The organism is Actinomycetota bacterium, assembly GCA_013152275.1.
GTDB lineage: Bacteria > Actinomycetota > Acidimicrobiia > Spongiisociales > UBA4744 > BMS3Bbin01.
In genome coordinates this window covers 1-82,308 of the sequence record JAADGS010000031.1, presented here as the reverse complement: position 1 = coordinate 82,308, position 82,308 = coordinate 1, and the positions used below count along the sequence as shown (strand labels likewise).

Annotated in this window: 76 protein-coding genes and 4 tRNA genes; 37 read left to right on the top strand and 43 right to left on the bottom strand. The window is 63.8% G+C overall.

Translation table 11 applies throughout. From position 1 onward, the window contains the following. Nucleotides 1–176 precede the first annotated feature (176 nt). Entirely contained in the window at nt 177–1,322 is a 1,146-nt protein-coding gene (locus tag GXP34_06120) for a tyrosine-type recombinase/integrase (GenBank protein NOY55546.1), read from the top strand. Between the two features lie 32 nt (nt 1,323–1,354). On the opposite strand, the gene GXP34_06115 is transcribed toward GXP34_06120, so the two are convergent. Then, nucleotides 1,355–1,426, bottom strand: a tRNA-Val gene (locus tag GXP34_06115). A 22-nt stretch (nt 1,427–1,448) separates the two neighbouring features. Here GXP34_06115 and GXP34_06110 point away from each other — a divergent pair. Then, complete coding sequence (locus GXP34_06110; GenBank protein ID NOY55545.1) at nt 1,449–1,811, top strand: metallopeptidase family protein; 363 nt, start codon at nt 1,449–1,451, stop codon at nt 1,809–1,811. On the opposite strand, the gene GXP34_06105 is transcribed toward GXP34_06110, so the two are convergent. Beyond that, on the bottom strand, nt 1,808–2,059 hold the full coding sequence (locus GXP34_06105) for a hypothetical protein (GenBank protein NOY55544.1): 252 nt from the start codon (nt 2,057–2,059) through the stop codon (nt 1,808–1,810). The two genes, GXP34_06110 and GXP34_06105, sit on opposite strands and share 4 nt — an antisense overlap. A 307-nt stretch (nt 2,060–2,366) precedes the next feature. Here GXP34_06105 and GXP34_06100 point away from each other — a divergent pair, with 307 nt between their 5' ends. The 4 genes from GXP34_06100 (at nt 2,367) to GXP34_06085 (ending at nt 7,080) form a co-directional block, all read left to right on the top strand. Continuing rightward, nucleotides 2,367–2,579 carry a hypothetical protein gene (locus tag GXP34_06100; GenBank protein NOY55543.1) on the top strand — a complete coding sequence of 71 codons (213 nt, stop codon included), beginning with the start codon at nt 2,367–2,369 and terminating at the stop codon, nt 2,577–2,579. 45 nt (nt 2,580–2,624) lie between these two features. Continuing rightward, complete coding sequence (locus tag GXP34_06095; GenBank protein ID NOY55542.1) at nt 2,625–2,906, top strand: hypothetical protein; 282 nt, start codon at nt 2,625–2,627, stop codon at nt 2,904–2,906. Between the two features lie 305 nt (nt 2,907–3,211). After that, nucleotides 3,212–5,542 (top strand): glycosyltransferase, encoded by a 2,331-nt coding sequence (locus tag GXP34_06090; protein ID NOY55541.1) that lies wholly within the window; start codon nt 3,212–3,214, stop codon nt 5,540–5,542. Nucleotides 5,543–5,616: 74 nt separating this feature from the next. Beyond that, nucleotides 5,617–7,080, top strand: coding sequence for a glycosidase (locus GXP34_06085; protein NOY55540.1), 1,464 nt, complete (start codon nt 5,617–5,619; stop codon nt 7,078–7,080). Nucleotides 7,081–7,084: 4 nt separating this feature from the next. Here the strand turns inward: GXP34_06085 and GXP34_06080 are convergent, their stop codons facing one another. The 4 genes from GXP34_06080 to GXP34_06065 all read right to left on the bottom strand — a co-directional run bounded on the left by GXP34_06080 (nt 7,085) and on the right by GXP34_06065 (nt 11,242). Beyond that, on the bottom strand, nt 7,085–8,308 hold the full coding sequence (locus tag GXP34_06080) for a cellulase family glycosylhydrolase (protein ID NOY55539.1): 1,224 nt from the start codon (nt 8,306–8,308) through the stop codon (nt 7,085–7,087). Next, nucleotides 8,298–9,374: a glycosyltransferase family 4 protein gene (locus tag GXP34_06075; protein ID NOY55538.1), complete on the bottom strand. Its 1,077-nt coding sequence runs from the start codon at nt 9,372–9,374 to the stop codon at nt 8,298–8,300. The genes GXP34_06080 and GXP34_06075 overlap by 11 nt, the downstream gene beginning before the upstream one ends. A 255-nt stretch (nt 9,375–9,629) precedes the next feature. Beyond that, nucleotides 9,630–10,682 carry an HAD family phosphatase gene (locus GXP34_06070; protein ID NOY55537.1) on the bottom strand — a complete coding sequence of 351 codons (1,053 nt, stop codon included), beginning with the start codon at nt 10,680–10,682 and terminating at the stop codon, nt 9,630–9,632. Between the two features lie 182 nt (nt 10,683–10,864). Continuing rightward, nucleotides 10,865–11,242 carry a hypothetical protein gene (locus tag GXP34_06065; protein NOY55536.1) on the bottom strand — a complete coding sequence of 126 codons (378 nt, stop codon included), beginning with the start codon at nt 11,240–11,242 and terminating at the stop codon, nt 10,865–10,867. A 577-nt stretch (nt 11,243–11,819) separates the two neighbouring features. On the opposite strand from GXP34_06065, the gene GXP34_06060 reads away from it, so the two are divergent. Continuing rightward, complete coding sequence (locus tag GXP34_06060; protein NOY55535.1) at nt 11,820–11,996, top strand: hypothetical protein; 177 nt, start codon at nt 11,820–11,822, stop codon at nt 11,994–11,996. Nucleotides 11,997–12,030: 34 nt separating this feature from the next. Here GXP34_06060 and GXP34_06055 read toward each other — a convergent pair. The 4 genes from GXP34_06055 to dut form a co-directional block, all read right to left on the bottom strand. Then, nucleotides 12,031–12,102: transfer RNA gene (locus GXP34_06055), tRNA-Val, on the bottom strand. Between the two features lie 39 nt (nt 12,103–12,141). After that, nucleotides 12,142–12,213: transfer RNA gene (locus GXP34_06050), tRNA-Cys, on the bottom strand. A gap of 39 nt (nt 12,214–12,252) precedes the next feature. Further along, nucleotides 12,253–12,325 (bottom strand) — tRNA-Gly (locus GXP34_06045). Nucleotides 12,326–12,357: 32 nt separating this feature from the next. Next, a complete protein-coding gene (gene dut, locus GXP34_06040; protein ID NOY55534.1) occupies nt 12,358–12,786 on the bottom strand; it encodes a dUTP diphosphatase in 429 nt (142 codons plus the stop codon). 278 nt (nt 12,787–13,064) lie between these two features. On the opposite strand from dut, the gene GXP34_06035 reads away from it, so the two are divergent. Then, complete coding sequence (locus GXP34_06035) at nt 13,065–14,102, top strand: hypothetical protein (GenBank protein NOY55533.1); 1,038 nt, start codon at nt 13,065–13,067, stop codon at nt 14,100–14,102. A 6-nt stretch (nt 14,103–14,108) separates the two neighbouring features. On the opposite strand, the gene nrdR is transcribed toward GXP34_06035, so the two are convergent. Both nrdR and GXP34_06025 read right to left on the bottom strand, forming a co-directional pair. Continuing rightward, nucleotides 14,109–14,561: a transcriptional repressor NrdR gene (gene nrdR / locus GXP34_06030; protein NOY55532.1), complete on the bottom strand. Its 453-nt coding sequence runs from the start codon at nt 14,559–14,561 to the stop codon at nt 14,109–14,111. A gap of 63 nt (nt 14,562–14,624) precedes the next feature. Beyond that, on the bottom strand, nt 14,625–14,909 hold the full coding sequence (locus GXP34_06025) for a LysM peptidoglycan-binding domain-containing protein (protein NOY55531.1): 285 nt from the start codon (nt 14,907–14,909) through the stop codon (nt 14,625–14,627). A 198-nt stretch (nt 14,910–15,107) separates the two neighbouring features. Between GXP34_06025 and lexA the strand changes: the two genes are divergently transcribed. After that, on the top strand, nt 15,108–15,728 hold the full coding sequence (gene lexA, locus GXP34_06020; GenBank protein ID NOY55530.1) for a transcriptional repressor LexA: 621 nt from the start codon (nt 15,108–15,110) through the stop codon (nt 15,726–15,728). Nucleotides 15,729–15,743: 15 nt separating this feature from the next. Here the strand turns inward: lexA and hflX are convergent, their stop codons facing one another. From hflX to rimO, 9 genes are all read right to left on the bottom strand, one after another. Beyond that, nucleotides 15,744–16,967, bottom strand: a complete 1,224-nt coding sequence (gene hflX, locus GXP34_06015; GenBank protein NOY55529.1) for a GTPase HflX — start codon at nt 16,965–16,967, stop codon at nt 15,744–15,746. Next, nucleotides 16,960–17,709, bottom strand: a complete 750-nt coding sequence (dapF, locus tag GXP34_06010) for a diaminopimelate epimerase (GenBank protein NOY55528.1) — start codon at nt 17,707–17,709, stop codon at nt 16,960–16,962. Before dapF ends, hflX begins: the two co-directional genes overlap by 8 nt. Next, entirely contained in the window at nt 17,706–18,602 is an 897-nt protein-coding gene (gene miaA / locus GXP34_06005) for a tRNA (adenosine(37)-N6)-dimethylallyltransferase MiaA (GenBank protein ID NOY55527.1), read from the bottom strand. Before miaA ends, dapF begins: the two co-directional genes overlap by 4 nt. Next, nucleotides 18,599–19,978, bottom strand: a complete 1,380-nt coding sequence (gene miaB, locus GXP34_06000) for a tRNA (N6-isopentenyl adenosine(37)-C2)-methylthiotransferase MiaB (protein ID NOY55526.1) — start codon at nt 19,976–19,978, stop codon at nt 18,599–18,601. The genes miaA and miaB overlap by 4 nt, the downstream gene beginning before the upstream one ends. Continuing rightward, nucleotides 19,975–21,504: a ribonuclease Y gene (gene rny, locus GXP34_05995; protein ID NOY55525.1), complete on the bottom strand. Its 1,530-nt coding sequence runs from the start codon at nt 21,502–21,504 to the stop codon at nt 19,975–19,977. The genes miaB and rny overlap by 4 nt, the downstream gene beginning before the upstream one ends. A 259-nt stretch (nt 21,505–21,763) precedes the next feature. Beyond that, nucleotides 21,764–22,762 (bottom strand): recombinase RecA, encoded by a 999-nt coding sequence (gene recA / locus GXP34_05990; protein ID NOY55524.1) that lies wholly within the window; start codon nt 22,760–22,762, stop codon nt 21,764–21,766. 189 nt (nt 22,763–22,951) lie between these two features. Further along, a complete protein-coding gene (gene thpR / locus GXP34_05985; protein ID NOY55523.1) occupies nt 22,952–23,497 on the bottom strand; it encodes an RNA 2',3'-cyclic phosphodiesterase in 546 nt (181 codons plus the stop codon). After that, the gene (locus tag GXP34_05980) at nt 23,488–24,726 is read right to left on the bottom strand and encodes a competence/damage-inducible protein A (GenBank protein ID NOY55522.1); all 1,239 of its coding nucleotides are present in this window, start codon (nt 24,724–24,726) and stop codon (nt 23,488–23,490) included. Before GXP34_05980 ends, thpR begins: the two co-directional genes overlap by 10 nt. Continuing rightward, nucleotides 24,723–26,030 carry a 30S ribosomal protein S12 methylthiotransferase RimO gene (rimO, locus tag GXP34_05975; GenBank protein NOY55521.1) on the bottom strand — a complete coding sequence of 436 codons (1,308 nt, stop codon included), beginning with the start codon at nt 26,028–26,030 and terminating at the stop codon, nt 24,723–24,725. The genes GXP34_05980 and rimO overlap by 4 nt, the downstream gene beginning before the upstream one ends. Before the next feature lie 66 nt (nt 26,031–26,096). On the opposite strand from rimO, the gene GXP34_05970 reads away from it, so the two are divergent. Then, nucleotides 26,097–26,873 carry an SDR family oxidoreductase gene (locus GXP34_05970; GenBank protein ID NOY55520.1) on the top strand — a complete coding sequence of 259 codons (777 nt, stop codon included), beginning with the start codon at nt 26,097–26,099 and terminating at the stop codon, nt 26,871–26,873. Nucleotides 26,874–27,229: 356 nt separating this feature from the next. On the opposite strand, the gene GXP34_05965 is transcribed toward GXP34_05970, so the two are convergent. The 4 genes from GXP34_05965 to dapA form a co-directional block, all read right to left on the bottom strand. Further along, entirely contained in the window at nt 27,230–29,023 is a 1,794-nt protein-coding gene (locus GXP34_05965; GenBank protein NOY55519.1) for a long-chain fatty acid--CoA ligase, read from the bottom strand. Nucleotides 29,024–29,159: 136 nt separating this feature from the next. Then, nucleotides 29,160–31,268, bottom strand: coding sequence for a DNA translocase FtsK (locus tag GXP34_05960; protein ID NOY55518.1), 2,109 nt, complete (start codon nt 31,266–31,268; stop codon nt 29,160–29,162). Nucleotides 31,269–31,552: 284 nt separating this feature from the next. Then, on the bottom strand, nt 31,553–33,184 hold the full coding sequence (locus GXP34_05955; GenBank protein ID NOY55517.1) for a ribonuclease J: 1,632 nt from the start codon (nt 33,182–33,184) through the stop codon (nt 31,553–31,555). Then, entirely contained in the window at nt 33,181–34,065 is an 885-nt protein-coding gene (gene dapA, locus GXP34_05950) for a 4-hydroxy-tetrahydrodipicolinate synthase (GenBank protein NOY55516.1), read from the bottom strand. Before dapA ends, GXP34_05955 begins: the two co-directional genes overlap by 4 nt. Before the next feature lie 319 nt (nt 34,066–34,384). Between dapA and trxA the strand changes: the two genes are divergently transcribed. Then, on the top strand, nt 34,385–35,224 hold the full coding sequence (gene trxA, locus GXP34_05945; protein ID NOY55515.1) for a thioredoxin: 840 nt from the start codon (nt 34,385–34,387) through the stop codon (nt 35,222–35,224). Between the two features lie 12 nt (nt 35,225–35,236). On the opposite strand, the gene GXP34_05940 is transcribed toward trxA, so the two are convergent. Further along, nucleotides 35,237–36,352, bottom strand: coding sequence for a hypothetical protein (locus GXP34_05940; protein NOY55514.1), 1,116 nt, complete (start codon nt 36,350–36,352; stop codon nt 35,237–35,239). Between the two features lie 376 nt (nt 36,353–36,728). On the opposite strand from GXP34_05940, the gene GXP34_05935 reads away from it, so the two are divergent. After that, on the top strand, nt 36,729–37,205 hold the full coding sequence (locus tag GXP34_05935) for a peptidylprolyl isomerase (protein NOY55513.1): 477 nt from the start codon (nt 36,729–36,731) through the stop codon (nt 37,203–37,205). A gap of 36 nt (nt 37,206–37,241) precedes the next feature. Here GXP34_05935 and GXP34_05930 read toward each other — a convergent pair whose 3' ends face one another. Further along, nucleotides 37,242–37,991 (bottom strand): 4-hydroxy-tetrahydrodipicolinate reductase, encoded by a 750-nt coding sequence (locus tag GXP34_05930; GenBank protein ID NOY55512.1) that lies wholly within the window; start codon nt 37,989–37,991, stop codon nt 37,242–37,244. Next, entirely contained in the window at nt 37,991–39,238 is a 1,248-nt protein-coding gene (locus tag GXP34_05925) for an insulinase family protein (protein NOY55511.1), read from the bottom strand. The genes GXP34_05930 and GXP34_05925 overlap by 1 nt, the downstream gene beginning before the upstream one ends. Before the next feature lie 77 nt (nt 39,239–39,315). On the opposite strand from GXP34_05925, the gene GXP34_05920 reads away from it, so the two are divergent. The 7 genes from GXP34_05920 (at nt 39,316) to GXP34_05890 (ending at nt 46,837) form a co-directional block, all read left to right on the top strand. After that, nucleotides 39,316–40,134, top strand: coding sequence for a rhomboid family intramembrane serine protease (locus GXP34_05920; protein ID NOY55510.1), 819 nt, complete (start codon nt 39,316–39,318; stop codon nt 40,132–40,134). A gap of 17 nt (nt 40,135–40,151) precedes the next feature. Further along, nucleotides 40,152–42,170, top strand: a complete 2,019-nt coding sequence (locus GXP34_05915) for a VWA domain-containing protein (GenBank protein NOY55509.1) — start codon at nt 40,152–40,154, stop codon at nt 42,168–42,170. Continuing rightward, on the top strand, nt 42,163–43,170 hold the full coding sequence (locus GXP34_05910) for an AAA domain-containing protein (protein ID NOY55508.1): 1,008 nt from the start codon (nt 42,163–42,165) through the stop codon (nt 43,168–43,170). The genes GXP34_05915 and GXP34_05910 overlap by 8 nt, the downstream gene beginning before the upstream one ends. A gap of 159 nt (nt 43,171–43,329) precedes the next feature. Next, nucleotides 43,330–44,400, top strand: a complete 1,071-nt coding sequence (locus tag GXP34_05905; GenBank protein NOY55507.1) for a TIGR00730 family Rossman fold protein — start codon at nt 43,330–43,332, stop codon at nt 44,398–44,400. A gap of 138 nt (nt 44,401–44,538) precedes the next feature. Next, nucleotides 44,539–45,273 (top strand): maleylpyruvate isomerase family mycothiol-dependent enzyme, encoded by a 735-nt coding sequence (locus tag GXP34_05900; GenBank protein NOY55506.1) that lies wholly within the window; start codon nt 44,539–44,541, stop codon nt 45,271–45,273. Further along, on the top strand, nt 45,273–46,052 hold the full coding sequence (locus GXP34_05895) for a BtpA/SgcQ family protein (protein NOY55505.1): 780 nt from the start codon (nt 45,273–45,275) through the stop codon (nt 46,050–46,052). The genes GXP34_05900 and GXP34_05895 overlap by 1 nt, the downstream gene beginning before the upstream one ends. After that, nucleotides 46,049–46,837 carry an enoyl-CoA hydratase gene (locus GXP34_05890; GenBank protein NOY55504.1) on the top strand — a complete coding sequence of 263 codons (789 nt, stop codon included), beginning with the start codon at nt 46,049–46,051 and terminating at the stop codon, nt 46,835–46,837. Before GXP34_05895 ends, GXP34_05890 begins: the two co-directional genes overlap by 4 nt. 5 nt (nt 46,838–46,842) lie before the next feature. Here GXP34_05890 and GXP34_05885 read toward each other — a convergent pair whose 3' ends face one another. Further along, nucleotides 46,843–47,463: a hypothetical protein gene (locus GXP34_05885; protein NOY55503.1), complete on the bottom strand. Its 621-nt coding sequence runs from the start codon at nt 47,461–47,463 to the stop codon at nt 46,843–46,845. 97 nt (nt 47,464–47,560) lie between these two features. Between GXP34_05885 and GXP34_05880 the strand changes: the two genes are divergently transcribed. Continuing rightward, the gene (locus GXP34_05880) at nt 47,561–48,151 is read left to right on the top strand and encodes an HD domain-containing protein (GenBank protein NOY55502.1); all 591 of its coding nucleotides are present in this window, start codon (nt 47,561–47,563) and stop codon (nt 48,149–48,151) included. A gap of 156 nt (nt 48,152–48,307) precedes the next feature. Here GXP34_05880 and GXP34_05875 read toward each other — a convergent pair whose 3' ends face one another. Beyond that, nucleotides 48,308–48,514: a DUF971 domain-containing protein gene (locus GXP34_05875; GenBank protein NOY55501.1), complete on the bottom strand. Its 207-nt coding sequence runs from the start codon at nt 48,512–48,514 to the stop codon at nt 48,308–48,310. A 96-nt stretch (nt 48,515–48,610) separates the two neighbouring features. Here GXP34_05875 and GXP34_05870 point away from each other — a divergent pair, with 96 nt between their 5' ends. Next, nucleotides 48,611–49,780, top strand: a complete 1,170-nt coding sequence (locus GXP34_05870) for a DUF4032 domain-containing protein (protein ID NOY55500.1) — start codon at nt 48,611–48,613, stop codon at nt 49,778–49,780. A gap of 26 nt (nt 49,781–49,806) precedes the next feature. Here GXP34_05870 and GXP34_05865 read toward each other — a convergent pair whose 3' ends face one another. Continuing rightward, nucleotides 49,807–50,571: an SDR family oxidoreductase gene (locus GXP34_05865; protein NOY55499.1), complete on the bottom strand. Its 765-nt coding sequence runs from the start codon at nt 50,569–50,571 to the stop codon at nt 49,807–49,809. A 78-nt stretch (nt 50,572–50,649) separates the two neighbouring features. Further along, nucleotides 50,650–51,159, bottom strand: a complete 510-nt coding sequence (locus tag GXP34_05860; GenBank protein NOY55498.1) for a flavin reductase — start codon at nt 51,157–51,159, stop codon at nt 50,650–50,652. Nucleotides 51,160–51,412: 253 nt separating this feature from the next. On the opposite strand from GXP34_05860, the gene GXP34_05855 reads away from it, so the two are divergent. After that, nucleotides 51,413–51,904, top strand: coding sequence for a universal stress protein (locus tag GXP34_05855; GenBank protein ID NOY55497.1), 492 nt, complete (start codon nt 51,413–51,415; stop codon nt 51,902–51,904). A gap of 279 nt (nt 51,905–52,183) precedes the next feature. On the opposite strand, the gene GXP34_05850 is transcribed toward GXP34_05855, so the two are convergent. The 8 genes from GXP34_05850 to GXP34_05815 all read right to left on the bottom strand — a co-directional run bounded on the left by GXP34_05850 (nt 52,184) and on the right by GXP34_05815 (nt 60,161). After that, entirely contained in the window at nt 52,184–52,663 is a 480-nt protein-coding gene (locus GXP34_05850) for a hypothetical protein (GenBank protein NOY55496.1), read from the bottom strand. Between the two features lie 13 nt (nt 52,664–52,676). Continuing rightward, nucleotides 52,677–52,994, bottom strand: coding sequence for a TusE/DsrC/DsvC family sulfur relay protein (locus GXP34_05845; GenBank protein NOY55495.1), 318 nt, complete (start codon nt 52,992–52,994; stop codon nt 52,677–52,679). Between the two features lie 13 nt (nt 52,995–53,007). Then, nucleotides 53,008–53,694, bottom strand: coding sequence for a DUF1641 domain-containing protein (locus tag GXP34_05840; protein ID NOY55494.1), 687 nt, complete (start codon nt 53,692–53,694; stop codon nt 53,008–53,010). A 1-nt stretch (nt 53,695) separates the two neighbouring features. Continuing rightward, on the bottom strand, nt 53,696–54,931 hold the full coding sequence (locus GXP34_05835; protein ID NOY55493.1) for an NAD(P)/FAD-dependent oxidoreductase: 1,236 nt from the start codon (nt 54,929–54,931) through the stop codon (nt 53,696–53,698). Nucleotides 54,932–54,947: 16 nt separating this feature from the next. Continuing rightward, a complete protein-coding gene (locus tag GXP34_05830; GenBank protein ID NOY55492.1) occupies nt 54,948–55,697 on the bottom strand; it encodes a helix-turn-helix domain-containing protein in 750 nt (249 codons plus the stop codon). A gap of 413 nt (nt 55,698–56,110) precedes the next feature. Continuing rightward, complete coding sequence (locus GXP34_05825) at nt 56,111–57,847, bottom strand: hypothetical protein (GenBank protein NOY55491.1); 1,737 nt, start codon at nt 57,845–57,847, stop codon at nt 56,111–56,113. Between the two features lie 2 nt (nt 57,848–57,849). Continuing rightward, the gene (locus GXP34_05820) at nt 57,850–59,040 is read right to left on the bottom strand and encodes an aminotransferase class I/II-fold pyridoxal phosphate-dependent enzyme (protein ID NOY55490.1); all 1,191 of its coding nucleotides are present in this window, start codon (nt 59,038–59,040) and stop codon (nt 57,850–57,852) included. Between the two features lie 293 nt (nt 59,041–59,333). Continuing rightward, a complete protein-coding gene (locus GXP34_05815) occupies nt 59,334–60,161 on the bottom strand; it encodes a hypothetical protein (GenBank protein NOY55489.1) in 828 nt (275 codons plus the stop codon). An 80-nt stretch (nt 60,162–60,241) separates the two neighbouring features. Here GXP34_05815 and GXP34_05810 point away from each other — a divergent pair, with 80 nt between their 5' ends. The 5 genes from GXP34_05810 to GXP34_05790 all read left to right on the top strand — a co-directional run bounded on the left by GXP34_05810 (nt 60,242) and on the right by GXP34_05790 (nt 64,373). Further along, entirely contained in the window at nt 60,242–60,994 is a 753-nt protein-coding gene (locus tag GXP34_05810; GenBank protein ID NOY55488.1) for a lipoate--protein ligase family protein, read from the top strand. Between the two features lie 61 nt (nt 60,995–61,055). Continuing rightward, nucleotides 61,056–61,361, top strand: a complete 306-nt coding sequence (locus tag GXP34_05805; protein ID NOY55487.1) for a hypothetical protein — start codon at nt 61,056–61,058, stop codon at nt 61,359–61,361. Between the two features lie 552 nt (nt 61,362–61,913). Further along, entirely contained in the window at nt 61,914–62,666 is a 753-nt protein-coding gene (locus GXP34_05800; GenBank protein NOY55486.1) for an alpha/beta hydrolase, read from the top strand. Beyond that, complete coding sequence (locus tag GXP34_05795; GenBank protein ID NOY55485.1) at nt 62,663–63,301, top strand: lysoplasmalogenase; 639 nt, start codon at nt 62,663–62,665, stop codon at nt 63,299–63,301. Before GXP34_05800 ends, GXP34_05795 begins: the two co-directional genes overlap by 4 nt. A gap of 130 nt (nt 63,302–63,431) precedes the next feature. After that, nucleotides 63,432–64,373, top strand: coding sequence for a sugar kinase (locus GXP34_05790; GenBank protein ID NOY55484.1), 942 nt, complete (start codon nt 63,432–63,434; stop codon nt 64,371–64,373). Between the two features lie 53 nt (nt 64,374–64,426). Here GXP34_05790 and dnaE read toward each other — a convergent pair whose 3' ends face one another. Then, nucleotides 64,427–67,771 carry a DNA polymerase III subunit alpha gene (gene dnaE / locus GXP34_05785; protein NOY55483.1) on the bottom strand — a complete coding sequence of 1,115 codons (3,345 nt, stop codon included), beginning with the start codon at nt 67,769–67,771 and terminating at the stop codon, nt 64,427–64,429. Between the two features lie 209 nt (nt 67,772–67,980). Between dnaE and GXP34_05780 the strand changes: the two genes are divergently transcribed. The 4 genes from GXP34_05780 (at nt 67,981) to GXP34_05765 (ending at nt 70,953) form a co-directional block, all read left to right on the top strand. Then, entirely contained in the window at nt 67,981–68,544 is a 564-nt protein-coding gene (locus GXP34_05780) for a YbhB/YbcL family Raf kinase inhibitor-like protein (GenBank protein ID NOY55482.1), read from the top strand. A gap of 32 nt (nt 68,545–68,576) precedes the next feature. After that, complete coding sequence (locus GXP34_05775) at nt 68,577–69,311, top strand: SGNH/GDSL hydrolase family protein (GenBank protein ID NOY55481.1); 735 nt, start codon at nt 68,577–68,579, stop codon at nt 69,309–69,311. 191 nt (nt 69,312–69,502) lie between these two features. Beyond that, on the top strand, nt 69,503–70,237 hold the full coding sequence (locus GXP34_05770) for a 1-acyl-sn-glycerol-3-phosphate acyltransferase (protein NOY55480.1): 735 nt from the start codon (nt 69,503–69,505) through the stop codon (nt 70,235–70,237). Then, nucleotides 70,234–70,953, top strand: a complete 720-nt coding sequence (locus GXP34_05765) for a 1-acyl-sn-glycerol-3-phosphate acyltransferase (GenBank protein ID NOY55479.1) — start codon at nt 70,234–70,236, stop codon at nt 70,951–70,953. Before GXP34_05770 ends, GXP34_05765 begins: the two co-directional genes overlap by 4 nt. 57 nt (nt 70,954–71,010) lie before the next feature. Here the strand turns inward: GXP34_05765 and GXP34_05760 are convergent, their stop codons facing one another. After that, nucleotides 71,011–72,567: a DNA polymerase Y family protein gene (locus GXP34_05760; protein ID NOY55478.1), complete on the bottom strand. Its 1,557-nt coding sequence runs from the start codon at nt 72,565–72,567 to the stop codon at nt 71,011–71,013. A 21-nt stretch (nt 72,568–72,588) separates the two neighbouring features. Here GXP34_05760 and GXP34_05755 point away from each other — a divergent pair, with 21 nt between their 5' ends. From GXP34_05755 to zwf, 4 genes are read left to right on the top strand one after another with little or no spacing between them, the layout of a single operon-like run. Beyond that, nucleotides 72,589–74,964, top strand: coding sequence for a glucan 1,4-alpha-glucosidase (locus GXP34_05755; protein ID NOY55477.1), 2,376 nt, complete (start codon nt 72,589–72,591; stop codon nt 74,962–74,964). A 37-nt stretch (nt 74,965–75,001) separates the two neighbouring features. After that, a complete protein-coding gene (locus GXP34_05750; GenBank protein NOY55476.1) occupies nt 75,002–75,754 on the top strand; it encodes a zinc-dependent peptidase in 753 nt (250 codons plus the stop codon). A 28-nt stretch (nt 75,755–75,782) separates the two neighbouring features. After that, the gene (locus GXP34_05745) at nt 75,783–76,265 is read left to right on the top strand and encodes a DUF1003 domain-containing protein (GenBank protein NOY55475.1); all 483 of its coding nucleotides are present in this window, start codon (nt 75,783–75,785) and stop codon (nt 76,263–76,265) included. Then, nucleotides 76,262–77,659, top strand: coding sequence for a glucose-6-phosphate dehydrogenase (gene zwf, locus GXP34_05740; GenBank protein NOY55474.1), 1,398 nt, complete (start codon nt 76,262–76,264; stop codon nt 77,657–77,659). The genes GXP34_05745 and zwf overlap by 4 nt, the downstream gene beginning before the upstream one ends. Before the next feature lie 3 nt (nt 77,660–77,662). On the opposite strand, the gene GXP34_05735 is transcribed toward zwf, so the two are convergent. Continuing rightward, nucleotides 77,663–78,265, bottom strand: a complete 603-nt coding sequence (locus GXP34_05735; protein ID NOY55473.1) for a hypothetical protein — start codon at nt 78,263–78,265, stop codon at nt 77,663–77,665. 61 nt (nt 78,266–78,326) lie between these two features. Between GXP34_05735 and GXP34_05730 the strand changes: the two genes are divergently transcribed. Together GXP34_05730 and GXP34_05725 are read left to right on the top strand one after the other, a co-directional pair. Beyond that, nucleotides 78,327–81,275 carry an adenylate/guanylate cyclase domain-containing protein gene (locus GXP34_05730; GenBank protein ID NOY55472.1) on the top strand — a complete coding sequence of 983 codons (2,949 nt, stop codon included), beginning with the start codon at nt 78,327–78,329 and terminating at the stop codon, nt 81,273–81,275. A gap of 457 nt (nt 81,276–81,732) precedes the next feature. Beyond that, the coding region (locus GXP34_05725; protein NOY55471.1) for a hypothetical protein at nt 81,733–82,308 on the top strand (576 nt) is incomplete at its 3' end.

Here is an 82,308-nt window from a genome sequence, read left to right as displayed (position 1 = left end):
GCAATCAACTCGGTGGTGTCACACATCTGTCCGGAACACTGTCACACATGTGTCCGGAACGATCTGTCACCGATCTCCCCGGAATGAACAGCGTCGAGTTGGAGGGTTTCTGACACTCTGGTGACAGGGTCGTGCGGCATCGTCGCCACAGAAGAACCTAACGAAGCGAGGTGCAGGTGGCGTCGATCCGCAAGGTCACACATCGTTCGGGTCGGATCTCATGGCAGGCCCGCTGGCGAGATCCGAGAGGCACCCAGCGGTCGAAGAACTTTGGTCGTCGCATCGACGCCGAACGGTTCCTCATCACCGTCGAGGCCCGCAAACTCGCCGGCACCTACATCGACCCTCGAGCCGGAAGGATCCGACTCGGAGATTTCGCCGAGCAGGCGACTGCCGGGTGGGTGAACCGCCGAGACTCGACCAAAGCCCGCGACGAGTCGTACCTACGCAGCCTCGTTCTTCCCACCTTCGCTGAGATGCCGATAGGGGCGATCGGCCTGTTCGACGTCCAAGAGTGGGTCAACGACCTCGACGCCGACGGCTACGCGCCGGCCACCATCCGCAAGGCCTACCAACTGCTCGGTCGGATCCTCAACGACGCCGTCAACGGCGGCCTCATCGCCGCCAGCCCGTGTCGGGACGTCGACCTGCCCAAGATCGAACAGACCGAGAAACGGTTCCTCTCCCCCGACGAGATCACCCACCTTGCCGACACCATCGACCCGCGATATCGGGCCCTTGTCATCGCCGGGGCGTACACGGGCTGCCGGATCGGGGAACTCCTCGCCCTCGACACCGACCGCTACCAGCCCGACAAGCGCATCTTCCGCATCGACCGGTCCCTCGCCGAAGTCCGCGGCCACCTCCGGTTCGGCCAGCCCAAGACCGCCGCCGCCCGCCGAGCCGTCACCCTCCCCACCTGGTTACCGGAAGTCATCGACCAACACCTCACCGACTACCCGCCCGGACCCGACGGGCTGCTCTTCACCGCCCCCCAAGGCGGACCGATTCGCCGCAACGCCTTCCGCTCCCGAGTGTGGCTCCCCGCCGTCGCGGCATCGGTCGGCCAACCCATGCGGTTCCACGACCTGAGACACAGCCACGTCGCCCTCCTCATCGCCGAAGGCGCCCACCCCGCCATCATCGCATCGAGACTCGGCCACACCAGCGTCAAGACCGTCCTCGACGTCTACGGCCACCTCTACGAAGGCCTCGACCGAGGCGCCGCCGACACGTTGAACCCGCCATGGGACCCTTCTGATGTGGACGCATTGTGGACGCGACGCAACCGACACCGCGACCAAGGGAGGGGACTGACCTAGAGAAACCCAACAACCACAAGGGAAACCAGGAGTGGGCGATACTGGGATCGAACCAGTGACCTCTGCCGTGTGAAGGCAGCGCTCTCCCGCTGAGCTAATCGCCCGTGCCGAGGCATACTACCTACCATGCACGAAGCCCCGATACCGATGTCACGAGCAGAGTTCGAGTCCGTCGTCGACGCTGCCCTCGACGAGATCCCCAAGGACATACTCGACCAGATCGAGAATCTGGCCATCGTCGTGGAAGAACGGCCCCCGGAGAATGAACCGGGACTTCTCGGACTCTACGAAGGTGTCTCCCTCACCGAACGCGGCATCGACTACACGGGCTATCTCCCGGACAGGATCACGATCTTCCGTCTCTCCCATCTCGAACTGGGACTCTCTGGTTCGGACCTGCGAGCCGAGATCAGAGCAACGGTTCTCCACGAGATCGCACACCATCTCGGCTTCGACGACCGCCGACTCCACGAACTCGGGTGGGACTAGGTTCTGCGAGTCCGGGGGACTCCCGCCTTTCGGAGCACATCGGCAGGAACGCCAATCTGCCGCCAGGCCGAATAGCTGATCCCTTTTCTCTCCGAGTAACTCTTCGCCACCTCGATGAACCCGGCCTCAAAGGCGGCCATATCGGCCGACTCGGAAACAGCACTGAGCGCTTGCTCGGCCTCGATGCGCTGCTGGATGAGTTCGACCTTCCTCAAAGGGTCCTCTTCGACTGCAATCTTGCTGTCCAAATTGTCGAGCTTACGCTGCAACGATTCACGAGTAATGGGCCGGCCGGGACGGCGACTCCCGAGGGCCTCGAGATACCCTTTGACCATCCGGCTTTCTCTCCGACCTTGAGCTAGCGCCGCTTTGTGCTCATCCGACATCGCCATAGCCATTCCTCCTCGACTTGTCTGACTGCATCCTGGCACATCGCGAAGGTGTTGGCGAGGCCACCGATGCACAATGATGACGACAATACGTCACAGTCGGCAGTGGTTGCAGGGCTCCAATCATCCGCACGTTAGGAGCCTTCCTATTTCGATATGAGGCCGTATGGACGAAATCGTCAAGCTCGCAGCCAAGAAGACAGGTATTTCAACAGACAAGGCATCGCGGGCAGTCGAGACGGTCCTCGGTTTTCTCAAAGGTGGGCTTCCCAAGCCCCTCTCCGAAGAACTCGAAGGTTTCTTCGACATACGGCAAGACAACACCGCCGAAGTTCTCCGCCGATGCACCAAGAGTCGTGAGGACCTGGTCGCCGATTAGCTCGGTTCAGATCCACTGCAAGCCGGAATCGATCATACTGTCTCCATGGGATGGATCTACGCCGGCATCGTCCTGGTGGCCATGACACTCCTCGCAGGGGCACTCTGCGGCCTGCACCTCCTCGCCGTGTGGGCGGATCGAAACGGGTGGATCACCTACCGAGGCAAGCGAGGACCTGAGGGAATCACCAAGATCTACGATCCGAGGATCGACTATGCGATCCAAGAGACCCGTACCGGTGAGTTCCGCTCGGTCGACAACGAGTCGAGCCGTCTCGACAACCCGGAGAAGCCCGCCTCCCAGGATCGGGACACATCCGGGACCTGACCCACGCCGGTGAACACCTCCGCAGACGGTTTCCGGTAGGCATGCCACCGACACTCGAGTTCCCCGATAGCCGTACACCCCCAATGAACTGGGACTTTTCGCTCGTACATACCGGCCTGCAACGGCGACCTTGATTATCGATAGTCCGGAGCATTGCTGTAAACTTCATCTTGAAAACGGACCCAGCCTCAGCTCCTCATTGTTCGCGCGGACTTCCCCAGAGTTCATTCTCTCCGCCCGCATGAGCGACTGCTGTGACATCAGACACCGGCCCTATCGACAAACCTTTCAGAAGGTGGGATTTCATGAGGCGCGACAGAGAACTCCCCTCAATCGGATTCTTGAGTACCTATCCACCCACACAGTGCGGGTTGGCAACATTCACGGCCGCCTTGCGCGGCGCCATTGCGGACACACGCGGCTCAGACGAAGGGCTCGGCGTCGTGAGCTTGGTGGACGAGCGGCTCGACAAGGCCCGACCAGAAGTCGTGTACGAACATCTCAACGGCGACCATACGTCCTTGCGGAGTGCGATCGAAGCACTGAACTCCTTCGACGTGGCGTTTGTCCAACACGAGTATGGGATCTACGCCGGACCTGATGGCAGCGAGGTTCTCGATCTGCTCTCAGGCCTCGAAATCCCGGCAATCGTCACGCTCCATACCGTGCTCGGCCAACCCAGCCCAAGCCAACGGTCGATCCTGGAGAACGTGATTGCCCTGACGGAACGGACGATCGTGATGAGCCATACGGCCGGCCGGCGGCTCGTCAACGGCTACCAGGTCGACCCGGCGAAGGTGCGAATGATCCCGCACGGAGCGGCAGTCAACCTGAGTGGCCCGTCATTGGCGAACGGAACCCGACCTGTCGTGCTTACGTGGGGCCTCATCGGGCCAGGCAAGGGTTTGGAGACCGCGATCGACGCCTTCGCGAGCCTTCAGGACCTTCGTCCCCTTCCCCGCTACGTCATTCTCGGCGAGATGCACCCGAAAATCCGCGCTTCCCAAGGCGATGCGTACTTGAAAGGCCTCGCCGCCCGGGTCCATGATCTCGGACTGGATGATGTCGTCGAGTTCGATACCCGGTATCCCGATACCGACACACTCGCTCTTGCAGTCCGCCAAGCCGATCTGGTCGTGCTTCCCTACGAGTCCACCCAGCAAGTCACCTCGGGTGTGCTGGTGGAGGCCATCGCGGCAGGCAAGCCGGTTGTCGCCACGGCCTTCCCCCACGCCGTCGAACTCCTGGCGGACGGTGCCGGGATCGTCGTTCCACACCGCGATCCGATCGCGTTGACGGCTGCCCTCCGAAAGGTGTTGACCCACCCCTCCTTGGCCGCCCGGATGGCCCGGAAGGCACGCCTCATAGGTTCGACTCTCTTCTGGCCCACGATCGCCCACCAATACGATCGCCTGGCGACCAAGCTGGCGGCCCGGCAGCGGGCGACCCGAACTCTCACCACTGCCGAGCGTCCGCGGGAAACCCTGAATGCCCCGCCACGCATGGTTGCAGCTTCGCTCGGTCGCCTCACATCGAGAGAGCACTCTCTCCGACCGGACCCCGTGCCCGGCCGGAGCCTCGCCGGTCCCCTACCGGCTCCTCGCTTCGAACATCTGCGACGGATGACCGATCGACGAGGTCTCTGGGAACACGCCCGCTACACGGTTCCGCGCACCGAGCACGGCTACTGCACCGACGACAACGCTCGGGCGCTGATCGTCATCAGTCGCCGGCCGAATCCGTCTCGCGATCTCGTCGAGCTGGCCAAGATCTATCTTGCATTCCTCCAGCACGCTCAACTGCCCGGTGGCGGCTTCCACAACCGTCGCAGATCAAACGGGTCCTGGGCGGACGAAGTGGGTTCGGACGACTCCCAGGGACGGGCGCTGTGGGCGCTGGGGTCGGTCGCCCGCAGCGGTCCGGCAACCTGGATGCGCGAAGTCGGACTGGCCATGTTCGACAGGCAACGGGATTTCCACTCGCCCTTTCCACGCTCGAACTCGTTTGCGATACTGGGGGCAGCCGAGGTCTTGCTCTCATCACCCGACCACCGTCATGCTCGGCATATTCTGGAGCAGTGCGTCGACCGCCTCGCCGTGCCGGATGATGCTCGCTGGCCATGGCCGGAAGAACGGCTCACCTACGACAACGCTCGCATCCCCGAGGCTCTTCTGGCCGCCGGGTCGCTGCTTCCCGACGAAGGGCTCGTCGATGCCGGCCTCCACCTCCTCGAATGGTTGGTGTCCACGGAAACACTCGACGGCCACTTCAGTTTCACGCCCGTAGGTGGGTGGGCACCGGATGAACCTCGGCCGGGCTTCGACCAGCAGCCCTTGGAAGCAGCTGCCATGGCCGATGCGTGCAGCCGGGCATGGTCCCTCACCGGCGACAGCCGGTGGAAGGAACGCGTCGAACGAGCGGCTCGCTGGTTTGTGGGTGCCAACGACACCGGGGCGGTTCTCTACGACCCGCAAACCGGGGGATGCGGCGATGGCCTGGGTCCCGATCACATCAATCTGAACCAGGGAGCCGAGTCGACGCTGGCCGCCCTGGCCGCGCTCCAACAAGCAGAGATGCTCGGTGGGCTGAAGTGCGCCGGGTGTACGATGCGTGACTTGATCGCCCCGGTCGCCTAGGCTCTGGTTTCGCGTTCCAAGGCTCAACATATGACGCGGACCGTCAGAAGCATGCAATCCACTACATGAACCCAATCCCCGTCACGCGAACCGCGGTGCGCTTCACGCCCGATCCGAGTCGTGTGATCAGCAAGCCATTCATACCGGGCGAGCGCATCTTTCCGGACGGGCAATCACGGGCCGCGCTCGTCATCGAGCGGATCCTGGCCATGCCGGAAGCCGAGGTTGTGTCGACTCTCAGGGTCACACGAGACCAGTTCGAGCACCGGCACAGGGACCTGACCGCCACCCTCGAACAGAACTTCGAGATCGTCGCCCACCACATCGACGACCCGGACCAACTCTCCCAGGACCGCCGGCACCTCATCGGCGCCTATTTCACTCACGAGTACTCGATCGAAGCGGCAGGCCTCGACAACCCATCACTCGTCTCGGCACCCGACCAATCCGGCCTCGAGCCCGGAGAACAGCGTTTCGTGATGAGTTTGCGGGCGGTCGGAGAGGGTCATATCTCTTCCATCGAGTTCCGCTCGGGCGTGATCGACTCGCAGGCAAACATCACCGTCGATGAGCCCACCCGCTATACGGCCACCGGACACCGCAGCGCCCCGATCTACGACAGCCAGATCTTCCGCACAAAGCTCGAGGAGATGGGCACTTTCAACGAGATCGCAAGCCGCGTCCTCGACCCACTCCCCCCACAGTTCACGCTCGAAGAGCTCGAGGCCTCCATTCGGAATCTCAGCCGGCAGGGAATCCGCCAGTCGATCTCGGCACTGACGACACAGACGATCCATTGGCTGGCCGCTTCGAACTACGAGACCACCTTCCCGAAAGAGTCGCAGATCTCGGAACGAGTGCTCTTTCCCACCGGACCGACCGAGAGCCACGGCATGGAAGACGCCCGTTTCGTGCGGTTCACGAACGTCGACGGCTCGGTGCTCTACTACGGAACCTACACGGCGTTCAACGGCTTCCAGATCCTGCCACAGCTCATCGAGACAACGGATTTTGTCACGTTTCGGATCGCCACCCTCAACGGACCCTGCGCCCAGAACAAGGGCATTGCGCTCTTCCCCCGGATGATCGACGGCCGCTACGCGGCTCTCGCCCGGCACGACAACGAGAACAACTATCTCATGATGTCGGACAGTGTGCGGTTCTGGTTCGAGACCGAGAAGATCCAGGAACCCGAGCGACCGTGGGAACTCATGCAACTCGGCAACTGCGGTTCGCCGCTGGAGACCGAGGCCGGATGGTTGGTACTCACCCATGGTGTGGGGCCACTCCGCCGGTACACCATGGGAGCCATCCTGCTCGATGCCCTCGATCCCTACCGGGTCATCGGTCACCTGGACGAGCCGCTGTTGGAACCAAACGAGAATGAACGCGACGGGTACGTTCCCAACGTCGTGTACTCGTGTGGAGGCATAATCCACGGCAACGACCTCGTGCTTCCCTACGGTTTCTCGGACGTCGGAGCCGGCATTATCACGGTGTCGCTCGACGATCTCCTCACACGGCTCACGGAGAAGTAGTCGCTCAAGTCCTTCGATAGCGACGGTACAGACGCGGAAGGTGCATACGAGGGAGAGCGAGGAACTCCTTCGGTTCGATATCGATCCACTCGTAGTCGTCAGGAGCGGCAACGGTGTCGACGCCGGCGAACGCCTTCACCACCTCCACGGCCGGCTTGGGTGACCCGTCGGCGCGCCACAGTCCGAACCAACGCTCGTGCACCGCAACGTCGAGAGGTGGATTGGCCCAAGTGTCCGGGGCGTAGTCCGTGTAGCACCACAACATGGCACCGGTGCAGCCGGCTTCGCGAAGAGCGGACAGGGCCCGCTCCGTGAAAGCGGCCGCGGCCTGCTCCTCGACGAGCGCACAGGGGCTGTCACGTCGGGCTCGCTCCCCATCCGGATCGCCCCGACGGTAGGTTGGCAGACCAAACTCCGAGAAGAGCACGTCATTGCCTCTTCCCAGCCAGCGGGTCAGATGGGCCAGGAAGGACAACACGTGCTCATCCGTAGGACCCTCCGCCCAGCGAGCGTAGATGGGATAGCCGTGCATGGTCAGGAAATCGCACACGTCAGCGGCTTCCTCCGGACCGAGCATACGATCCTCTTCCAGGTCCTCCATGTGCAGCCCGATGGTGACAAGAGCCGCCGGGTCGGCCGCGCGGATCGCCGCGATCATTCGCCGCAGCCAGTTCCGGGCAGACGACCGGCTCGGTGGCAGCACACAGTTCGAGTTCTCGTTACCAAGGTCCCACGCGCACACGGCATCGTGGCCGGCCAGTGCAGCCGCCGCCTCTCCCGCCAACAGCGCCTGTGCCTCACCGATCTCTGGATCCGTGTACCAGTTGCGCAAGCCGGCTCCGGTGAGCCCTCCCCCGGACACCACCCGAAAACGGCCGCTCCCGGTAGACCCCGCAAGCGCCCACGCCGGGATCCAGTTCACTCCACTCATGTGACCGGTGAAGAGCGTCGGCATGATGGCCAGGCCTTCCCGCCCGGCCAGGTCTGCCACCAAGACCAGCCGATCGAGCATGCCGATGTCCACCCTCATCGGGGTCGGCTGGAAATCCTCCCAGGTCAGGAACACCCGTACCGAGTCGAAGCCGGCATCGGCGATCCGTGTGAAGTCGGTGCCGACTTCCGCGGCGTCGAAGTCTGTCCACCAGCCCATCGCGGTGCGAGCCGGCCAGTAGTTGATGCCCAGCCGAAAACGTTCCCTACGATCCGACGGTTCTGGGTCAGTGGACATCGTTTCCTTTGGTCCCTCCCGCCCGGTGACGTTCCACGACGAGCCGATAGACGGCCAGGTACTCGTCGATCATCCGGTTCACGTCGAATCGATGTTCCACCGACGAACGCACCGCCATCCGGTCCATGCCGCCCGAGGCATCCACGGCTGCAACGGCCTTGTCGACGGAACCCACCAGGAAGCCGTTTTCGCCCTCGCGGATGAGTTCGGGCATCGACCCTCGAGGGTGGGCGATCACCGGCGTCCCGCAGGCCATCGCCTCGACGACACTGAACCCGAACGGCTCGTCGAAGTCGATGAGGTGCAGAAGCGCCCGGGCACCGCCCAGCAGTTTCCCGCGCGTTTCGGGACCCACAGGGCCGACATAGGTGACTCGAACTCCATCCACATGTGGTTTCACGAACCGATCGAAGTAATCCTGATCCTGGATGATCCCGGCAATAACCAGAGGCAACCCGGCCCGTTCGGCCACCTCGATGGCCTCGGCGGTCCCCTTGTCGGGATGAATTCTCCCGAAGAACAACAGGTAGTCCCCCGGCCCCGAACCCACTGGAAACGCACTCATGTCGATGCCGTGGTAGATCGTGGCTACGTAGTCCAGTTTCTCATGCCGGTCGGCGTCGCTGATCGCCACGTAGTAGTCGCGATCGTTGTACTTCTCGTAGACAGGCACGATCCGCTCTGACGAAAACCCATGAATGGTGGTGACGACCGGGGTGTCGACCAGACCGCTGTAGGTGAGCGGCAAGAAATCGAAACTGTTGTGGATCACATCGAACTCTTCGGCCCGCTCGAACACCGCCGAGATGTGCAGCCCCTCCCAGACCTTCGGGTCCAGCCCTGTATCCTCGGAGTATCCGGTCGGAGCGGTCCCCACCAGGCGCGCCCCGGTCACCGAATCGGCCGTGGCAAACAGGGTAACGTCGACTCCCCGGCCGACGAGCCCCTCGGTGAGCAGGGAGGCGAACTGCTCCCATGGCCCATAGTGGCGCGGAGGCACCCGCCACGAAATCGGGGCAAGTACCGCCACGCGAAGCCGCTTGGACGCGAGGACCGGAGACGACATCACACGGCGAGAGTAGCCCCGGCGCTCCACCGTTCGCCACAGTCCGGCCAAAGGCCAGGGTGCTTTCCCCGCGAAGTCTTCGCGGTGGGAGGCAGGAACCCGTACAGAAGGTTTCTCGGCCGGCGATCACCGAGCTTCGTCCCAGAGAAGCGATGTCCCTTTGCTCGACAAGGAGACTTCCCCGGTGGGCGTCGGATGATGTGGATCTCAGACCTCTTTTGCGTCGGGGAAGACCAGGCCCTCATTGTGTTTCCGTCATGAGCGGTCGAGGTGTCCGTGTTCGTGCAGCCAGGTCTCGAGACGGCTGACGGTGGTAAAGGTGTGGGTGACGTATCCGCTGTTCGCGGCTGTCTGGATGTTGGCCGGAGAGTCGTCGATGAACAGGGTTCTGGTCGGCTCGAGGTCGTAGCGCCGGTGGAGGATCTCGAAGATCCGCGGGTCTGGTTTTGCAACGTGTTCTCGGCCGGAGACGACAACGCCGTCGAAGAGCCCTTCGATCCAGGGGAATCGTTGGATTGCGAACGGCCAGGTCTGGGCCGACCAGTTGGTGAGTGCGTAGAGGGGCATTCCGGCTCTCATGAGCGCTTCGGCGACCGTTCGGGTGCCAGGGATCTCGCCGCCGAGCATCTCGGGCCACCGTGACCACCATGCCTTGATGAGTTCGCCATGTTCCGGGTGGTGATCGGCGAGTGTCGCGACCGCGTTGGGGACCGATCTACCTGCGTCCATCTGGTGGTTCCACTCCGGCGTGCAGATCTTTGTGAGGAAGTGGCACCGCTCATCGGCGTCGGGGATGAGCTCTCGGTAGAGGTATTCAGGACTCCAGTCGATCAGCACTCCACCGAGGTCGAAGATGATTGCGGTGACGTGGGAGGCCGTCACGGGGCGGCTGCGCTCTCTGGTGTGTTCCCAGGTGCGGCAACCCGGGCTTTGACCGCAAGGAACGCGATGAGCGCAACCGCCAAGATCAGGTCGCCGGTAGGGCCGATGAACTTCGCCGACTCTTCGATCATCGGAGGACCCACGAGGAGACCCAGGTAACCGACGGTCGCTGCGGTGCCGATCCCCTCGGTTGGTGTCGGTCCGGCGGAGGCTGCGGCAGTGAGCAAGACACGGACGGCACCGGCGAGCCCGAAGCCCGCGAGGACGAAACCGACGATGGCCGAGCCTGTCCGGTCGATGATCCGCCCGGCTCCGAAGCCGAAAACGACGGCCCTGGCACCGGTCCGGCGTCGGTTGATGAGATAGGTACGTGCTTTCCGGGGTCGTTTCCTCACGATGCTTCCCTGGCCCAGGTCGATCCTGCATGGATCGAGAAAGTGATTCCCCGTTGAACTGTAGCGGTGAAGGCGCACCGCATGCGGGAAGCCACACAGTCGGGTCTACCTCGGTCGACTCGCCGAACTGCGTCATCGGAGCCAACCTGTCGCCTCGATCAGGGGCGGTATCTGCCCTTGCCATCTGAGACGGCGGCTGCGACGAGGTGGATATCATGATGGGCGGCGGTGTCCGGAACGAGGGAATTGGGCGAGGCCGATCGCGAGCTTGTCGAATTCGCTCACAACGTCGTTGGTGCGCACTCGGACGGACTCATTCACACCGTGGGATCCGCCGCGCGGGATCGGGAGGGACGGATGTGTGGGAGCATCGATCTCTTCCACTTCACGGGCGGCCCGTGCGCCGAGCTTCCCGCGTTGGCGACGGCACGAGCCGAGGGTGCTCGTGATCGCGAAACGATCCTGACTGTCGGGGATCAAGGCCCAGGTGTGATCGCTCCGTGTGGAAGAGACCGTCGAGTTCTCCCCGACCATCACCCCCGAGATCCGAGCCGTGTTGCCGATGCCCGATGGTCCGTGAAGCGATCCCATCGCCTCGCTACTCCCGCAGACATCACTCTGGACCCCGGATGATGCAACTCGGTTGCCGCCCGAGGACGACCGGTAGCACGAGTCGGCAGATCACCCGGATCGCCCCGCTCCAGATCGATAAGGCGTATCAGATCCAACCACACCGAACAGCACTTCGAGGAACGGCATTGGTCGATCCGGCTGCCACGGATCGTGACATCGACTCCTGCGGGAGCATTCGGATCCGGTCGAGGCGCTCCCGGAGGCCCTCCAGCCTGCCCGAGAGATCCCCGTAATCCAGGTCGTGACGAGGTCGCCTCATGGCGGTCTCCGGGTCCGACCGATCAGATTGGATTGGATTGAATTGGCACCACCGAGAGGAAGTCCTACCAGGCCGTCTACAGGTCGTCGGCCATCCGGCCAACTTCCCGGTTGATGTCCCTCGTCTGGCGATTGCCGTCTTTCTTGTCAAAGACGTCCGTGCGTGACTCGCGAACGTGCAAGACACGCACGTTGAGGGCGTGTCTCCATGTCTCGGGCCGGCAGCGCATGAACGATGGACTCCCCGCCCTCAGCCGGAACCACACCGATCCCGAGCATGCAACTGCCTGGTCAGACACGCCTCGGACCCGCATCGATTCGCACAACGTTGGATATCTACGGATATCTCTTCGAAGGCCTCGACCGGGACGTCGCCGACCGACTCGACGAAGCTGCCGCGCCCTCTCCGCTCCCTGGCCGCGCCTCGGAGCTCTTCCACTTCGATTCTCCATAGCGGAAAACCCCTGTTTACCAGGGGTTTTCCGTTGTGGGCGCTAGAGGATTTGAACCTCTGACCTCTTCCGCGTCAGGGAAGCGCTCTCCCCCTGAGCTAAGCGCCCGTACCGGCGAGTATACCCCCACATCCAGGGGGCTCCTCGAGGCGACGACCGGAATCGAACCGGTGTACCGGGTTTTGCAGACCCGTGCCTAAACCACTCGGCCACGTCGCCGTACCTTACAGCCGGAAGCGACTTTCGCCGCCCCAGGAGAGCGGAAGACGGGGCTCGAACCCGCGACCTCAACCTTGGCAAGGTTGCGCTCTACCAACTGAGCTACTTCCGCGTGGGCCGGTAGTGTAGCGGTTCCCTGGACCCTCACCGACCCGTCGAACCGAAGCCTCCATCGCCTCGTTTCGTGCCTGGCAGCTCATCGACCTCGGCCAATTCTCCGACAAAGACCGGCACGACGACGAGCTGTGCGATCCTCTCTCCCCGTTTGATCTCGAGCGATTCCGAGCCGTGATTGATCAGAATGACCTTCACCTCACCCCGGTAACCGGCATCGATCAGACCGGGCCCGTTCACGACCCCGATCCCGTGGCGCGCCGCCAATCCGCTTCGCGGTACGACCAGGCCGGCGAAGCCATCCGGCACGGCGATGGCGATTCCGGTCGGGACAAGCGCCCGCTCCCCCGATGCCAGCACCAGACTCTCGCGTGCATACAGATCGGCCCCGGCATCTCCCGGATGAACACGGCGCGGTGGGGGTAGTTCCCTATCCAGTCTCGTGAAGCTAACCTGCATGGCGAGTAAGGGCTTTCAGCGGGCGGAGGCACACAACGGAGTGTCGCGTGCCATATGCCTATTGTACAACGTGTAAACGCCAGGTCCCCATCCACCCCCGTGGACTGTGCCCCGAAGGTCACTCCGTGGAACGTCGTCGCGGTGGCAAGCACAGGGCCCCTCCCAGTCGCAGCACCCCCCGTCCACGACGTCGTGTCACCGCTCCGCCGGTCAAGCGCCCTCGTCCCCTGCCGGTGTCTGTCAACCCCCCCATCGCATATGACTCAACACTCATCGAGATGTTCGGCTTCTCCGAGTCACCGCCCTTGCGGCCTGCCATCACTGCCGTCCTCCCAGAACCCGAACCCGAACCCCTGCCAGGACTTCCCGCGCTGAACGATATGCGGCGTCCGACCGACACCGCCGGGGACACCGGAGCACTGGTCACCCGACTCTGGGCCGCAACGGAGACCATCACTCCTCCCACGGACTGGAAGCCGGAATCATTCGACTCTCTGGCAGCGTCGAGCCGAACCTTTCGATGGCCGATCGTCATCGCTTCGGTCGTTGTGCTGTTCGCGGGCTTGTCGATCATTCGCTGGGCGAGCGCCATGCCCGAGCGTGCCGTAGCTACTGCAACAGCCTCCTACTCGAGTGCCACCGCCGCGTTTGAGAACCAGTTGCCCGAGACACGACAGACCATCGGCATCATCACAGACACCAATGCCGACACCGCACAGCTCGCCGATGCCGCGGTCTCTCTTTCAAAGCTCGACGAGACCGCCCGCCGGCTCTTCGAGGTGGCAGCCGATCCTCTCCCCTCGATGCTGCCGCTCGTTTCGCGCTCCTCACTCGAAGCACTCACTCCTACACGTCGCGCCATGGCGACCACGTCCGAGATCGGCCTCACACTGGAGCGACGACTTGGTGACGCCTTGAGCTACCGGCTTGTTTTCGGGAAAGCGTTCCAACTTCCTCCACTCGTCACCACCGCATCACAACAAGAGATCGCGACGCTTGGAGTCGCTTTGGGTCTCGCCGTCACCGACACCCAGGAGGCCATTCGGGAGCTTCCCGAGGAACCCTTTTTCACCAACCACCTCGTGGCATCTCAACAGCTCGCACTCCGCCTCGACGACTGGCAGGTCGAGTACCTCGACGCCCTGAGAACCGGTGACGAGACGACCGCCGGCCGCCTCATCCAGGAGATCCAGCAAAGGATCGCGGCGGTCGATGCAGGGATCGAGGCACCCCTCTCAACCCTCAACGACTGGGCCGAGACCCAACTCGCCACGTTGCAGATCCAGCTGGACAAGATCTCCGGACGGCTCCCCTGATCTTGCTCAGCCTTCGCGACGTTCCAGCTCCGCCATTTCCCGCTCGAAGTCGCCGGTCCCCTCGAACTCCTTGTAGACGCTCGCGAACCGCAGATATGCCACGTGGTCGATCCTTGCGAGATGCTCCAGGACCGCTCGTCCGATGTCGTCGGACGAGACAATGCGGCCTTCCGCTTTCGCATCGTCTCGAATCTGGATGAGCATACGCTCGAGGCGCTTCGTCTCGACCGGCCGATCGGCAAGCGCACTGTTCAGACCGGCACGCACCTTGTCGATCTCAAACGGCTCGAACCTGCCGTCGCGCTTTCGAACGATCAGGGGGATATCGGCACGCTCGTAGGTCGTAAAACGATTGCCACACGACACGCACTCCCTGCGCCGCCGAATGGCGGAGCCTTCGTCCACAGGTCGACTGTCGATCACCCGTGTGTCTTCGGAGGCACAGAACGGACACTGCATGTCTCTGCCAGCGTACCCGAGTCGCCGGCCTGCGCCACAACGAGGCCCCACGGGCACCGCGGTTCAGCCGGCCACAGGAACGATCAGCACATCACCCGGATAGATCGCGGTTCCCCCAAGCTGGTTCAACCGGCGGATCTGGGAGACCGTCACACGAACGTCGGCACCCTCGGGCGTCACCTCGTCGGCAATGCTCCAGAGTGTCTCCCCGGCCACGATCCGATGCTGCGCCGTCGGGATCACCTCGTTCTGAGCACCAACGGCAGAAGCGAGGATGAGGAGGAAGAAGACGACGACCGCTATGAGGAGAACCGCAGCCCTCGAAAGGGTGTTGGTGCGTATCGCCATGTCCACTTCCTCCTCTGTCTCGCTCTGGTGGTTCGACCACCGTTCTGACACGCTACGGGTCGGCAGTGACAGAAACGCAATCGAACGGCTGTTCGATGCCAAGTATATCGAACATACGTTCGCCGTCAAGGGCGAACATATGTTTGGATCCCCTGGACGCGCAAGCTAGGGTGAGAACGTACGTTCGAGGAGGAGCACATGGAGGACCTGACCGGCAGACAAAGGGAGATTCTCGACCTCATCCGCAGCACCGTCACAGATCGTGGCTACCCACCGTCGGTGCGCGAGATCGGCCAGGCTCTCGGTCTGCGCTCCCCTTCGACCGTGCACAGCCATCTCTCATCGCTGGTGCGGGCCGGTTACCTGCGCCGTGACCCTACGAAGCCGCGCGCCATAGAAGTCATCGATCCGACCGGTTCGTCTCTGCACCGATCGACCACGCGTGACGTTCCGCTTGTCGGCAGAATCGCGGCAGGGGCACCAATCTTGGCAGAGGAGCAGATCGAGGAGGTCCTGACGCTCCCCACCGAGTTCACCGGCCAAGGTCCCGTCTTCCTGCTCACGGTTCGTGGCGATTCGATGGTCGACGCCGGCATTCTCGATGGCGACTACGTCGTTGTCCGGAGCCAGAACGTGGCGAACAACGGAGAGATCGTCGCCGCACTCGTCGATGGAGAAGAAGCCACAGTCAAGCGCTTTTCCCGCCGTGACGGGAAAGTCGTGCTCAGCCCCGAGAACGCCGCCTACGAAGAGATGGTGTTCACCGAAGGAGTCCACATCCTCGGCAAGGTCGTCGCCGTCCTGCGCACCGTCGACTGAGCCCGACGTGACTGCTCACACTGCATAGCGGCGCACCCTGTCGGCTTCACCGCGAGAAAGCCTCACCCTGAGACGAACACCGTCGAACCGGTACTCCTCTTCCAGGACATCTGCCACACGATGCAGACGATCGACCTCTGCTCCGAATGGCACGATCACCTCGAGTTCCGAGAACTGCCGGGACACCAGATCCCAGACGCGATCGCCGAGATCATCGATGCCCTCTCCGCTGACGGAAGAGACGACCAGAGCACCGTCATGACCCGAGAGGAACCGCTTGCGGTCTTCGAGGGTCGAGATATCCGCTTTCGTTCCGACGAGCATCTCGGGTATCCGTTCCGCCCCGATCTCTTCCAACACCGCTCGGACCGCGTCGATCTGGGCGTCCACATCCCCGGCGGTCACATCGACCAGATGGAGGAGCAGATCGGACTCCGCGACCAGTTCCAGTGTCGATCTGAACGCCTCAACGAGCTGGTGGGGCAGCCGTCGGACGAATCCCACCGTGTCGGTGATCAACAGCTCCCTTCCCCCGGAGAGGACACACTTTCGGGTCGCCGGATCGAGGGTCGCGAAGAGCTGATCCTCCACCGTTACCGAAGATCCGGTCAGCGCATTCAAGAGGCTCGACTTGCCCGCGTTCGTGTAACCGACCAGTGAAACGATGGGGATTCCCTGCCGTCTGCGCTGGTCCCGCTTGACCTGTCTCGTACGTTCGATGCTCTCCAGATCTCTTCGAAGTTTCGACACTCTCCTCGCGATTCGCCGCCGGTCGGTCTCGAGCTGCGTCTCGCCGGGACCGCGCGTTCCGATGCCTCCACCGAGCCGGGAAAGTTCGATGCCCCGCCCCCGCAGCCGGGGCAGCAGGTACTGGAGTTGTGCCAGCTCCACCTGAAGCCGTCCCTCGCTGCTGTTGGCGTGCAAGGCGAATATGTCGAGAATCAGTGCAGTTCGATCCAGCACCCGTGCGTCGAGTGCGGCGCTCAGGTTCCGCTCCTGCGCCGGGGTGATCTCTTCGTCGAAGATCACGACGTCGATATCTTCGGTATCGACGACCTCACGTAGCTCTACGAGGCGTCCCGAGCCGATGAGCGTCGCCGGATCCAGGCGCTCTCTGCGTTGCATCACCCTGTCGACGACCGTCGCCCCCGCCGTATTCGCGAGACGTGCGAGCTCATCCAGGGATGTGCCGGTCGAGGCGCTCGTCCTGATCGAGACGAGCAGTGCCCGCTCAGCCACGCCATTCCCCCTCGTATACGAATACCGCCGGACCGCTGATCCACGCCACATCGCCGTCCAGGACCACCTTCAGGTCACCGCCGGGGAGGCGCACCGTGGTCTCGGAATCGGCGAGCCCTTCCGCTCTCGCCGCAGCGGCGGCGGCAGCGGCCCCGGTTCCACACGCAAGGGTCTCTCCCACTCCCCGCTCCCATACGCGCAGTTCCAGCAATCCACGCGAGCGCACGGTGAGAAACTCGATGTTCGCACCGTCGTCGAAGGCTGCCGCGATGCTCGGCCCGAGTGTGGCGACCGCCGCCTCGGAGGTATCCGGCACCTGTAGGACCGCGTGAGGGTTCCCTACCGTGACTTCGCGCACCATCTCGCCCGAAACCTGCCGTTTCGCGGCGGCCGTTCGGACCGTCCCGAGTTCCACGGTGATCGCATCGTCACCAACCCTTGCCGCTCGAGGGCCGACGGCCGTCTCGATCGTGAACTCGGAGCTTTCGACGAGATCGCGCTGCAACGCAAATGCCGCCGAGCACCGCAACCCGTTGCCGCAGAGCTCGGCCGGTGATCCATCTGCGTTCCAGTACTGCATTCGGACCCGCTTCGCATCGATCGGTGAGACAACCAGCACGCCGTCCGCTCCCACTCCCCTGCGGCGGTCACACAATCTCTTGACGTCCCCGGCGGTGATCGAGCACGGCCCCCGGAGAACGACGAAGTCGTTGCCGAGACCCTCCATCTTCGTGAACCTCATGCGAGCATCTCCTCCAACGCCGAACGAACACGCTCGTACCGAACGTCCCGATCTTGGTCCCACGGTACCCAGGCGATCCTCGGATCGCGCCGGAAATACGTCCGCTGGTGCTTCGCAAGTCGTAGCGTCGCCTTCGTTGCCGCGGCCATCCCCTCCTCGAGTGTCGCCTCTCCGCGAAGGACGGGCAGCAGTTCCTTGTAGCCGACGGCCTGTCTGGCCGTTCTTCCGAGCCGTGGCTCGAGACTCTCGACCTCATCGAGCAGACCGGAGTCCACCATGCCGGCTAGCCGGCGTGTCACGCGACCTGCCAGCGATCGGCCGGGGTCGAGGCCGACTGCGACGAACTCGAAGGCCGCCTGGTAGGAACGCACCGCCTCGGCCTCTTGCGTCCGGGCTCGTTCACTTGGCGTCTCGCCGGTCAGCCGGTGGATCTCCAGGGCCCTGACCACCCTGCGAGGGTTCCTCAAATCGACCTGGGTCCCCGCCGCAGGGTCGGCTTGGAGCAGCGCGGCGGTGACCGCACTCTCGTCGAGTGCCTCTAACTCCGCACGAAGCGCCGCATCGGACGGTGGAAACGTCATCGGATCCACCACTGCCCGAAAGTGCAGGCCGGATCCACCTACCAGCACGATGCGTTCGGTTTGGTCGAGGATTTCCCTGGCCGTCTTCTGAAACTCGGCCACACTGAATTCCACGTCCGGGTCGACGAGATCCACCATGTGGTGTTGGACGCGAGTCTGCTGGACGGCAGTGGCTTTTGCGGTGCCGATATCCATGCCGCGATACACCTGCATCGAGTCGACCGAGAGGATCTGAGCACCGAGCTCTTCTGCAAGGCGCAACGCCACATCGCTCTTGCCCGAAGCGGTCGGTCCGAGAATGGCGAGAATCAGCGTACGACCCCCACGAGGTGATGCTGGGCCGCCCCGGTGATCTCAACGTTGAGGAACTCCCCCACCGGATACTCTCCGGGGATGTGGACCACCCTGTTCCCGGTAGTCCGGGTCGTTGCCATCGCCGGATCCTTCTTCGACGGACCTTCGGTGAGGACTTCGACGACACGTCCCACCTGCTCACGGTTTTTCTCGAGGCCGATCCGATTCTGAAGCCCGATCAGACGCTGGTAACGGTCGTGCACCACCTCCTCGTCCACAAACCGGTCCTTCATCTCTGCCGCGAGAGTTCCCGGACGGGGTGAGAAGATGAACGTGAAAGCCTGATCGAACCGAGCCGTCTCCATCACGCTCATCGTGCCATCGAAATCCTGTTCCGTCTCGCCGGGAAAGCCGACGATCACGTCGGTCGACACCGCAAGCGTCGGCATGTACGAGCGAGCGAGCACAAGGCGCTCGAAGAACCGCTCCACGTTGTAGCCGCGATGCATCATGGCCAGGATGCGATCGCTGCCACTCTGCAAGGGAAGATGGAGCTGGTCGCACACCGCGTCGGTCTGCGCCATCGCGGCCGCAACATCTTCCCGAAAATCGGCAGGGTGTGGACTCGTGAACCGAATGCGCCGAATCCCTTCGATGTCGCCGACCCGCCGAAGCAACTCGGCGAAAATCGGCCTGCGCTTTCCGTCGAGTGCAAGATCACGGCCGTACGTGTTGACGTTCTGACCCAGGAGCGTCACCTCTACGACCCCTCCTGCCGCCAGCTCTTCGATCTCCGCCACGATATCTCCCGGACGCCGGCTGATCTCGTGACCACGCACCGAGGGAACGATGCAAAACGTACAGGTGTTGTTACATCCGATCTGAATCGTCACCCACGCGGAGTACGCGTGCCGCCGCCGGACGGGCAGCAATGAAGGCATGGTCTCCAGCTCATCGACGACCTCCGTCACTCCGCCACTCGCGGCGGCGACATCCATCAGATCCAGGACACGATCGAGGTTGTGGGTTCCGAGAACGACATCGACCCACGGTGCGCGCTCACGAACGAGGTCGCGGTCTTTCTGTGCGGCACATCCCCCGACGATGAGCGTCGCCTCAGGGTGCTCGTCTTTGAACTGTTTCAGATGACCGAGGTTTCCATAGAGCCGGTTGTCCGCGTTCTCACGAATCGTGCAGGTGTTCACGAAGATCACGTCGGCACCATCGATGTCGGAGGCCCGTTCCATGCCGTCGATCTCGAAGAGGCCCGCCACACGCTCACTGTCGTGCTCATTCATCTGGCAACCGAACGTCTTGATCACGTAGCGCTTTCCGGTGCGCTTTGGCACGCGATCGACGACGACATCCATCCTCCCGAGAAGCGTCTCACTCATCGCGCGTAGTCACTCACACGCAGCTCCCGAATCACCGTGACCTGAATCTGACCGGGATACTGCAGATCCTCTTCGAGCCGTTTGGCGATGCGGCGGGCAAGATCGGATGCACCGAGGTCATCGACCTTGCCAGGGTCGACAACGACCCTCACCTCTCGTCCCGCCTGCATCGCAAAGACTTTCTCGACGCCGCTGAAGTCGTAGGCGAGCTCCTCGAGTTTCTCGAGACGCCGCACATAGGATTCCAACGCTTCGCGCCGCGCTCCTGGACGGGCGGCGGACACGGCGTCTGCGGCCTGCACGACGACCGCAAGGACGGTTCTCGGTTCCACCTCGTTGTGATGGGCCTCGATGCCATGGACGACCGCAGCGTCCTCGCCGAACCTGCGAGCGATCTCGGCTCCGATCAGCGCATGAGAGCCGTCCACCTCATGCGTAACGGCCTTGCCGAGATCATGTAGCAGCGCCGCTCGCTTCACCGGCGCAGGGTCGATGCCGAGTTCGGAAGCGAGCATCCCCGCCACGTGTGCACATTCGACCAGGTGCTTGAGCACGTTCTGGCCATACGATGTCCGGTACTTCAACCTGCCCAGCAACGTGACGAGCTCCTGGTGAACGCGCGATACACCAACCTCCACGAGTGCCCATTCGCCGGCATCACGCACCGACTCTTCCACTTCCGCTCTCGCCTTTTCGAACATCTCTTCGATCGAAGCCGGATGAATCCGCCCGTCCTGCACGAGACGCTCCAACGCCAGACGTGCCACCTCCCGACGAACCGGGTCGAACGAAGAGACGGAGACGGCTTCCGGGGTGTCGTCGACGATCAAGTTCACGCCGGTGATCGCCTCGAATGCGCGAATGTTGCGTCCCTCGCGACCGATGATGCGACCTTTCATCTCGTCGCTCGGAAGCTCGACCACCGAGACCGTCGATTCGGTGACCACCTCCGAGGACAGACGCTGGATCGCGGTCGCCAAGATTCGCCGAGCGCGCCGGTCGGCCTCTTCCCGGGCGCGAATCTCCATGTCGCGCACCAGCACCATCGCCTCCCTTCTGGCTTCATCCTCAACCTGATGGAGAAGGTCGGCCTTCGCTGCGTTCGCATCGAATCCGGCGAGCCTCTCGAGTTCGCTCCTCGCCTGCTCACGGAGCTTTCCGGTTTCGGCTTGGAGGACCGTCGTCTCGTGCTCGCGACGGATCAGGATCTGCTCGCGCTGGGCGAGATTGGCCGCACGTTGCTCGAGCGTCTGCTCTCGCTGCGACAGGCGCTCTTCAGACGACTTGAGCTCGATACGACGATGTTCGAGCGCAGCATCCTCACGCTCGCGATAGGCATCTGCCTTTGCGCGCGCCTCGTCCTCGCCTCGTGACAGCAACTCCTGGGCTTCGACACGGGCTTTGGCCAACAAGCCCTCGGCGGTCGATTCGGCGTTCGTGCGGGCCATCCGCGCGCGGTACTTCGCCCAGAGGAAACCGAAGATACCGCCGAGCGCTGCACCGACGGCCCCAACGATGACATCCATTGTTTCTTCGCTTTCTCGGAACCTTCACAACACAGATGCCGAGCCCACACGGGCCCGGCACACACACAACCGGTCACTCGACACGTCGGCTTCTTACCGTCGTCTCGCCCGGTATCCCCCCCTCGTTGCAGGTTCTCTGGTGTTTTTCGTGCGTTTCAATTGGTGTTCTTCATGTGTGTGCGTTATCTGCATCGTACCGCATCCAACCCGCTGCGCACAGGGGAAGATTGCGATCCGACAGGGAGATGGCACGAGGTTCCTACTCGTGCACTTCTTCCACTTCGTCGGCTTCCTCGCTTTCGAGAAGCCCGACCGCTTCGAGCACCTTCGCCTGCAGTTGGACCGCCACTTCCGGGTTCTCCTGGAGAAATCGCTTGGAATTCTCTCGTCCCTGCCCGAGCTGATCGTTGTCGTAGCTATACCAGGCACCGCTCTTGCGAACGATGCCCTCGGTCACCGCGACATCCAGGAGACTCCCAACCCGAGAGATGCCCTCTCCAAACATGATGTCGAACTCCGCAAGGCGGAACGGCGGGGCAACCTTGTTCTTGACGATCTTGGCCCGCACCCGGTTTCCGATCGATGTCTGACCGTCCTTGATCGTTTCGATCCTGCGAATATCGATACGAACCGACGAATAGAATTTCAACGCCCTCCCCCCGGGGGTGATCTCCGGCGAGCCGTACATCACTCCGATCTTCTCGCGAAGCTGGTTGATGAAGATGGCGGTCGTCTGGGATCGGTGAATGTTGCCGGTGAGCTTGCGCAGTGCCTGCGACATGAGGCGAGCCTGGAGGCCGACATGGGAATCGCCCATCTCGCCTTCGATCTCGGCTCTGGGAACGAGAGCTGCCACGGAGTCGATCACGACGACGTCCAGGGCGCCGGATCTGATGAGCATGTCCATGATCTCCAGGGCCTGCTCACCGGTGTCGGGCTGCGAGATCAGCAACTCGTCGATGTCCACACCGAGGGCCTTCGCGTAGAACGCATCCAGGGCATGCTCCGCGTCGACGAACGCCGCGATCCCCCCGTTACGTTGCGCCTCGGCGATGATGTGCAGCGCCAGGGTCGTCTTCCCACTGCTCTCGGGTCCGAAGATCTCGACGACCCGTCCTCTGGGGACGCCTCCGATACCCAACGCCAAGTCGAGAGAGAGGGCACCGGTCGAGATCGAGGCCATCTTCTCGTGAGCACCGTCACTCATTTTCATGATGGCGCCTTTGCCGAACTGCCGCTCGATCTGCGACATCGCCATCTCGAGGGCCTTGTCACGTTCCACTTGCCTGCTCCCTTCTGGGTGTGATGTCACCGTACGGGGTCGGTGTGACAAATCACATACATGTCATCTTATTGCAGATCCGGCGCAGAGCCTAGTCGAACGTGTGTTCGCCTCCAAGCATGTCGGCACAAGTGGCCGGCCGGCAACGTTCGCGGCGTCGAGGCGCTAGAGAGCGAACACCGCCATCTCCTCGTACCGAGGTCCACCCGGGCCGAGATGGCTTCGATACAGGACGACACGATCGACGCCCCACCCGATCCCGAGAGGACCGACTTCCTCCAGGAATCGGCGCACGTCCTGGGGCGGACGGATCCGCGACAAGGTCAGATGCGCCCGGAACGGCCGATCCTCCCCCGGCAGCCCGGCGATCTCCACGGCCTGCTCCACCCGTGCGGCAAGGTCCGCCAACCGATCCTTTCCTTGCGCAAAGTCGACCCACAGGACGGTCGCTCGCGAAGGCTTCGGGAACGCTCCGAGGCCGCCGAGGCGGACACGGAAGTGCTCACCCAGATCTGCTTCGTCGAGTGCAGCGAGCAGCCGGTCGTACCCTGGACCGTCCACATCTCCGAGGAATCGCAGCGTCAGATGCCAGTTTTGGGGGCGGACCGGTCGTCCGGGCAGCACCCGCGTGCCGTCGCGAATACGCGCAGCGAGAGCGTGCCGAGCATCCTCGGTGAGTACGACGGCAAGAAAGAGTCTCTCTACCACCACGATCCCGTGACCCCGAGACGGGCCAAGTGCAGCGCCGCCGTCGTCGCGTACGTGCGAATGCGTTCTCGATCCCCGGGAAGGTGCAGGGTCCGGGCCCTCGCCCCTTCCGGAGTCATCACCCCGACCACCATGGTTCCCACCGGCTTCTCTTGTGGCTCCGGTCCCGCGGAACCCGTGATCGAGATGACGACCTCGGCGCCCAGACGCAGCGACGCACCCTCGGCCATCGCCAGCGCCGTGCTCTCGCTCACGACACCACTGTGCTCGATCGCCTGCACCGGCACGCCGAGCAGCGCCGTCTTGAGATCCGTCGCATAGGGGACGACCGCGCCACGAAACACACTCGAAGCTCCCGGAACCGAGGTCACCCGAGCGGCAATCATTCCGCCCGTCGCCGACTCGGCAACTGCGAGGCTCCATCCCCGATCGGCCAGGAGACGCAGCAGAACGGTTTCGATGGTGTCCTGGTCGGTAGCGAAGACCCGCGTCCCGAGCCTCGAGCGGACCTCAGCCTCGAGCGGGGCGATCATTGCTTCGGCCTCCGCATCGGTCGCTGCCTTCGCAGTGATCCGGATCTTGATCTCGCCGGCGGACGCCAGGAACGCCAGAGACGGGTTGGCCGGCCCGTAGAGATCGTCGAGGATCTCTGCGACCGTCGACTCACTCGAGCCCCAGGTCCGAAGAAGCCGACTCTTCAACACCGACACACCTTCCGAATCACGCCGCAAGCGGGGCAGGACCTCGTCCTCCAACAGGGTCTCCATCTCCTCCGGCACTCCGGGGAGCGCGAAGATCCACGTGCCTTCATGATCGAGCGCGATACCCGGGGCGGTCCCCTTGGTGTTCTCGAGTTGCACGGACCCGTCGGGCCGTTCCGCCTGACGCAGGTTGGCCACCGGCATCGACCGTCCGAACGCCGCGAACCGTTCACGAAGACGATCGGCGACCTCTTGCTCGAACACCATCGGCCTGCCGGTCGCCTCACAGATCGCTTCCCTCGTCAGGTCATCCTGCGTCGGACCGAGACCACCGGTGAGGATCACCGCGTCCGCACGCGACATCGCTTCCCTGATCGTCGAGGCGATCCGCGTAATGTTGTCGCCCACGACCACCTGGTAGTGGGCGTCGTGTCCCTCTTCGGCGATACGCCGGCCGATCGACGCCGCATTCCCGTTGACGATCTGACCGAGAAGCAGCTCCGTGCCGACGGCGACGACTTCGACGATCACTCCTGCACCTCCCCTTCGAGGTCGGGTCCGTATGCGCCGGTGATCTTGGCACGCACCCATGCTCCCTGCACCCCGCGATCGAGGGTGATCATCCCGTCGATCTCGGGAGCCTCTTTGAAGGACCGCCCCACCGAGACGCCTTCCTCCACCTGGTCGATGAGTACGTCGACGACCCCGCCGACCCGATCGGCCTGGCGCCGAGCCGTGATTCGTTCCTGGATCTGCTGCAAATACCGGGTCCGCTCCGCGCTTTCGATCGGATCGACCCGGTCGGGCAGGAACGCCGCCGGTGTGCCTTCTTCCGCCGAGTAGGGGAAGAACCCGGCCCAGTCGAGACCCGCCGCCTCCAGAAAGTCGGTCATCGTCTGCACGTCGGTCTCCGTCTCACCGGGAAAACCCACGATGAAGCTCGAACGCAGCGCCGCGTGCGGGGCAGCGGCCCGGATACGCTCGATCAACGAGAGATGACGCTCCCCTCCCCCGGGCCGGGCCATCGCACGCAGGAGTCTCGGCTCGGCGTGCTGCAGGCTCAGATCGAAGTAGGTGGCCACCACCGGGTTGGACGCGATCTCGTCGATGAGAGATGTTCGTATCTCCGAGGGATACAGGTAGAGAAGCCGGAGCCGGTGCAGGTCCGCCGTTTCTGCGATGCGGTGGACCAGGCCTGCAATTCCCTCCGGGTCGCGCGTATCTCGCCCGTAGGCGGCGAGGTCCTGGGCGACCAGCACGAGTTCACTCACTCCCTCCTCCACCAGCCGGGCTGCCTCGGCGGCGATCTCGGCCGCCGGTCGAGACCGTTGTGTTCCCCGGAACGATGGAATCGCACAGAACGTGCAGACCTTGTCGCATCCCTCGGCAACCTTGAGATAGGCATACGGCATCGCCGGTGATGTCCTTCGCACTTCGTGCAGAATCGCCATCGGTGATCTCTGGAGCGCGACCGGCTGCCAGTCCGTCATCTTGGCCAGTGTCTCCACGAGTTCGGGGTATCGGTCGATCCCGACGACGGCGTCGACCTCGGGAATGGCATCACCGATCTCGCTCCCGTAGCGCTGGGCCATGCACCCCAACACCACCAGTTTCGCGTCCGGCCGCATGGACCGTTCCACATCGAGGATCGCGTCGACGGATTCCCGACGTGCCTCGTCGATGAACGCGCAGGTGTTGACCATGACGATATCGGCATCTTCCGGTGAGGACGACGCCCGAAAACCGGCAGCCTCGAGCAGCCCGGAGACCTTGTCGGAATCGACCTGGTTCTTGGCGCATCCGAGCGTCGTCAGCCAAACGGTGGGAGAGGACATGGCCACAGGGTACTCCCGGCACGGGATCGGACCGGATCCCTAGACTCGGTTGCGAAGGAGCCTGCCATGCCCAAGATCGCGCTCGTCACCGGAGCATCACAAGGGATCGGACTCGAGCTTGCGGAGCGGCTGGCGGCCGACGGATACAGCCTCGTGCTCGTCGGGCGCGATCCGCACACCCTCGAACTGGCCGCTGCCCAGCTCGAACTCGATCAGCCGGGCCGAGCCATCGTCTTCTCGGCAGATCTCTCACTGCCGGGGGCGACCGAACGGCTCGTCGAACAGCTCGGCGAGCGGGACCTCGACATCGAGGTGCTCGTCAACAACGCCGCCTACGGCGCGAGCGGTTCCTTTACGGAACTCGATCTGGATACCCAACTGGGGATGATCCGACTCAACATCGCGTCCCTGACGGAGCTGACCTATCGGCTTGCCCGCCCGATGCTCCAACGCGGCCACGGCAAGATCCTCAACGTCGCGTCCACGGCGGCGTTCGAACCGGGACCTGGAATGGCGGTCTACTACGCCACGAAGGCCTACGTGCTGTCTTTCTCCGAGGCGATCGCGGAGGAACTCCATGGTTCGGGCGTAACCGTCACGACCCTCTGCCCGGGCCCCACGGAGACCGGCTTTCAGCGACGCGCCGGGGTCGAGGCATCCCGCCTCATCCAGATCGGCATGATGAGCGCCCACGATGTCGCCACCGCTGGGTACGAAGGGATGCTGGCCGGCAAGAGGATCGTCATCCCGGGACCGTTGAACAAGGCGACCGTCCAGGCGAATCGCCTCCTTCCGAGGCGCCTGATGACGCGTATCGTGGGCAGAGTGCTCAGAAACCGCTGATCCGGGTTCACGGTCGCCGGCCGGCTTCCCGTCTCCGGTACTCGACTTCGGGCAGGAGCCGTCAGTTGCGAGCCTCCGGTGACCGGCTTGTCGCCTGCTCCGCCGACGGAGAGGAGCCCGGTCGCAATGCACGGCACGATGAGCGTTCCGATTCCTGCCCCATGGCACCGATGTTCGAGATCGTGCCTATCGCCCCGCCACTTCGTCGGGACCGATCCGCCGGCCCCCCAGGAGTCCTACCGACCCAGAGCGTCGGCCGTCTCGAGAAAAGGGCCCTTCGCTCGAACCGATGGGGGCCTCGTCGACGAGGCCCCCATCGCAACGGGGTATCGAAACGGACGGCAAACGCCCTGCGCCTATTTGTAGAGGGCCTCCAGGTCGCCTCCGTACCGCTTCATGACCTCACGGCGCTTCACCTTCAGCGTCTGAGAGAGAATGCCGTTCTCCTGGGTGAAATCCTCCTCGATGAGGAAGAAGTCCCGGACCCGCTCGTAGGACTTGATGCCTTCGGAATGTGCTTCGATCTCGAGGCCGAAGAGGTCCCGGACCCGCTCGTCGCCGAGGAGTCGCTTCCGGTCGGACGTATCGATGCCTTCTCCTTGTGCCCATTTCTCCAACACGTCGAAATCGGGGACGATCAATGCGACATTGTGCGGACGGTTCACCCCGTAGATCATGATGTTTGCGATGAACGGCGAGAGGCGCACGTGCTCTTCGATGGGTGCCGGCACGACGTACTTGCCGTTCTCGAGTTTGTACTGCTCTTTCACCCTGCCCGTGATGTACAGGTAGCCGTCCTCGTCGAGATGGCCGATGTCTCCGGTACGCAGCCCGCCGTCTTCGGTGAAGACCGCCTCGTTCTCCTCCGGCAGATTGTGGTATCCCTTCATGACGCAGTGCCCGTAGATGATGATCTCTCCGTCGTCCGGATCCGCCGTCGCCACATGATCGAGCGCTATTCGCACCCCCGGCACTGCAGGTCCCACCGACCCGATCTTACGTTTCTCGGGTGGGTTCACCGTCGCCAGTGGCGATGTCTCGCTGAGGCCGTAGCCCTGCAACACCACGATGCCGAGCGCGTCGACGAACCTGTTCACCTCCGGCGACAGCGCCGCGGATCCACTTGCCGCATAGGCCAGCCTGCCTCCGAACCGTTCACGAATCTTCGAGAAGACGAGCCGATCGAACAGCGCATGCTTCGCCTCGACCCAAGGGCTGGTTCGCCCGGCCTCGGCCATCTCCATTCTCCGATACTCGTTGGCCAGTGCAGCATCGAACAGTTTCTTCTTGAGCCCTCCTTCTTCTGCCATGAGTGCATTCACACCGTCATAGACACGGTTGAAGATGCGCGGAACGGCGATCAAGAGCGTGGGCTTCACCTCCATCAGGTTCTCGGCGATCTTCGCCGCCGACTCGGCAATCCCGATCGACCCGCCCACGGCCAAGATTCCATGCAGCTCGAGGGTCTGACCGAAGCTGTGCGCCCAGGGGAGGAACGAGAGGGTTCGATCATCTCCGGTCACAGGCACGACGGCAAGTTCGGCGCTCACATTGTCCGCCAGGTTGGCGTGTGTGAGCAGCACCCCTTTCGGGTTTCCCGTCGTACCGGACGTGTAGATGATGTCCGCGAGATCGTCTCTGTCGACCTGTGCGACAGGTGCAGGCCGGGCGGATCCACGTTCGAGGAGCTCCGCGTAGGTGAGACCTTCATGGCCGGGGCCGGCATCGATGACAACGATGTGTTCCAGTGTCGGGAACTCGTCCCCAAACGCTTCGACCCGGTCGGCGATCTCTTCGTTCGCCACGAACAACACCTTCGCCGAACAGTCACCGATGATGTACTTCCAGTCCTTGTCGAGCTGGGTTTCGTACATGGGCACGACGGTGGCGCCGAGCATGTACGTCGCCCCGGCGATCACCGCCCACTCGACACGATTGTTGCTGATGATGGCGACGCGATCCCCACGACCGACACCGAGGCTCGCCATCCCGCCTCGCATCTGATCGATCAACTCACCGAACTCGTGATAGGTGATCCAGTGCCAGTCGTCGCCGATCTTGGTTCCGAACACCGGACGATCGCCGAAGTTTCGAACAGCTTGCGAATAGATGTCGACCAGCGTCCCAAATCGCTGCGTTAGCTCGGGCATGACTCCTCCTGGATCGGCTCTCGTGCCCTCAGCTTACGGCGATGCAACCGACCGTGCCGACGTGGCAACCAGACCCTGGCCTCAGGGTTTGAGACGATCGCGGTGGTAGATCCGGCACTGCCCGGGGAAGGCGATGTCAGCCTTGCTTGCCCGCACCGGCCAGGAGTTCCTCGAGCTCTTCGACCGTCATCAGGACCGCTCTGGCCTTCGAGCCCTCGGAAGGACCGACGACGCCCTTGCGTTCGAGAATGTCCATGAGTCTGCCCGCCCTCGCAAACCCGACGCGCAGTTTCCGCTGCAACATCGAGGTGGACCCAAGTTGGGAGCGCACGACCAGATCCATCGCCTGGCGAAGCAGCGCCGCGTCCTCCCCTTCGTCCGCCTCGGCCTCCTCCTGCCGTTGCCTCGCGACCGCTTCGATCACCTGGTCCTGGTACCGCGCCTTCTGCTGCTGTTTGACCCAACTGACCACGGCATGGATCTCGTCTTCGCTCACCCAGGCGCCCTGGATTCGCTCGGGCCGTGGTTGGGTCGCCGTTGCCACCAGCATGTCGCCCATGCCAACCAGTTTCTCTGCGCCACCCGTATCGAGAATCACCCTGCTGTCGGCCATCGACGCAACCGAAAAGGCGAGGCGACTCGGGATGTTCGCCTTGATCACGCCGGTGATCACGTCGACGGATGGACGCTGCGTGGCAATCACCAGGTGGATGCCGACAGCCCGCGCCATCTGAGCGATTCTCACGATTGCCGCCTCCACCTGACGGCCGGCCACCATCATGAGATCGTTCAACTCGTCCACGATCACGACGATGTAGGGGAACCGGTCGAATGCATCCCTGTCCAAGGCATCCGCATCCCACTTCTCCCGATAACCGACGATGTCGCGGACCTGCGCGTCCGCGACGAGATCGTACCGACGGTCCATCTCCGCGACGACCCACTGGAGCGCATCCGCGGCCTTTTTCGGGTTCGTGATCACCTTCGTCAGCAGATGCGGTACACCGTTGTACTGGCTCAGCTCGACCCGCTTCGGGTCGACCATGATGAGCCGTACATCTTCGGGGTTCGTGCGCATCAGCAGTGACGTCACCATCGAGTTGATACAGGACGACTTGCCTGCTCCCGTGGCGCCGGCGATGAGCACATGCGGCAGCTCCTCGAGATGAAGCAGCGTGGGATTGCCGGAGATGTCGAGCCCGAGGCCGACGGTGAGCGGATCGGCGTCCTCTTCGGCTTCTCTGCTCCGCAGGACGTCACCAAGGGTGATGAGGCGGCGCCGGCGGTTCGGTACCTCGACGCCGATCGCGCTCTTGCCGGGGATCGGCGCAAGGAGCCGCACGTCGGGTGTCGCCAACGCGTATGCGATGTCGTGCGCCAGGCTCGTCACCTTCGCCACCTTGACGCCAGGAGCCAGCTCGATCTCGTAGCGAGTCACGGTCGGCCCGGGAACGATCTTGGTCAGATGAGCGTCGACCCCGTGCTGGATGAGGGCGTTTTCGAGCTCGCGGGCCGTCTCCTCCAACGCGCGCCGGCTGTGGGCTTCCCCGGCCCCGACGTTCAGCAGTTCCAACGGAGGCTTGCGATAGCCCTCCCCGGGAGTCGGTGGAGGCAACGGGATGGAAGTCTGGCCCGGGCCCGGCTTTGGCTTCGCCCGCAACGCTTTCGGGGGACGAGACGCCTTCTTGGGAGGCTGCTGTGTAACGGCCCGATGCTTGGGCTGGGGCTTCACCTGCCGAACGACCGCGACACGTTTCGGTTTGGCACCGACCTGTCGGGACCAGGCGCGCAGCGCGCCGAACATCTCCGCGGCGGCAAGCCACATCTGACGAACGCTGCTGCGGGTGAGAATCAGCAGGCCCGCTCCCGTGACCGCGACCAGCACGACGAACGCGCCCCAGAAACCGATCAACCTGCGCAGCGGAAAGGCCACGAGTGATCCGACGGCGCCGCCGCGTTCCTTCACGAGATCGATCGACGCGGACAGCGAGACCGTACCGGTCATGAGGTGAAACAAAGCAAGCGTCCCGACGAAGGCGAGAGTGACCCCTGTGGCGATGCGCCCCGAAGGCGACTTGCGACCGTCCGCAATCAAGAGGAATCCGAGGCCGGCGAGAGCGACCGGCACGGCGTATGACCAGAGGCCGAACAGCAGCTCGAGCGCTGCAACCGTCCATCTCCCCGCAGGACCGGCCTGTCCGAAGAACGCGAGTGTGAGCAGGATGGCCAGTACGGTCAGCACCATCCCCCAGACGTCGTCGGTCTGGCGTCCGAGGTGGTGACGAACACGACCACGAAGAGCTGCGAAACGCTTCGCTACCGAGATTCGTTTCGGCGCCTTCGAGCGGCCGCGCGTCGCGCGAGGTGCCGGCTTCTTTTTCCGAGACACCCGCTTCCGCCCGTTCGCTCCCCGGCGGGTGGGTGTCCGGGTTGCCATATTGCCGCAGACTCTACACCGGGCACGGGACAGGGCCAATCATTTGCGCGCGCAAGCCCGCGCGTACCGCGCGATGAGGCCCGGTGATCGAATCAGGTTTCGAGGACGACCGACACCACCACGGGCTTGCGCGCGGTCTTTTCACGGACGATCCGACGAACGATGCTTCGTATGGCCTTCTTGACGACCGCCGCCTCACAGGAGCCGTTTCGGGAAGCGAGTTCGGCCATGATGGCATCCCTGACCTCGGCGAGTAACGCTGCCGGGGCGTCCATCAGACCATGACTGTGCAACTCGGGCCCATAGGTGACTTCCGCGGTTCCGTGCCGCACTCCCACGATCGCGATCACGACTCCGTCGTCGCCGAGATGCCGGCGGTCCCGGATGACGGACGCTCCCACATCGCCAAGCTCCGAACCGTCGAAGTAGACGAAGTCCCCGGAGACCGCCCCCCACTCGACTCGCGTCTCGTCACCGTCGAGAACGATCGCGTCTCCGTCTTCGAGGGTGAACACCTCGGGCACGCGCATCTGCCTCGCGAGGTCCGAGTGCGCACGAAGATGCCGGTATTCGCCATGGACGGGAACGAACGACCTTGGCCGAACGACGTTGAGGAAGGTCTTCAGCTCATCTTGTGCACCGTGCCCCGAGACGTGGACCTGCGAGTTTCGACCGTGGTATACGGTTGCGCCGGAGCGCCAGAGCCTGCTGATGACCCGTGACACGGCCGCCTCGTTGCCGGGGATCGGTGTTGCACTCACCAGCACCGTGTCGGTCGGGTCCAGTTCGATGAACTTGTGCCGGCCCGACGCTATGAGTGAGAGGGCTGCAAACGGCTCACCCTGGCTGCCGGTCGAGATCACCATCTGCTTGTGAGGAGGCAGGTCGATCAGATCGACGATGTCCATGATTCGGTCCTCGGGAATCTGCAGGATCCCGAGATCTCTCGCGACGCCGCTCACTCGTTGCATCGAACGTCCGAGGAATGCGACGTTGCGTCCGCTCGCCAGTGCGGCGTCCGCGATCTGCTGAACTCGATGGACATGGGAGGCAAAGCAGGCGGAGATCACCCGCCCGGGAGCATGCTGGACGATCTCGCGAATCGGTGTCGCCAATGACGTCTCCGAGGGGACAAATCCCGGCTCCTCCGCGTTGGTGCTGTCTGCCAGCAACAGCCGCACACCGTCATTCCCCAGCGCGGCAAAGCCCGGCAGGTCGGTCGGCCGCCCATCGATGGGCGTCGGGTCGAGCTTGAAGTCTCCCGAGTGCACGACGAGGCCCTCCGGGGTGTCGAAGGCGATTCCCGCTCCCTGCGGCACGCTGTGCGAGACCGGAATGAGCATGAATCGGAACGGACCTTCTTCGACCCATTCGTTGTCGACGACGGGCCGCAGGTCGGCGTCGACGAAGGACTCTTCGACCCGCTTGGATGCGAGGGCCATTGAGAACTCGGTCCCATATACCGGCACGTTTACCTCGCCGAGAAACTGTCCGAGGGCCCCGATGTGATCTTCATGACCGTGTGTGACCACGACACAGACGACATCTCTCTTGCGTTCGACGAGCCAACCCCAATCGGGGAATACGAGATCGACACCGAGCATATGCTCTTCGGGGAACATGAGCCCGCAATCGATGAGGGCGATCTTTCCATCGTGCTCGATCGCCGCACAGTTGCGACCGATCTCGCCCAGACCACCGAGGAAGGTAACTCGAACACTCACAACTGCTGCACCACCCCGAGCGCTCCTTCGATGGCGGCGACCGTCTCGGCGGAGGCCGCGTGGAGTGGCAGTCTCGGTGCTCCCACCGTTCCCCACAGTTTGTCCATCGCCGTCTTCACCGGAGCAGGGTTCGGTTCGAGGAAGCACGCATAGAACAGCGGAAGCATTCCGTAGTTCAGCCGCATCGCCTCGTCGATATCGCCACTCGTGAATGCCGACACCATCCGCCGGATCTGCTTGCCGGCGAGATGCGAAGCGACGGAGACCACTCCGATCGCCCCGACCGTCATCATGGCCAGCGTGTAGCTGTCCTGGCCGGAGTAGATGGAGAAGTCCTTGGGTAGGGCGGCCCTGGCCTGCGCCGTATGGTCGATGTCCATGACGGCGTCCTTCACCGCGACGATCCGAGGGTGCGCCGCTGCCTCCACCAGGGTCGGGACTTCGATCAGCCGACCTGTCCTCGACGGAACGTTGTACAGCAATACGGGTAGTTGCGATGCGTCGGCGATCGCCGTGAAGTGCGAGACGAGCCCCGCCTGGGAAGGTTTCGAGTAATACGGTGTCACCGCCATCACGCCGTCACAGCCGACATCGGCGGCGCGCATCGTGAGATCCACGGACGCAGCGGTGTTGTTCGTGCCGGCTCCCGCCACGACGACGGCCTTGCCGCCGACGGCATCGACCACCGTACGGTACAAGGCAACCTTCTCGTCCGTCGTCAAGGTCGGTGATTCGCCGGTCGTTCCCGTGACGACGAGCCCGTCCGAGCCGTTCTCGACCAGGTGTGTCGCCAGGTTCCACGCCTGCTGATAATCCACATTTCCGTCGGCGTCGAATGGAGTGATCATGGCGGTGAGTACCTCACCGAATGGCGCTGTCAATGTGCCTCCTCCGGTCACTGTCTGCAGACTAGTGCCTCGGCCGGTAACGTTCGGGGTGTCGATGCCGAGGCAGGGGCGTCGCCCGCAAGGCCGCACAACGAAGGCGCACCGGCAGGTGCGTCGAGGCGGAGAACGCAGCGAGCGGCGTTCCTGGCCGGCAGAACACCGCAAAGGTTGCCGGTCGAGGCACTAGTGCCTTGGCCGGCGTCGCTCTGGCGTCGAGGCACCAGGTCGGAAGCGGCCGCCACCTGAACCTTGCACGATCGAACGGTCCGGCATCGAGATCGTTCGTACGACACGCCACTACGCTTCTCGGGTCATGGAAACAGCATTTGTCAAGAACGTCGATACTGCAGACTTTTCGAGCGAAGTCCTCGAGCGAAGCCGAGAGGTCCCCGTGGTCGTGGATTTTTGGGCTCCATGGTGTGGCCCATGCCGCGTACTCGGACCCACGCTCGAGCGCCTCGCCGACGAATACCAGGGCGGGTTCGAGCTGGCGAAACTGGACGTGGACACCAACCAGAGCCTGGCCGGCCGGTTTCAGGTGCAGGGGATCCCGACCGTCATCGCCTTCCGGGATGGCGAGGCGGTCGACCGTTTCACAGGCGCGCTCCCCGAGTCACAGATTCGCGCGTGGCTTCGCAACATCATTCCTTCCGAGACCGACAAGACATGTGCCACCGCTCTGTCGGCCGCCTCGTCCGGCGACATCGCCACCGCCGAACGTCTCTTTCGTCAAGTCCTGGCCGTCGAACCGACACATGAGGAGGCGGCGGTCGGACTGGCCGATCTGCTGGTGACCCAGGGCCACGCACAAGAAGCACTCGCGCTCCTGGACCCCCTGCCTCCGACATCGAAGGTCCAGCGTCTGCAAGCCATGGCTCGGATCGAAAGCGTGGATACGTCCTCGATCGACGATCTCGAGGCGAAACTCGCCGACGACCCGGACAACGGCGTCCTCCTCGTGCACCTTGGCCGCGCGCTGAGCGCAGCAGGACGCACGCAAGAGGCGCTGGATGCTCTCCTGCGCGCCGTCGTCCTCGGAGGGGAACCTCGCGAGGATGGGCGCAGGGCCATGCTGGATATCTTCGAGGTCCTCGGACCGGATGATCCGCTGACAGGCGAGTACCGCCGGAAGTTGGCCAGCGCGCTGTTCTGAGGCTGCACCGGCTCAGGGGTACACGGTCGCCGGCCCTGCGGAATCGATGACGCCGCGAGCGTCACCGACGATGGGTACGAGGTGACGTATGAGCGCACCGTCGAGTCCGATCGCGTCGAGCGACCCCTCCCACGCGTCACATCCGCGCCACGTCTGGATGGTCGCGATGCCGCCGACGACGTCCACCAATCGATACCCGTCGATACCTTCCATCCAGGGTGTTTCCAGTCCGATTCCCGTCCCGTCCGGCTGCAGGATCTGGACGTTGGAGGCTCCGCAGTCGCCAGTCCATTGGAGCAGGGTCTGCCCGCCGGCGGGCCACGCATCCACATAGCCGAAGTCCACGACCTCGGGGCTCGGTGGCAGTGACGTCAGCGCCACCCCGGGAGTGCCGTCGCTCGGAATCAGCCAAAGCTGAAAGTAATACCCGTAGGTACCCTCGGCGCTGCTACACCGCGCGAGCACCGTGTCGGCGTCCCACCACCGTACCGGCTCACATATCCGGTCGTCCGGCACCATCAGTGTGCGGAGCGGCTCCCCGTTCGTTCTCACAGAGGCGAGCTCGCCCCCGTGGCCGATGACAACCTTCAGACCGGCGTATCCATACAGCCAACTGAACGTGCCGGCCCATCCCGTGTACGGACGTTCGGAGACACGGGCGAGCACGGTGCCGTCGAGAGCTCGACGTTCAAGCCACTCGGTCGTTCCGTCACTCCCCCACACGATCATGTTCTTGCCGGTGGGCCTCGTGAGCCCGACCGGCGGCCACGGCCCGTCCAGAAGTCCGGTCCCCGGAACACGGATCGTCGTCTTTGACCCGTCACGAAGGTCGGCGACCTGGTAGAGCGGACCGTCACCCGTGCTTCCGATCACCAGCAGATGCGTTCCCGCCAGGTCCGCGATCGTATCGGGACCTGTGCCCGGCGCCCACACGACAGCCTGGTACAGCGTCGCGTCGGGGGACACCATGTAGGCAAGGACAGAGCGTTCCTCGACATCCTCGGGGCCGATCGGGTTTGCCCGCGATGCGTTGTAGAGAACGACGTGCCAGCCGTCTCCGACCTCGTCCCAAGGGATCTCGGTGCCGGCACGGGCCTGAGGAACGTTCGGGCCGGTCACGAGGGGCATCGTCGGGACGGTCGAAGTGGTCGTGACGACGGTCGAAGTGGTCGTGACAACGGTCGAAGTGGTCGTGACGACGGTCGAAGTGGTCGCAGCGGTAGTCGGAGCCTCCGTCGAAGTCGTGACGGTCGCGTTCGTCGTGCTGCTCATCGGCGCCGCAACGGCCGTCGACGCGACCGGGGTCGATGAGGTCGTGGATGCCCCCGGCATCCCGGCGCAGGCGGCCGAAAGGAACAAGAGGGCTATCAACGGCCTTCGTAACACCACCACCTCCAGTCGATCTGAGGTTACTCCCGGGAACGCCGATTGTGCCGTCCGCACGGTACCCTGGCGCCTTCCCAACGAGGTGCCTATGTCCAAGCAATACTCCAGCCCGCCGGAGATCACGATCGACCTGTCGAAGACGCACACGGCGACGGTGCACACGAACCATGGCGATATCGAGATCGAGCTCTTCGCCGAGGAAGCCCCACAAGCCGTCAACAACTTCATGTTCCTCGCAGAGGAATGCTTCTTCGACAGCACGATCTTCCACCGTGTCGTGCCCGGCTTCGTCATCCAGGGAGGCGACCCGACCGGCACCGGCCGCGGAGGTCCCGGCTATCGCTTCCGGGACGAACTCGATCACCCGAGAAGCTACACACGGGGCACCGTGGCGATGGCAAACTCCGGCCCCAACACGAACGGATCCCAGTTCTTCGTCTGCCTCAAAGACGTGGGGCTCCCCCACGCCTACACGATCTTTGGCAAGGTGACCGGAGGCATGGACGTCGTCGACGCCATCGCGGCCACACCGCTGCGCGGCGAACGACCCCTCGAGGACGCCATCATCCATTCTTGTGACGTCTCGTCCGGTTAATTGCCGTCAAACGTCACGAGAACGGTTCAGGATGGTTCAGAGGAGTGCGTCGAGGCCAACCGTGACCCCTGGCAACTCACCGATCCTGCGGATCGCGAGCAGCACGCCCGGCAGGAACGAAGACCTGTCGGTCGTGTCGTGACGGATTCGCAACACCTCGCCCGCGGTGCCGAACAGCACCTCTTGGTGGGCGAGCAGCCCAGGGAGCCGAACCGCATGCACGCGGACACCCGCGATCGAGGCGCCTCTGGCACCGGGTACGAGTTCACTCGACTCTACGGCGCGTCGCTGCTCGGGGTTCGCTCCGGCAATTCGTGACGCCGTGGCGACAGCAGTCCCCGATGGGGCATCTGCCTTGTGATCATGGTGCAGCTCGACGATCTCGGCCGCGTCGAAGTGCGGCGCAGCCATCTCCGCGAATCGCATCATCAGCACGGCCCCGATCGAGAAGTTGGGCACGATCAGACAGTTGGGAGGACCGCCGCCCCAGGACGTTCTCACCACTTCGATCCGATCCTCGGTCAAGCCTGACGTACCGACGACCGCGTGGACACCCATCCGCCGCCAGGTTGCCAGATTGTCCATCACCACGGCAGGATTCGTGAACTCGACGACGACGTCGCACCCGTCGATCGCGTCCGAATCGGTCGAGATCGCCATCCCCCCGACCTCCCCGCCCGCCGGATCGAACAGGCCACCAACGACCAATTCCGGATCCGCATCGATCGCAGCGGCGACCGCGCGACCCATCCGACCTGCCGCACCAGAAACACCAACCTTCAGCATCACAGAAACCTCTCCACATCTGCCGCATCCAACGGTCCGACGACTCCCAGGGCCCGCGGCCCCGTCAACACCGTTTCGGCCACCTCGTGCACATCATCGGCCGTGATCGCGTTCAGCCGGCCAATCCGCTGATCCACCGAGAGATGCTCCATCCCGCCGATCTCCTCCTGACCGAGACGTACCATACGGCTGTTCGGGTCTTCGAGGGCGAGCGCCATGGAGCCGCGCATCCCGCCCTTCGCTCGCGCCAGCTCCTCGTCGGTGACACCGTCGCGTGCGACGCTCGCGAGTTCCCTGTTGAGCAGGTCGAGCACCGTGCCGACATTGCGCGGCGTGGTTCCCGCGTACACGCCGTAGGCCCCGGCATCTGCGTACGCCGCGCGGAAGCTGTACACCGAGTAGGCCAGTCCACGGTCCTCACGAATCGTGTGGAAGAGCCGCGACGATGCCGTGCCACCCAGCACCGAGTCCAACACCCCGAACGCGTACCTGCGCTCGTCACCTCTGACGAGCCCCCGGCCTCCCAGCACGACGTGTACCTGTTCCGTCTCGCGTCGGACCACCCGAACCCCCGGGTCGGTAGGCGCTTCTTCCAACGAATGCGCGACGGAACCGCCGTCCCACGTTCCGAAGAACCTCCCTGCGAGATCGACGACATGCCGGTGATCGACGTTTCCGGCGACCGCCAGCACGGTGGATCCCGCCCGGTATCGACGGCGCCAGTATCGTTCGAGCAGCTCGGGGGTGAGCGCCCTGACAGAGTCTTTCGACCCCAGCACAGGGTGTTCCAGGGGATGCCCGGAGAACACGGCGCGGAAGAACTGCTCGTGGACGAGGTCTCCCGGATCGTCGTCGCTCATGCTGATCTCCTCGATCACGACGTCCCGCTCCGAATCCACGTCGCCGGGACGGAACGCGGGCCGCTGCAACATCTGTGCCAAGAGCCCGAGGCCCTCGGCGAGGTCCTCGTCGAGGAGTCGGACCCAGAAACAGGTCGAGTCTTTGGAGGTGAACGCGTTCGCTTCGGCTCCTATCGCGTCGAACCGTCGCGAGATCTCCAGCGAGCCGAGTTCATCGGTTCCTTTGAAGAGCAGGTGTTCGAGGAAATGCGAAGCTCCCCGCTCTCCCGCAAGCTCGTCCCTGGCCCCCGTATCGACCCAGATTCCCACTGCGACAGACCGAATCTCCGTCATCGCCTCCGTGATGACCGTCAGCCCGTTGGGCAGCACCGTGCGATCGAAAGACATGGCGCGATGATAGGAGACTCGCAGATCACCCGGACCTTGGGTGGAGAAGACCTTGAAAGCCTCTACAGTGACCCCTTGTGACAGACGAAGCCACGATCCCGGTCTGCTATCGCCATCCGAACCGACGCACACGCCTTCGGTGCGCCTCTTGCGGCAGACCCATCTGTCCCGAGTGCTCCGTGGACACCCCGGGAGGACAAAAGTGCCCCGAATGCGCACGGTCCACCACGAAAGTGATCCACGGGCGCGCCGCGGTGACGACGCTGCCACCGGTCACCGCAGCACTCCTCGCGATCAACATCGGCATGTTCGTCCTGAGCTACTACCTCATACCCTCTCTGTTCGTCCTGCTCGAACAGAGCAACCGGTTGATCCATGCCGGCGAATGGTGGCGCCTCGTCACCGGTGCGTTCCTGCACGGTGGAATCATGCACATCTTCTTCAACATGTACGCACTCTGGCTCTTCGGTCCGCAGATCGAGCGACGGGTCGGTTCGGTTTCGTTCGCCGCCCTCTACGGCGCCTCACTGCTCTGGGGGTCGGCGTTCTTCCTGATCATGGTCCCCGCAGGAGTCGCGATCGGTGCGTCCGGCGCAATCTTCGGACTGTTCGGTGCATGGATCGCCGCTTCATACCGTGTGCGACACACGCCCGCGGGCAAGCGACTCTTCCGGCAGCTCATCGTGCTGCTTGGCATCAACATGCTCCTCCCATTCATCCTCCCCGGTGTGGCATGGCAGGCGCACGTGGGAGGGCTCATCGCCGGTCTGGTCATCGTGTGGGGCTGGCAGAAGATTGGAATGCGACGTGAAACGGCCAGTACACGGTCTGCGGTGGCGATTGCGGCTGCAGCCGTGGCCGTCTTGCTCTCCGTAGTGGCGATTCTGCTCGGCTGATGAGACAATGATCGGCTGTGGCACAGCGCCGAACCACCCTCAACACCATCCTTCCGGCGGACGAGTACGCCATCGAGTCCGTCGTTGCACGCTATCAGTCGGTCGCGCCCGCCGTCACTCGACTCGCCCGATCGCTGACCGGAAACGACGAGTTGCATGTACTGCTCGGCCCTAACCCATCCGCGAGCGCCGACGAGATCGTCCTCAACCCGGCCACCTTCCAGGCCGCGTACGCGCGCAACGCTCCGGTGACCGCTCGGGAGGTGGCGCTCGCCTCGGCGCTCCACGAGGTCGTACACCTCATCGCAACGGACCTGACCGAGCAACGCCGAGTCCCCGACTCGTGGGGTCTCGACTATGGAGACGAGCCGGTCGACCTCCTCACGGTGCTCGCCGGGCGTCCCGAGACGGAGGCACTGTTCTTCGTTCTCGAGGATGCCCGACAGGAGAAGACGAACCTCGGCCGGTATCCGGGTGCCCTGTCGGTGCTGGCGGACCTGTATCACGCCGCACACCGACCTGCGCTCGAAACGTCCGGGCCCCTCGCGCAGTTCGCCCTCTTGTGCTTTCTCAAAGCCGGCGGATACGTCGTGAACGCGCGCGGCCTGCATCCGAACGCAACCGCCGCCGTCGCCGAGGCGGAACATCTCCTCGACGAGGTCGGCGATGCTCGGGACCCCTGGGAAGTCGCCGATCTCACCACCAAACTCGTGGAGATCGCCCGGCGGCATCGGCTGCTGTCGACCGCGGGAGCAAACCACACCAGGTCGGACGCGGACACCATCCGCGAAGGGGTCGACGAAGTCCGGCTCCACTCCCCCGTCGTCCAGGACGCGGACGGCTATCAAAGCACAAGGGACGCCGCCGAGGCACGGTCGGGAGCCTCCGGCCGCAAGGCTCCCTCCCAGCTGGCCGGCGAGGCATCGACCGACCAGTTGTTGCGCGTCAGCCAGGCCCCGACGATCTATCTGCCCACCGGCCAGAAGGGCAAGCTGGTCGTGTCCTCATTCCCCGCCCGCTTTCGCTCGTTCGCAACGCAAGGGCGTGCCGCCATGGCGGATGCCGCTCGCCGCTGGTCGGTGGCACAACACCACGTTTCCGGAGAGTTGCACCCCCTCTTCGTCGCCAATCAGCGGCGCGGCCTCAGAGCCGGGTACGACGCCGGCGACCTTTCACCGTATGCCGCTCTGTTCCTCGGCGCCGGCTTGTATCGGCGCATGTACGAGCGACGGGACCTGCCGACCCGCAGGGCGTATTCGGTGAGTCTGCTCATCGACGGATCGGCATCGATGCTGCAGCGGTCCGGACACTGGCCGATGGCCGCAGCCACCCTCGGCGCGTGGACCCTCGCGCACCTCGCAGACGAGCTACAGGTCGAGTTCGAAGTCGCTCTCTTCAACCGTTCCTTCGCGGCCAGGGCGGACGATACCGAGCGATCGTTCACACAGCGTCGCCGCCGAACGATGGGAGGGCTGCGACAGTCCAGAGGCACCGACGCCCAGCGGCTCACGAACACGATCAACCACTATCTGATCAAGACCTTCGACGACTCATGGCGCGGCGCAGAGGACCTTCTTGCAGGGTTGTTCTGGGCGGCCATGGAACCGGCGAAGGCGGCGGCGTCCGCCCGACGCGACGAGGCCGGGGCCCCGCCCGTCTCCCTGTTCGACAAGGCGGCGAACGTCGACGAATACAACCTCGTGCACGCCGCCGAGCGGATGGCTCGACGGCGCAGCAACGTCCGAGTGCTCGTCGTGCTGTCCGATGGATTGACACGGGGTTCCGCCTCCGCCCTCGCCGCGACTGCTCGAGACATCGAGCGGACCGGCACGACCGTTCTCGGCATCGGAATCGGTGACGCTACGGTGCAAGACACCTACGGCCGTTTCGAGATAGCGGAACAACCCGAAGAACTGACCCGCGCCATGGTCGACGGCGTACGCGGAGCGTTGCGCCGGAGCCTCGCCCTCTGGGGTGTCGACACCTGGTGGGGTCGAGCAGCAAGAGCAGAACCCAAGGAGCCGACTCGTGGCTGACACCGTTACGTTCACCGACCCGACAGGAGAGGGCAGACCGATTCGTCTCGAAGTCTTCGAAGTTCCTGAAGGCTTCTTCGACCGTGCCCAACGCGTCGGAAAGATTCCGGAACCCGACCCGTACTACGTGGATCTGGGCATGTTGTACCGTTTTGCCGCCATCGAACGGGTGCGTCGCTCCACAGGGCCCGCATTCGTCCCCCTCCACGTTGCCGTCCGCGGCCACATGGGCACCGGCAAGGATCACGACATCGAACAGTTCGCAGCGCTGCTTCGCCTCCCCTACTACCGGATTCCCCTCACCGGCGAAGTGAGAGACGTCACGCTGATCGGATCGACCCAGTTGCACGGTGACGGCAAGGGTGGCACGGAGAGTCGCTGGGAGGATGGGGACATCACCAGGGCGCTGCGGGGACCTGCACTCGTCAACCTGTCGGAACTCAACGCGGCCGGTGCGGAGACGCTCTTCGCCCTCCATGGTCTGCTCGACCGCTACCAGAGTCTCGACCTGCCGAACGGAGACACCGTGCGCCTCCGCGACGATGTCCGCCTGTTTGGGACGATGAACCCGACCGACCTGAGGGACTACGCAGGAACCCAGACCCTCAACAAGGCTTTTGCAGACCGATGGGTCATCTGGGAGAAGGAATTTCCCAGCGGGGAACAGCTCCAAGAGATGCTGCGGAGGCGATACCCGACGTTGAAGACGGTGTTCGTCGATGCAATCGCCCGGCTGGCCGTGGAGGTCAACGAGTCCTTTCAGGCAAGGGATGCCGGCACCAGGGTCGAGACACCGATGAGCCTACGGACCGTCCTCGACCGGGTGCCGACCGGATTGGCCGTGTTCGCGGAGGCCGACGATCCCTTGCGCCGGGCATGGCAGGACTTCGTGCTTCCCCATGTCGATCCGTACGACCGGGATCATTATGAGACCGTCTGGAGTGCCGTTGTGCGCAAGGGACCGCCCGAACCACCATTCGAGAACGACCGACCCGGTTGACGGCCCGTCAGGAGAAGGCTGAACTGGGTATCGCCCGCAACGCGAGGGCGGCACCTTGCCGTGCTCCCTCGATGCAGCACACGGCCGCGCCTCGCCGCACTCGGCCCGTCGCGCTCCCCCATGAAAGCCCTACACGGCTTCCTGCGGTACCCTCTGCCGATGCGGCCCTACTCCACCGGACAGGACAAGCTTGCCAGGATGATCGATGAGCTTCTCGAAGCTGCCGGCGACGGTGCACACGAGGACCTGGTGAGGGAACTGATCGTGTCGGCGATCAAGCTGTATCACGACCGTGCAGACCGGGGCGATGTCAAGCTCATCAACGCGGCCGTCAAGGAGATGCGGTACTCGACACTCGTGTTCTCCCGATATCGCGACATCCCGAAGGTGACCGTCTTCGGATCGGCAAGGACCGGTAAGGGCGAACCGAACTATCAGCTCGCCTACGACTTCGCCCGCACGATGGTGCATGAACGTGGCTGGATGGTCGTGACCGGTGCCGGACCGGGGATCATGCAGGCGGGCAACGAGGGTGCGGGGGCGGATCACTCGTTCGGTGTCAACATCCGGCTCCCGTTCGAAGACTCCGCGAATCCTTATCTGGACACGGAACGCATCATCAACTTCAAGTACTTCTTTACCCGCAAGGTCGGATTCATCAAGGAGTCACACGCCTTCGCCCTGTTCCCCGGAGGATTCGGAACCATGGACGAGACGTTCGAACTGCTGACGCTGGTCCAGACCGGCAAGAGCGACCTGCACCCGATCGTGCTCCTCGAAGCCGAGGGAACCGGCTACTGGGAGACGTTCAACCAGTTCGTTCGAGAGGATCTCCTGGGCAAGGGTCTGATCTCACCCGACGACCTCAGCATCTACAAGACGACGAGCAGCGTGGAGAACGCGGTTGACGAGATCTGCCATTTCTACGCCAACTACCAGTCGCAGCGTTACGTCGACGGCCTGCTCATCATCCGCCTCCACCAGGCACCGAGCGCCGAGGACCTCGCGCGGCTCAACGAGGAATTCTCCGACATCGTCGCCAAAGGCGCCATCGAAGTCATCGAAGCCACACCGGCAGAGGTCAAGGACGGCGATTCCATCGATGCGAGCCGCGTGGCCCTGCATTTCACCAGACGCTCCTACGGGCGCCTCCGCCAGTTTGTCGACGCCTTGAACGAACTCGTCGAACCGCGCCCGGTCGTGCATCCGCCACCGACCTTCAACATCTGATCACGGAACTGCCGGATCGATCGTCCCTCGAGCGGGTTCTTCCCACGTGTCCGCGCGGGATTCCGGAGACGGGACACGAACAAACGATGTGAGGCCAGGGCGTCTCGGGCCCCTCTGATTGCACTATCCTGTGGGATTGTGCGTGAGATCCTTTCAGACTTGGTTGCCGAAGAACAGGCACTCGATCAGTTGTTGCAGAAGATCGCTATACGCGATTGGAAACGGAAGACCCCGACCAACAACTGGTCCATCCAGGATATCGTCGCGTTTCTCGCGTCCTCGGAGGAGTTCGCACTCCGAGTGCTTCAGGAGGGTCGTGCCCCGTTGGCCGAGGCCGAGACCTACGCTTCACTCGACGAGATCGCCACTTCCGGGATCGATCGCGGGCGTTCGATGCGCCCTCAGGATGTCATCGAATGGTGGCGTGGGGCGCGCGCCGGCGTCGTCGACGCTCTCTCGCGCATGACTCGATCCCAGCGAATCCCCTGGTTCGTCGACGATGTCTCCGCCCAGACGTTCGCGACGGCGCGTCTCGCCGAGGCATGGGCATTCGGACTCGACGTTCAGACCGTTGCCGACGTTCCGATGGAGGACACACCGAGGCTCCGCCACATCGCGTGGCTCGCCTGGCGAACCCTCCCGCATGCATTCAAGAGAGCCGGCCATGCCTACGCACCGGTTCGCGTGGAGGTGATCGGCCCCGGCTACGCCAAATGGGTCTACGGCCCCGAGGACTCCGGCCAGCGCATCAAAGGCTCCGCAGGTGAATGGTGCCGCGTCGCGGTGCGGCGCATCCCTGCCTCGGAGACGTCGCTCTCCGCGGAGGGCGAGACAGCCGAGCTTGCCCTCCTGATTGCCAGCACCGCCGTTTGATGCCGGGTCCGCTCATCGGCATGGTGCATCTCGGCGCCCTGGTGGGAGCCCCCCGTTTCGCCGACAACATGCGCTCGGTCGTCCAGCGCGCCATCGACGACGCCGTCGCACTCGAACGAGCCGGATTCGACGCCGTCCTCGTCGAGAACTTCGGTGACGCTCCTTTCTTTGCCGATGCCGTTCCCCCGGCAACCGTCGCGGCCATGGCCCGGACGATCAGCGCCGTCATCGCCGCGACGTCCATCCCCGTCGGGGTCAACGTACTCCGGAACGACGCGCTGAGCGCACTCTCGATTGCCGCGGCATGCGACGCATCGTTCATTCGTGTCAACGTCCTGACCGGCACGATGTTCACCGATCAGGGTGTGCTCGGGGGCCGGGCTGCGGAGCTCTCGCGCCTGCGATCGTCGCTTGGCCCGGATATCGAGATTCTCGCCGACGTGTTCGTCAAACATGCCGTTCCGCCCGCCGGTCTCACGCTCGCTCAGGCGACGGAGGACCTCTGTGAGCGCGGTGGCGCCGACGCGATCGTCGTCTCCGGCACCGGAACGGGAAAGCCGACCGAGATCGCCATCATCGACGAGGTGAGGACAGCCTGCCCGAGGCTTCCCGTCTTCGTCGGGTCCGGAGCGAGCATCGACACGATCGAGCGGATCCTGCAGCACGCCGACGGGGTGATCGTCGGGACGGCAATCGAGGTCGATGGCCGTACGACGAATCCCGTCGATCCCGACCGCGCAGCCGCATTCGTCGCCGCCGCAGGCAAGGCTTCCGGATGAGCGGCGCAACGCTGCTCTCGGTCGAAGGCCGCATCGCCACGCTTACGATGAACCGCCCCTCCGTGCGCAACGCCTTGACCGGAACGGGCGTCCTGGAAGGTCTCCTCACGTCCCTCGACACGATCAAGGACGATTCCGGTCTGTCGGTGCTCATCCTCACCGGTGCAGGCAGCGCCTTCAGCGCCGGTGGCAATCTGAAGGACATGCAGGCCGGTGAGGGGATCTTCGAGGGATCTGCACGACGCATCGCGGAGTCCTACAGGACGAGCGTCCTCCGGCTCATGCGCACGGTCGCATCTCTCGATCTGGTGACCATCGCTGCAATCAACGGCCCCGCCGTCGGAGGAGGCTGTGATCTCGCCCTCATCTGCGACCTGAGAATCGCCTCCCGTGCCGCACGCCTGGGACAACCTGCCGTCAACCTTGGCCTCGTGCCGGGTGACGGCGGTGCCTGGATCCTCCCCCGTATCGTCGGATGGCAACGCGCCACCGAGCTCATCTTCACCGGCAGACTCGTCGAGGCCGACGAGGCACTCGCTCTCGGCCTCGTGCTCGAGCTGACGGAGACGGATCACCTCATGGAACGGGTCGACGACCTCGCCCACACCATCACGGCCAAGCCTCCCCATGCCGTTCGGCTCACCAAACGTCTCTTGCGACATGCCAGGAACACCGACTTCGATGCATTCCTCGATATGACGGCCGCCTTCCAGGCGATCGCCCACCACACGCAAGAGCATCGCGAGGCCGTCGAAGCGATCATGGACGATCGACAGGGCTCCTGAGCCTGTCAGTCCTTCTTGCCGATCACGAAGCCCGTCTTCACGAGCAGATTGAGCAGTGCCGGCGCGGGGTTCTTGTAGGTCGCCGGCCGCAGAACGTCTTCGAACTGATGCAGGTAGTCGAGCATCGTCTCGACGACATGAGTCAACGAGATGGTGTGCAGATCGGTCTTCTGACTGCGTCCGAACGCGACGAGTCGCGTTCGGACGGTACCGCCGCCCCTTGCCGGAGTCTCCGACAGGCCATGGCGGTGCACGGCATCGACGACCTCGTCGAGTGGTGACGTGTAGAGCCAGTCGAGGCGCCGGAGTACGGAGTGCAACACCTCGTGTCGCTTCAGTCCGGGGTTGAACTCGGCCTGCCCCTCCTTCACCTCACCGAGAATCACATCGATGACCTCCGGTCCCAGGCGCAGCTCCTCGTCGCGAATGAGCAGCATCTGGCAATCGGTGTCTTCGTGGGGATCACCCTGATACACCTGCCCCGGAAGGCGAAGCGCGATGATATCGACGTCCGTCGCGGTCTCATACGTGCCATCGCTGCGCCTGCGCTGCACTTCGAACTCGGTGATCGTCAGATAGCCGTTGACGCGAAGGTATGCCTGCACGAGATTCACCGCAATGTCCATGCCCACATTCTTGCTCACTCCGGGCCCTGTACCCCCGTGGGACCAGAGGATGCCTGTAGGCCCTTCGGCCTATTTCGCGTGACATCACCCTCCGCGCGTGGCAAACTACGCACCGTGGTGGGAGTTGGAAGGCGTTATGAACACCATCGAGACGTTCACGGACCTCATCTCGCAGCAGGAAACGTGGCTGGCGGACCATGGGACGCGGGTTGCCCGTATCGCGACGACACTCGGGACCCGACTCGGCCTCGACGCCGAACAACTGCGACGGCTGCACATGACGGCCCATCTACACGATATCGGCAAGATCCGCATCGACAGCAAGCTCGTCAACAAGCCCGGCCCGCTCGCCGACCGAGAGTGGGACGAGATGCGCCGCCACCCGGCAGAAGGATTCTCCCTCCTCGACGGACTCGTCCACCCCGACATCGCCACGGCGGTCCTGTTCCACCATGAACGCTTCGATGGTGGCGGCTACCCATACGGCCTCTCGGGAACCGCCATTCCCCATCTCTCCCGCATCCTCTTCGTCGCCGACGCCTTCGACGCCATCACCAGTGAGCGGCCCTACCAGCCGGCACTCTCCGCAGAGATCGCGTTGGGCGAACTCAAGCTTCACGCAGGCGCCCAGTTCGATCCGGCCGTCGTCGCGGCAATGCTGAAAGATCAACTCGTCTTCGCCGCCTGAGCGCCCCTCGGTTCGCCGTACTCCCCCTTTCGGACTTCGCTCTTCTCCCCCAATCGGTCGCTTCGCTCGCCGGGGGACCGAGAGCCCCCGCACCCGCCCCGCGGTCTCGCATCGACCCGAGGCCGCATACGGAATACGAAGCGCCTCGTACCGGCATCACTCGACAGACGCCTGATGACCGTCGGGTGCGAGCACCAGACGCAGTCCGTGCGCCCCGGATTCCTCGATGTTCGCGATCGTGACCGAACGATTCTGCCAACCGCCGGCCGCTCCCTCGCATACGGCACACGGGCACGCCTCGCGCAGCAGAGTGACGGCCAACTCGGTGGGTTCCCCATCCCCGGATCGGCCCCGGCCGCTCACCCCGTTCCAGTTCGACCCTGATGGGCAACTGCGTGCAACCGAGGATAGGAGGAGACTGCGAACGGCATCCGGAGAGGTGGTACTAGCGTTCACCCCATGCCCGACCTCACGATTCGTCCCGGCCACCCGGATTTCCTGGACTTGTCCTGGGATCGGCCCTTGAGCACGTGGACCACGGAGAGACTCGTCGACCTCCCCCGTGGAATCTCCCGACACGAGGTCCGATTCGTGGCCTATCGCCTCGGCATCTATGCGATCAAGGAGCTCCCGACCGACGCAGCCCGTCGTGAGTACGAGGCGCTGCGCACCCTGGAAGATCTCCATGCACCGGCCGTCACCGCGATCGGGCTGGTGACCGGGAGGGCAGACGATGCCGCCGCAGAGCCCTCGGCAGCACTCATCACCCGCTATCTCGACTACTCGTTTTCATATCGGGAGCTCCTGCAAGGACCCGGATTCGGCGCCCGTCGCAACCAGATGCTCGATGCGTTCGCCTCGCTCCTCGTGCAACTGCACCTTGCGGGATGCTTCTGGGGTGATTGCTCCCTTTCGAACACCCTGTATCGCTGGGATGCGGATGGTCTTGATACCCGCATGGTGGATGCGGAAACCGCGTCCATTCTCCCCACCTTGACCGACGGGCGGCGTGAAGAAGATCTGGCGATCATGACCGAGAACGTTGCCGGCGGGATGGCCGACATCGCCGCCGAACGAGGGGTACCTCTCGACTACGCCGACCTCTCCCTCGGAGAGGATATCGCCGACCGGTATCGCGCCCTCTGGGACGAACTCTCGGCAGTGTGGGTCGTGGGACCCGACGAGCGCTACAAGATCGCGGAGCGAATCAACCGGATCAACGATCTCGGCTTCCACGTGGAGGAAGTCTCCGTCGCCTCCACAGGTGACCGACTCGAGGTGCGGACCCGGGTAGGAGGGCGCACCTTCCACGCCAACAAGCTCAAAGAGCTGACCGGAGTCGAAGCGGGGGAACGCCAGGCCCGTCAGATCCTCGATGACCTGTACTACCACGCGGTCAAGTTCGAACTCTCCCCTCCCCTCGCAGCCGTCCAGTGGCGGATCGACGCTTTCGAACCCACGCTGCAGCGTCTTCGGGACCTTCCGGAAGTCCACGATGCCATCCAGGCCTACTGCGACCTCCTCCGTCATCGCTACCTGATGTCGGTCGACGCCGCGTGTGACGTCGGGACAGATGCCGCTTTCAGCGACTGGATCGAAACCGGACGTCCCGGGTACCCACCCGAGTGAAGCCGAATGGGTACCGGATACCCTCGCTACCCGATACCAGGTCTCGCTCCGGTCATCCCGCCGTCGATCGGAATGGTCACCGCGGTGATCCACGAAGCGGTGTCCGATGCGAGGAACAGGACCGCCGCGGCCACGTCTTCCACCTCTCCGAGGCATTTCAGTGGATGGAGCCCGCCGGCGGCCTCCTCGTTCATCTCCCAGAGAAGCCGTGAGAACCTGGTCTTCACGATACCCGGCGCGACGGCGTTCACCCGCACGCCGGGAGCCATCTCAAAAGCGAGTTGTCGCGTCATGAAGATGAGCGCCGCCTTGGACACGTTGTACGCTCCGAGCAGCGGCCCGGGCATGAGCCCCCCGACCGATGCAATGTTGACGATCGAGCCACCGTGTTCGCGCATCCACTGCCGCCAGGTCTCTCGCGCGAACATGAGTGGACCGCGCTGATTCACCGACCAGGTCTTGTCGAGCGCTCCAAGGTCGATATCGGTGATGTTCCCTGCGACCGGGTTGGTCGCCGCGTTGTTGACGAGAACATCACAAGAGCCGAACTCACGAATCGTCTGCTGCACGGCTCGCGTGACATGGTCTGCATCGTCGGCGCCTCCCGCCACTGCGATGACACGATCGCCTCCATCGATCTCTTCCAGCGCCTGGTCGAGTCCAGCCTGCTTCCTGCCTGTGATCACGACTCCTGCGGCGCCACTGGCAAGAAACTCCTTGGCGATGGCCTCCCCGATCCCTCTGCTGCCGCCAGTGATCAGCGCGACCTTGCCATCGACGCGAATGTCCATGCCCTCACCTCCGGTTTCGTATGGTACCGGCCACCGGCACCCTGTGATCTGAACGGCCGGCAACGGAGAGTGGGGAACTCAGTGCCCTCCCCGTCGCACCCCTCCATACTTCATTCGTGTGTCGCCAATGGATGCCGCTCGCCCCTGGTGACTCGCATCCTTGCCGGCTGCGACGAGCTCGCCGATGAACAGCGTGTGGGTGCCCACATCGATCGTATCGATCACGGCCGCCTCGAGCCACGCCACGGACGCTTCGAAAACGGGTACGCCGGTCACACCCTCCCTGAAGGGCAGGCCGTTGAGCCGCATCCCGTCCTTCGTGGCCGGCTTCGAGAACTTCACGAAGACACGAGTGTCGTCCGGCGACCACAGATTCACGGAGAAGGCCCCACCCTCGCCGACGAGTCGGTGTGTCAGCGCCTTCTTGTCGATGGACACGGCTATCGAGACGGGCTCCATGGAGACCTGGGTGATCCACGAAGCCGTCATGGCATTCCACTCTTCGCCGGAGCGTGCACCGATGAGGGCCAGAGCGTTCGGAATCATCCACGTCACCTGGTTGATCAGCTGGGGAGTGGGTGTGGACATGCGCGCACTGTACCCGACGGGGGCTCGTAGGAGTCCAGCGATGCCGGCACCGGTGCTTTGCACTGCGCATCACAGCCTCAGATCGCTGCGAGACCGCGGGGCGGGCATGACGGCTCGGACGTGACAAAGGGCAGTCGCGCGCCACATCGTGGCGGAGACAGGGGGCGATGCACGGTCGTCGAAATGTGGGCCATGCGTTGCTCGGGAGGCTCCCGTCGGGATGTGCGGTCGGAAAGTGGTTTACGCTAGAGGCGTGCACGTGCTGATAGCCACCACGGGTGTCCTCCCTCCGGGCCCCGTCGCGGACCTGACTCTGCGCCTCGCGGGTACGACGGGGGACGTCTCCGTACTCACGGTCGTCCCTGCCCCCCAGGAGTTCCTCGACACTCTGGAGCTCGAACTGTGGCATCCACTCACCGAGTTCCCCCCTGACAGCGAGAGCGAACAGGCACGAACCGCCCGCTATGTGGAGGAACGTGGCGAGCGCCTTGCCGCTCCCGTCCTGGCTGCACTGATCGCAAGGGGCCTGCTTCCGAAGAAGCTCTTCCTGGAGGGATCCAACCCCGCGAAGGTGATCTGCCATACGGCGGACACCATCGGAGCCGACCTCGTCCTCCTCGGAGTGACCCGCAGGTTGTTCAGCGACGGTGCATGGCGCTCCGTCTCGGCCGAAGTCATGGAACAGACCCACGTCCCCGTCATCCTCGTCCCTCCCGTCGAGCACGAAGACGGCTCCCGCTCCTAGGCGCGCGGATCGGCGGGCCACCCGCCGCCCTCGGCCAAGATCTCGTGGACACCTCCCCGACGCTCGTCAAAGCCCTCCCCCACCGAGCAGGGCGAACACTGCTCCCCCCGGCGAGCAAAGCGAGTTCTGCCGTCTTCCGGTCGCCGCCGAGGGTCGCCACGCCCGCCCTACGATCTGGCAGCGATGCCGGTTGCGGTACCGAATGCCACATACCGAGTACGGCGAGCGTGGGTACAACGAAAGAGGGGGCCCTCGCGGACCCCCTCCAACAGTCTGCAATCAGATGAAGATGATCTGGCCGCCGTCGGCAAGCTCGAGGAAATCGGTTGCGTTGAGCACGTCTTCCACCTCTTCGTAGAGATCCTCCTCTTTGAATCCGAACATGTCGAACGTCATCCGGCACACGTGCAGGTGACCACCTGCGTCGGCGACCATCTGGATGAAGTCGCGATGCTCCGGAACGTCCTGCTTCTTCATCATCTTCTTCATCATCGCCGTCGCCATCGCCGTCACTCCCGGAAGGGCGGCAACGGCGTTCGGCATTCCCATCGATGGATTCGCGAGCGGTGTGACCTTGAGATGATCCATCTTCTTCTTCAGCACGGCATCCATGCCGTAGAAGGTGAAGAAGATATGCAGTTCGGTTCCTTCGGAGACCGCCGCGTTGGCGATCACCATCGCTGCGGTCGCCCAGTCCAGGCTCCCCTTACTCAGGATGATGCTGATCTTACGGTCCGTCTCATCATCGAACTTCGGCATTGGTGCACTCCCTTCAGACGCAACCGGTCGGCTTTGGAAGGCCGGCGATGTACGCCATCTTCTTGGCAGGCTTTTTCGGGAAGAGCTGGTACAGCTGTTTCGTCGTCACACCGGTCTGTATCGAAACTCGCCGGATCGTCGCCGTCTCCCCTGTCTCTGCATGGTCTGCTCGCAGGAACCGGATCACCTTCCAGTGATCTTCGGTCAGTTCGTCGATGTTGATCTCCTTGGCGAGCGCCTCGGCGAGCACCTCGCTCCACTCGCTCGGATCGGTCATGAAACCTTCGTCATCGACGGTGATCTCATGGCCGGCAATCACTTCTGTTGCCATGACTTCTCCTTTACTACTGTCTTTCCGGCTGTTCGCCCGAAATCGTCCGAAGGGTCAGCATCAGCTTCGCCAGACCCTTCTTGGTCGCCGGGTCACGCATCTGGCGAACCAACGCCCGCCACGTGATGTCTTCGGGAACTTCTTCTTCGCGGACCGTCCTCGCCGTATCCTGCAGCATCGTCATCACTTCCGGCTGAGTCATCTCGCGCACCGTCTGAAGGATCAGCACGATGTTGTCGCCCAGTGCGCGCACATCCTCCTCCGTGAAACTCGTGACGATGTTGTCCAGCACCTGTCCACCGCTTCGGATGAACCCGAAGTAGCCGCGGTGCTCGAGGTCCTGCAACGCGTCCATCAAGCTGATGACTCCGCTCTGCGTCAAGGGAGTCGCGTCCTCGATGAACTCCTTGATACTGTCCATCCTGTCGAGGAGCTCTTCGAGATTCTTGACGTTCCGCAACAGCTTCTTGACCAGATGGGTCATGTCGTCGAGCGTCACGTATCGATCTATCTGCTCGAGCTGACGCACTGCATACCGATATGCCTCGCCGGCAAGCGGCGTCACGTCGGCCATGAGTTCGTCGCGTTCCTGGCGACGCTCCCTCGCGAGGAGCGCCTCCTCGGTGAGGAACTGCACCTGAGCGGTGAGCTGGTCGATCTTGTGACTCAGCTCGGCGACGTCGTCGGTCGTGGTACTCATCTCAGCTCCACTTCCCTGCCATCGTCATGTAGGAGGTGACCGGCATTTCCTTGCCCTTGAGGAGCACGTTCCAGTACATCCACCGGAACATCATCTTGCCCCAGTGGTTCATCTCGGATTCCTGCAGCAGCGAGAACGGGCCCAAGCCGGGAAGCGGGTACTTACCCGGAAGTGGCTCGGTGTCATAGTTGAAGTCGATCAGGAGCCCCTTGCCGAAGCCCGACTCGATGAAACAGTTCGCGTGACCGTCGAATCTCTCGAGCATGGGAAGGCCGTCGATGTACCGAAGGAAGTTCTCGGTCCAGATATCGACGGCGAAGTGCGCAACCGATCCCGCCTTGGACGTCGGCAGCGCTGCAGCGTCGCCCAGAGCGAAGATGTTGTCGTACTTCTTGGAAACGAACGTCTCCTTGTCGACCGGAACGTGGTTCAGTTCATCTCCCAGTCCCGATCGTCCGATCACGTCGGCACCCATACTGACCGGCACGGTGACGAGCAGATCGTATGCGACCTCCTCCTCGTCGAACGCGACGAGGGTGTTGCGGTCCGCATCGACCCGCTCCGGCATGAAGTCCGGAACCAGGGCGATCTTCTTCTCTTCCAGCATCCCGCCAAGCGCTCGAGAGGCGATCGGCTTCGTGAACGCCCCAGGAAGCGGGGTCACGAAGGTCAGATCCACCTTGTCGCGGATCCCCTGCTCGGTGAACCACCAGTCGGCAAGGAAGATGAACTCCAGCGGAGCGACCGGGCACTTGAACGGGAACTCCATGATGTTGAGCACCAGCCGTCCGCCTTCCCAGGACCGCAGGTACTTGGCGAGGTTCACGGCTCCCTCGAGGGTGTAGAAGGTGTGAATGTTCTCCGGAAGTTTCTCTTCGTCGAGAAGCCCGGGCGTCTGGTCCAGCCTCGGATGCGTCCCGGTGGCAATGACCAGGTAGTCGTAGTCCAGCCGGCGATCTCCCTTGACGAGTTTGACCTGGTTGTTGTCCGGGTCGATCACATCGATCTCCGAGACGATCATCTCGACACCGGTCGGGATGTAGTCTCGCTTGGCCTTGATGACGTCGTTGCGCCCATACATCCCGAACGGGATGAACAGAAACCCCGGCTGGTAGTAGTGCGTCTCGTCCTGGTCCACGATCGTGATCTGCCATTCGTCGGGATCGAGATGGTGGCTCATCTTGTTCACCACCATGGTGCCGGCAGTGCCTGCGCCCAGGACCAACAGTTTCCTCATTCGCTCAGCTCCTTGTCTATCGTTCGATGAGGGCGGCAATCGCCTCGAGCCTGCCTCGCAACGACCGGAACTCCGTCGTAATCTCGGAAATCAATGCCGCAACACGCGGCAGTGCCTCCAACACTCTCTGCCGGGCGTTCGCGTCGAGCTCGTACACCTCATCCACGTGGGTGGCGAGGTCCGCCGAATCCGCGCCGAAACTCTGCGCCATCGACTCCAACTCCGTGTCACTCGGCGGCCAGACACCTGGAGCGATACCGCCCGCGATCACCATCGCCTTCAGTTCGGTACCCACCCGAATGAATGAGCGTGCACACATGAGGCCGAGATGGCTTCCGGTGAAGCGAGGCTCGAGGTCGGATGATCCGGCGAGATCCTGCCATCCCGCGACACATTCGGCGGTTCCGCCGGGTATCTGTGCGACGGCGTTGAACAGCCCGCACGGGTTGGACACGTCGGTGATCGGGACGCCCTGCATGTCGGTGACGACGAGCATCACCCCCAGCATGTCGGCGAGCAGGTCGATGATCGGCTGGATACATGAGGTGGGTGCCAGATCGAATCCCTCATCGGCCTCGGCTGCACGCGACGGGGCGCTCCCGTCGTGTCCGGATGCGAGCCAGCGTTCGATGGCTGCCTCGGGAAACCGCCACTGCCGTCCCACCTTGACCGCAGGAAGCGACCCGGCTTCGGCCATGCGGTAGATCGTCGAGCGATCCACCTGGAGCAACTCCTGTAACTCTTTGGACGTCAACATGCCGGCCAACCGCGTCCTGCCTTTCGTACATCACTCTGCATATTCTGCATACCCTGCATACTACCTTGCTGTATGAGCTGGCACGAGCTGCAAAAGTCCCAATCGAAAGGGTCGAAAGCCCCTACTCGTAAGCACTCTCACGGAGATCGAATCCTCGGACACGCACGTCTTCGACCAGGCATGGCGGAGAGACCGCCCACCGCACGGGGCGTACACCGACGGGCACCTCCGCCTCCGACGATGGTCGCCGCACGCCGGCCGGCGAGCCGCTCCACCGTCGAGAAACCCGTCTCAGGGTCGTGCCGATCGACGAGTTCGAGGCGAGTCGAGATGTCCCGACCATCCGCGCCCCGATCGCCTCCCCATCGCCTCCCCCGACGCTCTCCGCCGGACGAACCGCATACACGCCGACAGACATGAACTCAGCTCGCCGATCGAACCGAACCGTCGAGCTTCTCTCGACTGGTTTCGACGATCCTGCGCGGCAAGGTCACAAAGAAACACGAGCCGCCGAGACGTTCCGAACGTCGATAGTCGGCAGTCCCTCCGTGCGCCTCGGCAACGACACGCACGACCGCCAGCCCGATGCCCGATCCGGGCCGCGTCCCGTCGAGACGATGAGCACCTCTCTCGAAACGCTCCCAGATGGTCAATTCATGCCGCTTGGGCACCCCGAGCCCATCGTCGTGGACCTCGATGACGAGCGCCGAGCCCGCCGCCTTCGCCACGACGTTCACGCGACCTCTCCCATAACGAATTGCATTCGAGACGAGATTGACGATGAGTTGCTGCAACCGTTCCGAATCGACAAAGACCTCGAGGTTCGCGTCCGATTCGACCGTCACGGACGACCCGCCGGAATCCACCGTCGCAATCGCGGAGTTCAGGAGACTCTTCAGAGAGACCTTCGCCGGCGCGATGTCGATACTGTCGAGATTGCCTCTGGCCAGCAAGATGAGATCGGACACGATCCGGGCCATGTACCGAGCCTGTTGGTGTACGACCAACAGGAGCTCGTCCCGTTCTTCCGTGTCGAGAGGAGTCACCTCATCGATCACGAGATCCAGGAATCCGACGACGGCGGTCAGCGGAGTGCGCAACTCATGGGAGATGGACGAGACGAGCGCAGCCCGCTGCCGCTCGACGAGCCTTCTGTTCTCACGGATGGCAACGCCTTGCCGGACGAAGACGAGCACGGAGACTGCGATCGTTCCCCACAGGAGTGCCCAGAAGCCGGTATCGAGTCGCTCCTGGACGATGCGCACGATCAGGAAGGTCGTCATGGCCGCGGCGAGCGAGTAGGGGGTGGCCAGCACGAGCAGCGACGACCTGCGATCCGCGTATTCGCGACGCTCCGGACGAGACCGGACCATCAGTGCAGCTGCGAAGAAGAGAATGAGCACCGAGATGCTCAGTGGGTAGATCGGCTTTGCCTCCGTGAACGTGTGCCCGACACCGGATTTCAGATAGGCGAGATCCGCCACGATCTGGGCAATGAATGCCGCGCCGACGAACAGGAGCCGGGCGTCGAAACGGTACGTGCTGCGGCGCACGAACACCAGAATGATCACGATCATCGCGATCGCATCCAGCACCGGATACGCGGAGCCGGCCCACCGTTCCCACGCCGTCAGCGACTGCAGCTTCCCGAGCAGGTCACCAAGTATCAGAAGCCAGGCGATGACACCTATCGAGATCGCACCGATGAGGCCGTCGAGTAGGACCCGTAGCCGTTCCGACCAGTCGGAGGCGACCTGGGGAAGGAGGGCGAATCCCACGATCCCGAACGCGTACCCGCTGAGAAAGAGGAGGTCCGGCGGTCCAAAAGCCGCCATTTCCGTGAATGACGAGATGAGTGCCACCGCGAAGACACCGGTCGCGATGAGGAGCAGGCCGACACCAACGAACGTCCACGAAACACGCTCTCTCCCGTGGAGACGCCGGGCTCCGACGACAAAGGTGACGCCTGCGGAAACACTGCCGAGAAAGAGACCGATGGGCCCGGCGGTGTCCTCTGCAGAAGGAACCGTGGCCGAGACGACGGCCAACCCCAACAGCAGCGCGAACACGATCGCTGCGATCCACCGAAACCAAACTGGGTGTTGCTTCCAGACGTTGAGGAACGGTTGCACGCCGCTGTATCGGCACAAGGCCTTCACCCCTAAAGCGGATCAACGCGCGGTGATATCTCCTCTGTCAGATCGATCTCGATCTCCACGTCGCCCAAGACCTCCCGGACACGCCTCGCGAGCGCATCGGCGAGCGCGACATAGGCGTCGTCCGGGAGATACAAGGTGTTGGTGAGTCGCACTCCCGCGTAGCCGACCGGCACTGCAGGGTATCCGGAAGGATTCACGTAGAAACCATCCGATTGCAGGCGTTTCGCCACCTCGATCGTGTCACCGGAGGTACCGATGCGGATGAACCACACGGGCGAGTCGGCCACTCCGACGACGGGAAGTCCCCGTTCGACGAGGAGGCCACGGGTCAACTCGATCTGTGCCAGGAGCCGGGACTGCAACACGGCATGCTCGCCGGAGAGGTGAATGTCCACCGAGGCGAGCGCGGCGCCGAGCTCGGCAGGATGGAGCGGACCGGAGAATGTCATCGTCCCGCCGAGTGTTCGCACACGTCTGGCGGTGCTCTCATCCGCGAAGACGAGCGCTCCACCACCCGCGCCGATCGACTTCGAGAGCGACCCGGCGACCACCATGCGCTCACGGATCGGTACGTTGGCCAGCACGTACCCCCGACCGTGTGTACCCGCCCACCCGAAACCGTGCGCATCGTCGAGGTACACGTGCAGGTTCGGAAACCGATCCATGAGCGCAGAGATCTCGTGGAGCGGTGCAAGATCTCCAAACATCGAGTAGACACCATCGGCCAGATACCACACCGAAGGACTCGACGATCGCTTCACGGCATCTGCAAGCGCCTCCATGTCGTTGTGCGGTACTGCAGAGACGGACGATCCGGATGCGCGCAGGATCTGAGCGGCCAGGCGAAGGGACTCGTGTGCCTGCGCATCGATCAGAACGGCGGATCCGACGGTGACGATCAGGGGAAGGGCAGCGAGATGGGCAAGCGTCGTGGTCGGCGCGATGACCACGTGTCCCTCGAACATGCGCTCCAGGCGTTCTTCGAGCGCGGTGTACAGAGGAAGCGAAGTGAAAGCAGTCGACGACGAATAGACGGGACCGTAGCGCAAGATGGCGTCGATCGCACCTGCCTTGAGCCGCGGGTCCAGATTGAGGCCGAGGTACGAAGCCATGCCGAAGTTGAGGAGTCTGCGACCATTGATGGTGATCGTGTCTCCCGTAAGGACACGATCCTCCACACGGACGCGGAACACACCCGCCTCCGCGCCTGCACGGGAGTTGCGTTCAAAGCGCCTGAGGAGTCGCTCTCGACGGTTCGACGAAGGCATCGGTTTCCATTCGGCCCACCAGCCACGCCCCAACCCCAGGTCCCCCGCCCTCGGAGCCCCTTCAGTCTACTTGACCCTCGCCGGTAGGTCCTCGCCGCACTCCCATCGTCCACGTCGACTTCGAGGGTTACGACCCGAGGTTTCCGTTGCTCTCGCCCACGGCGGCACTTCACACGCAGGATCTGCCGCAGTCCCGATGAACCGCCACGGAGATGCGCTCACCCGCGCCGGGTTTCAACCAGATTTCGGACCCGCTCGGCCGCCTGGTCGAGTATCCTCCCCGCCCGGTCTCCATCGATGCGACCGCGTTCGACGGCCAGGGCAACCTGCTCGCGTATCGGCCGTAGCAGGGCATCGACCAGCACGTCCTCGTCGACGCCTCTACTCGCTGCGATCTCGCCGAGACTCTGACCGCTCTGGAGCGCACTTCTCAGTTCTTGCGGAGTCATGTCCAAGACGTCCGCGCCGATGCGCAGCGCGCCCAGCCTGGCGAGGCGAGAGCGGTGTTCCCTGAACGCCACTCGCCCAGGATGTGGAGATTCGACGAGATCGGCGATACGCCCGGTCGCGCCGGCAAGCACCTCATCGGCCCTTTCCTGCGTGATTCGCCCCTCGGCGACCTGGTCGGCGAGACGTTGGGAGATCTCACCCACGAGCGTGCTCACGATCTCCCCACCGCTCGACCCTCGGCTCTCTGCGATCTGTGCCAGCGTCGCACCGCCCTCGAGCTCCTTTCCGAGTTCGGGCACGGTCATGTCGAGCATGTCGGCGACGCGGCGCGCCACAGCCATCGCCCGTCCACGGAAACGTTCCGCGTCACGACGGATGCCCTCGGATCTGACGATCGGTCCGAGCCGCGCGGCGACGGCCTCCGCCTGGGACTCTGTGATGGTCCCATCGTCGATGAGCGGTCGCAGCACTGCCACGATCCCGGTCTGCGGGACCGTCGCGCGGTCACCCTCTGTCGCTCCCGCCACGGTGAGGCCCCCGACGAGAAGACCCACGACGACCAGGACCAGGACTGCAATCTTGGCTGTACGTTGCATCACAACCTCCTTCTGCATCCATTGTGCACAACGGATGTTCGAGAACTGTTAGGAGAACGAGTATCTGGGATACTGCACCGATGTTGTTCCTGGATGCCGGTTTCCCCGACCCTCCCGAACTGGATACCGCCATCTCCCACGCCCTCCTCCTCCAGGTCGCTCGTGGAGACACAGAAGCGATCCTGCGTCTGTACGAGCCGGGCTCCATCGTGGCCTTCGGTCGAAGAGACGCCGTCCAGCCCGGGTATCGGCGCGCCGTCGATGCCGCCCTCGCTTGCGGATTCGGTGCAGTGGAGCGACTCGCGGGAGGGCGTGCCGCAGTGTTCCATTCCGGCACGATCGCCTTCTCGTGGACGGTCCCCGTCGACGACCCTCGCGTCGGCATCAATGAGCGTTTCGAGGAGATCGGCACCATCATGGTCGACGCCTTCCGCTCTCTCGGCACAGATGCTCGTGTCGGAGAAGTGCCGGGCGAGTACTGCCCGGGAGCCCACAGCGTCAACATCGGTGGAGTACGAAAAGTGATGGGTGTCGGCCAGCGAATCGTGTCGGGAGCGGCCCACATCGGCGGGGTCGTCGTCGTCTCCGGTGGTGACCGGGTCGCGGATGTGCTGATTCCCGTGTACGAAGCCCTGGGTATCGAATGGGATCCGGCGACGAGTGGAGACCTGCGTTCCGCCGCGCCGGGCGTCACGACGGCGCACGCCCGACGGGCAATCCTCGACGCGTTCCGGTCCGGCGGCTACACACTCGAGCCTGCCGGGTTGGACGAAGCGACTCTCGCTCTCGCCTCGGAACTCGGGCCGATCCACCGCCCGACTCATCTCGCGTAGCCGTGAGTTCGAAGCACGCGACATGGGGAGTACGATCCGCCTCTATGCCGAGTCGTGACACATGAGGTCCTTCCTCGGCGCCATCGTGGCAGCCCTCCTCGTCGTCGGAACGCTCGTGATGCTCTCACCATCCCTGGACGAACCCACCCGCCTCGTCGGCGGTATGGCGATCCGGGTCGGTATCCTCTTCGGCGCCGTCTGGCTCGCCTTCCCCGACCTGCGCCGGGTTCGTCCCAGAGTCGCCGTTCCCCTTGCCGTCGTGGGACTTGTGCTGTTGTACCGACCGCGCTTCGCGGCGCTGCTGCTGCCGGTGGCAGTTGCCGTCATCGTGCTCATTCCCAAGTTCTCGAGAAGGAAGCCCGACTAGACCCCGCGCACCGTGCCTGTCGAGACCGATCCTGCGCGTCGACCGGCAAGACGAGGTACGTCGATTCGCTGTACCGCGACACCGAGGTCTTCGTGTCGGGCGTCCCTGAACGCCACGGCACCCGGGCAAACTCGATAGCCTTGTCCCATGCAACACATCCTGGTGATCAACGGACCGAACCTGAACCTGCTCGGTACGCGGAGCCCTGAGATCTACGGCACGACGACGCTCGCCGACCTCGAGGCCCTTTGCAGATCTTGGGGCACCGAGTTGGGAGTCGAAGTGCGAGCCTTCCAGTCGAACCACGAAGGCGCTCTGATCGACGGTCTCCACGAAGCACGCGAGGTGTTCGACGGCATCGTCCTCAACCCCGGCGCCTACGCGCATACGTCCTACGCGATCCACGACGCGATCGAAGCCGCCGGCATTCCGACGGTTGAAGTCCACATCTCCAATATCAAGGAACGGGAACCGTGGAGGAGCGTCTCGGTGACGGCTCCCGCCTGCACCGCAACCATCTATGGTCGCGGGATCCAGGGATACCGGTGGGCGCTGCGTCACCTCGTCTTCGCCCACCGGGTTCCGCCGAAGGTCCTTGCCTATGGGGAGCGTCCCGATCAGGTCGGAGACCTCCGGCTCCCCGAAGGGCCCGGACCTCATCCGATCGCCGTTCTGGTACACGGCGGTTTCTGGAGACGGCAGTGGACCAGAGATCTCATGGACGGTTTGGCGGCCGACCTCACGAAGAGGGGATTCGCCACCTGGAACATCGAGTATCGGAGAGTCGGTGAGGGGGGAGGATGGCCGGCGACCGTGCTCGACGTCGCACGAGGGATCGATCACGTCGCGCTTCTCGATGCCGCCATCGACCGAACTCGGGTCGTCGTCATCGGTCACTCGGCAGGCGGTCATCTCGCGCTCGCCTCCTCCGCTCGGACCGATGCGGTCACGCCGGCACTTCTCGTCTCGCTGGCCGGCATCACCGACCTCGCTGCGGCTCTCCGAGACGGGCTCGGGTCCGGCGCGGTCGCCACCTTCATGGGTGATGCCACCTCCCAGACGGCCGTGGCCCAGGCATCACCTGCCGCCATGCTTCCCCTCGGAATTCGACAGCTGGTCGTCCACGGGACCGACGACGACGATGTCCCGGTCGACTACGGGCGCCGCTACGTCGATTCGGCTCGGGCGGCCGGAGAGGATGTCCGGTACCTCGAGCTCGCGTCCGTCGGACACGCGAGCCTCATCGATGAACAGAGCCCACATTGGTCCGACATCGCCGGCCTACTCGTCGAGATGCTGTCATGACCTGGGTATTCACCGCCATGACCGTCTTGGCCTTGCCGGTCCTGCTCTCCGGTGAGCGCGGCAACGTCACGCTTCGCAATCTCGCCAAACCGGTCGCCTCCGCCGGGTTCGTCGGGGTCGCCCTGAGCGCGGGTGCGCTCGACACGAACGTTGGAACATGGATCTTTCTCGGACTCATGCTCGGCGCATCGGGCGATGTGCTGCTGCTCGGCGCATCACACACGGCGTTCCTCGTCGGCCTCGGCGCGTTCCTCCTGGGGCATATCGCCTATGTCGTCGCCTTCGCGACGCTTGGTGTCGATTCCGGCGTGTCCCTCATCGCCGGCAGCGTCGCCCTCGTCGTCGCCGCGTTGATCTTCGTCTGGCTGCGCCCCCACCTACCGGCCGCGATGATCGGCCCGATCATCGCATACATTGCCGTGATCTCGACCATGCTCGTCCTGGCGGTTGGCGCGACGGCATCCGGGGCAACGCCGATGCTCCTCGCCGGCACCGTTGCGTTCTACCTCTCGGACCTCTCTGTTGCCCGTGACCGCTTCGTGGCCCCCGGTTTCGTCAATCGAGTGTGGGGTCTACCGCTCTACTACGCCGGTCAATTGCTCATCGCCTGGTCGTTGTTGTCCGTCTCGAAGTAGCCGATCACCGACACGCGAAAGGGCCGGCGCACCCAAACCGTTGAACCCAGGGCTCAGGGGGGTCGCCACGACCCCTACGAGCCCTGGGTTCAACGGTTATCGGCCGTGCATCGCCCGCTACCCTGGCCGTGTGATCATCGCGAACGGTGACCTGGATCTCCTCACCGTGGGAGAAGCCCTCGTCGATTTCATCTCGGAAACACCTGCCGAGCACCTGCGGGAGGTCGAGTTGTTCCGCCGGCACCAGGGCGGCTCCCCCGCCAACGTCGCCGTCAACGTCGCGAAACTGGGTGGCAAGGCCGCGGTCGTAGCCAAGGTGGGCATCGGAGCGTTCGGTGCATTCATCAAATCCGAACTGAGAGCGTCCGGGGTCGACACGGACTACCTCCTGATGGATCACCGTGTCCACACGACGGTGGTGTTCGTTGCGCGCACGTCCGGCACACCGGACTTCGAGGCGCTGCGTGCCGGTGACGCTCAGCTCGGTCCCGGCGACGTTCCCGCCGATGCAATCCGCCGATCCCGGATCGTGCATTCGTCCGCATTTGCCCTCTCACGCCAGCCTGAGCGCGTCGCCGTGCAACGCGCGTTCGCCTTGGCCACCCGACACGGAAAGCTGACCTCACTCGACCCCAACTACAGCCCGATCATCTGGCCACAGCGAACCGAGGCGCTGAACGTGATCAAGGGCCTCCTCACCCGCACGACCTTCACAAAGCCTTCCCTCGACGACTGCCACCGCCTCTTCAACGATGACGTCGAGCCAGGCCTCTACGTAGACCGGTTCCACGACATGGGTGCAGACACGGTGGTGCTGACGATGGGACCGGACGGCACGCTCGCCTCGGATGGGCACCGGAGATTCCATGTTCCCGCACGACCGGTGAGAGTGAGGGACGCGACCGGGGCGGGTGATTCGTTCTGGGGTGGTTTTCTCGTCGCGATGCTCGACGGCCATGATCTGGAGCGCAGCGTCCGATTCGCCTGCGAGATCGCTGCACGAAAACTCGCCACGATCGGGCCGTTCCCGGGCACGATCGATCGGCGGGAGATCTATGCGGCCATCGACTGAAGCCGGTCTCGTCGATGCCGGCAGGAACAGGTGCTGCCGGCGTTGACAGGTCTTCACCGGAAATCCCTGGACCGGACCCCTTCGACCGGCCACGAGGTGAACCCGCGCGCCACCAGGTTGGTGACTCCGTCTCGATACTCGACCACTCCATCGACCACCAACCCCACATGACGTCTGGCCGTCTCCCTATTGGTCTGCCACACCTCGGGAAGCACGACGACATTGAGCAACCCCGTCTCGTCCTCGATATTGAAGAACACCACCCCGTTTGCCGTACCGGGGCGCTGTCGGTGCGTCACGATCCCACCGACTCGAGCTCGCCATCCGTTGCGGCGGCGCCCCAACACGTCTGCGATACGGACGCATCCCTGCTCGTCGAGCCGTTCTCTCACGAACTCGACGGGATGGCGCGGCGACACACCCGTCGCCCACAGGTCTGCCCGGTGTCGCTCGGCGTCGTTCATCCCCACCAACGCGGGCGCGTCGACGCCGGGGGCGAGTGCCAGCCGCCCCGGATCGATCTCCGCGAGCGCCCCGGCCGCCCACAACCCTTCCCGCCGGGACACGCCGAGCGATCCGAGCGCACCCGCGGCCGCCAATCCCTCCAACGCGTCGATCGGCAGACCGGTGCGCTGCGCCAAATCCCGTGTGTCCCGGAACTCGCCACCGATCAGTCGTGCAGCTTCGATCCGTCCGATCTCCTTCTCTCCCAGGTTCCGTACGTACCGCAGCCCCATGCGCAGCGCCACCGCCGCACGGACGGGATCGTCGGTCGCTCCCCTTCCCCGTCGCCACGACTTGTCGTAGTACGTCACCACCTCGTCCGGATCGGTGTCATACGGCTCGACGGTGCAGTCGTGAAAGGAACGGTTCACATCCGGTTCCAAGACCACGACACCGTGGCGCTGGGCATCCTGCACCAGCGTATTGGGGCTGTAGAACCCCATCGGGTAGGCGTTCAACAAACCGGCGAGGAACTCGGTCGGCCAGTGATACTTCAGCCAGGCGGACATGTACACGATGTAGGCGAAACTCACCGAATGACTCTCGGGGAACCCGAAGCTGGCGAACCCCTGGAGTTTCTCCCAGATCTCGTCCGCCGCACGCCCGGTGATCCCGTTTCGCGCCATTCCGGCGAAAACCTCGGTGCGCAGCCTCTCCATCGCCTCATCGGAGCGTTTGTGGGTCATCGCCGATCGCAACCGGTCGGACTGGCTGCCGTCGAAACCGGCACAGACCCGGGCGAGTTCCATCAACTGCTCCTGGAAGATCGGGACCCCGAGGGTCTTGGCGAGAACCGACTCGGTCAGCGGATGTGGGTACCGGACCGGCTCTTCACCGTTGCGGCGCTGCAGGTACGGATGCACGGACTGGCCCTGGATCGGTCCGGGCCGGATCAGCGCGACCTCCACTGCGAGGTCGTAGAACGTCTTCGGTTTCATCTTCGGAAGGGTCGCCATCTGCGCCCGGGACTCCACCTGGAAGACCCCGACCGTGTCCGCGGTCGTAAGCATCTCGTAGATGGCCGGTTCCTGCGGGATCGTGGCCAGGTCGATGGTGACGCCGTGCGTATCCGCGATCGTGTCGACGGTGAGGTGGAGGGCATTGAGCATGCCGAGAGCGAGGAGATCGAACTTGACGATCCCGATCGCTGCGCAGTCGTCCTTGTCCCACTGCAATACGGACCGGTCCTGCATCCGGCCCCACTCCATGGGGACGACCTGCCACAGGGGACGGTCGGCGATCACCATTCCACCCGAATGGATGCCGAGATGTCGGGGGAATCCGTCGAGTCGCCGGCACACGTCGTAGATGAACTCGGCGGTCATTCCCGCCGGCAACGGCGCCTCCAGCCGCAGTTTCGCCGGATTGCGGGTATCGACGTATTTGGACAGGCCATCCACCTGAGCCTGGGTCAGTCCGAAGGCTTTGCCGACATCACGCAGCACCGAGCGGGCACGGTAGGTGATGACGTTGGCGACCATCGCCGCACGCTCACGCCCATATCGACGGTAGCAATACTGGATGACCTCCTCCCGGCGCTCGGCCTCGAGATCGAGGTCGATGTCCGGAGGCCGTCCTCGCTCGTCGGAGAGGAACCGTTCGAACGGCAGGTGCAGTCGAATCGGGTCGACCCTGGTGAGGCCGATACAACGACACACCGCAGAGTCGGCGCCCGATCCGCGAATCTGGCAGTAGATGTCCTGGGAACGAGCGAAGTCGACGATGTCCCATACGACGAGGAAGTAGCCGGGGAACCCGAGGCGTCCGATCACGTCGAGTTCATGTTCGAGTCGTTCTCGTGCCCGCGGTTCGATACCGTCATCGGAGCCCGGATATACGCTGTGGGCCCCTTCGAAGGTGAGATACCGCAGGTACTCCATCTCGGAGCGGAAATGGCCCGGCATCGGAAAATCGGGAAGCTTCGGGGCAACGAGTCGCAGGTCGAAGGAGAGGACGTCTCCGAGCTCGCCGGCGCGTTCCACCGCTCCTCGATACCTGGCGAAACGCCCGACCATCTCGGAAGGGTCCTTCAGGTACCGCTCGTCGACGGCGGAGCGGTACCCGTCCGCATCGTCGAGGCTTCGCCGTCCCCCGATGGCGGCCAGCACATCGGCGAGATCTGCGTCGCTGCGGTCTGCATAGTGGACGTTGTTGGTGGCGACCACCGGCAGTCGCAGCCGTCGGGCGACGTCCCACAGCAGATCGTTGCGGGGATCGTCCTCCGGCATCGCGTGATGCCACAGCTCGATGTGCAATCTACGTCCGAAGATCTCCCGCAGACGAGCCGCCTCGCGCAACGCTCCCACCAGATCTCCGGCCTGGGCCGCCCTGGGCACCGCGCCGTGATGACAGCCTGTCAGCGCATACAGACCTCCTGCTTGTGCCGCTTCTTCGAGATCCCGCCAGGTGTAGACGGCACGGTCCTTCTCGCCGCGGAACTGGGCTCGGGTCACGAATCGGCTCAACGCCGCGTACCCGTCCGCCGATGGCGCAAGGAGTACGAGATGGTCGGTCTGCGGGGTATCCATGGGCTTGGTGCCGTGTCTCCGCCTGGTCCGACCCCGCCTGCGAGACCTGAAGTTTCGACCATCAACCATCGGGCCGTCCTGTAGGCCGGGGATGCCGCTCGCGATGTCCCCGTCCTGCGTCCGTGCGTGCGAAGCTCCCGGGTCGGGCTCGCCACGGACAAGTCCGACCTCCACTCCGTACACCGTGGACAGGCCGGCGCTGCGAGCAGCCCGCGAGAACCGCACCGCCCCGTAGAACCCGTTGTGATCGGTGACCGCCAGCGCCCGGTACCCGAGCGTCGCAGCCCGCTCCACGAGTTCCTCGGGAGGGGAGGCACCGTCGAGGAACGAGAAGTTGGTGTGGCAGTGCAGCTCTGCGTAGGTCATGGTTCGTTTCTGTCGGACCACCTCATACTATCGAACGTATGTTCGGTCCGCGGGGCGAGAGGTGACGAGGCGCACACCAAGACCTCTCTCCATCCTCGGAAAGGACATCCCCTCCAACACCCGGCAAAGCCCTCACCGGGGAAGGCAATAGACTCGACAACGCCCACATTGACCCGCAAGATCGGTAGGTTGATCATGAAGGGAGGCGCATGCGAATAGCGAGCATCATCCTTGGGATCACGCTGCTCGCCGCCGCATGCGCCCCGGACACAGGTCCGATTTCCACAGACCCCACCACCGCGACAAAGCAAGGAGGAACCATGCGCCTCTCCAGCCCTGCATTCGCCCACAACACACTCATACCGTCCCGCTACACGTGCGACGGATTCGACGTGAACCCACCGCTGCGGATCAGCGACGTCCCCTCGGGCACCATGAGCCTCGTCCTGTTCGTCGACGATCCCGATGCCCCAGACCCGAAGGCACCCAAGATGGTCTGGGACCACTGGGTCGTCTGGAACATCGACCCGACGACGACCGAGATCGGCGAGGGCTCCGTCCCGGCCGGCGCGGTTCAGGGCAAGAACTCATGGGGCCGAAACGACTACGGGGGACCCTGTCCACCGATCGGAACGCACCGCTACTTCTTCAAGCTCTTCGCTCTCGACACGACGCTGGCTCTGACGCCGTCCGCGAGCAAGGCCGATGTCGAGGCGGCATTCGATGGCCATGTCATCGATCAGACCGAACTGATCGGCACCTATCGCCGATAACCGTCCCTCCTCCATCTGGTAGCTTCCCACCGATGAGGAGGACGCTGCGGACCGCCGGCTTGATCACGCTGGCGTGGTCGATGGGAGCGGTGTACACCAAGTGGCACAACTTGCCGAGCTTCCAAGGAAGCGACGCATCAGGGGTTTTTGGCGATGCCGGCCTCGCCGAGTTGTCCATCGTCGTCCTCGGCGACTCGAGTTGCACCGGACCGGGCCTCGAACACCCACGAGACATCTGGATCCAGCGAATCGGACGCGACCTCGGACAACGCTTCCATGTGACGCTGGACAGCTTCGCGATCGGCGGTTCGAAGACGCGAGACGTGCTGGCCGATCAAGTCCCGAAGGCGATCGAACGCCGTTACGACCTCGCGATCGTGTCGGTCGGGGGCAATGACATGCTCTTCGGTGTTCCCGTCGCGACGTTCCATCGCCGACTGGCCTGCATCGTGGATACCCTCGCCTCTTCGGCCGGAGCGATCGTACTCTCCGGCGTTGGAGACATGGGGAGTATTCCCCGCCTTCCGCTCCTCCTCAGGTGGCCGGCCCGTGTCAGAGGGCGTGCCGCCGACCGGGTGCATGCCCGCGTTGCAGAGAGTCGGCCCAACGTCTTCAAGGTACCGTTGTGGGACTTCGCCGAAGCGTTCCGCACGGACCTCACCCTGTGGTCCCCCGATCTGTTTCATGCAAGCGAGAGAGGCCATGCCCTGTTCGCCGAAGCGGCCCTCCCCACGATCACCGAGGCTCTCGACTACCTCCGACGGTGAGAGCCGCTCATCAGAGCGTTCCCGGCAAGGGGGCACCACGTCGATTGCCGACGACCGGCCCAGGCGCCGGCTTCCCGCGTCCACCTCGAGGCACACGATCGGGCACACGCGCGAGGCCGAGGAACGCCAGGAGGATGACCCTGGGCAACATCCTGTCTCCCGCCTGCGCTCTTCGACTACGCTGCCGACCCATGAGGCTGTCATCTCCGATCCGCACGGTGCTGACGGTGGCAAACGGACTGCTCGTCACGGCAGTGGCTTCGATCGTCGTGACGATCGTCGGGTTGATCCGCCCCGAGTCCCCCTGGATCGACAAGATCGCACTCGCCTGGGCCAAGGCATGCCTGTGGCCATCCGGGGTGCACCTCGACATTCGGGGGACCGAGAATGTCGATCCGGACAGGTCATACGTCGTCGTGTCCAACCACCAATCCACGTTCGACATCATGGCGCACTTCATCGCCATCCCCGTACCCATCCGTTTCCTCGCGAAGAAGGAGCTCTTCTCCGCTCCACTGCTGGGATGGGCCTTGAAGGCGATGTCGATGGTGCCGGTGGACCGGAGGGCGCGCAGTTCCTACCGGGAGGTGGAGGAAGGCGCACTGCGAGTCGCAGAGCTCGGCAAGTCGATCATCGTCTATCCGGAGGGAACCCGGACCAGAGACGGCAACCTGCTGCCGTTCAAACGGGGCGCCTTCGCCATCGCCATCCATACCGGCCTTCCCATCCTCCCGACGACCATCTACGGGGCAGACAAGACCTGGGTTCCGAATCGAAAGAGGATAGATGGGGGACCGATCATCGTGTCCATCGGAGCTCCCATCTCCACTGCCGGGCTCACCGACGATGATGTCAGCCGCCTGAGAGACGAGACGAAAGCCGTCATCCAGGACACCCTCGACGATCTCTCCCGGGCGCTCCCATGATCGACGTCATCCGAACCGGCATCACGTACCTTCTGATCGTTCTCGGAACCTTGATCGTCACTCCGGCATTCATCATCATCGGCTGGATCAACCCGGCAAGCCCATGGATGGAACGTTTCGCCACCTTTTGGTCGCACCTTTGGCTCGTCGGGCTTAACGTTCGGCCTGAGGTTGAAGGTGTGGATCGGGTTGACCCGTCGGGCTCATACATCGTCGTCGGCAATCACCAGTCGAACCTCGATCCGGTGATTCACTTCCTCACCCTCCCTGTACCCCTCCGTTTCCTTTCCAAGAAGGAGCTGTACTCGGTGCCCGTGTTCGGCATCGCGATCAAGGCGTTCGGGATGATCAAAGTCGACCGGGACCAGCCGTCGATGGCCTACATCAACAAGCAAGTGGACAAAGCGGTGGCGCGCGGCAGGTCGATCATCATCTATGGAGAGGGCACTCGCAGCAAGACCGGCGAGCTGGGACCGTTCAAGAAGGGACCCTTCGTCATCGCTATCCAAACGGGGCTGCCGATCGTGCCGGTTGCCATCGAGGGAACCAATGCCATCTGGCCGCCAGGAGCAAAGATGATGCATCCGGGCCCGGTCAAACTGGAGATCGGCGAACCGATCGAGACGACCGGCCTCACCCTCGCCGACGTGAACGATCTCAGGGATCGGGTACGAGCCTGGATCGCAGCATCGCTGCAGCGCATGGCCGAAAGCTGATCGCGCCACGAGATACGAAGTGCGCAATACGAGATACGGCTCACGAACCGGGCAACCTCAGTCGTATAGCCCGGCCACGTAACTCTTCCCTTCGCGGACATCACAGAGCAGAGCGCCTGCGGACGTGACCACCTGGTAGCGATTCACAGCGGCCTCGCCGGCCCACCATCGTCCCGTCACGCGCCATGGTCCGGCCCACGACAGCACGTTCTCCCACCGGCTCCGCAGCCGCACACGCACAGGCATTCCGGCATCCCATTCGATCTCGACCGGCCGCGGATCGGGAACGACCAACGCGGGGGACGGTGCGGGAGTCGCTCCTCTCCAAGGTGCCTCGTCTCGAGGTGCACGAGACCGATTCTCCCCCCATCGTCGCCAGAGAACCCGTTGAGAAAGAGATCTCCCTCCCCGAGGTGTCGCCTGAAGGACCGCATCGGGCCCGACGAGCGCCTGGACGCGAGCGATGGCGCGTTCTGCTTCGATCCGGGCGGCGATGTTCTCGAAGAGGGTCAATGCCCGCCCTTCCCCAGACAGGTCTGTCGGCGTGATGCGCATCCGAACGACTCCTCCGGGAATACCCGCAGCTTCGATCCATGCACGTAATTGCCACCATGTCCGTTCGGTCAGCGCCGACGCATCGAACGGATCCCTGCTCCGCCACACCCGGTGCCGTTCGGTACCGTCTGCGGCGGCGACCGAGATCTCTATCCGATGCGGGGCAACCCCGCGAGCAGCGAGCACACCCATGAGTCGATGTGCAAGCGTGCGGGCGGCAAACCCGACCTGTTCGACCAGCAGAAGTGGTTCTTCGAACCGCATTTCGACAGCGAGATCCTGTGGAATCTCCCGCGGGACGGGTGCCCGGTCCTCGCCGGCGGCGAGCCGGTGTGCCGCCGTCCCGATATTCCCGAACCTCGAGAGAACGGCCGCCCTCGGCAGACGAGCCAGATCACCGAGCGTTCCGACGCCCAGCCGGCGGAACGTTGCAACGAGATCGTCCATCTTGAGCGTCCCCACATCGAGGCCTGCGAGAAACGCCGTGTCGTCGGTCACGATCCTTCCGGGTGTAGTCGCTGCGGCCCATCGTGCTGCGAATGGCCCGCCGGCAAGGCCGAACCGTCCGCCTGGGGCGACCGGTTCGACAGCTGCAACGATCTCGGCCAGCACCGCCTCCTCCCCGCCGTAGTACCGCACCGCACCGTCGATGGACACGAACGCCAGCCCAGGTTCGGCGATTTCGACCCGAGGCACGAGCGCTTCGATGGCCGCAACGACCGGTTCGAAGATCGCGGCCTCGGCACCGGGATCTTGCTCCAGCGTCACTCCACCGGGACAGAGCACCTCGGCTTCCGATCGGCGCATCCCGACCTCGACCCCCTTTTGCATCGCCACATCGTTGGCGGCGACGACCCGGCTGCCATCGTCGATGACCACACATGACCTCTCCGACGGCACATCCGGCCGTCGAAGTGACCAGTCGGGAAACCACACACACAGCGTCCGCCCCATCGCCCTCCACTTGAAGCCTTGGTACATCGAGCACTGCACGGCGCGCATCTCGACCACTTGTTCACGCGCCGGCAGTACCCGGCAGATTTCCAGTCTATCGAACATACGTTCGGCCTGACGGACTTTATGGCACGGCCTCTCGCTACCCTCTCCATTGCAATGAGCCAGGCACCCGGGAAACCCGGCATCTCACCACGATGGACCTCCAGCGCCAAGACCGGGGTCGGCACGGCGCGTAACGGGAGGGTGTGGTTCACCACCAGCCACGGCATCCTGAACGAGATCTATTACCCCCGCATCGACCGGGCGTGCACACGTGATTTCGGACTTCTCATCTCATCCGAGGACGGGGTCTTCTTCGAAGAGAAACGGCACGCAAAACTCCGGCAGCATCCGTTCGACCACTTCACTCCCGGATTCGTCATAACGAACGATCTCCCCGGAGGCCATCGGATCGAGAAGACCATCATCACCGATCCCACACACGATTGCCTCCTTCAGTCAACCCGATACACACCGGGAGAAAGCGGCACGTTCCATGTCACCGCCCTCGTTGCGCCTCATCTGGTGAATCGAGGAAGCGACAACGTCGCATGGATCGGGGACTACAAGGGAGTCCCCATGCTCTTCGCAGAAGGTTCGGGAACGGTGCTGGCGATGGCGGCCGATGTCCCGTGGCTGGCACGGTCGGTCGGCTTCGTCGGGATGTCCGACGCGTGGCAGGACGTCCGCCGGCACGGAAAGATGACCTGGGAGTACGACCGGGCCGATGGAGGCAACGTTGCATTGGCGGGCGAGATCGCCTGGCAGGAACACGACGGGTCCTTCACGATCGGACTGGGCTTCGGGGCATCCGCGGCCGAAGCCGGGTATCAGGTTCGATCGGCACTCGCCCAGGGGTTCGAGGCGGTGCAACGCCGATTCATTGCCGGCTGGAGTGACGACGAACCCGAAGCCGACGATCGGCTCGAAGCCGCCTCGATACGAGTACTCGAGGTGCACGAATCCGCCGGGTTCCCTGGCGGGTTCATCGCGTCCCTGTCGATCCCCTGGGGCTTCTCCAAGGGAGACGACGACATCGGCGGCTACCACCTCGTGTGGGCCCGGGATCTCGTGGAGACGGCGACCGGATTCCTCGCTGCCGGAAGGACCGGTCCGGCGGTCAGGGTCCTCGAATACCTCTGTGCGACGCAAGAGCACGATGGGCACTGGCCTCAGAACATGTGGCTGGATGGAAGTCCCCACTGGACGGGCATCCAGATGGACGAGACGGCCCTGCCCATCCTGGCCGTCGGCCTTGCCCTCCGCTCGGGAGCCGACATGGATGCGCGATCCTACTGGCCCATGGTGCGACAGGCGGCGGCATTCATCGTCGCCAACGGGCCCGTCTCACCCGAAGACCGGTGGGAGGAGGACCCGGGCTACTCGCCATTCACGGTCGCCACGGAGATCTCGGCACTGCTGACGGCTGCGCACATCGCGGATGTGGCCGGCGAGCACGAAGCCGCCATGCTCCTCTGCGAGGTCGCCGACGCCTGGAATGCCCAGATCGAGCGTTGGCTGTTCGTCACCGATACCGATCTGGCCGCCCGTGTCGGTGTGGAGGGCTACTACGTGCGCATCTCCTCCTCCGATACCGGAGCACCCGAGGATGGGTGGATCCCGATCAAGAACCGTCCCCCGGCACAGAGCAGTGCCCCGGCCGCAGAGGTGGTCAGCCCCGACGCACTCGCCCTCGTACGGTTCGGGCTTCGCTCACCCGACGATCCGAGGATCCTCTCCACGATCAAGGTGATCGACGAGCTCCTGAAGGTCGACCTGCCCCAGGGGCCTGCGTGGCTGCGCTACGACGGCGACGGCTACGGAGAGCACGATGACGGGTCGCCGTTCGACGGTACCGGCGTGGGACGTCCCTGGCCACTGCTCACGGGTGAGCGGGCTCACTATGAGCTGGCGGCCGGCAACATCGACGAGGCACGCCGGCTCGCCGCCATGCTGTTCTCGTCGGCCGGCGACTCCCTCCTTCTCCCGGAGCAGCTGTGGAATGGTCCCGACCTTCCTCAACATGAGCTGTACCTCGGCGGTCCGACTGGTTCTGCCATGCCCCTGTGCTGGGCCCACGCCGAGTACCTGCGGTTGAAACGCTCGCTGAGGGACGGGGTCGTGTTCGATCGACCGGAAGGCCCGTTCGAGCGTTATGTGCGCGAGGGCACTCCCGCCTGTTCGATGGTGTGGAGCCGGAAACAGAAGTGCCGTTCCGTGCCGGTCGACACGACACTTCGGATCGTCATCCCGGAACCGTTCACGCTCCGGTGGAGCATCGACGACTGGTCCACGTCACATGACCTGGAAAGCAGCGACCCAGGGCTCGGCATCCACACCGCAGAGCTGCCGACCTCCGGACTCGGCAAGGGAAGGATCGTCAGCTTCACGTTCCGATTCGCAGATCGTTGGGAAGGCACCAACTACACCGTTGCCATCGATGGCCCCTCGAGATCATGAACGTCTTCGATACGACCGCTCTGGTCGTCCTCACCCCATGAAACGGCGATTCCGCAAGGCGCTCGCCACTCCGTTTCCCGAGGCGTGGCGCGAACTCCTTGCCGGACGAGTCTCCTGGTACACGCTCCTCGACCCGTCGGAACAGGGGAAGATGGAGGACCTGACCCGCATGTTCCTCTCGCAAACGCGCTTCGAGGGTGCGGGCGGGCTCGAGATCGACGACGAGATCCGGGTGATCATCGCCTACCAGGCGTGCCTGCTGGTCCTCAACCTGGGAATCGAATGGTATCGGGACGTAACCGCCGTCATCGTCTATCCGTCGGCCGTGGTCAAGGCAGGATCGCGGGGCATCAGCGACGGGATCGTCGACGATGGCGCGTTCCCCATGGCCGGAGAGGCACGCCTGCACGGACCCGTGGTCCTCGTGTGGGATGCGGCACTTCGCCAGGCACGCCATCCGGAGCGAGGACACAACGTCGTATTCCACGAGTTCGCCCACAAGATCGACATGTCCGACGGTGCCGCCGACGGCATGCCGCCCTTGCCGAACCGGGCGGCGCAGCTCGAGTGGCATGCCATGATGGAGAAGACCCTCCATCTGGTCCGGTCCACCCATGCAACTTCGCTCGACCCCTACGCGGGAACCAACACCGCCGAGCTCTTCGCTGTGGCGACCGAGGGTTTCTTCGATGCTCCTGCCGCCCTCCTGCACTCGATCCCGGCTTTGTACGCGATGCTTTCGAACTTCTACGGTCAGGACCCTGCGACCAGACGGCGAGCCGGTCGGTAGCCTGCGCTCAGATACCCAGGAGAATCCCATGGAACCAACCCCCGAACACCTACTGCAACGTGTCCAGCGCCTCCGCCTCAAGCGACGATCCGTTCCGACGCCGAGGACGAGAGACGTCGTCGGAGAGTTCGACGTACAGCTCACTCCCGGGGAACGAATAGCGGATGCCTTTGCGGTCACGGTCGGATCCTGGCGATTCATCATCATTCAATCCGCGCTGCTTGCAGCCTGGCTCATCCTCAACCTGGTGGGCTGGCTCAAACACTGGGACCCATATCCATTCATACTCCTCAACCTCATGTTGTCGTTTCAGGCCGCCTACGCCGCACCGATCATCATGATGAGCCAGAATCGTACGTCGGAGCTCGACCGCCTCCAGGCGCGGAACGACTTCGAGGTAAACCAGCGTGCGGAAGTGGAGATCGAGGAGGTACTGACCTTGCTCGAATCGCACACCCTGATGCTGAGAGAGATCCAGAAGCGACTCTCGGCCGCACCGGAGACGCCATGACACGCGCGGACGCCGACGCCCTGTGCTGGTTCGGCTGCACAGGCGATCTCGGCCTCAAGATGACGTTCCCGGCACTGTTCAACATGGCCAGACGGAACAAGCTCGCGGTCCCGGTGGTCGGCATCGCCCTCTCCGGATGGACGCTGCACGATCTCCAGGAGCGTGCACGGGAAAGCATCGATACGTACGGCGGCGGCATCCACGGGGCGGAGGACGGCAAGGCGTTCGATCGGTTGATGCAACATCTCGACTACGTCGACGGCGATTACACGGACATGTCGACATTCAGGGCTCTTCACCAGAAGCTCGACACGGCGGGAGCCACCAGACCGGCCCACTACCTGGCCATTCCACCATCGATGTTCTCGCCCGTGATCCGCTCCCTCGGCGAAGCCGGACTCGCCACGAACGGGAGGGTGATCGTCGAGAAACCGTTCGGCAGGGATCTGGCGTCCGCCCGCGAGCTGACCAGGACCATCAACGAAGTCTTCCCGGAATCCGCCGTCTATCGCATCGACCACTACCTCGGCAAGGAGGAGGTGCTCGGTGTGCTGTATGCACGGTTCGCGAACGCCGTGTTCGAGCCCCTCTGGAACCGTGCCACCATCGACAGTGTCCAGATCACCATGGCCGAGAACTTCGGCGTGGCAGGACGCGGACGGTTCTACGACGGGGTCGGCGCCATTCGAGACGTCGTCCAGAACCACATGCTCCAGCTCGTGGCACTCCTCGCCATGGAGCCACCCATCATGGATCGGTCATCCATCCAGGTGGAGAAGGAGAAGATTCTGCGTGCGATGAAGTCCGTGCCGCCGCGGGCGGCCGTCAGAGGCCAATTCGACACCTACCGGAAAGAACAAGGTGTCGCCCCCAAATCGAAGGTCGAGACCTACGCCGCGCTGCGAATCAACATCGATACGTGGCGGTGGGCAGGCGTGCCTTTCTTCCTGAGGACGGGAAAGAACCTGCCGGTACATGTCACCGAGGCGTACATCAAACTGCAGAAACCACCAACCTCGGTGCTGCCGGAAGGACCCCGCAGGAAGGAAGCCGACGCGATCAGGTTTCGGTTCACGCCATCGGGCCAGATCGGACTGGACATCAACGTCAAGGCACCCGGCACGGCGTTCTCGGGAGAGAGGCGAGAGCTGTTGCTCCGAGACGACAACCCGAACGAGATGACACCATATGAGCGACTCATCGGTGATGCACTCGCGGGTGAGAAGCTGCTGTTCACGAGCGCGCCGGCCGTGGAAAACGCATGGCGCGTGGTGGACCCCGTACTCCGACAGGATGCGGCGCCGCTGATCTACAAAACGGGAACGTGGGGACCGAAGGAGGCGGCAGATCGCCTCATCGGTGAGCATGGCCCATGGCACGATCCCGTCCCTTGACCTTCATCCGACGAACGGCACAGGCATCGAACGCGGTGCGGAGAGCAGCGTCCCGTCGTCCTCGACTTCGATGACCTGCTCGGGCAGGTTCTTGCCGGATACCTCGAGAATCAATCGCCTTCTCAGCAGCCGACCATGCCCATCGTCGGCCCCGTCCCACACCACATCCCTCCCCCGCACCCGCAGGTATGCGACGCCCGACGGCAGGTCTCCCGACAACGGACGCAGCACCAGTGCCGCCCGGCGTGATCTGGTGAGCGCTGCGAGACGGCGCAGGATCTGATCTGGCACCCTGTCCGGCACTTCGGCATAGACCGCTGCCATCCCTTCCAGCAGTGCTGCCGTCACTCGCGACCACTGGAGCCGGTCCCGGTTACGAACGACGACCAGCCGTTCCGGGTCGATCCCGGCCTCCCACGCGGCCGGTGGATGGAACCAACCCCGCACGTCCACGTAGGCCACCGGGGCGATGCGGGATGGTTCTGCGAGCAGCGACAACCCAACCCGGGTAAGTCCCATCCCGGGCGTGCCCACCAACCCGATGACCCTCCCTGCCTGCACGGAGAGCACCACCGGTGGCGCCACCGTCATTCTCGCGTCCTCCAAGGGCCTCACTGTATCGAACGTCTGTTCGATTCGTCAATGGGCGAAGGGACCCTCTGCCCGCGTGTCCAAACCGGACCGGTCCGACAAGGCGACGAAACCCGGCTCGACCTGCACGTCCGTCCTCCGTGCCATACACTTCGCGAGAGAGGAAGTGGTGATGCTGCCGAGCGGAACCATCACGCTGTTGTTCACCGACATCGAGGGCAGCTCGGAGATGTGGGATCGGTCACCGTCAACGATGGCGCGCGCCCTGGCTCGCCACGATGCCCTCATCGCCGGCGCGATCGTCGGACACGGAGGACACATCGTCAAGAACAAGGGTGATGGGTTCTTCGCCGCCTTCGCCTCGGCCCCGGATGCCGTTCGGGCGGTGCTGGAGGCACAACGCAGCATCCAGGCAGAACCATGGAGCCCCGAGGTTGGAAACGTGCGGGTGCGGATGGCCCTCCACACCGGAACCGTCGAGTTCCACGACGGCGACTATCTCGGCGCTGCCGTCAACCGCGTGGCGAGGATCGAAGGGGCTGCGCATGGAGGCCAGGTGGTGATCTCCGCCTCGACGAGGGAACTCGTGCAGGATCAACTCCCCGATGATGCCGACATGGTCGACCTGGGGGAACATCGTCTTCGGGGACTGTCGCGCCCCGAGCGAATCTATCAGCTCACCGCGACGGACCTTCCCTCCGCGTTTCCATCGCTCAGGACGCTCGATACGTCCGAGACGAATCTTCCTGTCCCGCCAACGAGTTTCGTCGGCCGCACGGAGGAACTCACCGAGATCGATCGGCTCCTCACGAATCCCGACTGCCGCCTCCTCACCCTGCTCGGTCCTGGTGGCATCGGCAAGACGCGACTGGCCATCGAGGTTGCGAAACGTCTTGGATCGGCCTACCCGAATGGCGCCCACTTCGTGCCTCTGGCACCCATCACCAACCCGGACCGCATCGTTCCCGCCGTGGCAGAGGCGTTGCGACTGACCATCGACACGCACACGAGCGACCTCGCCCCCAAGGATCAACTGCTCGACTTTCTCACCAACCAGTCGGCGTTGATGGTGATGGACAATTTCGAGCATGTCGTCGAGGGCGCCGGCCTGGTCGCAGAGGTACTCGGCCAGGCTCCCAAACTGCGGGTCCTGGTCACGTCTCGCCGCAGACTGGGTCTTCAGGGCGAATGGATCTACGAGGTGCCCTCTCTCCCCTACCCGACGAACGGAGAAGATGCGTCCACCTACCCCGCGGTTCGCCTGTTCGTGGAGAGAGCCCGGCAGGCCGACCCGACCTTCGAACCGACCTCCGAATGGGCCGAGGTTCGACGGATCTGCCATCTCGTCCAAGGGCTACCTCTGGCCATCGAGCTGGCGGCGGCCTGGACACCCGTTCTGGCCTGCGAGGAGATCGCGGACGAGATCGAGACGAGCCTCGACTTCCTCACCACGACGATGCAGGACATCCCGGCCCGCCACCGCAGCGCGAGGGCCGTCTTCGACTGGTCGTGGAACCTGCTCCCGACTCGCCTGAAGGACACGTATCGGCAGCTCTCGGTCTTCAGGGGCGGCTTCGATCGACGAGCCGCGTCGGATGTGGCCGGGGCCACCATCTCGGATCTGGCCGAGCTCTCCGGCCGCTCGCTCGTGCATCGCGAGGACACTGGCCGGTTCTCCCTTCATCAGATGCTGCGGCAGTTCGCAGCAATGCAGCTCCACTCGGATGGGGTGGCCGAGAAAGAAGTGATGACCCGCCACGCCGAGTACTTCGCGAAACTCCTCGAAGAGAACCGAGAGCGACTTGCCGGACCCGAAGTCTTCGATGCCCTTCCTGTCGTGATGGCCGACATGGACAACATCCGCGCCGCCACCGAATGGGCAATGGCGAACCTGCCCGAGACGGAGACCGTTCCATTCCTCCGGAACCTGTCCCGCTTGTTCAGGGTGCACAACTCCCACGAAGGTGCAGACACCTTCGCTCGCATCTCCGAGAAGCTGGCTTCCGGCAAGACCAAGGATGAGCTCGCACGGGACGCCGCCTACCTCACGGCCACGGTGCAGATGAGTTTCATCGGTAGTTTCACCGACCGGTACGCCATGTCGGAGGAGCGAATGTTGGAGCTCCGCGACGCAACCATGCGGCTCGATCTTCATGAGGAGGAGGTCCTGTGCATCTACGGCCTCGGCGTGAGCCAGGTCTTCCGGGAGGAGTGGAAGTCGGCCCGACCGACTCTCGAGAGCGCCGTTGCGTTGGCACGCGTTCTCGAGGACGACATCATGGTCGCAGCCGGACTGCTCTGGCTCGGCTGGGTCAATCTGGAGGACGGCAACCCGACCGCTGCGGAAGCCCAGTTCACCGAGAGTCTCGATACCTTCAGAAACTGTGGTGACGTCTGGGGCACGGCGTACGCGCTCAGCAAGATGGGCCTCATTGCCGACGCCAACCACGACTACTCGACTGCGTTGCAGCACCATCTGGAGTGCTTCGACACGTTCTCCAGGCTCGGTGACGTCGCAGGGCAGGGTTATACGTTGAGCCGGGCGTCCATGAGCTCCTACGCGCTCGGTGACTATGAGGGCGCGATGCGATATGGAGGGGAATCCCTCGGCCGCTTCGAGCAGGTCCGACATCGTTGGGGTCTGTCGGCTGCGCTCGGACGCATCGGATACGCCGCCCTCGGTCTCGGTGACGTGGCCACCGCCCGCACCCGGTTCACGGCCGGACTGGAGCGGGCGAGGGAAGCCGGATACACCAACCTGGTGCTGTTCGCCGTGATCGGCCTCGGTGGGGTCCTCGCGGCGGAAGGCTCGATCGACGAGGCAGCCGAACTCCTGACGTTCGGGCTGGGCCACCCTGCCACACCTGTGATCTACCGCGACATCGGCCAACGGCTGCTCGACGACGCGCTCTCGTCACTGTCCGAGGCGCAACAGGTGGCGGCCGAGCAGCGCGCCGCCCATCTCGACCTCGACCAGGTGGTGGAACGACTGATCGGCTGCCAGAACCGCCGGTTTTCATCGTGATTCGCCCGTTGTCGATGGAACCGATTCAACTGGCGTGAAATGACCAGCACGGATGTAGATCCGCGCTCGGCCTGACCCGGCCGACGTCGGCAAGAGCATCGAAGAACCCTCGGAACCTGCCTGGCACAGGATCTGGAGTTCCTGACTCGCAGCGCTCTCGAACGGGGACCTCGACGGTATCCGATCGATGTGTGTCGCGGTTCGCAAGCGCGTTCACATGTCGTCACTGCACGCGCGTCACTGTCCACGATCGACGCCTGCGTTGCAGCCGCAGACAGCGCTCACCGTTTCCGCCTGCAGGAGGACACGGACAAAGGTGCGATCCTGCACTCTTCCCTTTCGGACCATCCAGTCCTCAGAATGCTCCATTGTGGTCGGCCTTTGGTTGTGATAGTTTACGCTGCAGTGGAAAACCGCCAGGTCATTTGCTAGTTTCTTGGGTCCAGGGAGGAGGGGTATGCGGGGATTCGCCGTTGCGGCGTTGCTGGGGTTCTTCGTCGCCTGCTCGAGCACCGTCGAGACTGCACCACCATCGTCGACGCTCACACCGACGAGTCTCTCGTCCACGACCACTGCTCCCCCGCCGACCACATCCACGACGACCACGACGGCCCTCCCGTCGACGACGACCACCGTGCCGGTCGATGGGCCGCCGAGCGTCGACATGGTCCCGGCCGGATACGAGATCGAAGATTTCATTCCGCTCGTCGAGGGCTACTTCGCGGTCCGCAACTGGGCGTTGGAGCACCCCGACCAGGTGACCGAGGACATTCTGGCGACGGTGATCGAACCGGGCAGCGTCGAGATGCGTGACACCCTCGCCGAGATCCAGGACCTGCTCGACCAGAACGCCCACTACGAGGGACTGACGGAGACGTTTGTGTTGGTGGAGGCGCACTTCGCCCTTGGAGCCGAAGACCCTCGTTCATCAGCAACCTCGCTGGCTACTACGCACCAATACGGCAACACACGACTGGTCACAGGAGCTTCTGAACAGCTCAGCACAGACACACTCCGCCGAGCGGCATGGTCC

Bases quoted from the DNA above. Each gene is read 5' to 3' on its own strand.
- GXP34_05860 (NOY55498.1), bottom strand. From the start codon at position 51,159: ATGTCCACACCCACTCCCCAGCTGATCAACCAGGTGACGTGGATGATT.
- GXP34_05775 (NOY55481.1), top strand. From the start codon at position 68,577: ATGAGGAGGACGCTGCGGACCGCCGGCTTGATCACGCTGGCGTGGTCG.
- GXP34_05805 (NOY55487.1), top strand. From the start codon at position 61,056: ATGAGGTCCTTCCTCGGCGCCATCGTGGCAGCCCTCCTCGTCGTCGGA.
- dut (NOY55534.1), bottom strand. From the start codon at position 12,786: ATGCAGGTTAGCTTCACGAGACTGGATAGGGAACTACCCCCACCGCGC.
- GXP34_05745 (NOY55475.1), top strand. From the start codon at position 75,783: ATGGAACCAACCCCCGAACACCTACTGCAACGTGTCCAGCGCCTCCGC.
- GXP34_05755 (NOY55477.1), top strand. From the start codon at position 72,589: ATGGCACGGCCTCTCGCTACCCTCTCCATTGCAATGAGCCAGGCACCC.
- GXP34_05905 (NOY55507.1), top strand. From the start codon at position 43,330: ATGCGGCCCTACTCCACCGGACAGGACAAGCTTGCCAGGATGATCGAT.
- GXP34_06090 (NOY55541.1), top strand. From the start codon at position 3,212: ATGAGGCGCGACAGAGAACTCCCCTCAATCGGATTCTTGAGTACCTAT.
- GXP34_06035 (NOY55533.1), top strand. From the start codon at position 13,065: ATGTTCGGCTTCTCCGAGTCACCGCCCTTGCGGCCTGCCATCACTGCC.
- GXP34_06110 (NOY55545.1), top strand. From the start codon at position 1,449: ATGCACGAAGCCCCGATACCGATGTCACGAGCAGAGTTCGAGTCCGTC.
- GXP34_05765 (NOY55479.1), top strand. From the start codon at position 70,234: ATGATCGACGTCATCCGAACCGGCATCACGTACCTTCTGATCGTTCTC.
- GXP34_05870 (NOY55500.1), top strand. From the start codon at position 48,611: ATGCCCGACCTCACGATTCGTCCCGGCCACCCGGATTTCCTGGACTTG.
- rimO (NOY55521.1), bottom strand. From the start codon at position 26,030: ATGTCCTCTCCCACCGTTTGGCTGACGACGCTCGGATGCGCCAAGAAC.
- GXP34_05960 (NOY55518.1), bottom strand. From the start codon at position 31,268: ATGGTGCTGACCGTACTGGCCATCCTGCTCACACTCGCGTTCTTCGGA.
- GXP34_05760 (NOY55478.1), bottom strand. From the start codon at position 72,567: ATGTTCGATAGACTGGAAATCTGCCGGGTACTGCCGGCGCGTGAACAA.
- GXP34_05885 (NOY55503.1), bottom strand. From the start codon at position 47,463: ATGGACATTGCGGTGAATCTCGTGCAGGCATACCTTCGCGTCAACGGC.
- GXP34_05780 (NOY55482.1), top strand. From the start codon at position 67,981: ATGCGAATAGCGAGCATCATCCTTGGGATCACGCTGCTCGCCGCCGCA.
- GXP34_06095 (NOY55542.1), top strand. From the start codon at position 2,625: ATGGGATGGATCTACGCCGGCATCGTCCTGGTGGCCATGACACTCCTC.
- GXP34_06065 (NOY55536.1), bottom strand. From the start codon at position 11,242: ATGGGATCGCTTCACGGACCATCGGGCATCGGCAACACGGCTCGGATC.
- GXP34_05845 (NOY55495.1), bottom strand. From the start codon at position 52,994: ATGGCAACAGAAGTGATTGCCGGCCATGAGATCACCGTCGATGACGAA.
- GXP34_06060 (NOY55535.1), top strand. From the start codon at position 11,820: ATGCAACTGCCTGGTCAGACACGCCTCGGACCCGCATCGATTCGCACA.
- GXP34_05750 (NOY55476.1), top strand. From the start codon at position 75,002: ATGAAACGGCGATTCCGCAAGGCGCTCGCCACTCCGTTTCCCGAGGCG.
- dnaE (NOY55483.1), bottom strand. From the start codon at position 67,771: ATGACCTACGCAGAGCTGCACTGCCACACCAACTTCTCGTTCCTCGAC.
- GXP34_06100 (NOY55543.1), top strand. From the start codon at position 2,367: ATGGACGAAATCGTCAAGCTCGCAGCCAAGAAGACAGGTATTTCAACA.
- trxA (NOY55515.1), top strand. From the start codon at position 34,385: ATGGAAACAGCATTTGTCAAGAACGTCGATACTGCAGACTTTTCGAGC.
- miaB (NOY55526.1), bottom strand. From the start codon at position 19,978: ATGAGTGAGACGCTTCTCGGGAGGATGGATGTCGTCGTCGATCGCGTG.
- GXP34_06075 (NOY55538.1), bottom strand. From the start codon at position 9,374: ATGTCGTCTCCGGTCCTCGCGTCCAAGCGGCTTCGCGTGGCGGTACTT.
- GXP34_05795 (NOY55485.1), top strand. From the start codon at position 62,663: ATGACCTGGGTATTCACCGCCATGACCGTCTTGGCCTTGCCGGTCCTG.
- rny (NOY55525.1), bottom strand. From the start codon at position 21,504: ATGGATGTCATCGTTGGGGCCGTCGGTGCAGCGCTCGGCGGTATCTTC.
- GXP34_05965 (NOY55519.1), bottom strand. From the start codon at position 29,023: ATGCCCGAGCTAACGCAGCGATTTGGGACGCTGGTCGACATCTATTCG.
- GXP34_05815 (NOY55489.1), bottom strand. From the start codon at position 60,161: ATGCAACGTACAGCCAAGATTGCAGTCCTGGTCCTGGTCGTCGTGGGT.
- GXP34_05850 (NOY55496.1), bottom strand. From the start codon at position 52,663: ATGCCGAAGTTCGATGATGAGACGGACCGTAAGATCAGCATCATCCTG.
- GXP34_06025 (NOY55531.1), bottom strand. From the start codon at position 14,909: ATGGCGATACGCACCAACACCCTTTCGAGGGCTGCGGTTCTCCTCATA.
- GXP34_05810 (NOY55488.1), top strand. From the start codon at position 60,242: ATGTTGTTCCTGGATGCCGGTTTCCCCGACCCTCCCGAACTGGATACC.
- nrdR (NOY55532.1), bottom strand. From the start codon at position 14,561: ATGCAGTGTCCGTTCTGTGCCTCCGAAGACACACGGGTGATCGACAGT.
- GXP34_05925 (NOY55511.1), bottom strand. From the start codon at position 39,238: ATGTCTTTCGATCGCACGGTGCTGCCCAACGGGCTGACGGTCATCACG.
- GXP34_05930 (NOY55512.1), bottom strand. From the start codon at position 37,991: ATGCTGAAGGTTGGTGTTTCTGGTGCGGCAGGTCGGATGGGTCGCGCG.
- GXP34_05865 (NOY55499.1), bottom strand. From the start codon at position 50,571: ATGGACATTCGCGTCGATGGCAAGGTCGCGCTGATCACTGGCGGCAGC.
- GXP34_05895 (NOY55505.1), top strand. From the start codon at position 45,273: ATGCCGGGTCCGCTCATCGGCATGGTGCATCTCGGCGCCCTGGTGGGA.
- GXP34_05970 (NOY55520.1), top strand. From the start codon at position 26,097: ATGCCCAAGATCGCGCTCGTCACCGGAGCATCACAAGGGATCGGACTC.
- GXP34_06070 (NOY55537.1), bottom strand. From the start codon at position 10,682: ATGCAGGATCGACCTGGGCCAGGGAAGCATCGTGAGGAAACGACCCCG.
- recA (NOY55524.1), bottom strand. From the start codon at position 22,762: ATGGCGATGTCGCAGATCGAGCGGCAGTTCGGCAAAGGCGCCATCATG.
- GXP34_05770 (NOY55480.1), top strand. From the start codon at position 69,503: ATGAGGCTGTCATCTCCGATCCGCACGGTGCTGACGGTGGCAAACGGA.
- dapF (NOY55528.1), bottom strand. From the start codon at position 17,709: ATGAGGTTCACGAAGATGGAGGGTCTCGGCAACGACTTCGTCGTTCTC.
- lexA (NOY55530.1), top strand. From the start codon at position 15,108: ATGGAGGACCTGACCGGCAGACAAAGGGAGATTCTCGACCTCATCCGC.
- GXP34_05840 (NOY55494.1), bottom strand. From the start codon at position 53,694: ATGAGTACCACGACCGACGACGTCGCCGAGCTGAGTCACAAGATCGAC.
- GXP34_05890 (NOY55504.1), top strand. From the start codon at position 46,049: ATGAGCGGCGCAACGCTGCTCTCGGTCGAAGGCCGCATCGCCACGCTT.
- GXP34_06080 (NOY55539.1), bottom strand. From the start codon at position 8,308: ATGTCCACTGACCCAGAACCGTCGGATCGTAGGGAACGTTTTCGGCTG.
- zwf (NOY55474.1), top strand. From the start codon at position 76,262: ATGACACGCGCGGACGCCGACGCCCTGTGCTGGTTCGGCTGCACAGGC.
- GXP34_05940 (NOY55514.1), bottom strand. From the start codon at position 36,352: ATGCCCCTCGTGACCGGCCCGAACGTTCCTCAGGCCCGTGCCGGCACC.
- GXP34_05835 (NOY55493.1), bottom strand. From the start codon at position 54,931: ATGAGGAAACTGTTGGTCCTGGGCGCAGGCACTGCCGGCACCATGGTG.